Source organism: Kosakonia sp. H7A, from assembly GCF_003028445.1.
Classification (GTDB): Bacteria; Pseudomonadota; Gammaproteobacteria; order Enterobacterales; family Enterobacteriaceae; genus Kosakonia; species Kosakonia radicincitans.
The window spans coordinates 1-115,343 of record NZ_PYTZ01000009.1 but is presented as its reverse complement, the minus strand read 5'-3'; the positions used below and the strand labels follow the sequence as shown (position 1 = coordinate 115,343).

Annotated in this window: 102 protein-coding genes, 1 rRNA gene and 1 pseudogene (1 of these 104 running past the window's edge); 40 read left to right on the top strand and 64 right to left on the bottom strand. The window is 54.9% G+C overall.

All coding sequences use genetic code 11. The annotated features are described in order from the left end of the window. The 7 genes from hyfF to focA form a co-directional block, all read left to right on the top strand. A protein-coding gene (gene hyfF / locus CWM66_RS23305) for a hydrogenase 4 subunit F (RefSeq protein WP_107147361.1) crosses the window boundary here: on the top strand, positions 1 to 309 show its 3' end. It extends 1,275 nt beyond the left edge of the window; 309 of the gene's 1,584 nt are visible here — the last part of the coding sequence; its start codon lies beyond the left edge, outside the window; its stop codon occupies positions 307 to 309. A 68-nt stretch (positions 310 to 377) separates the two neighbouring features. Continuing rightward, complete coding sequence (locus CWM66_RS23300; RefSeq protein ID WP_090397560.1) at positions 378 to 2,039, top strand: NADH-quinone oxidoreductase subunit C; 1,662 nt, start codon at positions 378 to 380, stop codon at positions 2,037 to 2,039. An 11-nt stretch (positions 2,040 to 2,050) separates the two neighbouring features. Then, complete coding sequence (hyfH, locus tag CWM66_RS23295; RefSeq protein ID WP_007370866.1) at positions 2,051 to 2,599, top strand: hydrogenase 4 subunit H; 549 nt, start codon at positions 2,051 to 2,053, stop codon at positions 2,597 to 2,599. Further along, positions 2,596 to 3,372, top strand: a complete 777-nt coding sequence (locus CWM66_RS23290; RefSeq protein WP_035888107.1) for an NADH-quinone oxidoreductase subunit B family protein — start codon at positions 2,596 to 2,598, stop codon at positions 3,370 to 3,372. The genes hyfH and CWM66_RS23290 overlap by 4 nt, the downstream gene beginning before the upstream one ends. After that, positions 3,365 to 3,778 carry a formate hydrogenlyase maturation HycH family protein gene (locus CWM66_RS23285; protein ID WP_035888109.1) on the top strand — a complete coding sequence of 138 codons (414 nt, stop codon included), beginning with the start codon at positions 3,365 to 3,367 and terminating at the stop codon, positions 3,776 to 3,778. Before CWM66_RS23290 ends, CWM66_RS23285 begins: the two co-directional genes overlap by 8 nt. A gap of 267 nt (positions 3,779 to 4,045) precedes the next feature. Further along, the gene (locus CWM66_RS23280) at positions 4,046 to 5,995 is read left to right on the top strand and encodes a sigma 54-interacting transcriptional regulator (RefSeq protein WP_107147359.1); all 1,950 of its coding nucleotides are present in this window, start codon (positions 4,046 to 4,048) and stop codon (positions 5,993 to 5,995) included. A gap of 123 nt (positions 5,996 to 6,118) precedes the next feature. After that, positions 6,119 to 6,976, top strand: a complete 858-nt coding sequence (gene focA / locus CWM66_RS23275; RefSeq protein WP_107147357.1) for a formate transporter FocA — start codon at positions 6,119 to 6,121, stop codon at positions 6,974 to 6,976. Between the two features lie 40 nt (positions 6,977 to 7,016). On the opposite strand, the gene CWM66_RS23270 is transcribed toward focA, so the two are convergent. Further along, the gene (locus CWM66_RS23270; RefSeq protein ID WP_007370861.1) at positions 7,017 to 8,078 is read right to left on the bottom strand and encodes an AI-2E family transporter; all 1,062 of its coding nucleotides are present in this window, start codon (positions 8,076 to 8,078) and stop codon (positions 7,017 to 7,019) included. Positions 8,079 to 8,299: 221 nt separating this feature from the next. Here CWM66_RS23270 and bepA point away from each other — a divergent pair, with 221 nt between their 5' ends. Together bepA and arsC are read left to right on the top strand one after the other, a co-directional pair. Beyond that, the gene (gene bepA / locus CWM66_RS23265; protein ID WP_007370860.1) at positions 8,300 to 9,763 is read left to right on the top strand and encodes a beta-barrel assembly-enhancing protease; all 1,464 of its coding nucleotides are present in this window, start codon (positions 8,300 to 8,302) and stop codon (positions 9,761 to 9,763) included. 12 nt (positions 9,764 to 9,775) lie between these two features. Beyond that, entirely contained in the window at positions 9,776 to 10,135 is a 360-nt protein-coding gene (gene arsC / locus CWM66_RS23260; protein ID WP_035888115.1) for an arsenate reductase (glutaredoxin), read from the top strand. An 83-nt stretch (positions 10,136 to 10,218) separates the two neighbouring features. Here the strand turns inward: arsC and CWM66_RS23255 are convergent, their stop codons facing one another. From CWM66_RS23255 to upp, 3 genes are all read right to left on the bottom strand, one after another. Beyond that, a complete protein-coding gene (locus CWM66_RS23255) occupies positions 10,219 to 10,920 on the bottom strand; it encodes a DnaA inactivator Hda (protein WP_216637211.1) in 702 nt (233 codons plus the stop codon). Between the two features lie 96 nt (positions 10,921 to 11,016). Continuing rightward, positions 11,017 to 12,306 carry a uracil permease gene (gene uraA, locus CWM66_RS23250; protein WP_007370857.1) on the bottom strand — a complete coding sequence of 430 codons (1,290 nt, stop codon included), beginning with the start codon at positions 12,304 to 12,306 and terminating at the stop codon, positions 11,017 to 11,019. 109 nt (positions 12,307 to 12,415) lie between these two features. Further along, the gene (upp, locus tag CWM66_RS23245) at positions 12,416 to 13,042 is read right to left on the bottom strand and encodes a uracil phosphoribosyltransferase (protein WP_007370856.1); all 627 of its coding nucleotides are present in this window, start codon (positions 13,040 to 13,042) and stop codon (positions 12,416 to 12,418) included. A gap of 235 nt (positions 13,043 to 13,277) precedes the next feature. On the opposite strand from upp, the gene purM reads away from it, so the two are divergent. The 4 genes from purM (at position 13,278) to ppx (ending at position 18,894) form a co-directional block, all read left to right on the top strand. Then, positions 13,278 to 14,315, top strand: a complete 1,038-nt coding sequence (gene purM / locus CWM66_RS23240) for a phosphoribosylformylglycinamidine cyclo-ligase (protein ID WP_007370854.1) — start codon at positions 13,278 to 13,280, stop codon at positions 14,313 to 14,315. After that, positions 14,312 to 14,953, top strand: coding sequence for a phosphoribosylglycinamide formyltransferase (gene purN / locus CWM66_RS23235; protein WP_007370853.1), 642 nt, complete (start codon positions 14,312 to 14,314; stop codon positions 14,951 to 14,953). Before purM ends, purN begins: the two co-directional genes overlap by 4 nt. A gap of 335 nt (positions 14,954 to 15,288) precedes the next feature. Continuing rightward, positions 15,289 to 17,349, top strand: coding sequence for a polyphosphate kinase 1 (gene ppk1 / locus CWM66_RS23230; protein ID WP_007370851.1), 2,061 nt, complete (start codon positions 15,289 to 15,291; stop codon positions 17,347 to 17,349). A 3-nt stretch (positions 17,350 to 17,352) separates the two neighbouring features. Then, the gene (gene ppx, locus CWM66_RS23225; protein WP_035888122.1) at positions 17,353 to 18,894 is read left to right on the top strand and encodes an exopolyphosphatase; all 1,542 of its coding nucleotides are present in this window, start codon (positions 17,353 to 17,355) and stop codon (positions 18,892 to 18,894) included. Between the two features lie 12 nt (positions 18,895 to 18,906). On the opposite strand, the gene CWM66_RS23220 is transcribed toward ppx, so the two are convergent. Further along, the gene (locus CWM66_RS23220) at positions 18,907 to 21,123 is read right to left on the bottom strand and encodes an EAL domain-containing protein (protein ID WP_090396330.1); all 2,217 of its coding nucleotides are present in this window, start codon (positions 21,121 to 21,123) and stop codon (positions 18,907 to 18,909) included. 341 nt (positions 21,124 to 21,464) lie between these two features. On the opposite strand from CWM66_RS23220, the gene CWM66_RS23215 reads away from it, so the two are divergent. Then, positions 21,465 to 21,656, top strand: coding sequence for a YfgG family protein (locus CWM66_RS23215; RefSeq protein ID WP_071531982.1), 192 nt, complete (start codon positions 21,465 to 21,467; stop codon positions 21,654 to 21,656). 129 nt (positions 21,657 to 21,785) lie between these two features. Here CWM66_RS23215 and CWM66_RS23210 read toward each other — a convergent pair whose 3' ends face one another. The 3 genes and pseudogenes from CWM66_RS23210 to CWM66_RS23200 all read right to left on the bottom strand — a co-directional run bounded on the left by CWM66_RS23210 (position 21,786) and on the right by CWM66_RS23200 (position 25,592). Beyond that, a complete protein-coding gene (locus tag CWM66_RS23210; protein ID WP_007370847.1) occupies positions 21,786 to 23,063 on the bottom strand; it encodes a DUF4062 domain-containing protein in 1,278 nt (425 codons plus the stop codon). Between the two features lie 49 nt (positions 23,064 to 23,112). Beyond that, a complete protein-coding gene (locus tag CWM66_RS23205) occupies positions 23,113 to 25,074 on the bottom strand; it encodes a lipopolysaccharide assembly protein LapB (protein ID WP_107147356.1) in 1,962 nt (653 codons plus the stop codon). Between the two features lie 127 nt (positions 25,075 to 25,201). Beyond that, positions 25,202 to 25,592: pseudogene (locus tag CWM66_RS23200) on the bottom strand (hypothetical protein). A 238-nt stretch (positions 25,593 to 25,830) separates the two neighbouring features. Here CWM66_RS23200 and CWM66_RS23195 point away from each other — a divergent pair. Beyond that, the gene (locus CWM66_RS23195) at positions 25,831 to 26,271 is read left to right on the top strand and encodes a hypothetical protein (RefSeq protein WP_107147354.1); all 441 of its coding nucleotides are present in this window, start codon (positions 25,831 to 25,833) and stop codon (positions 26,269 to 26,271) included. A 121-nt stretch (positions 26,272 to 26,392) separates the two neighbouring features. On the opposite strand, the gene CWM66_RS23190 is transcribed toward CWM66_RS23195, so the two are convergent. Then, on the bottom strand, positions 26,393 to 26,611 hold the full coding sequence (locus tag CWM66_RS23190; RefSeq protein ID WP_072439946.1) for a helix-turn-helix transcriptional regulator: 219 nt from the start codon (positions 26,609 to 26,611) through the stop codon (positions 26,393 to 26,395). 408 nt (positions 26,612 to 27,019) lie between these two features. On the opposite strand from CWM66_RS23190, the gene CWM66_RS23185 reads away from it, so the two are divergent. Further along, positions 27,020 to 27,457 carry a VOC family protein gene (locus tag CWM66_RS23185; RefSeq protein WP_035942126.1) on the top strand — a complete coding sequence of 146 codons (438 nt, stop codon included), beginning with the start codon at positions 27,020 to 27,022 and terminating at the stop codon, positions 27,455 to 27,457. A gap of 224 nt (positions 27,458 to 27,681) precedes the next feature. Here CWM66_RS23185 and CWM66_RS23180 read toward each other — a convergent pair whose 3' ends face one another. Next, positions 27,682 to 28,548: a LysR family transcriptional regulator gene (locus CWM66_RS23180; protein WP_107147353.1), complete on the bottom strand. Its 867-nt coding sequence runs from the start codon at positions 28,546 to 28,548 to the stop codon at positions 27,682 to 27,684. Positions 28,549 to 28,655: 107 nt separating this feature from the next. On the opposite strand from CWM66_RS23180, the gene CWM66_RS23175 reads away from it, so the two are divergent. Both CWM66_RS23175 and CWM66_RS23165 read left to right on the top strand, forming a co-directional pair. After that, positions 28,656 to 29,636, top strand: a complete 981-nt coding sequence (locus CWM66_RS23175) for a quinone oxidoreductase (protein WP_107147352.1) — start codon at positions 28,656 to 28,658, stop codon at positions 29,634 to 29,636. Between the two features lie 515 nt (positions 29,637 to 30,151). Next, the gene (locus CWM66_RS23165; protein ID WP_107147350.1) at positions 30,152 to 30,685 is read left to right on the top strand and encodes a glyoxalase superfamily protein; all 534 of its coding nucleotides are present in this window, start codon (positions 30,152 to 30,154) and stop codon (positions 30,683 to 30,685) included. Between the two features lie 249 nt (positions 30,686 to 30,934). Here CWM66_RS23165 and guaA read toward each other — a convergent pair whose 3' ends face one another. Both guaA and guaB read right to left on the bottom strand, forming a co-directional pair. Then, positions 30,935 to 32,512: a glutamine-hydrolyzing GMP synthase gene (gene guaA / locus CWM66_RS23160; RefSeq protein WP_107147349.1), complete on the bottom strand. Its 1,578-nt coding sequence runs from the start codon at positions 32,510 to 32,512 to the stop codon at positions 30,935 to 30,937. 112 nt (positions 32,513 to 32,624) lie between these two features. Then, positions 32,625 to 34,091: an IMP dehydrogenase gene (gene guaB, locus CWM66_RS23155; protein WP_007370831.1), complete on the bottom strand. Its 1,467-nt coding sequence runs from the start codon at positions 34,089 to 34,091 to the stop codon at positions 32,625 to 32,627. Positions 34,092 to 34,249: 158 nt separating this feature from the next. On the opposite strand from guaB, the gene xseA reads away from it, so the two are divergent. From xseA to CWM66_RS23140, 3 genes are all read left to right on the top strand, one after another. Beyond that, on the top strand, positions 34,250 to 35,623 hold the full coding sequence (xseA, locus tag CWM66_RS23150) for an exodeoxyribonuclease VII large subunit (protein WP_079517536.1): 1,374 nt from the start codon (positions 34,250 to 34,252) through the stop codon (positions 35,621 to 35,623). A gap of 64 nt (positions 35,624 to 35,687) precedes the next feature. Beyond that, positions 35,688 to 36,713, top strand: coding sequence for a M4 family metallopeptidase (locus CWM66_RS23145; protein WP_107147348.1), 1,026 nt, complete (start codon positions 35,688 to 35,690; stop codon positions 36,711 to 36,713). Next, on the top strand, positions 36,713 to 37,054 hold the full coding sequence (locus CWM66_RS23140) for a protealysin inhibitor emfourin (protein WP_007370828.1): 342 nt from the start codon (positions 36,713 to 36,715) through the stop codon (positions 37,052 to 37,054). Before CWM66_RS23145 ends, CWM66_RS23140 begins: the two co-directional genes overlap by 1 nt. Here CWM66_RS23140 and CWM66_RS23135 read toward each other — a convergent pair. The 13 genes from CWM66_RS23135 to CWM66_RS23075 form a co-directional block, all read right to left on the bottom strand. Then, positions 37,051 to 37,266, bottom strand: coding sequence for a zinc ribbon domain-containing protein (locus CWM66_RS23135; RefSeq protein WP_007370827.1), 216 nt, complete (start codon positions 37,264 to 37,266; stop codon positions 37,051 to 37,053). The genes CWM66_RS23140 and CWM66_RS23135 overlap by 4 nt on opposite strands. A gap of 287 nt (positions 37,267 to 37,553) precedes the next feature. Further along, entirely contained in the window at positions 37,554 to 38,072 is a 519-nt protein-coding gene (locus tag CWM66_RS29585) for a hypothetical protein (RefSeq protein ID WP_369878941.1), read from the bottom strand. 51 nt (positions 38,073 to 38,123) lie between these two features. Further along, positions 38,124 to 38,693, bottom strand: coding sequence for a hypothetical protein (locus tag CWM66_RS29580; RefSeq protein WP_369878940.1), 570 nt, complete (start codon positions 38,691 to 38,693; stop codon positions 38,124 to 38,126). Positions 38,694 to 39,014: 321 nt separating this feature from the next. Beyond that, a complete protein-coding gene (gene der, locus CWM66_RS23125; RefSeq protein ID WP_035888175.1) occupies positions 39,015 to 40,490 on the bottom strand; it encodes a ribosome biogenesis GTPase Der in 1,476 nt (491 codons plus the stop codon). A gap of 120 nt (positions 40,491 to 40,610) precedes the next feature. After that, positions 40,611 to 41,789 carry an outer membrane protein assembly factor BamB gene (gene bamB / locus CWM66_RS23120; RefSeq protein WP_107147347.1) on the bottom strand — a complete coding sequence of 393 codons (1,179 nt, stop codon included), beginning with the start codon at positions 41,787 to 41,789 and terminating at the stop codon, positions 40,611 to 40,613. Between the two features lie 10 nt (positions 41,790 to 41,799). Next, complete coding sequence (locus tag CWM66_RS23115) at positions 41,800 to 42,420, bottom strand: YfgM family protein (protein ID WP_007370822.1); 621 nt, start codon at positions 42,418 to 42,420, stop codon at positions 41,800 to 41,802. A 36-nt stretch (positions 42,421 to 42,456) separates the two neighbouring features. Beyond that, positions 42,457 to 43,731, bottom strand: a complete 1,275-nt coding sequence (gene hisS, locus CWM66_RS23110) for a histidine--tRNA ligase (protein WP_007370821.1) — start codon at positions 43,729 to 43,731, stop codon at positions 42,457 to 42,459. Between the two features lie 108 nt (positions 43,732 to 43,839). Beyond that, entirely contained in the window at positions 43,840 to 44,958 is a 1,119-nt protein-coding gene (ispG, locus tag CWM66_RS23105) for a flavodoxin-dependent (E)-4-hydroxy-3-methylbut-2-enyl-diphosphate synthase (RefSeq protein WP_035888176.1), read from the bottom strand. 26 nt (positions 44,959 to 44,984) lie between these two features. Continuing rightward, positions 44,985 to 45,995 (bottom strand): cytoskeleton protein RodZ, encoded by a 1,011-nt coding sequence (gene rodZ / locus CWM66_RS23100; protein ID WP_107147345.1) that lies wholly within the window; start codon positions 45,993 to 45,995, stop codon positions 44,985 to 44,987. A gap of 292 nt (positions 45,996 to 46,287) precedes the next feature. Beyond that, complete coding sequence (locus tag CWM66_RS23090) at positions 46,288 to 47,454, bottom strand: bifunctional tRNA (adenosine(37)-C2)-methyltransferase TrmG/ribosomal RNA large subunit methyltransferase RlmN (protein WP_035888181.1); 1,167 nt, start codon at positions 47,452 to 47,454, stop codon at positions 46,288 to 46,290. A gap of 170 nt (positions 47,455 to 47,624) precedes the next feature. After that, a complete protein-coding gene (gene ndk / locus CWM66_RS23085; RefSeq protein ID WP_004144312.1) occupies positions 47,625 to 48,056 on the bottom strand; it encodes a nucleoside-diphosphate kinase in 432 nt (143 codons plus the stop codon). Between the two features lie 150 nt (positions 48,057 to 48,206). Continuing rightward, a complete protein-coding gene (pbpC, locus tag CWM66_RS23080; RefSeq protein WP_107147342.1) occupies positions 48,207 to 50,528 on the bottom strand; it encodes a peptidoglycan glycosyltransferase PbpC in 2,322 nt (773 codons plus the stop codon). Between the two features lies 1 nt (position 50,529). Continuing rightward, entirely contained in the window at positions 50,530 to 55,488 is a 4,959-nt protein-coding gene (locus CWM66_RS23075; protein WP_107147341.1) for an alpha-2-macroglobulin, read from the bottom strand. Between the two features lie 281 nt (positions 55,489 to 55,769). On the opposite strand from CWM66_RS23075, the gene CWM66_RS23070 reads away from it, so the two are divergent. From CWM66_RS23070 to CWM66_RS23055, 4 genes are all read left to right on the top strand, one after another. Beyond that, the gene (locus CWM66_RS23070) at positions 55,770 to 57,314 is read left to right on the top strand and encodes a PTS transporter subunit EIIC (protein WP_072441103.1); all 1,545 of its coding nucleotides are present in this window, start codon (positions 55,770 to 55,772) and stop codon (positions 57,312 to 57,314) included. 12 nt (positions 57,315 to 57,326) lie between these two features. After that, the gene (locus CWM66_RS23065) at positions 57,327 to 58,688 is read left to right on the top strand and encodes a 6-phospho-alpha-glucosidase (RefSeq protein WP_007370814.1); all 1,362 of its coding nucleotides are present in this window, start codon (positions 57,327 to 57,329) and stop codon (positions 58,686 to 58,688) included. 98 nt (positions 58,689 to 58,786) lie between these two features. Continuing rightward, complete coding sequence (gene sseA / locus CWM66_RS23060; protein WP_035888192.1) at positions 58,787 to 59,629, top strand: 3-mercaptopyruvate sulfurtransferase; 843 nt, start codon at positions 58,787 to 58,789, stop codon at positions 59,627 to 59,629. Continuing rightward, positions 59,630 to 60,403: a MurR/RpiR family transcriptional regulator gene (locus tag CWM66_RS23055; protein ID WP_079517531.1), complete on the top strand. Its 774-nt coding sequence runs from the start codon at positions 59,630 to 59,632 to the stop codon at positions 60,401 to 60,403. A 30-nt stretch (positions 60,404 to 60,433) separates the two neighbouring features. Here the strand turns inward: CWM66_RS23055 and sseB are convergent, their stop codons facing one another. The 11 genes from sseB to trmJ all read right to left on the bottom strand — a co-directional run bounded on the left by sseB (position 60,434) and on the right by trmJ (position 69,199). After that, the gene (gene sseB / locus CWM66_RS23050) at positions 60,434 to 61,210 is read right to left on the bottom strand and encodes an enhanced serine sensitivity protein SseB (RefSeq protein ID WP_107147339.1); all 777 of its coding nucleotides are present in this window, start codon (positions 61,208 to 61,210) and stop codon (positions 60,434 to 60,436) included. A gap of 75 nt (positions 61,211 to 61,285) precedes the next feature. Beyond that, complete coding sequence (gene pepB, locus CWM66_RS23045; RefSeq protein WP_107147338.1) at positions 61,286 to 62,572, bottom strand: aminopeptidase PepB; 1,287 nt, start codon at positions 62,570 to 62,572, stop codon at positions 61,286 to 61,288. A 98-nt stretch (positions 62,573 to 62,670) separates the two neighbouring features. Beyond that, the gene (gene iscX / locus CWM66_RS23040; RefSeq protein WP_007370809.1) at positions 62,671 to 62,871 is read right to left on the bottom strand and encodes a Fe-S cluster assembly protein IscX; all 201 of its coding nucleotides are present in this window, start codon (positions 62,869 to 62,871) and stop codon (positions 62,671 to 62,673) included. A 1-nt stretch (position 62,872) separates the two neighbouring features. Beyond that, the gene (fdx, locus tag CWM66_RS23035; RefSeq protein WP_035888196.1) at positions 62,873 to 63,208 is read right to left on the bottom strand and encodes an ISC system 2Fe-2S type ferredoxin; all 336 of its coding nucleotides are present in this window, start codon (positions 63,206 to 63,208) and stop codon (positions 62,873 to 62,875) included. Position 63,209: 1 nt separating this feature from the next. Next, entirely contained in the window at positions 63,210 to 65,060 is a 1,851-nt protein-coding gene (hscA, locus tag CWM66_RS23030) for a Fe-S protein assembly chaperone HscA (protein ID WP_007370807.1), read from the bottom strand. An 18-nt stretch (positions 65,061 to 65,078) separates the two neighbouring features. Further along, positions 65,079 to 65,594 (bottom strand): co-chaperone HscB, encoded by a 516-nt coding sequence (gene hscB / locus CWM66_RS23025; protein WP_007370806.1) that lies wholly within the window; start codon positions 65,592 to 65,594, stop codon positions 65,079 to 65,081. A 71-nt stretch (positions 65,595 to 65,665) separates the two neighbouring features. After that, positions 65,666 to 65,989 carry an iron-sulfur cluster assembly protein IscA gene (gene iscA / locus CWM66_RS23020; protein WP_007370805.1) on the bottom strand — a complete coding sequence of 108 codons (324 nt, stop codon included), beginning with the start codon at positions 65,987 to 65,989 and terminating at the stop codon, positions 65,666 to 65,668. 17 nt (positions 65,990 to 66,006) lie between these two features. Next, positions 66,007 to 66,393, bottom strand: a complete 387-nt coding sequence (gene iscU, locus CWM66_RS23015; protein ID WP_007370804.1) for a Fe-S cluster assembly scaffold IscU — start codon at positions 66,391 to 66,393, stop codon at positions 66,007 to 66,009. Positions 66,394 to 66,423: 30 nt separating this feature from the next. Then, complete coding sequence (gene iscS, locus CWM66_RS23010; RefSeq protein ID WP_007370803.1) at positions 66,424 to 67,638, bottom strand: cysteine desulfurase; 1,215 nt, start codon at positions 67,636 to 67,638, stop codon at positions 66,424 to 66,426. Positions 67,639 to 67,756: 118 nt separating this feature from the next. After that, the gene (gene iscR, locus CWM66_RS23005) at positions 67,757 to 68,248 is read right to left on the bottom strand and encodes a Fe-S cluster assembly transcriptional regulator IscR (protein ID WP_007370802.1); all 492 of its coding nucleotides are present in this window, start codon (positions 68,246 to 68,248) and stop codon (positions 67,757 to 67,759) included. A gap of 222 nt (positions 68,249 to 68,470) precedes the next feature. After that, positions 68,471 to 69,199 carry a tRNA (cytosine(32)/uridine(32)-2'-O)-methyltransferase TrmJ gene (gene trmJ / locus CWM66_RS23000; protein WP_107147337.1) on the bottom strand — a complete coding sequence of 243 codons (729 nt, stop codon included), beginning with the start codon at positions 69,197 to 69,199 and terminating at the stop codon, positions 68,471 to 68,473. Between the two features lie 117 nt (positions 69,200 to 69,316). On the opposite strand from trmJ, the gene suhB reads away from it, so the two are divergent. Continuing rightward, positions 69,317 to 70,120, top strand: coding sequence for an inositol-1-monophosphatase (gene suhB / locus CWM66_RS22995; protein ID WP_007370800.1), 804 nt, complete (start codon positions 69,317 to 69,319; stop codon positions 70,118 to 70,120). Between the two features lie 112 nt (positions 70,121 to 70,232). Here the strand turns inward: suhB and CWM66_RS22990 are convergent, their stop codons facing one another. Together CWM66_RS22990 and CWM66_RS22985 are read right to left on the bottom strand one after the other, a co-directional pair. Next, positions 70,233 to 71,213 (bottom strand): nickel/cobalt transporter, encoded by a 981-nt coding sequence (locus tag CWM66_RS22990; protein WP_007370799.1) that lies wholly within the window; start codon positions 71,211 to 71,213, stop codon positions 70,233 to 70,235. Further along, complete coding sequence (locus CWM66_RS22985; RefSeq protein WP_007370798.1) at positions 71,204 to 71,842, bottom strand: DUF1007 family protein; 639 nt, start codon at positions 71,840 to 71,842, stop codon at positions 71,204 to 71,206. The genes CWM66_RS22990 and CWM66_RS22985 overlap by 10 nt, the downstream gene beginning before the upstream one ends. Before the next feature lie 124 nt (positions 71,843 to 71,966). On the opposite strand from CWM66_RS22985, the gene csiE reads away from it, so the two are divergent. Next, positions 71,967 to 73,244 (top strand): stationary phase inducible protein CsiE, encoded by a 1,278-nt coding sequence (csiE, locus tag CWM66_RS22980; RefSeq protein ID WP_090396303.1) that lies wholly within the window; start codon positions 71,967 to 71,969, stop codon positions 73,242 to 73,244. Here the strand turns inward: csiE and CWM66_RS22975 are convergent. Both CWM66_RS22975 and rcnR read right to left on the bottom strand, forming a co-directional pair. Next, positions 73,241 to 74,392, bottom strand: a complete 1,152-nt coding sequence (locus CWM66_RS22975; protein WP_007370796.1) for a 3-phenylpropionate MFS transporter — start codon at positions 74,390 to 74,392, stop codon at positions 73,241 to 73,243. The genes csiE and CWM66_RS22975 overlap by 4 nt on opposite strands. 89 nt (positions 74,393 to 74,481) lie before the next feature. Continuing rightward, positions 74,482 to 74,754 carry a Ni(II)/Co(II)-binding transcriptional repressor RcnR gene (gene rcnR / locus CWM66_RS22970; protein WP_007370795.1) on the bottom strand — a complete coding sequence of 91 codons (273 nt, stop codon included), beginning with the start codon at positions 74,752 to 74,754 and terminating at the stop codon, positions 74,482 to 74,484. A gap of 142 nt (positions 74,755 to 74,896) precedes the next feature. Here rcnR and CWM66_RS22965 point away from each other — a divergent pair, with 142 nt between their 5' ends. Beyond that, positions 74,897 to 75,793: a nickel/cobalt efflux protein RcnA gene (locus CWM66_RS22965; RefSeq protein WP_107147336.1), complete on the top strand. Its 897-nt coding sequence runs from the start codon at positions 74,897 to 74,899 to the stop codon at positions 75,791 to 75,793. A 70-nt stretch (positions 75,794 to 75,863) separates the two neighbouring features. Here CWM66_RS22965 and glyA read toward each other — a convergent pair whose 3' ends face one another. After that, a complete protein-coding gene (gene glyA / locus CWM66_RS22960; RefSeq protein ID WP_007370793.1) occupies positions 75,864 to 77,117 on the bottom strand; it encodes a serine hydroxymethyltransferase in 1,254 nt (417 codons plus the stop codon). Between the two features lie 312 nt (positions 77,118 to 77,429). Here glyA and hmpA point away from each other — a divergent pair, with 312 nt between their 5' ends. Further along, positions 77,430 to 78,614 (top strand): NO-inducible flavohemoprotein, encoded by a 1,185-nt coding sequence (hmpA, locus tag CWM66_RS22950; RefSeq protein ID WP_035888203.1) that lies wholly within the window; start codon positions 77,430 to 77,432, stop codon positions 78,612 to 78,614. Positions 78,615 to 78,651: 37 nt separating this feature from the next. Here the strand turns inward: hmpA and glnB are convergent, their stop codons facing one another. From glnB to purL, 5 genes are all read right to left on the bottom strand, one after another. Next, on the bottom strand, positions 78,652 to 78,990 hold the full coding sequence (gene glnB / locus CWM66_RS22945) for a nitrogen regulatory protein P-II (protein WP_002438074.1): 339 nt from the start codon (positions 78,988 to 78,990) through the stop codon (positions 78,652 to 78,654). Between the two features lie 74 nt (positions 78,991 to 79,064). After that, positions 79,065 to 80,402, bottom strand: a complete 1,338-nt coding sequence (gene glrR, locus CWM66_RS22940) for a two-component system response regulator GlrR (protein WP_007370790.1) — start codon at positions 80,400 to 80,402, stop codon at positions 79,065 to 79,067. Continuing rightward, on the bottom strand, positions 80,399 to 81,136 hold the full coding sequence (qseG, locus tag CWM66_RS22935) for a two-component system QseEF-associated lipoprotein QseG (protein ID WP_071921192.1): 738 nt from the start codon (positions 81,134 to 81,136) through the stop codon (positions 80,399 to 80,401). The genes glrR and qseG overlap by 4 nt, the downstream gene beginning before the upstream one ends. Continuing rightward, positions 81,136 to 82,569 carry a two component system sensor histidine kinase QseE/GlrK gene (qseE, locus tag CWM66_RS22930; protein WP_007370788.1) on the bottom strand — a complete coding sequence of 478 codons (1,434 nt, stop codon included), beginning with the start codon at positions 82,567 to 82,569 and terminating at the stop codon, positions 81,136 to 81,138. Before qseE ends, qseG begins: the two co-directional genes overlap by 1 nt. A 534-nt stretch (positions 82,570 to 83,103) precedes the next feature. Then, entirely contained in the window at positions 83,104 to 86,991 is a 3,888-nt protein-coding gene (gene purL, locus CWM66_RS22925) for a phosphoribosylformylglycinamidine synthase (protein WP_107147335.1), read from the bottom strand. A gap of 268 nt (positions 86,992 to 87,259) precedes the next feature. On the opposite strand from purL, the gene mltF reads away from it, so the two are divergent. Further along, entirely contained in the window at positions 87,260 to 88,819 is a 1,560-nt protein-coding gene (gene mltF, locus CWM66_RS22915) for a membrane-bound lytic murein transglycosylase MltF (protein WP_071921194.1), read from the top strand. 39 nt (positions 88,820 to 88,858) lie between these two features. Here the strand turns inward: mltF and tadA are convergent, their stop codons facing one another. After that, the gene (gene tadA / locus CWM66_RS22910) at positions 88,859 to 89,377 is read right to left on the bottom strand and encodes a tRNA adenosine(34) deaminase TadA (protein WP_007370784.1); all 519 of its coding nucleotides are present in this window, start codon (positions 89,375 to 89,377) and stop codon (positions 88,859 to 88,861) included. Between the two features lie 58 nt (positions 89,378 to 89,435). After that, positions 89,436 to 90,071: a phosphatidylglycerophosphatase C gene (gene yfhb, locus CWM66_RS22905; protein ID WP_035888209.1), complete on the bottom strand. Its 636-nt coding sequence runs from the start codon at positions 90,069 to 90,071 to the stop codon at positions 89,436 to 89,438. Positions 90,072 to 90,356: 285 nt separating this feature from the next. Between yfhb and CWM66_RS22900 the strand changes: the two genes are divergently transcribed. Then, on the top strand, positions 90,357 to 91,205 hold the full coding sequence (locus CWM66_RS22900) for a MurR/RpiR family transcriptional regulator (RefSeq protein ID WP_007370782.1): 849 nt from the start codon (positions 90,357 to 90,359) through the stop codon (positions 91,203 to 91,205). A gap of 56 nt (positions 91,206 to 91,261) precedes the next feature. Next, positions 91,262 to 91,522 (top strand): YfhL family 4Fe-4S dicluster ferredoxin, encoded by a 261-nt coding sequence (locus CWM66_RS22895; RefSeq protein ID WP_007370781.1) that lies wholly within the window; start codon positions 91,262 to 91,264, stop codon positions 91,520 to 91,522. Here CWM66_RS22895 and acpS read toward each other — a convergent pair. The 11 genes from acpS to rpoE all read right to left on the bottom strand — a co-directional run bounded on the left by acpS (position 91,519) and on the right by rpoE (position 100,935). Continuing rightward, entirely contained in the window at positions 91,519 to 91,899 is a 381-nt protein-coding gene (gene acpS / locus CWM66_RS22890; protein WP_007370780.1) for a holo-ACP synthase, read from the bottom strand. The two genes, CWM66_RS22895 and acpS, sit on opposite strands and share 4 nt — an antisense overlap. After that, the gene (pdxJ, locus tag CWM66_RS22885) at positions 91,899 to 92,630 is read right to left on the bottom strand and encodes a pyridoxine 5'-phosphate synthase (protein WP_074778682.1); all 732 of its coding nucleotides are present in this window, start codon (positions 92,628 to 92,630) and stop codon (positions 91,899 to 91,901) included. Before pdxJ ends, acpS begins: the two co-directional genes overlap by 1 nt. Before the next feature lie 65 nt (positions 92,631 to 92,695). Beyond that, on the bottom strand, positions 92,696 to 93,403 hold the full coding sequence (gene recO, locus CWM66_RS22880) for a DNA repair protein RecO (RefSeq protein WP_079518375.1): 708 nt from the start codon (positions 93,401 to 93,403) through the stop codon (positions 92,696 to 92,698). A gap of 107 nt (positions 93,404 to 93,510) precedes the next feature. Then, a complete protein-coding gene (gene era / locus CWM66_RS22875; protein ID WP_007370777.1) occupies positions 93,511 to 94,422 on the bottom strand; it encodes a GTPase Era in 912 nt (303 codons plus the stop codon). Continuing rightward, complete coding sequence (gene rnc, locus CWM66_RS22870; RefSeq protein WP_007370776.1) at positions 94,419 to 95,099, bottom strand: ribonuclease III; 681 nt, start codon at positions 95,097 to 95,099, stop codon at positions 94,419 to 94,421. The genes era and rnc overlap by 4 nt, the downstream gene beginning before the upstream one ends. A 211-nt stretch (positions 95,100 to 95,310) precedes the next feature. Further along, a complete protein-coding gene (lepB, locus tag CWM66_RS22865) occupies positions 95,311 to 96,285 on the bottom strand; it encodes a signal peptidase I (RefSeq protein WP_007370775.1) in 975 nt (324 codons plus the stop codon). Positions 96,286 to 96,300: 15 nt separating this feature from the next. Beyond that, positions 96,301 to 98,100, bottom strand: coding sequence for a translation elongation factor 4 (lepA, locus tag CWM66_RS22860; protein ID WP_035888216.1), 1,800 nt, complete (start codon positions 98,098 to 98,100; stop codon positions 96,301 to 96,303). Between the two features lie 145 nt (positions 98,101 to 98,245). Further along, positions 98,246 to 98,725 (bottom strand): SoxR-reducing system protein RseC, encoded by a 480-nt coding sequence (gene rseC, locus CWM66_RS22855; protein WP_007370773.1) that lies wholly within the window; start codon positions 98,723 to 98,725, stop codon positions 98,246 to 98,248. Further along, positions 98,722 to 99,675 (bottom strand): sigma-E factor regulatory protein RseB, encoded by a 954-nt coding sequence (gene rseB, locus CWM66_RS22850; RefSeq protein WP_071921197.1) that lies wholly within the window; start codon positions 99,673 to 99,675, stop codon positions 98,722 to 98,724. Before rseB ends, rseC begins: the two co-directional genes overlap by 4 nt. After that, a complete protein-coding gene (gene rseA, locus CWM66_RS22845; RefSeq protein ID WP_035888221.1) occupies positions 99,675 to 100,328 on the bottom strand; it encodes an anti-sigma-E factor RseA in 654 nt (217 codons plus the stop codon). Before rseA ends, rseB begins: the two co-directional genes overlap by 1 nt. A gap of 31 nt (positions 100,329 to 100,359) precedes the next feature. After that, positions 100,360 to 100,935: an RNA polymerase sigma factor RpoE gene (gene rpoE, locus CWM66_RS22840; RefSeq protein WP_007370770.1), complete on the bottom strand. Its 576-nt coding sequence runs from the start codon at positions 100,933 to 100,935 to the stop codon at positions 100,360 to 100,362. A gap of 420 nt (positions 100,936 to 101,355) precedes the next feature. On the opposite strand from rpoE, the gene nadB reads away from it, so the two are divergent. Beyond that, a complete protein-coding gene (nadB, locus tag CWM66_RS22835; RefSeq protein WP_007370769.1) occupies positions 101,356 to 102,978 on the top strand; it encodes an L-aspartate oxidase in 1,623 nt (540 codons plus the stop codon). Here the strand turns inward: nadB and CWM66_RS22830 are convergent. Beyond that, the gene (locus CWM66_RS22830) at positions 102,963 to 103,700 is read right to left on the bottom strand and encodes a tRNA1(Val) (adenine(37)-N6)-methyltransferase (protein ID WP_007370768.1); all 738 of its coding nucleotides are present in this window, start codon (positions 103,698 to 103,700) and stop codon (positions 102,963 to 102,965) included. The two genes, nadB and CWM66_RS22830, sit on opposite strands and share 16 nt — an antisense overlap. A gap of 129 nt (positions 103,701 to 103,829) precedes the next feature. On the opposite strand from CWM66_RS22830, the gene srmB reads away from it, so the two are divergent. After that, entirely contained in the window at positions 103,830 to 105,158 is a 1,329-nt protein-coding gene (srmB, locus tag CWM66_RS22825; RefSeq protein ID WP_007370767.1) for an ATP-dependent RNA helicase SrmB, read from the top strand. Positions 105,159 to 105,201: 43 nt separating this feature from the next. Here srmB and grcA read toward each other — a convergent pair whose 3' ends face one another. Then, positions 105,202 to 105,585: an autonomous glycyl radical cofactor GrcA gene (grcA, locus tag CWM66_RS22820; protein ID WP_007370766.1), complete on the bottom strand. Its 384-nt coding sequence runs from the start codon at positions 105,583 to 105,585 to the stop codon at positions 105,202 to 105,204. A 312-nt stretch (positions 105,586 to 105,897) separates the two neighbouring features. Here grcA and ung point away from each other — a divergent pair, with 312 nt between their 5' ends. After that, entirely contained in the window at positions 105,898 to 106,587 is a 690-nt protein-coding gene (ung, locus tag CWM66_RS22815; protein WP_007370765.1) for a uracil-DNA glycosylase, read from the top strand. A 45-nt stretch (positions 106,588 to 106,632) separates the two neighbouring features. Here ung and CWM66_RS22810 read toward each other — a convergent pair whose 3' ends face one another. Further along, complete coding sequence (locus CWM66_RS22810) at positions 106,633 to 107,730, bottom strand: tRNA/rRNA methyltransferase (RefSeq protein ID WP_007370764.1); 1,098 nt, start codon at positions 107,728 to 107,730, stop codon at positions 106,633 to 106,635. A 206-nt stretch (positions 107,731 to 107,936) separates the two neighbouring features. On the opposite strand from CWM66_RS22810, the gene trxC reads away from it, so the two are divergent. The 5 genes from trxC to CWM66_RS22785 all read left to right on the top strand — a co-directional run bounded on the left by trxC (position 107,937) and on the right by CWM66_RS22785 (position 113,655). After that, on the top strand, positions 107,937 to 108,356 hold the full coding sequence (trxC, locus tag CWM66_RS22805) for a thioredoxin TrxC (protein ID WP_007370763.1): 420 nt from the start codon (positions 107,937 to 107,939) through the stop codon (positions 108,354 to 108,356). Positions 108,357 to 108,425: 69 nt separating this feature from the next. Further along, positions 108,426 to 109,124 carry a tRNA-uridine aminocarboxypropyltransferase gene (locus CWM66_RS22800; protein WP_007370762.1) on the top strand — a complete coding sequence of 233 codons (699 nt, stop codon included), beginning with the start codon at positions 108,426 to 108,428 and terminating at the stop codon, positions 109,122 to 109,124. Positions 109,125 to 109,156: 32 nt separating this feature from the next. Next, a complete protein-coding gene (pat, locus tag CWM66_RS22795; protein WP_071921199.1) occupies positions 109,157 to 111,817 on the top strand; it encodes a protein lysine acetyltransferase in 2,661 nt (886 codons plus the stop codon). Between the two features lie 113 nt (positions 111,818 to 111,930). Beyond that, positions 111,931 to 113,286 carry a CDP-diacylglycerol--serine O-phosphatidyltransferase gene (pssA, locus tag CWM66_RS22790; RefSeq protein ID WP_007370760.1) on the top strand — a complete coding sequence of 452 codons (1,356 nt, stop codon included), beginning with the start codon at positions 111,931 to 111,933 and terminating at the stop codon, positions 113,284 to 113,286. A 45-nt stretch (positions 113,287 to 113,331) separates the two neighbouring features. Further along, positions 113,332 to 113,655 carry a YfiM family lipoprotein gene (locus CWM66_RS22785; protein WP_035888232.1) on the top strand — a complete coding sequence of 108 codons (324 nt, stop codon included), beginning with the start codon at positions 113,332 to 113,334 and terminating at the stop codon, positions 113,653 to 113,655. On the opposite strand, the gene CWM66_RS22780 is transcribed toward CWM66_RS22785, so the two are convergent. Together CWM66_RS22780 and rrf are read right to left on the bottom strand one after the other, a co-directional pair. After that, positions 113,652 to 114,950 (bottom strand): MFS transporter, encoded by a 1,299-nt coding sequence (locus CWM66_RS22780; RefSeq protein ID WP_035888236.1) that lies wholly within the window; start codon positions 114,948 to 114,950, stop codon positions 113,652 to 113,654. The genes CWM66_RS22785 and CWM66_RS22780 overlap by 4 nt on opposite strands. Positions 114,951 to 115,222: 272 nt before the next feature. Beyond that, a 5S ribosomal RNA gene (rrf, locus tag CWM66_RS22775) occupies positions 115,223 to 115,338 on the bottom strand. Positions 115,339 to 115,343: the final 5 nt, after the last annotated feature.

Sequence of the window (115,343 nt, the reverse complement as noted above, 5' to 3'; positions counted from 1 at the left end):
CTGTTGCTGCTGACGCTGGTACTTGGCGGGCTGGTGCGCATGGTCGCCAAAGTGCTGTTCGCCACGCCGCCGCAGCAGGTTGCCAGCGGTGAACTGGGCTGGCTGACCACCGTTCCGATGGTGCTGTTACTGGTGATGATGCTGGTGATGGGTACCCATATTCCGCAGCCGGTCAGCCGTTTGCTGGCCGGAGCCTCAAGCATCGTACTGTCCGGCGACGATGAGCGCCCCACCCGGCTGAGTTGGCTGTGGGTCACGTTTGATACTACCGCCACGTCGGCAACACCATCGCACGTCCAGGGAGAGTGAAAGTGAGTTATTTAGCAAGCGTGAACCACCAGCAGCCGCGCGGCAATGCCTGCCTTGCGGCGTTGAAAATGCAGTTTCCCGGCGCGGTGCTGGAAGAAGAACGCCAGACCTTCGAACAAGTCACCATTACGGTGAAGATCAACCTGTTACCGGAGATTGTTCACTATCTCTATTACCAGCATGACGGCTGGCTGCCGGTACTGTTTGGCAACGACGAACGCAGCCTTAACGGCCATTATGCAGTCTATTACGCACTGTCGATGGAAGGGGCGGAAAAGTGCTGGATCGTGGTGAAAGCGTTGGTTGATGCCAATACGCGGGAATTCCCGTCGGTGACGCCGCGCGTACCCGCTGCCGTGTGGGGCGAACGTGAGATCCGCGATATGTACGGGCTGATCCCGGTTGGCCTGCCGGATCAACGTCGGCTGGTCTTACCGGACGACTGGCCGGACGATCTGCATCCGCTGCGCAAAGACACCATGGATTATCGCCTGCGTCCGGAACCGACCAGCGACACGGAGAATTACACCTTTATCAATGATGGCGGCAATTCTGCGCGCATCGTGCCGATTGGCCCGCTGCATATCACCTCTGACGAACCTGGCCACTTCCGTCTGTTTGTCGATGGAGAGCGGATTGTCGATGCCGATTACCGTCTGTTCTATGTGCATCGCGGCATGGAGAAACTGGCGGAAACCCGCATGGGCTATAACGAAGTCACCTTCCTCTCGGATCGGGTTTGCGGCATTTGCGGTTTTGCCCATAGCGTCGCCTACACCACCTCGGTGGAAAACGCGCTGGGCATTGTAGTGCCGCAGCGTGCGCACACTATCCGTTCGGTGCTGCTGGAAGTAGAGCGGCTGCACAGCCACCTGCTTAACATTGGCCTTTCCAGCCACTTTGTCGGTTTCGACACCGGGTTTATGCAGTTTTTCCGCATCCGCGAGAAGTCGATGACGATGGCGGAGCTGCTGACCGGCTCGCGCAAAACCTACGGTCTGAACCTGATTGGCGGTATTCGCCGCGACATTCTGAAAGAGCAACGCGTGAAGACCATCCAACTGGTGAAAGAGATGCGTGCCGAAGTGACGCAACTGGTGGATATGCTGCTCTCGACGCCGAACATGGCACAGCGCACCCAGGGCGTCGGCATTCTTGACCGCCAGGTCGCGCGGGATTTCAGCCCGGTGGGGCCGCTGATTCGCGGCAGTGGTTTCGCCCGCGATCTGCGCTTCGATCACCCTTATGCCGACTACGGCAACCTGCCGAAAACCCTGTTCACCTGGCCGGATGGCGATGTCTTCTCGCGCCTCATGGTGCGGGTAAAAGAGGTGTTTGATTCGCTGGCGATGATTGAGTTTGGCCTCGATAACCTGCCGGACACGCCGCTGCTGACCGAAGGCTTCAGCTACCAGCCGCATAAATTCGCCCTCGGTTATGTTGAAGCGCCGCGCGGGGAAGATGTGCACTGGAGCATGCTCGGCGACAATCAGAAGCTCTACCGCTGGCGCTGCCGTGCGGCCACCTACGCCAACTGGCCTGTGCTGCGCTATATGCTGCGCGGCAACACCGTCTCCGACGCGCCGCTAATTATCGGCAGCCTCGATCCCTGCTACTCGTGCACGGACCGCGTCACGCTGGTTGACGTGCGTAAACGTAAATCGACGACCGTGCCCTATAAAGAGATCGAACGTTACGGCATTGAACGTCGCCACTCGCCGCTGAAGTAAGGAAAGAAACGATGCTGAAATTGTTGAAGACCATTCTCAGGGCGGGCGAACCCACGGTGAAATACCCGTTTGCGCCGCTGGAGGTGTGCCCCGGTTTTCGCGGTAAACCCGAACTGGATCCGTTGCAATGCATTGCCTGCGGCGCCTGCACTACCGCCTGCCCGGCGAATGCGCTGACCATGGAAACCACGCCAGAGGAAAACCGCCGCGTCTGGCAGTTGTTTATTGGCCGCTGCATTTACTGCGGCCGTTGCGAAGAGGTGTGCCCGACGCGGGCTATCCATTTGTCAGAAGAGTTTGAACTGGCGGTCACCCGCAAAGCCGATTTGTATGTGCGCGCGACATTTCGTTTGCAGCACTGCACCGAATGCGGCGTGCCTTTCGCGCCGGAAAAATCGGTCACACTGGCGGTTGAACTGCTGACCCTCAGCCAGAACAACCTGGAACTGGCCGATTCCCTGCGCGCGCAGGCGTGCATCTGCCCGGCCTGTCGGCGTCGTGCCGCGCTGGAACACCACAACAGCACCAACATTCATTACTATCTTGAGGAGCAAGCATGAGTTCCGACCTGAAGATACTGTCGCAGCATGTCAGCCAGCCGGTGCAGCTTGATGAGTCAGCGCAAAAAATCAAACAGCTTTTGCTGCGCGATATCCAGCGTTCCGCCTATGTTTACCGCGTGGATTGCGGTGGCTGCAACGGCTGTGAAATCGAGATTTTCGCTGCCATTACGCCGCTGTTCGACGCCGAGCGCTTTGGCATCAAAGTAGTGGCTTCGCCGCGTCACGCCGACATTTTGCTGTTTACCGGCGCGGTGACCCGCGCGATGCGCATGCCCGCTTTACGCGCCTGGGATGCCGCGCCCGATCATAAAATTGCTATCTCCTACGGCGCATGCGGCGTCGGCGGCGGAATTTTCCACGATCTTTACTGCGTGTGGGGCGGCAGCGACACCATCGTGCCGATTGATGTCTGGATCCCCGGCTGCCCGCCGACGCCGGCGGCCACCATTCATGGTTTCGCGGTAGCACTGGGCCTGCTGGAGCAGAAACTGCACGCGGTTGACCATATCCAGACACCAAACGAAACGGCCAGCGTCAACTGGCCTGCTCTGCCGCTGGCGCTGCGCGTGACCCTTGAGCGCCAGGCGCGGCAACTGGCGGGTTATCGCCAGGGGCGCGAAATCGTCGATCATCTTTTTGCGTTGCTGAGCGAAGGCGAGATCGGCCAGCGCGCATCACGGGTGAATGCCTGGCTGCAACAGGCGGCGGATCCCCGTCTGACGGCGATCGTGCAGCAATTAATGAGTGAGCTGGAGCGCCACCATGTCTGAGCAAACCGCGCAGGTGATGTTCTGGGCGCTGCGGCAAAAGTTTGTCGATGACAGCGTTGAACTGGAGGAGAAAAGCCGTCAGGTGATGTACTACTCGCTGGCTATTGGTCATCACGTTGGGGTGATCGATTGCCTCAACGTCGCGCTGGCCTGCCCGCTGGATGCCTACCAACAGTGGCTGACGCTGATGGAGGACACCGACGCGCGGCGCAAAATGCAGGGGCTGCTCACCTTCGGCGAAATCGTCATCGACGCCAGCCATGTCAATCTGCTGGCACCCGATTTCGCCCGGCTGGCCAAAACGGCGGAGGAACCGTGGCGTGGCTGGAGCCGCCAGCTATTACAACACTTACAGGATATGGCCCACGAACCGGCGCTCTATCTGATGGTACGACGGGTGAATTAATTTCATTCACCTTGTTTATACGTGAAGCCTGTAACATTACAAATTAGAGGGGTATTGTACCCTTGTGCTGGTTTTTACGTCCGAGGACATAACAACAGTGAGAACCGGTTAACTGGTGAGAAAACTGCGTTTATTTGCATGCTTTTTAGCAGGTCATTCAGGTTGCAGTCAGGGAAAACGCAGCGAATCTGGCATCAGCCAGGCAAGGAAAGGCAACGCACCTGCGGCTTAAATGACGCTCGCTAAATCTGGAAGGGCGACGTATCCATGATCTTACAGCAGTTGCTGGAACAGAATGATAAGGCTTCACTTCTTCAGGCGTTTATCCCCCTGCCGCCCCCCTTCAGCCCCGTGCAGTTTATTGAATTACGTCTCAATAACGCCCCTTTCTGGCGCTGTTTTGATGATGGCAGCGCGGCGTTTTGCACGGCCGAATACGGCGACACAATCAGCGACAGCTCGCTGCACGTGGTGCTGCTGGAAGGCAGCGATGTGGCAGAACTGCGCTTTGTGCGCACCGACGGCGGCACTTTCAGCCCGCAAGAGAATGCGCTGTTTGCCTGGTTGACGCGGCTGGCGACGCAGGCGCTGGAGGAGAGGCTGGCGAGCGAAAAACTCCGCCAGTCAGTCACTGCGTTGCGCGAAGAGCGCGATCACCACCGGGTGCTGGTGGACATCACTAACTCGGTGCTGTCGCATCTCGATCTTGACGATCTGGTGGCGGATGTTTCGCAGGAGATCCACCGCTTTTTCGGCATCGATAATATTCGCATGGTGCTGCGCGATACGCTGCATTCACACCAGCTTAACTGCCACGTCACCCATTTTCCCAGTTGCCCGCCACAGACAGAGCGATTCCCGCTACGCAGTGAAAGCCCGGTGTTGCTGGCCGCGCTGAACGAACATCGCGGCGCGCTGCTCCAGCAGGATCAGGATGCGGCGCTGTGGCACAGCGATGCGGTGCTCAGTCAGTTGGCGCTGCAGGGGCTGAACACGGTGTTTATTTTGCCGCTGGCCTACAGCCACCAGTCCACGGGCGTGCTGCTACTGGCGCACCATGAGGCATCCGTTTTCACTGAACAAAATTGTCGATTGCTACAGCAGATTGCCGACAGAATTGGTATCGCCGTCGATAATGCCGACGCGTACCGCAAAGTTATCCATCTGAAAGAGAATCTGAACAGCGAAAACCGCCAGCTCAACGAGCAGATCGCCTCCAGCCAGAGTTTCGGCGACATTATTTACCAGAGCGAGGCGATGCGCGACGTGCTCCAGCAGGTCAATATTGTCGCCCTGAGCGACAGCACGGTGCTGATCCTCGGCGAAACCGGCACCGGGAAAGAGATCATCGCCCGCGCGCTGCATCAGATGAGCCCGCGTAAAGATAAACCGCTGGTGAAAATCAACTGTGCCGCGATCCCCTCCAGCCTGCTGGAAAGCGAACTGTTTGGTCACGATAAAGGTGCCTTTACCGGTGCGATCAACACGCATCGCGGACGCTTTGAAATGGCCGATGAGGGCACTCTGTTCCTCGATGAGATCGGCGATATGCCGCTTGAACTGCAACCCAAGCTGCTGCGCGTATTGCAGGAGCGCGAGATCGAACGCATCGGCGGCAACCGGACCATCCCGGTGAATGTGCGGGTGATTGCCGCCACCAACCGCGATCTACGCCAGATGGTGATCGACCGCGAGTTTCGCAACGATCTCTTTTATCGCCTGAATGTCTTCCCGCTGGTGCTGCCGCCGCTGCGCGAGCGCCCGGATGACATTCCGCTGCTGGCACGCTATTTCACGCAAAAACTGGCGCGTCGCCTGAACCGCACCATTGATACCATCCCGGCAGAGACTCTCCGCCAGTTGATGCGCTACGAATGGCCCGGCAACGTGCGTGAACTGGAGAACGTGATTGAACGTGCGGTATTGCTTTCACGCGATAACACACTGAATCTGCACCTCAATGCGCAGCCGGTCAGTATGGTGCAGCCGGTGGTTCACGATCCTTTCCCCTTCCCGCTGCCGAAAGTGGCGGAGATGATGCACCCCGAACCGCCGGAAAATGACGAAGAGGAGCGGGCACGCATTATTCAGGTACTGCGCGAAACCAACGGCATTGTCGCTGGCCCTCGCGGTGCGGCTGCGCGGCTTGGTATGAAGCGCACCACGTTGTTATCACGCATGCAGCGCCTCGGTATTGCGGTACGCGAAGTGCTGTGATCATTTTTGTGAACGGGTTGACACTTTCCCGCTGATTCTCCTGCCGCGGCTGGTACGGGCTATGCATATGACGGCGAGTGGCCTGAAGCCACGCCTTCATTGATATTGCATCAGGAGAATCAAATGGATACCGGCAACGCGTTTGACCTGCGACTTCCTGCGGAAATGGCAAAAGTCGCCGAACAGTCAGGTTTGTATAAAGTCAGCAAGAAGAAAGAGTTGTCGTTCTTTCTCGCGGTAACGGCGGGCGTATTTATCTCGATTGCTTTTGTCTTTTATATCACCGTCACCAGCGGGCCTGCGCCTGCCACCGCGCTGGCAAAACTGGCGGGCGGCGTCTGTTTCTCGCTGGGGCTTATTCTGGTGGTGGTGTGCGGCGCGGATCTCTTTACCTCAACCGTACTGACGGTGATGGCGAAAGCCAGCGGCCTGATAAGCTGGCGGCAACTGATCGGCAACTGGGTCATTGTTTATCTCGGCAATCTGGTCGGTGCGCTGTTTTTTGTCGCGCTGATTTGGTTTGCCGGGCAGACGATGAGCAGCAACGGCCTGTGGGGGCTGAACGTGTTGCAAACCGCCGATCATAAAATGCATCACACCTTTATTGAGGCGGTGTGCCTCGGGACGCTGTGTAATCTGATGGTCTGCCTGGCGGTTTGGATCAGTTATTCCGGCCATACGCTGACGGACAAAATTATGGCGATGCTGCTGCCGATCGGCATGTTTGTCGCCAGCGGTTTTGAACACAGCATTGCCAATATGTTTCTGCTGCCGCTGGCGGTCATTATCCGCGATTTTGCCCCGGCAAGTTTCTGGGCGACGGTGCACAGTTCGCCGGATAACTTCCCGGCGTTAACCTTCAGCAGGGTAATTACCGATAACCTGATTCCGGTCACGATTGGCAATATCATTGGCGGCGGAGTGTTAGTCGGCGTGACGTACTGGATTATCTATCTGCGTAATGACCATGCCGGACATTAAGCCCGATGCCGGGCGGCAATGCGTGCGCCGCCCGGTGGCGCTACTCTTCGATGGCAGGCGAATCCGGCCAGGCGTGGATCACCGCCTGAATCAGCGTGGCGAGCGGAATGGCAAAGAAAACGCCCCAAAAACCCCAGAGCCCACCGAAAATGATCACCGACAGAATGATCACCAGCGGATGCAGGTTTACCGCTTCGGAGAACAGCACCGGCACCAGCAAATTGCCATCCAGCGCCTGAATAATCAGATACACCGCAAAGCAGCTCCAGAACTCAGTGCCGAGGCCAAACTGGAACAGCGCCACGCCGACCACCGGAATGGTGACCACAAAAGCGCCGATGTAAGGGATCAACACCGAGAAACCGACCAGCACCGCCAGCAGCAGCGAATAGTTAAGGCCAAACAGAATGAAACCAATCCAGGTGGCGATGCCGACGACAATCATCTCCAGCACTTTGCCGCGAATATAGTTGGTGATCTGCTGGTTCATCTCTTTCCACACCTGCCCCGCCAGCCCGCGATTGCGCGGCAAGACGCGGCGCACGGCGTTAAGCATCTGCTCTTTGTCTTTGACAAGAAAAAAGACCATCAGCGGCACCAGCACCAGATAGACCGCCAGCGTCAACAGCCCGACCAGCGAAGCGAGGGAGTATTTCACCACCGAATCGCCCATTGTCAGCATGCGCGAGCGCATATTTTCCGCCATCGCATCAATGATGCCCGCATCCATTAGCGCCGGATAACGGCGCGGCAGCGTGGCGGCGAAATCAGAGAGTTTGCTCAACATGCCGGGCATGTCGCGGATCAGGTAAATCCCCTGCTGCCAGGCTACCGGCATCACCACAAAGGCCATCACCAGCAGAATGCCGACAAACAGCACCAGCACAATCGACGCCGCCCAGTTGCGCGAACAGCCGATTCTTTCCAGACGAACGGTTGGCCACTCCAGCAGGTAAGCGATAACCAGCGCCACCAGCAGCGGCGCAAGCAGGCCGCTAAAGAAGAAGAGGATACAGAATCCGGCAAGCAGAATGACCAGCAGCGCAATCGCCTCCGGGTCGCTGAAGCGACGGCGATACCACTGCATCAACATTTCAAGCATAACGTTCCTTCATAAGCCTTGTGGGCTGAGGGGTAAGAAGTGGAATTGTATCGAAATGTCACAAAAAAGACTTCGCTTTTCGTACGCTTTACGAGAAACATAACATGCGGTCGTTCGGGATGTTTTTTCGCGGCGAAGACCGCTAAACTTGCCAGGCGTTTACCGGAACGAAGCAAGAAAAATCCGGTCATACAGGTGTTTCCAAACAAACAGGTGAGGTTATGTTCAGGCAGTTGAAACGAACGCTGGTCGCAACCCTTATCGCTACAGTGGCGGCAGGTACGGTTATTCCGGCATGGGCCGATTCGGCAGACAACCTGCCAGATATGGGCACGTCCGCCGGCAGTACGCTCTCCATTGGACAGGAGATGCAGATGGGCGACTACTATGTGCGCCAGCTACGCGGCAGCGCGCCGCTGATTAACGATCCACTGCTGGTGCAGTACATTAATGCACTGGGCATGCGGCTGGTGGCGCATGCTGACTCCGTAAAAACCCCGTTTCACTTCTACCTCGTCAATAACGACGAAATCAACGCCTTCGCCTTTTTCGGCGGCAATGTCGTGTTGCACTCTGCGCTTTTCCGTTACACGGACAACGAGAGCCAGCTCGCCTCGGTGATGGCGCACGAAATTTCCCACGTCACGCAGCGCCACCTGGCGCGCGCGATGGAAGATCAAAAACGCAGCGCCCCGCTCACCTGGGCCGGCGCGCTGGGTTCAATCCTGTTAGCGATGGCCAGCCCGCAAGCGGGGATGGCGGCGCTTACCGGGACGCTAGCGGGCACGCAACAGGGCCTGATCAGCTTTACCCAGCAGAACGAACAGGAAGCGGATCGTATCGGCATCCAGGTGCTGCAGCGTTCCGGTTTCGACCCGCAGGCAATGCCGACATTCCTCGAAAAACTGCTTGATCAGTCACGCTATTCAACCCGTCCGCCGGAAATTCTGCTGACGCACCCCCTGCCGGAAAGCCGCCTTGCCGATGCGCGTAACCGCGCTAACCAGATGCGTCCGGTGGTGGTTCAGTCTTCGGAAGCGTTCTACATGGCCAAAGTCAGGGCACTCGGCATGTATAACTCCGGGCGTAACCAACTGACCGATGACTTGCTGGATGGCTGGTCGAAAGGCAATGTGCGTGAGCAGCGCGCCGCGCAATATGGCCGCGCCCTGCAGGCAATGGAAGCGAAAAAGTTCCCTGAAGCGGCGAAAGCGTTGCAACCGTTGCTGAGTGCCGATCCGAATAACGCCTGGTATCTCGATCTGGCGACCGATATCGATTTGGGGCAGAACAAAAGCGCCGATGCGATTAAGCGCCTGAACGCCGCCAGCGAGCTGAAAACCAACCCGGTGTTGCAGCTCAACCTGGCGAACGCCTACCTGGAAGGCGGGCAACCGGCGGAAACGGCGCGGATCCTCAACCGTTACACCTTTACCTATAAAGATGATGTGAATGGCTGGGATCTGCTGGCGCAGGCGGAAGCCGCACTAGGCAATCGCGACCAGGAGCTGGCCGCCCGCGCGGAAAGCCTGGCGCTGGTGGGCAAACTGGATCAAGCCATCACATTATTGAGCAGCGCCAGTTCGCAGGTGAAACTCGGCAGCCTGCAACAGGCACGTTATGATGCGCGTATTGATCAGCTGCGCCAGTTGCAGCAGCGCTTCAAACCGTATCAGAAGATGTAACAAGGAGAAGAGATGTCAGACGCGGTGCAAATCTACCATAACCCTCGCTGCTCAAAGAGCCGTGAAACCCTGAACCTGCTGAAAGAGAACGGCGTCGAGCCGCAGGTGGTGCTCTATCTGGAGACGCCGCCGGATGCGGCGACCATCAAACAACTGCTGCAGATGCTCGGCATGTCCAGCGCACGGGAACTGATGCGCACGAAAGAGGATCTGTATAAGTCCCTGAACCTTGGTGATAACACATTATCCGAACAGGAATTGGTGCAGGCGCTGGTGGATAACCCGAAGCTGATTGAGCGCCCGATTGTGGTGGCAAACGGTAAAGCGCGTATCGGCCGTCCGCCGGAGCAGGTTTTAGACATTATCGGTTAAATTTGATTGCCCGGTGGCGCTACGCTTACCGGGCCTGCAAACCGTGCAGGCCGGATAAGACGTAACCGCCATCCGGCCATGATTTATAACTTGAGAATATCTTTCACAAACGGGATGGTCAGCTTGCGCTGGGCGGTAATGGAAGCGCGATCCAGCACATCGAGAGTATCGAACAGCGTACGCATTTCTCTGTCCAGCCGTTTGAGCAGAAAACGGCCCACATCTTCCGGCAATTCAAAACCACGAATGCGCGCACGCAGCTGCAGCGCCTGTAGCTTGTCTTCATCGGAGAGCGGTTGCAGCTTGTAGATCTGCCCCCAGTCCAGCCGCGAAGCCAGATCCGGCAGCCCAAGATTCAACTGGCGCGGCGGACGATCGCCGGTGATCAGCAGACGGGTTTTGCCCTGTTCAAGAATGCGGTTATAGAGGTTGAAGATCGCCATTTCCCACGGCTCGTCACCGGCAATGCATTCGATATTATCGATACACACCAGCGAGAGTTGATCCATACCCTCCAGCACTTCCGGTACGAACCAGGTGCGTTTATCCAGCGGCACATAGCCAACGGCATCGCCGCGCCTGGAGAGCTCCGCACATGCGGCGTGCAGCAAATGGCTACGCCCGGCGCCTTCACGCGACCAGAAATAGATGTATCCGCTGTGTGCCTGGCGCAGAACGTTTTGCAACGCCGCCAGTAAAGAGGGGTTATCACCCGGCCAGAAACTCGCGAAGGTTTCATCGTCGGGTAAATATAATGGCAAAGAGAGCTGTGCCGGTGTGTTCAGAGGGACCTCAACAGGGCTTACAAAAAACGCAGCGAGTTTACCATAAAACATGGCAAAGTTTGAACCGGGCGCGAAACCCGGCTCAAACAACAGGCATTAACCCTTCGCGGCGTCGTTGTCCTGCGCGTCCAGCACCACTTCTTCCGGGCGCAGTACGCTAATCAGTTTGAAGATCAGGCTCAGACAAACGCCAACAATGGTCGCCAGCGCCATGCCCTTCAGTTCCGCCGCGCCAATGTGCACTTTCGCGCCGCTGACGCCGATGATCAGAATGACGGAAGTGAGGATCAGGTTCTGCGCTTTGCTGTAATCGACTTTCGATTCAATCAATACGCGAATACCGGATGCGCCAATCACGCCGTACAGCAGCAGCGATACACCGCCCATGACCGGAACCGGGATGATCTGGATCGCCGCCGCCAGTTTGCCGACGCAGGAGAGCAGGATCGCGATAACAGCCGCGCCGCCGATAACCCAGGTGCTGTAAACGCGGGTGATGGCCATTACACCGATGTTCTCACCGTAAGTGGTATTCGGCGTGGAGCCAAAGCAGCCGGAAATGATCGTCGAGAAACCGTTAGCAAACATCGAACGATGCAGGCCCGGATCGCGAATCAGATCTTTTTTGATGATATTCGCCGTCACCACCAGATGCCCCACGTGCTCGGCAATCACCACCAGCGCCGCAGGCAGAATGGTGAAAATGGCAAACCACTCGAAACGCGGCGTATAGAATGTCGGCAGCGCAAACCAGTGCGCCTGCGCGATCGGCGTGGTATCGACAACGCCCATGACGAAGGAGAGCGCGTAGCCCGCCAGCACACCGATGAGGATCGGGATAATCGCCATAAAGCCACGGAACAGCACGGAACCAAACACCGTTACGCCCAGCGTGACCATCGAAATGATCACCGTTTTACTATCCGCGCTTTGGCCTTCAGCCGGCAACAGACCGGCCATATTCGCCGCCACACCCGCCAGTTCCAGGCCGATAACCGCCACGATAGCGCCCATTGCCGCAGGCGGGAACATCACATCCAGCCAGCCGGTACCGGCTTTCTTAACGATAAAGGAGACGATGCAGAACAAGACGCCGCACATAATGAAACCGCCCAGCGCCACTTCATAACCGAGCGGCAACAGCAGCAGCACCGGCGAGATAAACGCAAAGCTGGAACCGAGGTAAGCCGGGATTTTCCCCTTACAGATGAAGAGATAAAGCAGCGTCCCGATACCATTGAACAGCAGCACGGTGGCCGGGTTAATGTGAAACAGGATTGGCACCAGCACGGTCGCGCCAAACATGGCGAACAGGTGCTGCAAACTAAGCGGGATCGTCTGCAAAAGCGGCGGTCTTTCACTCACCCCGATAGCACGGCGCGTCATAATGTTTTTCCTCTGAGTGTTGTTGTTTATCTCCCCGTCCTTTGCGGCGGGCAGTTTATGAATCCAAAAAAAAGCCGACTATCAAAGTCGGCTTTCGATTTGTCATGCGTTACTTCGTACCAAAGATTTTGTCACCGGCATCGCCGAGGCCCGGAATAATGTAGCCGTGCTCATTGAGGCCCTTGTCGATCGCCGCGGTATACAGCTCGACGTCCGGGTGCGCTTTCTCCAGCGCCGCCAGACCTTCCGGCGCGGCAACCAGCACCAGAACTTTGATGCTGTGACAGCCTGCGTTTTTCAGCAGATCGATGGTGGCAATCATTGAACCACCGGTCGCCAGCATCGGGTCAACCACCAGCGCCATACGCTCGTCGATGTTGGACACCAGTTTCTGGAAGTACGGTACCGGCTCCAGCGTTTCTTCATTACGGTAGATACCGACCACGCTGATGCGCGCGCTCGGCACGTGCTCCAGCACGCCTTCCATCATGCCCAGACCGGCACGCAGAATCGGCACCACGGTAATTTTTTTACCTTTGATCTGCTCAACCTCCACCGGGCCGTTCCAGCCTTCGATGGTGACTTTTTCGGTTTCGAGGTCAGCCGTCGCTTCATACGTCAGCAGGCTGCCCACTTCTGAGGCGAGTTCACGAAAGCGTTTGGTGCTGATATCGTTTTCACGCATCAACCCAAGCTTGTGTTTGACGAGTGGGTGTTTAACTTCCACGACCTTCATACTCTTCTCCTTTCCCCTGACAGGTGGCAGCCACAAAAAAAATCGCCGGATTATACCGCTTTTTTTCCGTTGCGCTACAGATAGCCGCTTGATCGCGATCAATCAGGCTGGAAAATAGTATATCGGAACTTATAAGGTACGCCCGGCAATAATAGGCTCGCAAACGTTTGCCTGGGCTGCTAGAATTGCGCCGAATTTTATTTCTACCGCAAGAAAACGCGTGGGGACTGAAGCAGTGACCGATAAAACCTCTCTCAGCTATAAAGATGCCGGTGTTGATATTGATGCAGGCAATGCTCTGGTTGACCGAATCAAAGGCGTGGTGAAGAAGACCCGCCGTCCGGAAGTGATGGGCGGTCTGGGCGGCTTCGGCGCGCTGTGCGCTCTGCCGCAAAAATATCGTGAACCGGTATTGGTTTCCGGCACTGATGGCGTTGGCACCAAGCTGCGTCTGGCAATGGATCTGAAACGTCATGACACCATCGGTATCGACCTGGTCGCCATGTGTGTAAACGACCTGGTGGTACAGGGCGCTGAGCCACTGTTCTTCCTCGACTATTACGCCACCGGCAAGCTGGACGTGGATACCGCCGCCAGCGTGATCAATGGCATCGCCGAAGGTTGCCTGCAATCCGGTTGTGCGCTGGTTGGCGGCGAAACCGCAGAGATGCCGGGCATGTATCACGGTGAAGATTACGACGTGGCCGGTTTCTGCGTGGGCGTGGTAGAGAAAGCAGAAATTATTGACGGCTCCAAAGTGGCCGACGGCGACGTGCTGGTGGCGCTGGCTTCCAGCGGTCCGCACTCCAACGGTTACTCGCTGGTGCGTAAAGTGATAGAAGTAAGCGGCTGCGATCCGCTGACCACCCAACTGGAAGGCAAACCGCTGGCCGATCACCTGCTGGAACCGACGCGTATTTACGTGAAATCGGTGCTGGAGCTGATTGAAAACGTTGATGTACATGCTATCGCTCACCTGACGGGCGGCGGTTTCTGGGAAAATATCCCGCGCGTGCTGCCAGATAACACCCAGGCAGTTATCGACGAATCCTCCTGGCAGTGGCCGGCGGTCTTCAACTGGCTGCAAAGCGCCGGTAACGTCAGCCGTCATGAAATGTACCGCACCTTCAACTGTGGCGTCGGTATGGTTATCGCGCTGCCTGCCGCGGAAGCGGATAAAGCCATCGCCCTGCTCAATGCCAAAGGTGAAAACGCGTGGAAAATCGGTATTATCAAAGCATCCGATTCCAGTGAGCGTGTGGTCATTGAATGAAAAACATTGTGGTGCTGATTTCCGGTAACGGAAGCAATTTGCAGGCGATTATCGACGCCTGCAAACAGAAGAAAATCAACGGCACCCTGCGGGCAGTATTCAGTAACAAGGCCGACGCGTTCGGCCTTGAACGTGCGCGGGAAGCGGCAATTCCTGCGCATGCCCTTCTTGCCTCGCAGTTTGCCAGCCGCGATGCCTTCGATCGTGAACTGATGCATGAAATTGACGCCTACGCGCCGGATGTGGTGGTGCTGGCAGGTTACATGCGCATCCTCAGCCCGGCATTTGTTGCCCATTACGCCGGACGTCTGCTGAATATTCACCCTTCACTGCTGCCGAAATACCCAGGCCTGAACACGCACCGCCAGGTGCTGGAAAATGGCGATGAAGTACACGGCACCAGCGTGCATTTTGTGACGGAAGAGCTGGATGGCGGCCCGGTCATTTTGCAGGCCAAAGTCCCGGTGTTTGACGGCGACACGGAAGAAGAGATCACCGACCGCGTACAAGCGCAGGAACACGCGATTTATCCGCTGGTGGTGAGCTGGTTCGTTGATGGCCGCCTGAAGATGGAGAATAACAGCGCGTGGCTCGATGGCGTCTGTCTGCCTCCTGAAGGCTATGCGGCCGACGAATAATCGTCCCCCTTTATTGTTCTGCTGCCGGATGGCGCGATGCTTATCCGGCCTACGCTGTTTTCCTGGGCCGATATCAGGCCGGATAAGCCGAAGCCGCCATCCGGCGTCAAACGCGCCCAATGTATTCTTATCCCCGCAGTATTTTCATCACCTTAAGTCAGAAAAAAGATTACTGTCATACTTTTTTGGCACAGTTGGACATCTTAGGGCTAAGCTCGCCATAATAAGTTGTGTTATACGAAGGAACGCCAGCAACGTTCACCTGTCAGTCGCGGACACCGTAAGAGTGAGAAGATATTGCTGTGTCCCGAGTAAGAACCGGAGTGTAAACAGGAATGGGTCAGGAAAAGTTATATCTCGAAAAAGAACTAAGCTGGTTGTGCTTCAACGAACGTGTTCTCCAGGAAGCGGCAGACAAAAGTAACCCGCTAATCGAGCGCATGCGTTTTTTGGGAATCTATTCCAATAACCTCGATGAATTTTATAAGGTGCGTTTTGCCGAGCTGAAACGCCGGTTGATCATCAGCGAAGAGCAAGGCACCACTACCAACTCACGTCATCTGCTGGGCAAAATTCAATCCCGCGTGCTGAAGGCCGACCAGGAATTCGACAGCCTGTACAACGACCTGCTGCTGGAGATGGCACGCAACCAAATCTTCCTGATCAACGAACGGCAACTGTCGCAAAACCAGCAAAGCTGGCTGCGCAACTACTTCAAGCAGTATCTGCGCCAGCACATTACGCCGACGTTGATAAACCGTGAAACCAACCTGGTGCGGTTCTTAAAAGATGATTACACCTATCTGGCGGTCGAGATCATTCGCGGCAACGATATCCGTTACGCCCTGCTGGAGATCCCGTCGGACAAAGTACCGCGTTTCGTGAATCTGCCGCCGGAAACGCCACGTCGCCGCAAACCGATGATCCTGCTGGACAACATTCTGCGCTACTGCCTTGATGACATCTTTAAAGGCTTCTTCGATTACGATTCGCTGAATGCCTACTCGATGAAGATGACCCGTGATGCCGAATACGATCTGGTGCACGAGATGGAATCGAGCCTGATGGAGCTGATGTCGTCGAGCCTGAAACAGCGTCTGACCGCCGAACCGGTACGCTTTGTTTACCAGCGCGATATGCCCGACGCAATGGTGGCAATGCTGAGTGAGAAGCTGACCATCTCCCGTTATGACTCCATTATCCCCGGCGGGCGTTACCACAACTTTAAAGACTTTATTGGCTTCCCGAATGTCGGCAAAGCCAACCTCGTCAACAAACCGATGCCGCGTCTGCGCCATCTCTGGTTTGACAAATTCCGCAACGGTTTCGATGCCGTTCGCGAACGCGATGTACTGCTCTATTACCCCTACCACACCTTCGAGCACGTGCTGGAGCTGCTGCGCCAGGCGTCTTTCGACCCGAGCGTGCTGGCGATTAAAATCAATATCTATCGCGTGGCGAAAGACTCACGCATTATTGATTCGATGATCCATGCGGCGCACAACGGCAAAAAAGTGACCGTGGTGGTGGAGTTGCAGGCGCGTTTCGATGAAGAAGCCAACATCCACTGGGCGAAACGGCTGACGGAAGCGGGCGTGCAGGTGATCTTCTCGGCACCAGGTTTAAAAATTCACGCCAAGCTGTTCCTTATCTCCCGCATGGAAGGTGAAGAAGTGGTGCGCTACGCGCATATCGGTACCGGGAACTTTAACGAGAAAACAGCACGTCTATATACCGACTACTCGCTGATTACGGCCGATGCGCGCATTACCAATGAAGTGCGCCGGGTGTTTAACTTTATTGAGAACCCGTATCGCCCGGTGAATTTCGATTACCTGCTGGTGTCGCCGCAAAACTCGCGCCGCCTGCTGTATGACATGATCGATGCCGAGATCGCCAACGCGCAGAATGGACAGCCTTCCGGCATTACGCTGAAGCTGAACAACCTGGTGGACAAAGGGCTGGTGGATCGCCTCTATACCGCTTCCAGCTCCGGCGTGCCGGTGAATCTGCTGGTGCGCGGTATGTGTTCGTTGATCCCGGAGCTTGAAGGCATCAGCGAAAATATTCGCGTGATTAGCATCGTTGACCGTTATCTTGAGCACGATCGCATCTATATTTTTGAGAACGGCGGCGATAAGCGAGTCTGGCTCTCTTCCGCTGACTGGATGACCCGTAATATTGATTACCGTATCGAAGTGGCAGCACCGCTGCTCGATCCACGGCTTAAACAGCGCGTTCTGGATATCATTGACATTCTGTTCAGTGATACGGTAAAAGCCCGGTACATTGATAAAGAACTGAGCAATCGCTACGTGCCGCGCGGCAATCGTCGCAAAGTACGCGCACAGCTGGCGATTTACGATTACATCAAATCACTCGAGCAGCCCGATTAATCTATGCCGATACAAGAAAAGATGCCCCGCCCGGAGGAGTTCGCCGCGGTCGACCTGGGTTCCAACAGTTTCCATATGGTGATTGCACGCGTGGTGGACGGGGCGATGCAAATCATCGGCCGCCTGAAGCAACGTGTGCATCTGGCAGATGGTCTGGACAGCAATAACATGCTGAGCGAAGAGGCAATGGAGCGCGGGCTGGCCTGCCTGTCGCTGTTTGCCGAGCGCCTGCAAGGGTTCGATCCCTCCAGCGTCTGCATCGTAGGCACGCACACGTTACGCCAGGCGCTGAACGCCACGGAGTTTCTCAAACGTGCCGAAAAAGTGATTCCCTACCCTATTGAAATCATTCCGGGCAATGAAGAAGCGCGACTGATTTTTATGGGTGTGGAGCATACGCAGCCGGAGAAAGGTCGCAAGCTGGTGATTGATATCGGCGGCGGTTCGACGGAGCTGGTTATTGGCGAAGATTTCGAACCGAAGCTGGTAGAAAGCCGTCGCATGGGCTGCGTCAGCTTTGCGCAGATGTACTTTCCCGGCGGCACTATCAATGGTGAAAACTTCCGCCGCGCGCGCATTTCCGCCACGCAAAAGCTGGAATCGCTGGCCTGGCAGTTCCGCATTCAGGGCTGGAATGTGGCGCTGGGCGCGTCCGGCAGTATCAAAGCAGCGAATGAAGTGCTGATCGCCTCAGGCGAGAAGGACGGGTTTATTACTCCGGAGCGCCTGGAAAAACTGGTCGATGAAGTGCTGAAGTATAAAAACTTCAGCGAACTGAGCCTGCCAGGGCTTTCTGAGGAACGTAAAGCGGTGTTCGTGCCGGGCCTCGCCATTCTGTGCGGCGTATTCGATGCGCTGGCGATCCGCGAACTGCGTCTCTCCGACGGCGCGCTGCGTGAGGGCGTGCTGTATGAGATGGAAGGTCGCTTCCGTCATCAGGACATTCGCAGCCGTACGGCGCAAAGCCTTGCCAGCCAGTACAATATTGACCGTGAACAGGCTCGCCGCGTGCTGGAAACCACCACGCAGATGTACGATCAGTGGCAGGCGCAAAATCCCAAGCTCAACAACCCGCAACTGGCGGCGCTGCTGAAGTGGGCAGCGATGCTGCATGAAGTGGGGCTGAACATCAACCACAGCGGCATGCACCGCCATTCAGCCTACATTCTGCAAAACAGCAACCTGCCCGGTTTCAACCAGGAGCAGCAGCTGATGATGGCGACCCTGGTGCGCTGTCATCGCAAAGCGATCAAACTCGACGAGTTGCCGCGCTTTACGCTGTTCAAGAAGAAGCAATTTTTGCCGCTGGTTCAGTTATTGCGCCTTGGCGTGTTGCTGAATAATCAGCGTCAGGCGACCACTACGCCGCCAACGCTGTTTCTGAAAACCGATGAGAATCACTGGACGCTGCGCTTCCCGCATGACTGGTTCAGCCAGAACGCACTGGTACTGCTGGATCTGGAAAAAGAGCAGGAATACTGGGAAGCGGTCACCGGCTGGCGGTTAAAAATCGAAGAAGAACAGGCTCCGGAAGTGGCGGCCTGAGCCGCCCTCCGCTTACTCTTTGGCCAGCGTCTCCAGCGGAGCAGGCTTACCAATCAGATAACCTTGTAGATAATCGATACCCAGCGCGACAGCCGCGCTGCGTATCTCTTCGCTTTCAACATACTCCGCCACGACCTGCATTTTCTTCATCCGCGCCAGATGGCAGATAGATGCCACGATTTGATAGTCCAGGCTGTTTGCGACGATATTACGGATAAAACTGCCGTCTATTTTCAGCATATCGGCGTTCACATCTTTCAACTGGGCGTAGCTGGCATAACCGGTACCAAAATCATCAATGGCAACCCGGCACCCCATTTGTTGTAACTGGGCGAGCGTTTGCCCGGCCTGCTGTATATTCGGCATCATGCTGTTTTCGCTGATTTCAAAAATCAGTTGCCACGCTTCGATAGCGTAATCCCGCAGCAGGGTTTTTACCTCCTGCGCGAACTGCGCACGGCAGACAGAGGCCGGAGAAAGGTTGATCGAGAAACGCTGTGCTGGCAGCGTCTTGCGGTTATGCGCCATAAAGCGCAGCACATTTTCAATCACCCACAAATCAATCCGCGACGACAGGCCGAACTCCTGCGCTACCGGTAAAAACTCACTCGGTCGGATACAATGTTGCGGATCCTCGCCCAGGCGCAGCAGAATTTCATAGTAGCTATCGCCGCGCACGCCGGAAATCAACTGCGCCATCAGCAGAAAATGATCTGCTTCCAGCGCCTTTTGCAGGCGATTCATCATCTCGGCTTTGCTTTTCAGGCTACGTTGCAGGTTTGCCACGCCCCGGTTCTGCAGGTTTTCCGGCCGGTTGGTAACCAGCGAAATATCGGCCGTGGTGATCATCTCGCCAAGCAGCAGATAAAGATGCTGAACAGGCGAACGGACATAGCAATAGCTGATACCAACGGGTAACTGCACCTGCATCTCGTCCCAGATGAAACGAAACTGTTTGATGTGCGCATCCAGTTCATCAATACGCGTCTGCCAGGCGTGGGTATTCAGGCGAATCACCAGATCGTGGCCCGAAAGCTGGTGAACAGCCTCCCCCTTCTGTAATAACGGCTTTAACCAGTTAGCCAGGTGCTGTTTAAACTGGATGCGAAACATCACGCCATAGCTGCGTCCTAAAAGTTCAAGCGCCGGTATGCGCAGGAAACAGAGCACCGACCATGGGGTATTCGCCAGCTCGCGGCTTAGCGCCCGCAGATTCGGTAAATGCGTCATCGGATCGACCGACGCCAGCCGACGGGTTCGGTTAAACACCGCTCGCCGCCGACTCGCGATTCCTGCCAGCACGAGGATCATGAATGTGAACGTCAGGTAACGGGAAGAGATGATAGCGATCTGCACATCTCTGGAGGTAAAACAGGACAAACTGCGATAAAAATAGTGGATCGTCAGAATCAGCAGCGGCGACCAGACAAACGACATAAACCGGAAGCCGTAACGCATCGATCCCCACAGCATCACTGGCAGCAGCAGCGAGAGCGTATAGTTGGTGTTAAAGATAATGCTGCAACTGGTGGAAGGCATTAACAGTTGGTACTGCAACCCCAACACCAGAGAGAACCAGACACACAGTTCCAGCCAGGTCACTTTAGGATCAAATTCCATGCGCAGCTGGGAAAACCATGAAAGCGCATAGCGTGGGTGGCGAATAATGCGGATCAATAAATAACTTAATGTAACCCCCGTTACCGCCCCCGCTAACAGCCCCTGCCAGGTGATCAACAGCGACATATCCAGCACCATCCTCGACGACTCGCTCGAGTGCTTGCCGAAGAGATTCAGCCAGTTCCCCAGCTCCAGAAGAAGCAGATATAGCGTTGCAGGGCATAATACGTGCCAGAGAATGCGCTGATAAATCAGCGATGACGTACCATATGTGACCAGATGTCGGCGAGTGACAAATATTCGATAACCGACCCAGCTAAACAGGACAGGAATAAGCTCTTGCACGCTTTTCAGGAGCATACCCAATGGCCCCAAATGCCAGTTATGCCAGATTAACGCAACGATCATGCCTGGCAGCACGGCCCAGCCATAAAACATCATCAGACCGATCAAGAGCGACATTGGCAGGTAATAGAGAATAACGTTCTGCCCGTAAATCGAAGTAAATACATTAGCCAGACTAAATAATGGATAAAAGATAACGGGAAGAACGAACGGCAATGCCCACCATTTATCCTTTAGGGAATTATACTTGTTAATTAATGACATAGACGCTCAAAGACGGTAGCCTGATCCGGGCTGAAATTTCAACCAGGCATCCAGCCTGGCTTAACAAGACACAAGGTGAAAGCACTCGCAGTAACAGGGTGAAATTTTAGTTGTGCACGGTAAGCGAAAGTTGATATAAATCAAAATAAACGTATCGGCGGGTTTTATTTCCATGTGATTTGTCTGTATTTTTGTTTTTATATTCGCAGCGTAAATATTTAATTTTTCTTATATAATCCCAATATATGTTTTAACGGGCTGCAGGCTTAATTGACCTTCCCCGGAGACTGTGCCTTAATAGCCTTGTCGCCCGTTAATCGGGTATTCCTAAAGGAACCACAGTGAGTCAGGCAACCAGTATGCGAAAACGACATCGATTTGACAGTCGCATGACCCGTATCGTACTTCTCATCAGCTTTGTCTTTTTCTTCGGCCGTTTCGTCTATTCCACCATTGGCGCCTGGTATCATCATCAGGATAAAGTCCAGTCGCAACAAATCAGCCAGACTATCGATCCCACCGCACAACGTTAAGATTTAACCCGTTTTTTGTACACGCTCAGACGCGTGGGTTTGCGCTTGCCCTTTAAAAACTGCAAAAAAATCGCCAGCAAATCGTTTGATATTGCTGACGATAAAAGGACACATTGCGCCTGATGGCGTTTACATCACGCTGTCGGGATCGAAGCTGGCAAGAAACGCATCGGCTTTCTGCGGTTTCGCTTGCAGGTTAAAGCGTTGCAGGATGATATCCGCCGCAGGCCCCGGATTAGGGCTCACATAGACGCCCGGCCCGGATACGCCGGATTCGGTCAGCGCCTTTAACACATGAGCATCGCGTAAAGCATGTCCGACAACCGCGACTTTGCGGCCAGCGAGGCTCTGTTTGATCACCGTAAAGAACGCCTCATTGGCCATCACATCCTGGAGATCCTTCGCCGTCAGCCGCAGGCTTTCCAGTTCGGAGAGGGTTCCGCTGAGCTTAATGATCGAGACTTTGCCCTTTTCCGGTAGCTTCGGATCGGACGGCGTGATCACCACATACGGAATGCTGCTCGTCATGCAGGCGATTTCGAAGAGTGGATCATAGTTGGTGGTGAGGATGGTTTTGAATTTCTTCACTGCCTCAAAATGGGCTCCGGTCGGCCAGACCTTCTGTGGCGTATCCAGTAACGCTTTAACATCCTGCAGCAATGCCTCGCGCCCGCGCTGGCTTTCGTAATACTCCGCCACTTCGTCAAATGAGTAGCGGGTGTAAATGTCGCTGGCCGCAACATCCGGCCAGAGCTGCGCAGCCAGGCTACTGATAATCAGATTCGCTGTCGGATAACCGGCAGATATCGATAGCCCTGCGCCACCGAGAAGCACCCATTTATCATCATCATGCACCGGAAGTGATTCGGCTGATTGCACAGCGGCAGGCGGCGGCGTTAACTGCACATCGCGCAGGCGCAGCAGCTCTTTCAGCGCCGTCTGGGTACAAAAATCCACCAGCGCTTTCGCCACTTTATCTGCAAGATCCTTCGCTAACTCAAATTCCGCGCGAAAATGCCCCGTATCCCACGCGGCCACGGCCTCGCGAAACGCATCCCGCAGCTTGTCCTCTTTGCTTCCATATTCCAGCTTTTTTATAAAGGGCAACACGGGAATATTCAGCGCGCGAGCGGCGTCATATTCAAGATGCGTGACGGATTTCCCCTCTCCACCGCCATAACCGCTCTTCGGCTCCCAGCCGTAGCTGTCGCCAAGAAGCAGGACAAACAGGTGACAATCGCGGATTTTCGGCTCAATCACTTCCCAACTGGTCTGCCCGTTTGGGCTAAACTCTTCGGCATTCACCGGCTCAAAACCAAGAAAATTTAACCGCTCGACCACCTGCTGTCGCTCGTTACGCAGATCCTTCATCGTGCTGCTAATGAACACGCGTAGTTTATTGGCCATTTATTGCCCCTTAGATTTATCAACGCCTTCCCGACACAGCTTCAAACAACTACTTCTCCGCGACCCGCGCCAGCCAGTCGCCATACGCACTGCCCGCATCCGCTGGCAGATTTTGCCGGTGCGCGGCAAATTCCTCGTTCATACCGAAGATTTTCCACACCAGCGGCGTCAGACGCGCCACCGGGCTATTATTGCGTTCGGCTTCGCGCAGCAACTCCAGCGTACGGCTTTGGTATTCGGCCAACGCCTCCGAGTGATAATCAAAGGCTTTTCCCAGCCCGGAGAGATACATCAGTTTCGGCACCTCAACCTGCGGCCACTGGAGCGCCATATGCAGCGGCCAGTCGAGCATCGCCCGCTCGCCCCACATCACCTCGCGCGGCGTGGTTTTGTTCACCACCAGCGTAAGCGTAAACGCCTGCGCCAGCTCGCCCAGATAAATCTCCATCGCCTCCGCAGACGGGCGCAGATAAAACGCATCCAGCGGTTGCTGGCGCGTGAGACCAATTACAGCGAGCAGACGCTGTTCAAGATCGAGCACCAGCGCGCCCAGCTCAGCCTGTTTGCTACGGCCCGCTTCGGCAGCTTTTTTCGTACGCGTTGCGCAGTCCCACAGGCTCAACGTGATGTGCCACTCGCGCTGTTCACCTTCCCCGCTGCAACTTACAGCCCCCGTAACAAAGTAATTCATGGCTGGCGGGACGATATCGAACAACACGTTGCCATCCATTTCACCGCCAATCAGTACCGGCCCGCCGCCTTCGACAACCTGTACATAAAAACGGCTGGCGTAATCGCTCCAGTAGTGTGCCGCTTCGGCAAAATAGAGCGGGATAGCCCGCGCCAGACGGCCAATATCATCCTCGCGCTGTGATTCGCTGCGTTCAGGGCCGTCGTAGAGTTTCGACAGGGCAAAGAAACCAATGGTCGGCGCCCCTTCCGGCTTCTGTGTGAACAGCCAGTTGGCGTTGCACAGGCCGTAATGCCAGATCGGTTGAGTGAGCGACAGCGTGCTGAATTTCAGTTCGGAAGCATCAGCAGGCGTGGAAGTAGCCGCGTGTTTCTGCATCTCCTGAAAGGCTTTGGCGAACTCATCAAGATGCTGTTTCAGCGGCATATACCCCAGCGCGTACATCCGTGCCAGCAGCTTTTCGCCCTCCTCGACATTGCCCAGCGTCTGCCAGGCTCGCAGCAGATTAAGACCAGCCATCGGCTCGTGGCGATGCTCGTCATACACCGGAGCCACCAGCTCAGCAATCAGCGGGATCTGCCCGTTATTGCCGAGATCGCCGGAAATCATCATTAGCGCGCTGCCGTCATACAGACCGGCACTCAGGACTTCCTGATAGAGCGCGCGGGCAGCAGCAATATCCTGATGTTCCAGATAATGACGCGCCAGCCATAACTGCGCACGCCAGCTACCAGGCAGTGCAGACGCGATTTTCAGCGCGGCAACATAAGCGTTTTCCCCGCCGCGCTCCTGCTGAATGCTCACCCACCATAACAGGCCGTTGTCCTGATTCGGATCGGCCTGAATCGCCTGCCACAGCGTCTCTTCCGCGCGCTGCTCTTCACCGCGCTCGGCAAACACTTTGGCTAAATTGGTCAGCAATGTGCCGGTTTCGCCCACTTTGGCGATGCCCGCCCGCAGCGTATTTTCCGCCGCCGCCAGCTCGCCATTTTTCATCAGCACGATGCCCTGGATGGTGTGACTGCGCTCGGGAAGATAGTCAATCTCCACCAGGCGTTCGGCGGCAGGGATCAAATCCGCGGCAAAACCATCGTTCAGCCCGCCGATAATCGCCTGATAGAGTTCTGCGGCATCATTGCGTTTCTCTTCCAGCGACGGCAGAAACACCTTCTCGCGCCACTCGCTGCGCGGGATGTGCATCTCCCGCCCATAGGCGTCGTACGCCACGATCAGCTCATCGTTTTGCGGTGGTTCAGGAGAATGAGTTTCGGTTTCCGGCGTTTTTTTGCCGCTAATGGCAGAAAGGAGGCGTTTAAACATGGCGTTTGCCTTGTCGGTTGGTGGTTTTTTGGCTGTATCAGCGTAGACCTTAACCGTCGCCGCGTCTAAAGAAAAGCCACTAAATACGAGGGGTTAGTGAGGCTATGCACCAGGTTTCAATATCCGATCAGTTCATCGCGAGGCGTTTCAGGATTTCTTTTACATAGTGCTCAATTGCGATGTTATGTTGCTGACCGATCCGCGTAATAAAAGCCTGGAGAAAATCGTTGCTGGAGTGAAGCACGTCCGCGACAAGATTGTCGAAGTCGCTTTGGGTCAAACGGGGATTTCCCTTCAGCGTGGAATGCTGAAGCACCGTGTGCGCGACGATTTCGAGCACCGCGCGCCGGAAATTATCGGTACGCAGAACATCCAGATCGCGCTGACGGATATCAGATATCAAAGGTGAAGTTGAAACTGACAAACCCGGAATCAACCGGTAGCGAGTAAGTCAGCCGCTCGCCTTCCAGCCAGACCTGCGGCTCATAGCCGTCGCCCAGTAGCCGTGTTCCTTGCATAGCCTTTTCCCCTGCTTTTATATTCCCCGTTACCTTAACGTTGCGGAAAACAATCCGTAAAGCTATGGCTAATGGTGGTTGCAGTTTTGTGGGAATGAGACTGAAGCCTGGAATATTACTTTTCAGAGCAGTGTTCAATGCAAGAGATGGTAGCGCCGCATTTGACATCTGGAAATATAGGCATAGAAACCGCAAATGGCGGCTTCATACAAGGCGGCAATAGAAAGGATTTAATCGTATGAGTATTGGGAAAAAAATTGGGCTAATTGCCATTACAGCTATCGCCATCATTGCGTTTTTGCTTGCATGGAAATGGCCCGTAATAAAATTTGGCCTCGAAGACGGTGGTAAATACACTGAAAACGATCGCCAGGTATACGGATTCTTCACGCCTGACATTTTAAAGAAAATGCCGCGTATAACAGCTAATTACGAGTTTGATTACCATACTGTATCCGGTCCTGGCTCGGTGGGAAACAGCCTGACATTCCACGGCACGACGGATACCAGCCAGATAGATACATATCTGAATTCGCTTGGCTACGTTAAGCAACAGAGTTGCATGGTGCAAGGCGTATGCTGGAAAGGTAAAGATCCAACTGAAGATATTGTCGTCAGCGCAGTTCCTGAAATAAATGTTGTTCTGGTACAGGTCGATTACACACCTGGATCGCGATAAATCCTCAGCCGCAAGGCGCAATGTCGTTCACTTAGGTGAAAGACATTGCGTACTTATACGAACTTAGTAATTTGTGGTGTCCCTACCACTCATGCGCCCTGCTGCTCTCCCGGACAAGCTCTCAATTTTTACGGCCTTGATAACGCGAAGGCCAGATGACTTCTGGCTGGATATTCAGAGCCTTAGCAATTAACCGCTCCCCTTTCGGCCAGTGGCGAGTTAAGGCATTAGCGAGTGTGGATGAAGCCAGCCCCGACTCACGGGAAAGCGCCGCCAACGATGTTCCTTTCTTCTTTAAGCCCGCAATAATATCTGCTTTATGCCAGTCCGGATGTTTCATGGTTGTTCTCTTTTTCGATCAACTGTCATGACAAGAACTAAAACTAGCACTGATTAAAAGAGGCGCTCTTTAAAGATGCTAAAGAGCATCATGTTTCTTTGAGTGAGAAAATGCAGAACAAAAGTGGCATCGGCAGCGCAAACATATCCTCAATGTCCGCAGTGAGCGATGAGCAGACATTCGTACTTTTTCTATAATTGATATAGGCTTGCGACGCAGTAGCGTTTTTCTCAATAGGGAGCAGGTAACTTGCATAGCTGTCGCGGTGGATGAATCATTAATATATTATTCAGACTACACTTAACTGTGTTTTTTCCTGAATAAATTCCCTCGCACTTATCGTGAAGTGGTAAAACAGGGATTTCAGATAGTTGGATGCTCATTTTTCAAAACTCAGCAGGTAATCGCATGATCTTAAGTGCTAATCACGTTGGTTTTTCAGTTAAAAATATTGAAGACTCATTATTCTTCTGGACTCAGATCCTCGGAGGTGAGTTATTACGCGAAGGAAAAATGTCTGGTCCTATAATCGATGAAGTCACAGGTGCAAGGGGAGCCGATGTACGAATGGCTTTGCTTGAACTGGCTGATATTAAGATTGAATTACTACAATACAATAACATTGAGCAGCCAGAAGAACCTTCAGCACCCTATATCCCAGGCTACGCTCACCTTGCTTTTATAGTTGAGGATCTTGATACGCTATTGAGCAAAGTATCGGACTATGGCTGGAAGACGCCGGGTAAACCTCAGACAGTGTTGTCAGGCCCCATGCAGGGAACCAGAGTAATATATTTACAAAGCCCTGATGGTCAGACGCTTGAATTGATGGAACTCAGTCAATGAAGTCCACATCTTATGACCTGTTATCCTCTAATTAAAACAGTGATGTCTGCAAAGTCCGCTTTTGGCTCTCTGCGGACGTTTGCATCAGATAGTGCCCGCTAAGGGTGAAAAGCGAACAGGTAAGTTTTAATCATGCCTGACGGAGATATAACTCAAATCGCACCGATATTAATTAACGGGAAACACTGTCAGTCATATGACATGAGAAATTAATAAGAAAAAACTCAGATATTCTTGCCAGGCGGGCAGGACCGGCCAATGATTTCAGCAAGGAAATCCATTACCACGACAGCAGAGTGATCACGCTTAAGTTCAGGGTAGGCAACCAGCCAGATGTTCCTCACGGGCGAAGGCAGATTTTCCTGCAGCCTTACCAGTTCGCTGTCATTATCACCCATAAAGCAGGGTAAAGTAACGATGCCCAATCCTTTCCGGGCAGCCTGTTGCTGCGCCATCAAATCGCTTGCCCGAAAGATAACACGCCGCCCGTTCAGCAGTGATTCCAGCCATTGCTGCTGCGTGACATGTGCAAGCGTGCTGTCATAAGCAATAAACACCCAGTCCTCCTGAGGAATTTCTTGCCAGAACTGAGAAGCATAAAGACCAAAGCGCATAGTACCTATACGCCTTGTCATCAGGTCTGGATCGTCAGGCCTTTCAAGGCGAACCGCAATGTCAGCCTCACTTTTATTCAGAAGAGCATGGTGCGAAACGCCGGATAATGACAACGTGATACCCGGATGTTTCCGGGTGAAGCCTGCTATAGCAGGCGCAATGAGGTGTGCTGCAACGGCAGGTGACGCGCTGATATTTATAGGCACGGCCGGTTCGGCACACAATGACCTCGCCTGGATTCGAATACGGTCTGCAATGCGGTACATTTCGTCAGCGCCGGAGGCGATAATCCGGCCGTGTCCAGTAAGCGTGGTACGGCGTGGCAAGCGCTCTGTGAGCCTGAGCCCAAGCGAACTTTCAAGGGCTGTAATCCGGCGGCTTACAGTGGCGTGATCCACGCCAAGCTCCCTGGCTGCGGCAGACAGGGAACCACACCGGGCAAGGGCGAAAAAAAAATGTAAATCCTGCCAGTCCATACCTCACCTCTTGTGCATTTTTACACATGTATGGTGCTTTTATACCTGTATTCTTCCTGTAATAAACTCATTTATAGTTTTCTCACTTCATGAGTGAGGAAAAAATAATGTCGTTAGCAATGATTATCAGCCAGCCGGGTGGCCCTGAGGTTCTTAAAGCGGTGGAAAGAGAGTCAGTCAGTCCCGGTCCCGATGAAGTCCGTATCAGACACGAAATAATCGGCGTGAATTTCGTTGACATCTATTTTCGCTCAGGACTCTACCCTCAGCCATATCCCCAGGCGGTGCCTGGTTTTGAAGGGGCCGGAGTAGTCACAGCAACGGGCAGTAACGTCAGCGCCTTTGCTGCTGGAGACCGCGTTGCCTATACGGGAAATCCGATGGGCGCTTATGCTGAATCCCGCAATATACCTGCCAGCCGCCTCATCAGGATTCCGGATGGTGTGGACACCCGTACAGCCGGTAGTGCGATGCTTCGGGGCCTTACCGCACATATGTTGCTCAACAAAGTAAGGGAAGTCAGGGCTGGCGACTGGATACTGGTTCATTCTGCTGCCGGAGGGCTGGGGCAGATAGTGACCCGCTGGGCAACGATGAAGGGTGCCAGGGTTATCGGTACAACGGGCTCACCGGAAAAAGTGGCAACGGCCCGCCTTGCTGGCGCGAGTGAAGTTTTGCTCCATACAGAAGCTGCATGGCCGGAGAAAGTCCGCGACATCACGGAAGGATATGGCGTGCATCTGGCCATCGACGGTATCGGAGGAACAATGCTGTCCAGAACGCTCAGCGTGGTCCGCCCTTTTGGCACTGTTGCCAGTCTTGGACAGCCTGCCGGCCCCATACCTCCGGTGCGGGTGGAAGAACTGGGATTTGCCCGATCTATAGCACTGATGCGACCAAGTTCACTCGCCTATACAGATGATGCTGCGCTTTACAGGAAAGGGGCCTCCGACCTTATGTCAGCACTGTCGGCAGGACTTGAAAGTCATATTGGCGCTGAATTTACCCTTACCGACGCAGCAGAAGCACACCGGGTTCTGGAGGCGGGTCATACAACAGGAAGCGTCATTCTCACGGTTCAGGATTAAGACTCTGACGTGAATGAAACGAGCGACGCAGGCATCTTTAAGGTATGCCATATCAGTGACGTGACGGCCAGGCTGGATTTATGTCCCTTAAGGACAATCATTCCCCCCTTGTCGTCCCCTTCAGGTGCTGCTAAGGAGATATGCAAGAAATTAGATAAAGGGGATGAGTCTGCTAAATCACTAACGTTCATACAATATCCGCTCCTGGAACCGAGCGGACGGGCTAACGAAGATGAGGGACCGCAGTGATCGAAAAGCGGACGCGATACTTATTCCATCAGGCGTCCATTAATCGTAACCACTTGAATTGGTAGCCCCCCCCTTCATTCGAGCCTGAAAACTTGTGGCGTTTCACGAGCCTGTGTATTCTCATTCATGGCCCGTGCTGCCCGCCGCTCGCTTCCTGAAGGGAAAAGGTGAAAGCATGTTTATTCTCAACCTCATTAATTTTGAAACTCTTGACGGTCGGGATGTGGTAATGCGAGCCCCACCATTTCCTGACAACAGGAGAAAATATGTTTTCTATCGAGCAAGCCAAACAAATGGCTGCAAAGTTAAAAGCCTCTCTTGAATTACGTGAACATAAGATTTCTTATTCCATTGCGCTCGAAACGGTTGCACACCAGTTAGGCTTCAGAGACTGGAACACTGCGGCAGCAACGTTACTTCCGCAGATCCCCCAGTCTCAAATTCAATTCAGCAAACCCATACCCATCCTACGAATTTTTGATGTCCGAAAAGCACAGGAGTTCTATCTTGAATTTCTGTCATTCAGCGTCGAGTTTGAACACCGGTTCGAGCCCGGTTTACCGCTGTATATGGGCATTGCCAGAGAAGGGTTACAGTTACACCTTTCTGAGCATCACGGTGACGCCAGTCCGGGTGCAACGATATTTATTCCAGTAAAAAATATTGCGTTGTTGAGAAATGAACTCCACGGCAAACAATATGGATACGGTCGCCCGGAAATAGTTAAGCAAAATTGGGGAGACGTCATGGAAGTCCACGATCCGTTTGGCAACCGACTCCGCTTCTGTCAACAAAGCTAGTTTGTCTTTCTTAAATGGGGAATTGCCAATAGGGCTTTCCCCTTTTTAAGGTAAGCATGAATTAAGCAATGTCAGCCTTTGGCACATAACTACGCTCGTACGCTATCAGCGAGGATCGGAATTAACACTGTAAGCGTGTCAAACGATGGATAGCGGATTAAAGTAGCAATAAGCTCTCTAAAATTATTCTCTATAAAAAACCCGCTTTCGCGGGCTTTGAAATATTCGATACATCCAGCAGGAACTAAATCATTCCCACTCAATAGTTGCTGGCGGTTTGCCGCTGATGTCATACACCACGCGGGAGATACCATTGACTTCATTGATGATGCGGTTGGAAACGCGGCCGAGGAAATCGTACGGCAGCTGCGCCCAGTGTGCGGTCATAAAATCGATGGTTTCGACTGCACGCAGAGAGACAACCCAGTCGTATTTACGGCCGTCGCCCATCACGCCAACGGAGCGGACCGGCAGGAATACGGTGAAGGCCTGGCTCACTTTGTTGTAGAGGTCGGCTTTATGCAGCTCTTCGATAAAGATCGCATCGGCACGACGCAGCAGGTCGCAGTACTCTTTCTTCACTTCGCCCAGTACGCGAACGCCAAGGCCCGGCCCCGGGAACGGGTGACGGTACAGCATGTCGTACGGCAGGCCGAGTTCCAGGCCAATTTTACGCACTTCGTCTTTGAACAGCTCTTTCAGCGGCTCAACCAGGCCCATCTTCATCTCTTTCGGCAGACCGCCCACGTTGTGGTGAGATTTAATAACGTGCGCTTTACCGGTTGCGGATGCGGCAGATTCGATCACGTCCGGGTAGATAGTGCCCTGCGCCAGCCATTTCACGTCTTCCAGCTTCAGTGCCTCTTCGTCGAACACTTCCACGAACACGCGGCCGATGATTTTGCGTTTTGCTTCCGGATCGTTCTCGCCAGCCAGTGCTGAAAGGAAGCGATCTTCTGCAGGAACGTGAACAATGTTCAGACCGAAGTGGTCACCGAACATGTCCATCACCTGAGCGGCTTCGTTCAGGCGCAGCAGACCGTTATCAACGAATACGCAGGTCAGGTTTTTGCCGATGGCGCGGTGCAGCAGCATTGCGGTGACGGAGGAGTCCACGCCACCGGAAAGGCCGAGGATCACTTTATCGTCGCCAACCTGCTGACGAATGCGTTCAACCGCGTCGTCGATGATTTTTGCCGGGGTCCACAGCGCTTCGCACTGGCAGATATCGCGCACGAAGCGCTCCAGCATACGCAGGCCCTGGCGGGTGTGGGTCACTTCCGGGTGGAACTGCACGCCGTAAAAACGTTTTTCTTCATTCGCCATGATGGCGAACGGGCAGCTTTCGGTGCTGGCAACGGTTACGAAATCGGACGGAATGGCCGTCACTTTGTCGCCGTGGCTCATCCACACGTCAAGCAGCACTTTGCCTTCGGCGGTCAGGGAATCTTCAATGCCGCGAACCAGCGCGCTGTCGGTCTGCACTTCAACCTGTGCGTAACCGAATTCACGCTCGTTAGAACCTTCAACGTGGCCGCCAAGCTGCATCGCCATGGTCTGCATGCCGTAGCACACGCCGAGCACCGGAACACCGGCTTCGAACACATACTGCGGTGCGCGCGGGCTGTTCTCTTCGGTGGTGCTTTCCGGGCCGCCGGAAAGGATGATGCCGCTTGGGTTGAAGTCGCGGATCTGCGCTTCGGTGACATCCCACGCCCACAGTTCGCAGTAAACGCCCAGTTCACGCACGCGGCGCGCAACCAGCTGGGTGTACTGAGAACCGAAGTCGAGGATGAGAATACGATGTTTATGAATGTTGTCCGTCATTGACGTTACTTCCGAGGCAAGTGGCAATGAATATACTCGTCGTCTTGCAGGCTGAACCTGAACAGAGAGTATGAAAGTCAGCGCCCGGTGAAAGCACCGGGCGCGGAAATCATTAAGAACCCATGCGGTAGTTCGGGGATTCCTTGGTGATGGTCACGTCGTGAACGTGGCTTTCCTGGATACCGGCACCGCTGATGCGTACAAATTCCGCTTTAGTACGCAGGTCGTCGATAGTACCACAGCCGGTCAGACCCATACAGGAGCGCAGGCCGCCCATCTGCTGGTGAATGATCTCTTTCAGGCGGCCTTTATAGGCAACGCGACCTTCGATACCTTCCGGCACCAGTTTGTCGGCAGCGTTATCGCTCTGGAAGTAACGGTCGGAAGAGCCTTTGGACATCGCGCCCAGAGAACCCATACCGCGGTAAGATTTGTAAGAACGGCCCTGGTAGAGTTCGATTTCACCCGGGGATTCTTCAGTACCGGCCAGCATAGAGCCAACCATGACTGCGGCAGCGCCTGCGGCGATGGCTTTGGCGATGTCGCCGGAGAAACGGATACCGCCGTCGGCGATAACCGGAATGCCGGTGCCTTCCAGCGCTTCAACCGCGTCGGAAACCGCAGTGATCTGCGGAACGCCTACGCCGGTTACGATGCGGGTAGTACAGATGGAGCCTGGGCCGATACCGACTTTCACCGCGCTCACGCCAGCTTCAGCCAGGGCACGAGCACCTGCGCCAGTTGCGACGTTACCGCCGATGATTTGCAGATCCGGGTATTTAGCACGGGTTTCGCGAATGCGCTGCAACACGCCTTCGGAGTGGCCGTGAGAGGAGTCGATCAGCAGTACGTCAACGCCTGCAGCAACCAGCGCGTCAACACGCTCTTCGTTACCGGCGCCAGCGCCGACTGCCGCGCCAACGCGCAGCTGGCCTTGCTCATCTTTACAGGCGTTCGGTTTACGTTCTGCTTTCTGGAAGTCTTTCACGGTGATCATGCCGCGCAGGTGGAAACTTTCGTCAACGACCAGCGCTTTTTCAACGCGTTTTTCGTGCATTTTGGCGAATACGACTTCGCGGGATTCCCCTTCGCGAACGGTCACCAGACGCTCTTTCGGCGTCATATACACGCTGACCGGCTGGCTCAGATCGGTGACGAAACGCACGTCACGACCGGTGATGATGCCGACCAGTTCGTTGTCGCCGTTGACAACCGGGTAACCGGCAAAGCCGTTACGTTCGGTCAGTTCTTTTACTTCGCGCAGGGTGGTGGTCGGCAGAACGGTTTGTGGATCTTTAACCACGCCGGATTCATGTTTCTTCACGCGGCGAACTTCTTCCGCCTGGCGCTCGATAGACATGTTTTTGTGAATAAAGCCAATGCCGCCTTCCTGTGCCAGCGCAATCGCCAGACGCGCTTCAGTCACGGTATCCATCGCCGCAGAGAGCATAGGAATGTTCAGGCGAATGGTTTTGGTGAGCTGCGTGCTCAAGTCGGCAGTATTCGGCAGAACGGTGGAGTGAGCGGGAACGAGGAGGACGTCGTCAAACGTCAGTGCTTCTTTAGCAATACGTAGCATGGGCAATATCTCTGACCTGGGGGGTTAAATATTGCCGTGGCATTATACAGAGCGTAACCGATTGCATCCACACTTTTTTGAGAAAAAACTTGCCATCCCCTCGTATCGGGTTACTATCGACTGAATAACCTGCTGATTTAGAATTTGATCTGGCTCACATGTCGTCGTTCCAATCCCCCTCAATTTATACCGTCAGCCGCCTGAACCAGTCGGTGCGTTTACTGCTGGAACGCGAACTCGGTCAGGTGTGGATCAGCGGGGAAATCTCCAATTTTACCCAGCCCGCTTCCGGCCACTGGTACTTCACCTTAAAAGACGATACCGCTCAGGTGCGCTGCGCGATGTTCCGCAACAGCAACCGCCGCGTTACGTTTCGCCCGCAGCACGGCCAGCAGGTGCTGGTTCGCGCCAACATCACACTGTATGAACCGCGCGGGGAATACCAGATTATCGTCGAAAGCATGCAACCGGCCGGTGAAGGCTTGTTGCAGCAGAAGTATGAGCAGCTAAAAGCCAAACTCGCTGCTGAAGGGTTGTTTGATCAGCAGCTTAAGCAGCCTCTTCCCTCGCCTGCGCACTGCGTGGGTGTGATCACGTCGAAAACCGGCGCGGCGCTGCACGATATTCTGCACGTGCTGAAACGCCGCGATCCGTCACTGCCGGTAGTCATCTACCCAACGGCGGTGCAGGGCGAAGACGCGCCGGAGCAGATCGTACGTGCCATTGCGCTGGCAAACGCACGTCAGGAGTGCGACGTGCTGATTGTTGGTCGCGGCGGCGGCTCGCTGGAAGATCTCTGGAGCTTTAACGACGAACGCGTCGCACGTGCGATTTTCGCAAGTCGCATTCCGGTGGTCAGCGCTGTCGGCCATGAAACCGATGTCACGATTGCCGATTTTGTTGCCGATCTGCGCGCGCCAACGCCTTCGGCCGCAGCGGAAATTGTCAGCCGCAACCAGCTTGAATTGCTGCGCCAGGTACAGGCGATGCAGCAGCGCTTAGAGATGTCGATGGATTATTACCTGGCTGGCCGCAACCGCCGCTTTGCCCTGCTGAACCATCGCCTGCAACAGCAGCACCCACAGTTACGGCTGGCACGCCAGCAAACGGTGCTGGAGCGCCTGCAGCAGCGCATGCAAAACGCGCTGGATACACAGTTAAAACGCGCTTCTGCCCGTCAGCAGCGCGTGATGCAACGTCTGAATCAGCAAAACCCGCAGCCGCGGATTCATCGCGCGCAAAGCCGCGTGCAGCAACTGGAATATCGCCTTAGCCAGAACATTCGCGACCGTTTAAGTACCACGCGCGAACGTTTTGGTTCTGCTATTACGCATCTGGAAGCCGTCAGCCCGCTGGCGACGCTGGCGCGCGGTTACAGCGTGACCACCTCTCCGGCTGGCGAAGTTCTGAAAAAAACCCGCCAGGTGAAAGTGGGCGATAAGCTTACCACCCGCCTGAATGACGGCTGGGTGGAGAGTGAAGTCAGCAACGTGACGCCCGTAAAGAAACCGCGCCAGCGTAAATCATCTTAATTTGTACGATTAATCTATAAGCTGCCCCTATACTTTTGTTGTTCTTTTCATCAAGGAGAGCGACATGAAAACACGCCCGTTTAGCAGCGTTATCCCACCCTATATTCTTCGCCGCATTATCGACCATGGATCGGAAATGCAGCAGCGTTGCGCACAACAAACATTAACCCATGTGCAGACGCTGATGGCGCACAGCCACGGCAAACCCAGCGCGCCGCTGGTCACCTCACCCGGCGAGCTGGTACGCGATATTTATGATGCGCAGCAAAAAGAGAGCCTGCCCGGTAAGCAGGTACGCTACGAAGGCCAGCCATCGAATGGTGATGTTGCCGTGGATGAAGCTTACGACTATCTCGGTGTTACCCACGACTTTTTCTGGCAGGTTTTACAGCGTAACTCCCTCGATAATAAGGGAATGGTGTTGAGCGGTACCGTGCATTATGGTCAGCAATATCAGAACGCTTTCTGGAATGGTCAGCAGATGGTGTTTGGCGACGGCGACGGTGAAATCTTCAATCGCTTTACCATCGCGATTGATGTCGTGGCGCATGAACTCAGCCACGGCGTCACAGAAACGGAAGCCGCGCTGATCTATTTTGAACAATCTGGTGCGCTTAATGAGTCGTTATCGGATGTTTTTGGATCGCTGGTGAAGCAGTACCACAAGCAGCAAACGGCGGATCAGGCCGATTGGATCATCGGCGAAGGGTTGCTGGCAAAAGGAATTAATGGCAAAGGCCTGCGTTCAATGTCTCATCCCGGCACCGCCTATGATGACCCGTTGCTGGGTAAAGATCCGCAGCCTGCGCACATGAAAGATTTTGTGAAAACCCGTGAAGATAACGGCGGCGTGCATCTGAATTCCGGTATCCCCAACCGCGCGTTTTACCTTGCGGCGGCGGCGATTGGCGGCTATGCCTGGGAAAAAGCCGGTTACGCCTGGTACGATACCGTCTGCGATAAGGCGCTGGCGCAAAATGCCGATTTCGCTGCCTTTGCGAAACTGACCATTCAGCACGGCGAAAAACGCTCGGGCCAGCAGGTTGCGGACGCTATCGAGAAGGCCTGGAAAGAGGTTGGAGTGTTGTAATGAACGAACCCGAATTGACCGATGATGCTGTGGTCGAAGTCGCCCGCGAAGGCGGGCTGGCTTATATCCCGAAGCTGAGCGGCACGCGAAAAATCGTGATTGCTCAGCTTAACGCGGAACAGCGCCAGCGCCTGGTCAGTATCCTGCATCAGACCCTGCCGCTCGGGCAACCGCCCGGGCAGCCGGATTCACCGGGGCGCGGCGATCAGCGTTTTTACCGTTTGCAGATAACCTGGACTACGCAGCAGACCGATGTGCTGTTGCTGATCCCGGAAAGTAAAGCGCCACCGTCGCTGGTGGAACTGTGGCGCGATGGCGAAGCCTGCATCTGCAAGCCTTAAAGCGGGGTAAATTCGACGCGTTTTTTAGAGATCAACCCGTGGCCGTGCTGGCAAAAAAAGTCCACCGCGCCGCAGGCTTTTAACACTTCCAGAGGCTGATGGCACTCCGGGCAGTTTGCCTGTACTTCAATATCATTGTCGCAACTGTCGCAATGCGCATGCGTTCCCACCAGTTCCAGCGGGTTGTGGCAGATCGGGCATTTGAGATCCATAACGCTCTCCTCGTTTATTTTTTCACTGCCCTTATCATACACCTTAAGTGACAAAACCTGCCGGATTCAGTTCATCAGCCAATTCGTAACACTTCCGCGAATTAAACCTAAAGAATCTGATTTGGAATTGTGGAACTTGTTTTTGGCAATGAAAGCTAAAGAGCTTCGCAATAACCCATGCTGAAAAAATATACTCAATTAAACTTCACTCACTATTACATTTTTTTTAGACGTTATTTTTCATACAAGAATAGCCCCTTATGCAGGGGCAGGATTTGAAGCGGAATTTAAAGCGAACTTTTCTTCGCTCCCTCAACCTCTTCTTTACAAGTGCTATCATTAGTAAAATTATATTGCAGATATAAATACCCGGTATCTGTACCTGTCGCCCGTACGTCGAGAGATACCATACTGAGATTGTTTTTTAATGGAGACCCTTTTTCTCCTTTCCACTCCGCAGATAAAAAGCGTTCTTTTTTATTTAATGCCATCACCCAATCTTGTGGTTCTTTCCAGAGAGAACCAGACAGAAGATAATCGCTTTTGTCGGCTTTACCATAGATAGAGGTTAAGGCGTTACTTAACTCCTCAAACTTCGATTTCAAAGCAATTCCATAACTGTCCGTATTAATGCTTTTACCTACTGCGCGTATTTGACAGAGTCCAGCTTTGGGGGAGATCTGAAGCCCGAACACCTCGAAGTCAGAATTTTGTTTAGGCAATTTCGACGTAGTGTAAAGGTTAACGCTATTTTCTAAAGGCTTAAGTTCAACGCCAGTCATATCTTCAATATTTTGTTTTGACAATCCAGCTTCTAACCCAAATGGTCCTTCTGCCGGAGGAATTTTAGGTGATTGTTAAACCGGACTGTTTTGCTGTGCGGGTTCCTTGTCGACTTTTGTGTTACTTATTGATTGTGAATCAACTTTGATCTCAGCCAGGCCATATTTAGCGATTAAATATTTCTGCTGTAGCATCGCCATACTTTGTTCTTGCGTCGCAACAGTCGACAATTTCAAAGCCTGGATTAATCCGCCAGTATACTGGTTAGCATCGGCCTTCGCTTCATCGATTCTGGTATTAAGAGTGTCCATTTCGGCTTTAATCGAACTGGCAAGTTCCGGATCAGGTTTTACGCTACTGACGGCTATTTCAATCTTCGCCCCTGCTTCAATCGCATTAATACGCTGTTCCAAAAGAGCCTTATTGGTTCCTAAAACTTCCAGCCTTGCCGTAACCAGATTCTTAATTAGCCCGCCCGCAAACTGCTTACCTGTCTCATTCGCAGCAGAGATTTCAGTTTCCGTGCGTGATAATTCATTTTTTAGATTTGTGACTTCCTGTTTCTGCTCAGGGGTCAATTCTTTAGGGCCACACCCCGTCAACAGAGTTAATGCCAGCAATGTTGCTACAACCGTTTTTTTCATATCCCTATCTCATCTGTAAATGATGAGATTAATCCTAACAGGAAGTTTTTTTCTTTTAAACGATTGCAGACATATCCTCCTCGTTTCGGAAGACCTTGTTATATAAATTGAAAAATGTGACGGGTTACGATCTGGAAGTAATTTCATCTGAGGCGCCATGCGCCCAACCGGTGAAGGGAAAAATAGCCGGTGCCGCCGTGAAGCATCACTACCGCTTCAAATACACTTTATAATTTGCCTGGGCTTAAAACGTAAAACCCCTACTCGTTGGCTATCCAACTTTCGGGGTTCGCTTCAGATTTGCGGGTTTAAAGCGAGTAATTACTTACTCTTCTTAATGTGTTTAATCAGGCGCTTACGCTTACGCAGCTGGTTCGGCGTCAGGGTGTTGCGCTTATCCGCAAACGGGTTTTCCCCTTCCTTGAACTGAATACGGATTGGCGTACCCATTACGTCCAGCGATTTGCGGAAGTAGTTCATCAGATAGCGTTTATAGGAATCCGGCAGGTCTTTTACCTGGTTGCCGTGGATCACCACAATCGGCGGGTTATAACCACCGGCGTGGGCATATTTCAGCTTCACGCGGCGACCGCGCACCAGCGGCGGCTGATGATCTTCCGCCGCCATATTCATAATACGGGTCAACAGCGCGGTACTGACGCGACGTGTGGAGCTGTCATAAGCTTCGCGTACGGATTCGAACAGGTTGCCAACACCGCTGCCGTGCAGCGCAGAGATAAAATGCACTCGGGCAAAGTCGATAAAGCCGAGACGGTAATCCAGCGTCTCTTTAACCTGCTCTTTCACTTCCTGGCTCAGGCCGTCCCACTTGTTGACGACAATCACCAGCGAGCGACCGCTGTTGAGGATGAAGCCCAGCAGCGACAAATCCTGGTCGGAAATACCTTCGCGGGCATCAATCACCAGCAGTACGACGTTGGCGTCTTCAATCGCTTGCAGGGTTTTGATAACGGAGAATTTCTCCACCACATCAGTGATTTTGCCACGCTTACGTACACCGGCGGTGTCGATAAGTACGTACTCACGTTCATCGCGCTGCATCGGAATGTAGATGCTGTCGCGCGTGGTGCCCGGCATGTCGTACACCACCACGCGGTCTTCGCCGAGGATGCGGTTAGTGAGTGTAGACTTACCGACGTTCGGACGACCGACAATCGCCAGCTTAATTGGCAGATCCTGCGGGTTGAACTCCTCTTCCGGCTCTTCTTCTTCACCTTTTTCACTGGCTTCGAACTGCGCCCAGTATTCGGCGTCTTCATCCACCTCTTCCGGCGGATTCAGTTCGTCCATCCACGGCATCAGCACGTGTTCCAGCAGGCTGGTGACGCCGCGACCGTGAGAAGCGGCGATGGCATAAATTTCACCGAGGCCCAGCGCGTAGAAATCCGCGGTTGCCTGATCCGGGTCCAGACCGTCGGTTTTGTTAGCGACGAGGAAAGTCGGTTTTTCGCGTGAACGCAGATGCTTAGCAATAGCCGTATCTGCTGGCATCAGACCCGCGCGGGCATCCACCATAAACAGCACAACATCGGCTTCTTCAATCGCCAGCAGCGACTGTTCCGCCATGCGCGTTTCCACACCGTCTTCAGTGCCATCAATACCGCCGGTATCGATACAGATAAATTCGCGGCCTTCTACTTCAGCACGACCGTACTTACGGTCACGAGTCAGACCCGGGAAATCGGCCACCAGCGCATCACGGGTGCGTGTTAAGCGGTTAAATAGCGTGGATTTTCCAACGTTAGGGCGCCCGACAAGCGCGACCACAGGTACCATGTTTAAAGCCTCATTACAGGAAATTCATTAGCAAAACGTCGCAATTTGCGCGGCGTTTTAAAAACAGGAAAACGGCTCCTGCAACAGGAGCCGTCTTCGGAAACGACAAACTCAGCGCAGTTAGCGCGAGAGTGCGTACAGCGTACCGTCTTTCGCCTGGATCAGCAGCTTGCCACCAGCTACGACTGGCTCGGTCAGGAAACCGGAACTGTCGACTTTCTGCTGCGCGACGAAGCGCCCGTCTTCAACGTTGATCCAGTGAACATAACCTTCACTATCGCCTGTCACGATGTAACCATTATACAACGCCGGAGCGGTAAGGTTACGGTGCAGCAGATCGCTTTGCGTCCACAGGGTCACGCCACCGTCGGTGGTCAGTGCCAGAACGCGGTCATTCTGATCGATAATGTAGATACGATTACCATCAACAACGAAGTCGCTCACCGAGCCCAGCTCACGTTTCCACATGATCTGGCCGCTGCGCAGATCCAGCGCCGTCAGGTTGCCGTTATAAGCCAGTGCATAAACGACGTTGTCAACCACAACCGGCGTGGTATCCACATCGCTCAGGCGATCGATTTCGGTCGGGCCGTTCGCCTGGGAGATACGCTGCTGCCAAATCATCTGCCCCTGCTGCATCAGTACCGCGCTCACACGGCCATTATCGCCACCAACAATCGCAGCGCCAAAGGCGGTAGTCGGCGCAGATTCGCCGCGCAGGGAGAGCGCAGGCATATCCAGGTTGACCGTCCATTTCACCGCGCCATCGCTTTCATTCAGCGCCTGCAACTGGCCGTTACTGGTATGAATCAGCACCAGACCGTCGCTCACTACCGGGCGGGAAAGTGCTTCACCAGCAACTTTTGCATGCCAGGCCTTCGAACCATCGCTGGTATTGAGGGCATAAACCTGCGCTTTTTCAGTACCGACGTACACATGACCGCCAGAAACGGTTACACCGCCGGAAAGCAACGCAGCGCGCGTGGAGAACCAGCCGTCTTTCTCTGCCAGATTGACCGACCAGATTTCATGGCCGTCTTCAATGCTGACCGCTTTCACCACGCCGTGACGATCGGCAGCATACACTACGCCGTCAGCAAATGCCGGGTGCAGGTTAGAATAGAAATCGCCGATACCGTTGCCGACAGAAGTGCTCCACGCGGTTGTCGGGGTGAACTGATTTTCAACCACCGGCAGCGGGGACATTTTGACAACATCTTCTTCGCTATTGAACAGGGAACAGCCGCTCAATAACGTCACGGAAAGCAGCCCTGGCAGAAGTAATTTACGCAATTGCATCGGGTCCCTCTTAGATGGACAAATTATTAATTTTCATCTGCATCATTTCGCTGAGCGCAGGAGAAGCATTGTTTTTAATGCCGTTTTCCCATGCGGTGCGCGCACCTTGTTTGTCGCCTTTGCTCAACAGCGCTTCACCGCGCAGATCGGCAACAATTGCCGACCAGCTTTCGCCTTTAACGGCATCCAGCGTTTTGAGCGCAGCGTCTTGCTGCTTCTGCTGCACCTGAACACGGGCCAGACGAACGTTGATCATCGACTGCAGATTTTCATCACTGGTCGCAGCAAGCCCCTGTTGCAATTGCGCGGCTGCTTTATCCAGTTCATTTTTTTCTACGTATTGCTGTGCCAGTTCCAGTGAAGCCAGCGCGCCATAAGTGTTTTTGTTGTCAGCGGCAAATTTCTCCGCAGCTGTGAACGACTCTGGCTTATCAGCCTGAAGCGCGGAAATCGCGTTTTCATAGGCCTGCGATGAAGCTCTCGCCGTATCTGCCTGATGGCCGTTCCAGTAACGCCAGCCCATCAGCGCACCAATACCCAAAACAACCCCAACAGCCAGCGCTTTGCCATTTTCGGCAAAGAAGCGCTTGATAGCGTCAACCTGGTCGTTTTCGTTCTCGTAAATTTCCACGCAATCCTTCTCCTTAACGATAATTCACCGGCGAGATTAGCCCAGTAGTGTGCGCAAATGCGCTGCAACGCTATCCTGCGTTACCGTACTCTGTTCACCAGAGCGTAAATCCTTCACCACAACATTACCGTCGGCGATTTCAGACTCGCCGAGCACCAGTGCGACGCGAGCGCCCCACTTATCTGCACGAGCGAATTGCTTTTTGAAATTGCCGCCGCCGTGGTTCATCATCAGCCTCACGCCAGGCAACGCATCGCGTACCTGTTCGCCCAACTGCATTGCAGCGGACTGCGTATTGGCGCCTGACGCCACCAGGTATATATCGACAACGGATTCTGCTTTAAATTCCGGATTAACTGCCTGAACCAACAAAACAAGTCGTTCAAGGCCCATCGCAAAGCCAACCGCCGGGGTCGCGCGACCGCCAAGTTGCTCAACCAGACCGTCATAACGACCGCCTGCGCAGACGGTTCCCTGCGCACCAAGGCTGGTTGTCACCCATTCGAAAACAGTGCGGTTGTAGTAGTCAAGACCGCGCACCAGACGCTGGTTAACGGTATACGCGATACCGGCGTCATCAAGGAAAGCGCACAGCCCGGCGAAATGTTCGCGGGATTCGTCGTCGAGGTAATCACCCAGTTTCGGCGCGTCGTTCAGCAGAGTCTGGATGTCCTGATTTTTAGTATCCAGCACGCGCAACGGGTTGGTATACATGCGGCGCAGGCAATCTTCGTCCAGCTTATCTTTATGCTGTTCAAGGAATGCGACCAGCGCATCGCGGTAAGTTGCGCGTGCTTCCAGCGAACCAATAGAGTTGAGTTCAAGGGCAACGTGAGACGCAATGCCCAGCTCACGCCACCAGCGGGCGGTAAGCATAATCAGCTCAGCATCGATATCCGGCCCTTGCAGACCAAACACTTCGACACCCAGTTGATGGAACTGGCGATAGCGCCCTTTCTGCGGACGCTCGTAGCGGAACATCGGCCCGACATACCACAAGCGCTGTTCCTGATTGTACAGAAGACCATGCTCGATGCCGGCGCGTACACAGCCCGCCGTACCTTCAGGACGCAGCGTCAGGCTATCGCCGTTGCGATCGTCAAAGGTATACATCTCTTTTTCAACCACGTCGGTTACTTCGCCGATCGCGCGTTTGAATAACGGGGTCTGCTCTACAATCGGCAAACGGATTTCACTGTAACCGTAGCTGCCGAGCACGTTTTTCAGGGTGCTTTCAATGCGCTGCCAGATGGCGGTTTCGCCAGGCAGATAATCGTTCATGCCGCGAATGGCTTGAATATTCTTTGCCACGTTTATTCTCTTTATGAATACAAAAAATGAACCCTCAGGGCCGCGACGAGTCAGGGTCGCGCCGGGCGGGTTCATCATACACGGGAAGCCAGTCGCTTCCCAGCTACGTTATTTTTCTACCTGTTGCACGTCGATGCGGCGCGCTTCATCCAGAATTGACGCTTTTGCGCGAATACGGGCCTCAAGCTGAGCGATCATATCTGCGTTATCAAGGCGATCTTTGCGCACGCCGTCTTCATACAGGCCGCTTTTCTTATTACCGCCCGTCACGCCGAGCGTGGAGACCAGCGCTTCACCAGGGCCGTTCACCACGCAGCCGATAATGGAGACATCCATCGGCGTAATGATATCTTCCAGCCGCTGTTCCAGCGCGTTAACCGTACCGATCACGTCGAACTCCTGGCGGGAGCAGGTCGGGCAGGCGATAAAGTTGATCCCGCGGGAACGAATACGCAGTGATTTCAGAATATCAAAACCGACTTTGATCTCTTCTACCGGATCGGCGGCCAGCGAAATGCGCAGAGTATCGCCGATGCCTTCAGAGAGCAGTAAGCCAAGCCCGATAGCGGATTTCACTGCACCTGCACGGGCACCGCCCGCTTCGGTGATCCCGAGATGCAACGGCTGATCGATCTGCTTCGCCAGCAGACGATAGGATTCGACGGCGAGGAATACGTCAGAGGCTTTCACGCTGACTTTGAATTGATCGAAGTTAAGACGATCGAGGTGATCGACATGACGCATTGCCGATTCGAGCAGCGCCTGCGGTGTCGGTTCACCGTACTTTTCCTGCAGATCTTTTTCCAGCGAACCGGCGTTAACGCCGATGCGGATTGGGATATTTTTATCGCGGGCGCAGTCAACTACCGTGCGGATACGTTCTTCGTTACCGATATTGCCGGGGTTGATGCGCAGGCAGTCAACGCCATATTCGGCCACTTTCAGCGCAATGCGGTAGTCAAAATGGATGTCCGCCACCAGCGGAACACTCACCTGCTGTTTGATAAGTTTAAAGGCTTCTGCCGCATCCATCGTAGGGACAGAGACACGGACAATATCCGCACCGACGCGCTCCAGCGCCTTGATTTGATTGACCGTCGCTTCCACATCCGTGGTGCGCGTGTTGGTCATTGATTGCACAGCGATGGGAGCCCCATCGCCGATCGGCACGTTCCCCACGTAAATCCGTTTCGATTTCCGACGTTGAATCGGGGCCTGGTTATGCATGAAAAATCTCCCGCGTTGCCCGTCTGTTACTGTGTTGCTGATTGTTCGGCATTGAGGGTCAGACGCGCAACCTGGTTAGTTCTGATAAAACGACTCAGATCGACAGGTTTTCCCTGATACTGGATCTGTACTGCTGCCGGAGCGCCAATTTTCAATTTATACGGCGCCTGACCGGTCAGATTGAGCGTGGCATCTTTACGTTGCAGGCCGCTAAACAGTTTTTTACCGGTCGCATCGCTCACTTCGAGCCAGCAGTCGGCATTGAAACTCATCACCAGCGCATTGGTATCGGCGACAGCGCCAGCAACACCAGCCTGATCGGTAGGCAGTTGCCCATTGTTCGCGGTTGCAGCAGGCTGCTGAGTTGATTCAACATTCGCCTGAGACGGAGAAACCACCTGGTTCTGGTTGGCGGTATTCGCTGGCGCTTGCTGCGCAGTAGCCGGCGCCTGTGCAGTGGTTGCCGGAGCCGGGGCTTCAATCGGCGTAGAGGAGTTATCGTCCGTCGCGGCAGCAGTGGCAGGATCGTTGTTCAACGGTACACTTTGCGCGTTATTGCTGCTGTTGCTGGCATTAAGTTCCGCAGAGGATTGATCGGCCATCGTGCTGATCTCTTCCTGCTGCGCTTTATGATTCTGCCACCACCAGGCACCCGTCAACCCCACCACCACAAACAGCACCAGCCAGGTAAAACTCATCAACCAGCCATCGCGTTTTTTGCGCGGTTTGCCTAAAGCAAAGGTCTGCATCGGAGCAACTTTCGCCGCTCTGACCGGCGCTTGCTTCTCGATCATCGGCAGTAATTCTTCTTCGGGGATGTGCACCAGGCGGGCATACGAGCGGATATAACCACGCACAAACGTCGATGCCAGATCGGCAGGCGATCGATCCTCTTCGATATCGCGTACCGTGGAGACCTTCAGACACAAGCGTTCTGCAACCGCCTGTTGGCTGAGTCCAAGTTGTTCACGGGCGCTGCGCAGACGAACGCCAGTGGTTTGTACTTCGTTTTGGTCTTGAGTGGCTTCAGTATTCATTCGCTACAACTACTGGTACGTGAAAAGTAAACATTCAGGCGCGTGTGGCCACAATGCCCACACGCGCCGCGAAATAACCGGGTCAGTTAAACGTAGACCCACAGTATAAGACTGTCAGGCTCGTCATAACAGAACAGCTTTAGGCACTTTTTGCTAAGCCGTTGTTCCATCACTACATACTGCCTTAAAGTCAGGAGAAACGCACCGTAATTATTATTAGCCTGCATACGTACAGGCCAAATATTCGACATTTGTATAAAATGCAGCACATTCTTCGCGCTGCATAGCAGCCTTACAGCGCCTTCACCGCAATCGTTTCACCCTGCATACGCTTACGCATTGTACGCTTGGTGCGGTCGATCACATCGCCAGCCAACTGACCACAAGCGGCGTCGATATCATCACCGCGCGTTTTACGCACGATGGTGGTAAAGCCATAGCTCATCAGCACTTTGCAGAAACGATCGATACGGCTGTTGGAGCTACGACCATACGGCGCGCCCGGGAACGGGTTCCACGGAATCAGGTTGATTTTGCACGGCGTATCTTTCAGCAGTTCGGCCAGTTCATGTGCATGCTCCGTTCCATCGTTTACATGGTCCAGCATCACATACTCAATGGTCACACGGCCCTGGTTGGCGTTGGATTTTCCAATGTAACGACGAACGGCGCCGAGGAAGGTTTCGATATTGTACTTTTTGTTGATCGGTACAATTTCATCACGAATTTCATCGTTTGGCGCATGCAGGGAGATGGCCAGCGCAACGTCAATCATATCGCCCAGCTTATCCAGCGCCGGAACCACGCCTGAAGTCGAGAGCGTGACACGACGTTTAGAAAGACCAAAACCGAAATCATCCAGCATGATCTCCATCGCCGGTACCACGTTCGTCAGGTTGAGCAGCGGCTCGCCCATGCCCATCATCACCACGTTGGTGATCGGGCGAGTGCCGGTGACTTTCGCTGCGCCGATAATTTTCGCCGCACGCCACACCTGGCCAATGATTTCGGAAACGCGCAGGTTGCGGTTGAAACCCTGTTGCGCGGTAGAGCAGAATTTACACTCCAGCGCACATCCCACCTGTGAAGAGACGCAGAGCGTTGCACGGTCTTCTTCTGGGATATAAACGGTTTCAACGCGCTGATCGCCAACGGCAATCGCCCATTTGATGGTGCCATCGGAAGAGCGTTGTTCTTCCACAACTTCCGGGGCGCGAATTTCAGCCACTTCTTTTAATTTGTTGCGCAGAACTTTGTTGATGTCGGTCATCTCATCAAAGTCGTCGCTGCAATAGTGATACATCCACTTCATCACCTGGTCGGCGCGGAAGGGTTTTTCACCTAAGTTTTTGAAAAATTCACGCATCTGCTGACGATTCAAATCCAGCAGGTTAATTTTTGCGTCTTTGTTTGGAACCGTGAGAGCGTCGTTCTCAGGCATGGCAATTTGTTCAGACATATTTTATTCCGGCCTCGTTATTACACGTTATGGCCCGTGGAGGGTTGAAAAGAAGCGCCCCAGGCAAGCATCTGCTCATCCTGGGGCGCAGTATTGTACAAATTCTGACGCACAGATACCACGTTTGCACGCGGCATTTGCCAAAGAAAAGTGTAAAACTCGTTACACGATTAGCGCGTGCGCGGGCAAACTTCGCCTTCAGCAAAGAAGAAAGCGATTTCGCGGGCCGCAGATTCTACGGAATCGGAACCGTGCGTACCGTTTTCAGTGAAGCTGTCTGCGTAGTCAGCGCGCAGAGTACCAGCCAGCGCATTCGCCGGGTTGGTTGCGCCCAGCAGATCGCGGTGACGCTGCACAGCGTTTTCACCTTCCAGTACAGAAACCACGATCGGGCCAGACGTCATGAACTCAACCAGACCGTCAAAGAACGGGCGACCTTCATGCTCGGCGTAGAAACCGCGCGCCTGCTCAACGGTCAGGTGCAGCATTTTGGTGCCAACGATTTTGAAACCAGCCGCTTCGAAGCGAGAGAAGATGCTGCCAATAACGTTTTTTGCCACCGCGTTCGGTTTAATGATGGAAAAAGTACGTTCAATAGCCATGTTTACCTCTGTAAGTTGTTCTGTTGCCCTGAATAGGTGTGGCGCGGATTATAAAGAGCAACGCGGGCGTTGCCTATGGATGAAGGTAACATTTTTTTAAAATGAGACGAGTTTTAGCAACACTGTTCACCAAACTCGCCATTTGCGCGGTTATTGCACAGTAAACTGCACTGTCGCAACCTGTCCCGCATCATCCATAACCAATAACTGATATTCACCGGCTTTATCAAGCCGCAGATTCAATAAACTCGTATGCATCGTTAACGGCTCGCCATTTAAAAACCACCAGCGCTCCCCTTCTCCACCACTGCTTTGCAACGGTAGCAGCGCAAATGCCTGTCCCGGAACGCGTTTGATCACTGCGCCTTCCCGCACGCCGCTTAGTAACAGCGGTGGCGGTGCGTTATCATCGCGCGGAGGACAACGGGGATCGGCGGCAGGCAAGCGCGCAGCGCGACGTTCACTGACAGGCAACCAGGGTTCCAGCGGTCGCGGCCAGACAATCCAGGTTTTCTGCTGCGCATCCGGGCAATCCGCCGCCACTCTGCGCCCTGCGCTGTTTAACCACAGCGGAAAGCGAATGCCGTGCAACCCTTCCTGCTCCGGCATCAGCAGCGTTGGCGGCTGGCTACCGTCCAGTAACCACGTTGCCAGGCGGCGGCGACAATTGCTGTCTCCCTCTGGCAGACTCTGCCCTCCCGGCCAGCAAATGGTGCCGCTACTTACGGAAGCTGGACGCGGATCGCGCGGCAGGCGGGATTGTTCGATTGCCGAGCGCGGTTGCAGCAGGTTGTTAACCTGATTCAACAGCGGCACTGCACTGGCGAAACCAAACTGACCGGCAACGGGTGTACCGTCCGGCCGCCCCGTCCAGATGCCGATCACATAGCGAGCATTAATACCGATCGCCCACGCATCGCGGTAGCCATAGCTGGTACCGGTTTTCCATGCCAGCGGCACCACCTGCGGCAACATGTCATCCGGTACCGGCTGTGCTTCGCCAGCCAGAATACGGCGGATGATCCACGCTGCGCCCGGCGACATCAACCGGCGTTCTTCCAGCGGAGCATTCGGCGTCATGCGTAATCTTCCCGCATTGCCGTGACGGGCAAAGGCACTGTAGGCCGCTGCGATATCCTCCAGCCGCGCTCCTGCGCCACCGAGGATCATCGCCAGATTGGGTTCTGCACCGGCAGGCAGAATCAACGGCAGACCGGCATTGCGCAGGTTAGCGGCGAAGGTTTTCGGGCCATAGGCTTCCAGCACCTGTACCGCAGGCAGGTTCAGCGATCTTACCAGCGCTTCGCTCATACTCACCGGGCCATGAAAACCGCTGTCGAAATTACCGGGGCGATAATCTCCCACCCGGCGCGGAACGTCCTGCAATAGCGAGGCCGGATGAATCAGACCGTCATCAAGTGCCAGACCATAAATAAAGGGTTTTAATACCGACCCCGGCGAACGGACCGCGCTGACCATATCAACATGACTAAAGCGGCTGTCATCATTAATATCCACCGATCCGACCCAGCCACGCACCTTCATGTTGGTGTGATCGACAACGATTATCGCCAGCGAACTGCGCGGCGGTAAACGCGACTTTACACCCAGCGCCATCTCTTCCAGTTGCCGTTGCAGGCTGGCATCAAGCGTGGTCGTTATCTTCAACGCCTTACTGGATGCCAGCATGCGCCGGGCAAATAATGGGGCCAGTTGCGGCATCTGTCGCGGAGCCAGCCACACCGGCTCTTCGCGCGACTCTTGCACCTGCGAGGCAGGCCACACTTTTTGCGCCACCATGCGATCCAGCACTTTGTCGCGCGCCGCCTGCGCGCGTTGCGGCCAGCGATCCGGCCGCAATCGGCTGGGTGCCTGCGGCAAAACGGCCAACAGTGCCGCTTCGGAATAGCTGAGTTTCGCCGGTGATTTACCCAGGTAAGCCCAGCTCGCCGCGCCAACTCCCTGCAACGTGCCGCCAAACGGCGCGCGATTAAGGTACAGGGTGAAGATCTCGCGTTTGGAAAGGTGCCACTCCAGTTGCATCGCGCGCCATAGCTGGCGGATTTTGCCGCCAAAAGTGCGCGGGTGCGGATCCAGCAACCTGGCGACCTGCATGGTCAGCGTGCTGCCGCCAGATACCACCCGTCCGGCGCGCAAATCCTGCCAGGCGGCCCGCAAAACGGAAAACGGATTAACGCCGGGGTGCGCCCAGAACCAGCGATCTTCATACTGAATGAGCGCCTGTAAATAGTGCGGCGAAACCTCTTCGATGGTCACCGGATAGCGCCAGATGCCCTCCGCGTCGGCAAAACGCCATAACGGCGTTCCCTCTTCCGCTACCACCACCCGTGCGGGAGCGACTTCATTCAGCGGTAACGGCCAGATTCTGTCCGCAGCAATAACGCCGAGAATCAGCAACAACAGCCCTCCCGCCAGCCAGCGCCAGCGGGTATGTAACAGAAGCTTTTTCACGTTACGGGACAATAATCATCGGGCTACGGGTCGCGCCGGTTGCCCGCCACTGCGGAACGTACATCGATTCCACTTGCGGCGCTGGCACCTGATACGTCCCCGGCGTTACCGCGCGCGCCAGATAAACCAGCGTCACCGGCTGGCCTTCGCTCACTGGTACGGCAGCCACAAAGCGATCGTCACGGAACTCCATATGCTGAATGTCAGCCTGCTGCATCCGGTTAAGCAACTCCTGTACTTCGCTACCACTCTCCTGGAGGCTGGCGCTGCTGCTCGCGAGATTCTGGTTTTCCAGATCCAGACCGGCAGGCAGTAAATCCACCACCAGCGCATCCGGGACATTCTGGCTGGCGCTCACCTCCAGCCAGACCAACACCAGCTCGCCACTTTTCAGCGATGAGAGCGATTTGCTCCGTCCGTCAGTGCCCAGCACCGTGCGTTCAATGTGCAGCATGTTGTCAAAAGGCGCAGGTGCCTGCATCGGGTACCCGCTACTGTCCAGGCGCAGCCATAACGGTGAGCTACCGCTGTTGGTCACCTGCAATGCCGCCAGTTGATCGGCATCGAGGTTACGGGTTTGCGTTTTATCGCCACTGAGCGCCGCCGTCTCCAGCGAAGTTTGCGCCTGCCACGCCCCGGAGGCATTTTGCAGATTACGTCCGGCCATAAATAAGGCATTACTTTCCTGCGTCGATAACCAGCGCTGCCCGTAAGCCTGTTCCGAGAGCGTCGTCAGCAGGCGCGTCTGCTCCTGTTCCAGCAACGTATTCTCTTGCAGCAGTGCCAGCATCAGCGCGTTGTCACGCAAATCGCTGCCATAATCCGCCAGCCAGCGATTATCCTTCGCCCGCGGCGTTTTCAATGCCAGAGCCAGCGCCTGTTCGCTGCGTTGCGCGTCGCCCATCAGTTTTAACGCCACGCCCAACTGCATCAGTGGTAACCCGGCTTTGGCCTGGTCGTGACGCTGCCAGATTTCACGCAGCGCACCCAGTGGCGCTTTTTGCTGACGCGCCAGTACCAGCCCGGCATAGCTTTGTACTGCAAATTTCGTTGCCGGGAGATCGTCGCTATAACGCACCGCCATCGTTGCAGGGTCCTGCAGGTAACGCAGCAAGCGGTTATTCGCGTTGTTCAGCGCTTCCGTCGGAACGCTGTATCCTTGCGCCGAAGCGCTGACCAGAAAATCGGTAACATACGCCGTCAGCCAGTACTCTTCCGGCCCGCTCTTATCCCACAGCGAGAATCCACCGTCGTCGCGCTGCATTTGCAGCAGTCTGGAGATACCAATATCCACCGCTGCGCGCCGCTGTTCGTCGCTGTCGCCCTTAATACCGAGCGCTTTAAGCTGCGCGGCATTGGTATAAAGCGACGGGAATAGCCCGCTGGCGGTTTGTTCAAGGCAGCCATACGGATAGGCTTTTAGCTCCTGAATGTAGCGCGCGATATTGAGCGGCGGCTTGCCGCTCAACAGCAGGCGCCCCTGAAGTGTGGCCGATGAAATGCCCGCCAGATGTTGTTCCGGCGCGTGCCAGCTCTCGCCAGGTTTAAGCATTGCGCCGCTGTTGACCGTTTGTGCAGCAAATGGCGGGCGCACACCGATTTTCCACTGCTTCTGTAACGGCGCGAAGGTTTCGCCTGGCAGCGTCAATCCGCTGATTTGCGCGTTAATTTCGCCGTCGCCAAACCCATCCAGCGCCCGTACCGGAATAAACACGGTGGTGCGTTCACCCGCTGACAAAGTGAGCGGCTCCGGCGATTGACTTTCCAGCGCCAGTAATCCCCCGGCGCTGAGGGCAACATTGAGCGTTTGCGGCCGATCGGTCAGGTTGGTGAGATCCAGGGTCAGGCGCGACGTGTCGCCGCTGCCGAGGAAACGCGGCGTGTTCAGTTCGGCTATCACCGGCGCGGCCACCACCACTTTGCTTTCACTGCTACCAAAATCCTCTGCCGTCCATGCCTGTGCCATTACCCGCAATTCACCGTTGAAATCGCCAATCGGTAACGTCACCAAGCCTTCGCCGTTTTCATCCAGCTGTACCGGCTGCGCCTGCTGGGCAATGATAGTGACGTGATTGACCGGCGGTTTTCCGCCGCGATTCATTTCATCGCCATCGCCACCGAAGCGCAGCGCGGCAAGCCGCCCTTGCCCTTCAATCACCTGGCCGTAAATATCATAGATATCCGCGCCGTAGCGTTTCTGCCCGAAAAAGGCCTGCCACGGATCCGGCGTCACGTAGTCGGTAATATTCAGCACGCCGCTATCTACGGCGGAGAGCAGTACATTCACCTGTTTCGGGGTTTCGCCGTTTTTCACCGTCGCCTTCACTTTGACGGTCAGCGGCTGGTTGGGACGCATTTTTGGTGGCGCATCCAGCGCAATGTTGAGTCGGCGGTTTTCATCGCCCATCGGTAAGTGCAGCAAACCGACCGCGCGTTTTGGCGTGGCGGATTTCGATTTATCGCCCGGGCGGATCACCAGCGTGCTGAGGTAGAGATCGTGACGCTGCCATTTTTGATCGAGCGGAATACTCAGATCGAGGCCGTCGGCTGGCACATCAATCTCTTTCCACCACAGTGGTCCCTCGCTGGATTCGATCATCGCGTAACCTTTACCTGCGGCTGGCGCGGTGATGTGCAATTTCACGGTGTCGCCCGGTTTATAACCCGGTTTGTCCAGCTTCATGGTGACGCGGTCAGGCCGCGCAGCGCCCGCACCGTCGCTGTTGTCCTGCCAGCTATAACCGGCCCAGAAACGCACGCTGCTGATGGTGTCATCTGGCCCTTTCACTTCCAGGCGGTAAGAACCCCAGTCCACCGGGAAACTCACCTTGCCGGTTTCATCCGCCGCAAGGCTGAGGCTCTGCTCACCTTCCACCAGATCTTTCTGGTTGAACTGAGACTGCCAGCCTTCGCTTTCCGACCAGTTCCAGAAATAGTCGCGCCGTTCGCGGATCAGGCGCACCTGCAAATCATTAACCGCCTTTTTCGTCCCGGCGGCATCGGCATAGACAATATCGAACGCCGCGTTGCTTCCTTCATCAACAATCGGCTGATTGACGGTGGTGTCGGTGCGGTAGTCGTAAACGGCTTTAGCGGCAAATTGCGGACGGATCCCCGGCAGCGACTGCGCAGGCCAGATAGCCTGTTCCGCACGGCGCGTAACCGGACGCCCGCCCGATTCCAGCAGACTGGCCTGCAAAATCACCTGTAACGGCGAGTGCGTCTCCTGCCACTGACTCGGCGTACTGACCGCACCCTGGCCTTCTTTATCCAGCGTCAGATGCACTTCATCCAGGCTGCGGCTCAGGTTCTCTTCAGCAATATCGCCAAACTGGAAGCCAGGCAGCGCGGCTACCGCGTCGCGCAGAGGGCGAAGGAACAGTTGCCCCTGCAACGTATTGCCGCTGGCGGGGGCGCCATAGAGATAGTGACCATTCACGTTGAACACCACATCTGCAGCCGGATCCACCGGCGTTGGCTGCGGCGTAATGTTCAGCGCCATGCGCTCCGGCATAAAGTCTTCAACGTGGAAACCCCACTCGCGCGGCAGGTTATCGCCAGTATTGGCGCGGATATGCCACATTCCCGTTTGCGCGCTGGCATCCAGCGAGTAAGTAAAGTGATACAGGCCATTCTGCGGCTGGCTGACCACTGTGCGTACCACCTGGCCATCCGGTTTGACCACTTCGAGTTTGACCGGCTGCTCCGCCAGCGGTTTACCGTCGCTGTCACGTAGCAGGCCATTAAGGATTACCGTTTCACCAGGACGATACAGATCGCGCGGGCCAAACATAAAGAACTGTTTGCTGTAGCCCGGCTCGCCGGCAATAGCGAATTCGGCCAGATCCAGCGCCGGTAATTTCAGATCCAGCAGCGTGGTTTCACCGTCTTTGCGCGCCAGCACCAGCGCTACTTCCTTATCGGTGTTCAGGGTAGCGTGCCCATCAGCATCGCTGGTCGCCTGCGCCAGGGTTTGCCCCTTCTCATTCAGTAACGACACCTCAATGCCAGAAAGCGCTGCGCCGTTTTCCAGCCCCTGGGTGAAAATATCCAGCCGGTTATGGTAACGGTGCGCCGAGAGGCCGATATTGCTGAGGGTGAACAGCGTGGCGGCATTGCTGTAGTTGTAATGCCCGGCCTGATTCATCACCGCGATATAGACGCCAGTCTGCTGCAACGGCTGGATACCGCTTAACGGCAACAGCAGTTTTTCCCGGGTATTGCGCGCCGGATTGAGATCAAAGCGGCCGGTATAGACCAAATCGGCCATTTTTAATAGCGTGTCCGATTCCCAGTTCGAGAGCGAGCTGCGGTATTCCCACTGGCTGATAAATGCCGCCAGCGACTCCGGCTTCACGCGATAAAAGTTAACATCAACATTATTGACGTTCAGCGCCATGACGGGCAGCCCCTCCACGACTTTACCCGGCAGCAGCGAACCCCGGCTGGCAAAACCGACGCTTGGCTGAACGTCGCGCGTGGCGATGGTTTTCTCATAATCGATGCCGAAGGTAGCTTTATTCAGGGCCACCAGCCCACGATCGACCGATACCAGCAGTTCGCGATTCGGCTCCAGATGCCGCAGACGCAGCTCTTTCAGATTGGGTGCCAGCTCCCATGCGCCATCCACCTTGCCGCTCTTTTTATCCACCAGATGCACGGTAGAGGCAAAATTCTGCGCAGGATCGAGCGGGACCGAGAAAGTCAGCACCAGCGTGGCGGAGCCATCCAGTTGCACTTCAGAAGCATCCAGCAGCGTCAGCGGCTTGCCTTCACTACGGGCGGCAAGCTGAGCCAGTTTCTCTTTGTCCGGCGCGGCAGGAAGCGTTTTTTGCTCAGCGCTAGTGGAAGACGCAGCAGGCGCGCTGGCGGCTTTCGGTTTATCGTTGTTATCGCAGCCAGCAAGCGTAAGGGTGGTCAGCAGCGCAGCAGTCAGCGCCGCAATACGTAGCGGTTTCATTCGTTATCCCTGGTTCATTAACCTGTTGAAAGAGGCCCACCTAGTATTATGCGCAGCCGCATGAATTACAAAATGTCTGATGAATTCTGGAAAGCGCCTCGCAAAGGCGGCGTTCTCATCATGCTGGCATTGTTACGGGGATCACAGGTCGTAACGTAACATGTAACGTTGCGAGTCATTTGTTTTTAAAACAATAAGATAGCTGGATAAATATTACTTCAGACTGCTAACGTTACGCTGTCTGTGCACCTTTGTGCGCGGTTCTAATAAGAGAGATCATTATGTCCAGAGCCGTGAATGCCCTACAAAATTTTGGTAAGTCCCTCTTTGGTCCGGTACTCATTTTGCCCATCGTCGGCCTGTTTATTGCCGTCGGGAATATTTTTGGCAATGGCAATCTGGCCGAATATTTGCCATTCCTCGGTCACCCACTTATTCAGAACATCGGCCAGTTAATCGCTAAATCCGCGGTCTCCGTGCTCGCCAACCTGGCGCTGGTATTTGCCGTTGGTATCCCGGTCGGACTGGCTTCGCGGGATAAAGGCTACGCCGCGCTGATTGGTCTGGTGACGTTTATTGTGTTTATCAATGCCATGAACGTGACGTTGCAAATGCAGGACGCGCTGGCTCCCGCCGCTCAGATGAAAGCGGCTGGTCAGAGCATGGTGCTTGGGGTACAGGTGCTGGAAATGGGCGTATTTGCCGGGATCCTGACCGGCGCGCTTAGCGGTTATCTGTACAACAAATATTCCGGCGTACAGTTTTCCGGCGCGATGGCGATTTACTCCGGTCACTGCTTTGTAGCGATGATTATGCTGCCGGTGTCGATGGTGCTTGGCGTGGTAATGAGCGAGCTGTGGCCCTTCGCCCAGCACGGTATCAGCACGCTGGCGCTGGCAATTAAAGGCGCCGGGCCATTTGGCGTGGCGGTGTACGGTTTTCTTGAGCGCATTCTGGTGCCGACCGGGCTGCATCATCTGGTCTATACGCCGTTTCTCTATACCGAACTGGGCGGTACAGCGGATGTTTGCGGCAGCACCTATCAGGGTGCGCGAAACATTTACTTCGCGGAAATCGCCTGTCCTGACGTGAAGCAACTCAGCAGCACGGTAGTCTGGGATGCGCGCGGGATCAGTAAAATGTTCGGCCTGCCTGCCGCCGCGCTGGCGATGTACGTTACGGCAAAACCGGAACGCAAAGCGGCCGCAAAAGCAATTTTGATCCCCGCCGCGCTCACCTCGCTGCTGGTCGGCGTGACGGAACCGATTGAATTCTCTTTCCTCTTTGTTGCGCCGCTGCTGTTTGTGGTGCATGCAGTGCTGACCGGGATCGGCATGATGCTGTTCTCGTTGTTCGGCGTTCATGCCATCGGCGCGAACGGCATCATCGATTTTATTCTCTACAACCTGCCGCTCGGTATCCAGAAGTCGAACTGGCCGATGTATATCCTTGTCGGCGTCATTATGTTCGCCCTCTACTTTGTGATCTTCCGCTTTTTGATTCTGCACTTCGATATGAAAACGCCAGGCCGCGAGGAAGAGAACGAAGAGACACGCCTTTACAGCAAGCAGGATTACCAGGCGAAAGGCAATAACGACGCGATGGGCGAAGCGATTATCGCCGGGCTGGGCGGACGCGCCAACATTGAGGTGGTGGACAACTGTTACACCCGCCTGCGCGTCACGGTGAAAGACGCGGCGGTGATTAACGAACCGCAACTGAAAGCGACCGGTGCAAAGGGCGTGATCAGACAAGGTAATAACGTTCAGGTGGTCTACGGGCTGCATGTCAAAAAAATGCGAGAAGCCGTTGAGATGTTTCTCTGAAGGAGTCCAGAAATGGTTAAACCCCCGTTTATTTTATCTATCGCCGGTGGCGGCAGTACGTATACACCGGGCATCGTGAAAAGCCTGATGGTTCAGCTGGAAGCATTCCCGCTGGCGGAAATTCGTCTCTACGACATCGATGCAGCGCGGCAAAACACCATTGCGCCGGTGGTGGAAAAAGTGATCCGCGACCACAGCCAGCGCATCAAATTTACCGTAACGAATGATGCGGAAACGGCATTCAGCGGTGCGCATTTCGTCTTTGCCCAGATGCGCGTTGGTCAGTACAAGATGCGCGAACAGGATGAGAAGATTCCGCTGCGTCATGGTGTCGTAGGCCAGGAGACCTGCGGCCCCGGCGGGCTGGCCTATGGCCTGCGCACCATTCTGCCGATGGTCGAGCTTATCGATCAGGTTACGCGCTACGCAGATGAGAAAGCGTGGATCGTCAATTACTCTAACCCCGCGGCGATCGTCGCTGAAGGGGTGCGTCGGCTGCGTCCGCAGGCGCGGGTGCTGAATATTTGCGATATGCCGGTCGCCGCGATGCGCAATATGGGGGCGATCCTCGGCGTCGACCGCCACAAGCTGGAAGTCGATTATTTTGGCCTGAATCACTTCGGCTGGTTTACGCAGGTGCGCGTGGATGGCGAAGATCGCCTGCCGGAATTGCGCGAACACGTTGCCCGCTTTGGCCTGCTGACCGAAGACGCCGCGCAAACGGATCCGCAGCACGCCGATCCGTCATGGGTGAAAACCTGGCGCAATATCAAGCCGATTATGGATCACTTCCCCGAGTATCTGCCGAACCCGTATTTGCAGTATTACCTGATGCCAAACGAGATCGTCGCGCACCAGGATCCTGACTACACGCGCGCCAATGAAGTGATGAACGGGCGCGAAAAGAAACTGTTTGCCGCCGCACAGGAGTATCAACGCAGCGGAGTCCTGCCCGATGCGTTTCATGTTGGCGTCCACGGCGCGTTTATCGTTGATGTGGCCTGCTCGCTGGCATTTGATCTTCGCCAGCGCCACCTGGTGATTGTGGAAAATAAAGGGGCAATCGCCAATCTGCCGTATGACGCAATGGTGGAAGTTCCGGCTTACATCACTTCCTCCGGCCCGGAACCGGTACGCATGGGTGCAGTGCCGCTCTTCCACCAGACGCTGTTAATGCAGCAACTGGCCTCGGAGCAACTGCTGGTTGAAGCCACCATTGAAGGCAGCTACGAAAAAGCGCTCCAGGCGTTTACCCTGAACCGCACAGTGCCGACCATGCAGCATGCCAAAGCGATTCTCGATGAGATGATTGAGGCTAACCGCGACTACTGGCCTGCGCTGCAAAAAGCGTGGGAAAACGGCAAAGCGGTATAAAAATACCGAGTTGGCTCGCGGGTTTAGCGAAGGTGGCTTGTAGGGTGATGAAAAAACGTTAACAATTCAGAGTAATTATTGATGACACGGAGAACCCCATGTCCACCTCATTTTTTGTCGCGGCCGACTGGCTGATAGAGCATAGCGATGATCCTGAAATCCAGTTGATTGACGCCCGCATGGCGCCAGTGGGTCAGGAACATCGCGATATGCGTGCGGAGTACCGTGACGGGCATCTTCCCGGCGCGGTTTTTTTTGATATCGAAGCCCTTTCCGACCACAGCACCTCCTTACCGCATATGCTGACGCGCCCGGAAGCGTTCGCCGTGGCGATGCGCGAGCTGGGCATCAGCCAGGATAAACACCTGGTAGTGTATGACGAAGGCACGCTGTTCTCCGCGCCGCGCGCATGGTGGATGCTGCGCAATTACGGCGTGGAGAATGTCTCGATTCTCGCGGGTGGTCTGGCTGGCTGGCAGCGCGACGCCCTGCCGTTGCAGAAAGGCGAGGTGCCGCTGCCGGAATCCGACTTTAACGCCAACTTCGATCCATCCGTGGTGAAAAAGCTGACCGATGTACTGCTGGCAAGCCACGAAGGCACCGCGCAGATTGTCGATGCGCGCCCAGCTCCGCGTTTTTCCGGCGAAGTCGATGAACCACGTCCGGGCCTGAAGCGCGGGCATATTCCCGGCGCACTGAACGTGCCGTGGGTTGATCTGGTGGTCGATGGTGAACTGAGAACCACCGATGAACTGGCCGCCATTTTCCGCCGCCAGGGCGTTGACCTGAACCAGCCGATCATTGCCAGCTGCGGCTCCGGCGTCACGGCGTCCGTGGTGATCCTTGCGCTTACGACGCTGGGCGCAAATAACGTGACGCTGTATGACGGCTCCTGGAGTGAATGGGGCGCGCGCGACGATTTGCCTGTCGAACCGGCCTGAATGGACAACCGGCTTGCGCCCTTGCTGACGCGCGGGGCATCACTGACCCGCGCGGAATATCGTGTGCTTGCACATCTGACGGAACATCCGCTGCTGGTGGGTAATATCACCGTGCGTCAGCTGGCGCAGGCGACTTACGTTTCCACCGCCACCATTATCCGGCTCTGTCAGAAACTTGGCTTTAGCGGCTACAGCGAATTTATCTGGCACTGCAAACAGCTTTTGTCCGACACACCGCATATTGCTCAGCAACATCATGAAGGGCATGACCAGCTACCGGCGCTGTTCCCGCAGTTTATGGCCAATTACCAGCGCACCTTCCAGTGGGTGACGGAAGAGAAGCGTCACCGCTTCGCCGCGCTGCTGCGCGATCGGGAGAGTTTTTTTCTCTATGGCGCGGGGTTCTCTTATCTCTTCGCCGAGTATTTAACCAAGAAGTTGCAGGTGCTGGGCAAGACGGCGTTTATCTCCGGGCCTGGCGACAGCCGCAATATCTTCCTCAGCAATGCCGCGCGTTATCAGGTCTTTATTGCCGTGTCGCGCAGCGGTGAAACCGAGCAGGTGCTGGATAAAGCGCGGATTGCGCGCACGGTTGGCATGACGGTCGTCGCCTTTACCCGCGCATCAGCAAACACGCTGGCGGAACTGGCGGATGTGCATTTTGCGCTGTATGACGAAGCGGTGCACTTTGCTGCCGAAGCTGCGGGCATTACGTCGTTTGAGTCGAATCTGGTGCTGTTAATGGATCTGTTGCTGCTGGAAGCGACGCAATAAACGGGCGGTACATTTCGCACCGCCTGTTCATCAGATAATGCGGTTGTTTTTGAAATCGCGCAGGAAACTGCCCCAGCGGCGTTCATAGAACGGCGTGATATGCGCCAGCATAAAGTGGCTGATACCTTTCTCGCCTTCCACCACCTGGCAAATATCGATCGGTTCATCCCCAGGCAGCGTATCTGTCGCGACGCTGCCCGCTGCATGGATGATCTCTTCGATGTCCCCTTCCGCTTCAATGCCAATCAGCAGGTTGGGTTGCTCATCGGCCTTCTCTTTAATTGAGCAGAGAAACGCGCGCTTAACGGTCTTGATGCTTTTAAACAGCGTGGCCAGTGAATCGACCATTTGCGCAGGCGGTTCAGCTACTTCGGAAAGCAGCAGCGCCGTACCGCCTTCCAGCACTTCCTGCTGGCTGAGCGGACTGCTTTCTGCGCCCACTAAATGGCTTAACTCGCGCGGCGTGAACTCTTTGCCAGTGGGTAATTTAGCGTTGAGGAATAGCGTCTCTCCCAGCGTCATTTCAAACAGCGTACGCGCAGGCATGACCACAAATGCCTGTTCTTCGCTAACGGCCTGCTGTAAGGCTTGCAGCGAGGTAAAAAACGGAATGACCGAGTTACCGTCATCTTTTTCCCAGTGCTGCAAATCCAGCTCGCTGTCTTCGACAATCGCTTCACCTTCCGCCGCCGTACCCGGCACCCAGACGGTTGATTCCAGCAGCGTACGGAAAAAAGCCGGGCGATAAGCGGGCTCGGTCGCCGCCTGCTCCAGCAGGGTTTCTAATTCGTTTTTGCTTTCGGACATAGGTTCTCTGATTCGTTGTAGTCCATGCCTTCTGTAGGCTGGATGAGCATAATGCCATCCGGCCTACAATGACGCTTACCCGGCAGTCAATAAATTCGCGATGGTGCGTACGCCAAGCCCGGTCGCACCGGCCGCCCACTGTTCCACTGCCGCTTTGCGGTAGGTGGCGGAGCAGTCGATATGCAGCCAGCCCTGCTGGTAGTTTTCAACAAAGTGCGACAGGAACCCGGCAGCCGTGCTTGCCCCGGCCGGGAAAGAACCGCTGGCGGTGTTGTTCAATTCTGCAAAGCTGGACGGCAGCTGATTGCGGTGGAACTCCGCCAGAGGCAGACGCCAGAACGGTTCATTTTCTGCCGTCGCACTGTTGAGCAGACGGCCAGCCAGCGCATCGTCAAAGCTGAACAGCGCGTGGTAATCGTTACCCAGCGCGGTTTTCGCCGCACCAGTCAGCGTTGCGGCATCAATAATAAACTGCGGTTTTTGCGCAGACGCATCAATCAAGCCATCCGCCAGCACCAGACGCCCTTCAGCATCGGTGTTCATGATCTCTACGGTTTTGCCGTTGCGATAATGAATAATATCGCCCAGTTTAAAGGCGTTACCGCTGATCAGGTTGTCGGCACAGCAGAGGTACAGTTTGACGCGCTTATCCAGCCCGCGGGTGATGGCGAACGCCAGCGCGCCGGTCACCAGCGCCGCGCCCCCCATATCGGATTTCATTGAATCCATTGATGAGGTTGGTTTGATGCTGTAACCGCCGGAGTCAAAGGTGATGCCTTTGCCCACCAGCGCGGCATATACCGGCGCATCCGGGTTGCCGGTCGGGTTATAGTCCAGCGCCAGCAATACCGGCGGGCGCTCAGAACCGCGACCAACGGTGTGCAGACCCAGGTAATTCTGCTCGCGCAGATCTTCGCCTTTGGTGATGCGGTAAGAGACGTTTTCACCGCCCACGCTGTGCAGCAGATCGACCGCGCGCTGCGCCAGTTGCTCCGGCCCTAACTCTTCTGCCGGCGCGTTGATGATGTCGCGTACCCAGTCGATGGTTTTCAGGCGGCTATCCAGCTCTTTTTGCCCGGCTTCATCCAGCGGCGCCCACTCCACTTTGCGTGTGCCTTTCGGCCCTTTGTAACCGGCCCAGAATGCCCAGCTACGATCCGCGTCCCAGCCTTCGCCGCTCAGCGCAACATGTTTAATGCCCAGGCCGTCGATTTTGCGCGCGGCGCGCTGAATCAGACCTAAATCGTCTTTTCCATTCAGATGCAGAGCGATGCCGTCGTTATTGATGCTCCATGAGGCTTTTTCACCCCAACGCGCATCCGCGCTTTGCGTGGTGAGTGTCACTTTCATAGCTTCTGTCATTATATTTATCCTTATCGGCAGGCGCCGGATGGCAACGTTGCCTTTTCCGGCCTACGTATGCATGAAAACGGGCCGCCCGAAGGCAGCCCGTGAGATGATTATGATGCTTCGTCTAACCAGACTAGCAGAATCGCTTCGAGAATTTTTTCATTCGATGCGTTCGGATCGTCGTCGAACTCTTCCAGCTCGCAGATCCACTGATGCATATCGGTGAAACGTACGGTTTTCGGATCCACATCCGGGCGGCTGTCATACAGCGCCTCGCCGATTTCGCGGCTGTCGGTCCATTTCAGTCCCATATCAGTGCTCCCGCGCGTGGTTAATGGTGTAACGCGGGATCTCTACCACCAGATCTTCATCGGTGACGCGCGCCTGGCAGCTTAAACGGCTTTCCGGCTCCAGACCCCAGGCTTTATCCAGCATGTCGTCTTCGTCTTCGCTGCTTTCCGGCAAAGAGTCAAACCCTTCACGCACGAGGCAGTGGCAGGTGGTGCAGGCACATGATTTTTCGCAGGCGTGCTCAATCTCGATACCGCCGCGCAGGGCAACATCAAGAATGGTTTCACCGCTCTTCGCTTCCAGAACTGCGCCATCCGGACAGAGATCCTGATGAGGCAGAAAAACAATTTTAGGCATATTAAACCTCGTCGACGGAATGGCCTTTCAGCGCGGTACGCACGGACTGATCCATACGGCGCGCGGCGAATTCCTGGGTTTGTTTATCTACATTTTTAATGGCTTGTTCTATCGCGTCGGTATCATCGCCGTCGGCCACGCTGCGCAACTGCGCAACTGCCTCGTCGATAACCTCGCGCTCTGCGGCGCTTAACAGCGCGGCATCAGCGGCGAGCGCGCCGGTTAAACTTTCCAGCACGCGCGCGGCTTCCACTTTCTGCTCCGCCAGCATGCGCGCTTTCACGTCCTGCTCGGCGAAACTCATGGAGTCTTTAATCATATTGGCGATTTCGCCGTCGGTCAGACCGTAAGAGGGTTTCACCTGGATGGAGGCTTCCACGCCGGTGGATTTCTCCATCGCAGTGACGCTCAACAGACCGTCAGCATCTACCTGGAAGGTGACACGAATATGCGCCCCACCCGCCGGCAGCGCCGGAATGCCACGCAGAGCAAAACGCGCCAGCGAACGGCAATCCGCCACCAGTTCCCGCTCACCCTGCATTACATGGATAGACATTGCGGTCTGGCCATCTTTAAAGGTCGTGAACTCCTGGGCGCGGGCCACCGGAATCGTGGTGTTGCGCGGAATAACTTTTTCCACCAGTCCGCCCATGGTTTCCAGCCCCAGCGACAGCGGAATAACATCCAGCAGCAGCATTTCGCTGTCCGGCTTGTTGCCGACCAGAATGTCTGCCTGAATCGCCGCGCCAATTGCCACTACTTTATCCGGGTCGATGGAGGTTAACGGCGTGCGGCCGAAAAATTCACCCACGCGTTCACGCACCAGCGGTACGCGAGTGGAACCGCCCACCATTACCACTTCCAGCACATCCTGCGCTTCCACGTCCGCATCTTTCAGCGCACGACGACAGGAGAGCAGAGTGCGTTTGACAAGCGTTGAGATCATCTCTTCAAACTGCGCGCGAGTTACCACGCCCTGCCAGCCAGCCACATCAACAGTCGTGCTGTCGGCATCGCTCAGCGCAATCTTGGCGGCAATCGCCGCATCCAGAAGTTCACGTTGCTGACGCGCATCGCTGCGATCGGTAATGCCTGCCTGCTCGCTGATATAATCTGCCAGCAAGTGGTCGAAATCGTCGCCGCCGAGCGCGGAATCACCACCGGTCGCCAGCACTTCGAACACGCCGCGGCTCAGACGCAGAATGGAGATATCAAAAGTGCCGCCGCCAAGATCATAAACGGCGATAACGCCTTCTTTGCCGGAATCCAGGCCGTAGGCAATCGCCGCCGCGGTCGGCTCATTGAGCAGACGCAGCACATGCAACCCGGCTAAACGCGCAGCATCTTTCGTGCCCTGACGCTGCGCATCGTCGAAATAGGCAGGAACAGTGATCACCACGCCATCCAGTTCGCCGGAGAGCGTCTCCTGCGCGCGGGCAGCCAGCGCTTTCAGGATATCGGCAGAAACGCGGATCGGGTTGACCACGCCGCCGCGCGTCACAATCATCGGCAGGCCGTTTTCACTGGCCTGGAATTGCCACGGCAGATGCGGGTAACGCGCCTGAATATCCGCCAGACTGCGGCCCATCAGGCGTTTTACGGAGCTGATGGTATTGACCGAATCCAGCGCTGCATTGGCGCGCGCATCGTAGCCGACAACGTGGCTGTCAGCCTGGTAGTTAACCACTGAAGGGAGTAAATGGCGCCCGGCGCTGTCGGCCAGCGTTTCCGCCTGACCGCTACGCACGGTGGCAACCAGCGAATTGGTGGTGCCGAGATCGATGCCCGCCGCCAGACGACGCTGATGCGGCGCGGCGCTCAGACCCGGCTCACTGATTTGTAATAAGGCCATTATGTGCTTCCAAAAAAATTAAAAACCGAGCAGTTTTTCTTCGAGTTGTTCTGTTGAGCTGCGCAGTTTATCGAGAAAACGCAGTTTACGCACGGTATCCGCCGCGACGTCCCACGTCTGATTGTCGAGTTGTTCCACCATCTGCTGGTGGCGGGCGTCGTACATCCCTTTTACCCGCTTCTGGAACGCTTCCAGACGGCCGCTGTCTTCCGCACGCTCGATCTCATCCAGCTCTTCGCGCAGCTCAAGCTGCTCCATCAAAAAGGCCGTGTCGCGAACGGTGTGCTGTTCAGAAGCTAAATCGAAGCCGTGCAGCGACAGCAAATATTCCGCGCGGGAGAGCGGATTGCGCAGGGTTTGCCACGCCTGATTAATGGTAGCGGATTGTTGGACCGCAGCCAGTTGTTCCGCCTGCGGGCGGCTGGCAAAGCGATCGGGGTGGAACTGCCGTTGCAGATCCTGGAAACGTGTCGCCAGCGCCTGAACGTCAAGCAGGTATTGGGCCGGCAACCCAAAGAGGGTGAAGTAATCCATAACAATTCCGGGTGTGCAATCGAAGCAAACCCCACGCGCAGCATGCTGCGGTGGGGTCAATGGGTAGGCGATCAGACGTTGAAGCTTTCGCCGCAACCGCACTCGTCTTTGACGTTAGGGTTGGTGAATTTAAACCCTTCGTTCAGGCCTTCTTTGACAAAGTCCAGTTGAGTGCCGTCGAGGAATTGCAGGCTTTTGCCGTCAACCACTACCTTCACGCCTTTGTCTTCGAACACCGTATCTTCTTCAGTCGGCGCGTCAACAAACTCCAGCACGTAGGCCATACCAGAACAACCGGAGGTTCTGACCCCCAGACGCAGACCAAACCCTTTGCCACGGTTGGCCAGGAAGGTATTTACTCGCGCGGCAGCACTGTCGCTCAGGCTAATGGACATGACAACAACCTCCTGCCTTATTTCGCTTCTTGTTTGCTTTTGTAGTCCGCAATCGCGGCTTTGATCGCATCTTCCGCCAGGATAGAGCAGTGGATTTTCACCGGCGGCAACTCCAGCTCTTCAGCGATATCGGTGTTTTTGATCGCCTGCGCTTCGTCCAGTGACTTGCCTTTCACCCACTCAGTTACCAGCGAGCTGGAAGCGATCGCCGAGCCACAACCGTAGGTTTTGAAACGCGCGTCTTCGATGATGCCTTTATCGTTAACTTTGATTTGCAGCTTCATGACGTCGCCACACGCTGGCGCGCCAACCATGCCGCTACCGACGCTGTCGTCGCCGTTGTCGAACGAGCCAACGTTGCGCGGATTTTCGTAGTGATCGATTACTTTTTCGCTATAAGCCATGATTAAATTCTCCTGTTTCCGCAACCGTTATTAGTGATGAGCCCATTCGATGGAGTTGATATCCACGCCCTGTTTGAACATTTCCCACAGCGGAGAGAGTTCGCGCAGACGGCCGATGGATTTACGCACCAGTTCGATGGTGTAGTCGATCTCTTCAACGGTGGTAAAACGACCTAAAGAGAAACGGATGGAGCTGTGCGCCAGCTCATCGCTCATACCCAGTGCGCGCAGCACGTAGGACGGTTCCAGGCTTGCGGAAGTACAGGCAGAACCGGAAGAAACAGCCAGATCTTTCAGCGCCATGATCAGCGACTCGCCTTCAACGTAGTTAAAGCTGACGTTGAGGATGTTCGGTGCGCCGTGCTCAAGATCGCCGTTCAGGTAAACTTCTTCGATATCGTTGATGCCGTTCCACAGACGGCTACGCAGACCGCGCAGACGCTCCATTTCGCTCGCCATCTCTTCTTTGGCAATACGGTAAGCTTCGCCCATACCAACGATCTGGTGAACAGGCAACGTACCGGAACGCATACCGCGCTCGTGGCCGCCGCCGTGCATCTGCGCTTCAATACGGATACGCGGTTTACGGCGTACGTACAGGGCGCCAATACCTTTCGGCCCATAGATTTTATGGCCGGAGAAGGACATCAGATCCACTTTCAGCTGGCTTAAGTCGATCGGCAGTTTGCCGACGCTCTGAGTAGCATCAACGTGATAAATAATGCCGCGAGCACGGCACATTTCGCCGATGGTTGCGATGTCCTGCACCACGCCGATTTCGTTGTTCACATGCATGATGGAGACGAGGATGGTGTCGTCACGCATCGCCGCTTCCAGCTCTTTCAGATCGATAATGCCGTTGCGCTGCGGGGCGAGGTAAGTCACTTCAAACCCTTCGCGCTCAAGCTGGCGACAGGTGTCCAGCACGGCTTTGTGTTCGGTTTTGCTGGTGATGATGTGCTTGCCTTTTTTCTGATAAAAGTTGGCAGCACCTTTGATCGCCAGGTTGTCGGATTCGGTCGCGCCGGAGGTGAAGACGATTTCGCGCGGGTCAGCACCCACCAGTTCAGCGATCTGGTTACGGGCGATATCTACCGCTTCTTCAGCTTGCCAGCCAAAACGGTGTGAACGGGAGGCTGGGTTACCAAAGGTCCCGTCCAGAGTGAGAAACTGCATCATTTTCTCGGCAACACGCGGATCCACCGGCGTAGTTGCGGAGTAATCGAGATAGATCGGTAATTTCATTGCTCTTTAAACTCCGTACATCGCTCTAATGCAAGGAATCAGGCAACCGGCTGGATGTACGACCGTGTTAACGGGGCACATTGATGTGCCCCGGCCCAATTCTGAATACTGTTTTTTATTATGCGCGCAGTTTTACGTCGATAGCGTCTTGTGCGCGGGTGGTGCGATGGGATTCAGTGCTGTGCTGACGATCGGACACATCGAGAATTTCCTGGTTATTGACCAGTTCACCCAGTGTGATGTTGTTGAGGAAACCGGTCAGACGGTCGCTCAGATCGCGCCACAGCGCATGGGTCAAACACTTATCGCCACCCTGGCAGCCGCTTTTACCCTGGCAACGGGTTGCGTCTACCGATTCGTCAACAGCGCTGATCACTTCGCCCACGGCGATGCTGCTCGCATCTTTGCCCAGCAGATAACCACCGCCAGGACCACGCACGCTGGCCACCAGGCCATTTTTACGCAGACGGGAGAACAGCTGCTCCAGATAGGACAGGGAAATTCCCTGACGCTCAGAAATATCAGCTAACGGAACCGGGCCCGCTTCGGAGTTGAGTGCAACGTCCAGCATTGCGGTCACGGCATAACGCCCTTTCGATGTCAGTCTCATGTCTTACAAGCCTCAAACTCGCCCCTGCCCGGGCTATATTATTTAATATGTTAATGTTGCATAGCGGTTGCAAGTCTGACATTCCCGACTAAATTGGTCAACTATTTAGTTGACTAAATTAGTCAGGTATTTGACTTTTCGTGCTTAACATAAATACCGGGTGGCACGTTGCCCTTTCCGGCTTACTGGCGCGGGGCTTGTAGACTGATGAGCGCCAGCAAATCACGCTTTATGCTGCTGCTCAATAGAGGCCAGAATACCGCGCAGGATATTCAGTTCCTGGCTTTCCGGGCGCGCACGCGTGAACAGACGGCGCAGCTTGTTCATCACCTGGCCGGGATGGTTTTCGCGGATAAAACCGGTCGCCAGCAGCGTCTTTTCCAGATGCTCGTAAAAGCGCTCAAGATCGTCGACCAGCGGATACGGCGTCTCTTTATGTTCTGCAGAAGATTCACTCTCCTGCGTCGCCAGCCAGGCCATACGCACTTCATAAGCGATAACCTGCACCGCCATCGCCAGGTTCAGCGAGCTGTACTCCGGGTTAGCGGCAATCGCCACGTGATAATGGCACTTTTGCAGTTCTTCATTCGTCAGGCCGACACGCTCGCGGCCGAACACCAGCGCCACCGGCGCGTGTTCTGCTTCCGCGACGCTTTTTAATCCGCATTCGCGCGGATCGAGCATCGGCCATGGGAGCGTACGTGAGCGGGCGCTGGTGCCAACCACCAGGCTACAGCCAGCTAATGCTTCATCCAGCGTATCGACAATGTGCGCACTGCCGATGACATCGCTGGCACCTGCCGCCAGAGCGATGGCCTGTGAATCCGGTTTAACCAGCGGGTTAACCAGCCACAGATTCGTCAACCCCATTGTTTTCATTGCACGGGCAACAGAGCCCATGTTGCCGGTGTGGGAGGTTTCCACCAGTACGATTCGAATATTTTGCAGCATAGATTTTCAACGGCTAAAGAATATTCGTGCATATTATCATAAACCGAAGACATATTCCGAATTGGCTGCTATTATGTGCGCCGTTTTCCGTTCTTTAACATCCAGTGAGAGAGACCGATGCATCCGATGCTGAACATCGCCGTGCGTGCTGCGCGCAAGGCGGGTAATTTAATTGCCAAAAACTACGAAACTCCCGATGCCGTAGAAACCAGCCAGAAAGGCAGCAATGATTTCGTGACCAACGTTGATAAAGCTGCTGAAGCAGTGATTATTGACACCATCCGCAAATCTTACCCGCAACACACCATCATCACCGAAGAGAGTGGCGAGCACGAAGGCACTGACCAGGATGTGCAATGGGTTATCGATCCACTGGATGGCACCACCAACTTCATCAAACGTTTGCCGCATTTCGCGGTATCTATCGCCGTTCGTATTAAAGGCCGCACTGAAGTTGCGGTGGTTTACGATCCGATGCGTAACGAACTTTTCACTGCAACCCGTGGCCAGGGCGCACAGCTTAACGGCTACCGTCTGCGCGGCAGCAATGCCCGCGATCTGGATGGTACCATTCTGGCGACCGGTTTCCCGTTCAAAGCAAAACAGCACGCGACGACCTACATTAACGTTGTCGGCAAACTGTTTACCGAATGCGCGGACTTCCGCCGCACCGGTTCCGCCGCGCTGGATCTGGCCTATGTTGCCGCAGGCCGCGTTGATGGTTTCTTTGAAATCGGGCTGAAACCGTGGGATTTCGCCGCAGGCGAGCTGCTGGTGCGTGAAGCGGGTGGTCTGGTGTGTGATTTCACCGGCGGCCACAACTACATGATGACTGGCAACATCGTTGCAGGTAACCCGCGTGTCGTAAAAGCCATGCTGGCAAACATGCGCGAAGAACTGAGCGACGCGCTGAAACGCTGAGATGTTTATTGCCCGATGGCGCTTTGCTTATCGGGCCTACAGCTTACGTATTCCATCATGGTTCGTGTATGTCGCCCAGGCCGGATAAGGCGTAAGCCGCCATCCGGCACTATCAAAACGGCCGCAAACCGCCGCCCGGCGGTAACGCGCTGACCCACATCACCACCGCCGCACTTATCAACAACACCCCTCCCGCCAGAGCCAGCGTTGTCCAGCCTACCTGTCGCCATAATACCGGCGTCTGCTGGCCGCTGAGTTTTACCGCTAACTGACGAAAACCATGTACCAGTAGCGCCAGCGCACTGATGGTCAGTGACGTGCCCGCCGCCATCACCAACGCTGACGCCACGCCCCAGGCAAAAACGCCAATCACTTTGCTGAACAGCAACACCATGATCGCACCAGAGCACGGGCGCATCCCCATGGATAACACAATCATCAACCTGGCTCGCCAGTCTTCACCGCTTTGCAGTTGCGAAGAAGTCGGCAGATGCTGATGCCCACAGCCGCAGCCTTCGTGGTGTACATGATGTGGCGTAAACGTGCGAAATACTGGTTTTTGCCGCAGAGCAAACAACTTTTTCAGCGCCCGCCAGCACAGCATCAGCCCCAGCACGCCGACCAGCAGGTAGCTGCCCTTCTCCAGCCAGTAACCGCTTAAATGCAGCTGCCGTGCAGGTAACGTCAGAATGTTCAGCACCACCACCACTAACGTAACCGCCACCAGCCCCTGCAACAGCGAGGAAGCCAGCGTCAGCATAATACCGGAACGCAATTTAGAGGGATGCGTGGCAAGCCAGGTGGCGATCACCACTTTACCGTGTCCTGGCCCCAGCGCATGCAACACGCCATAGACAAAGCTGAACAACAGCAGCGAACCGCCCGCTTTGGTTGGGTTTTCCGCCACCGCTTTCAGCAATGCGCTCATTTGTATATTCACATTGCGCTGCCAGATCGCGCTTTTGATCATCACCTGCGGCCACACCTGCCACAGCCAAAAACCGGCAATAAGCGCACAGAGCATAAACAGCAGCAGCGGCCACCATGCCAGCAGGCGGCGGGAACGGGGACGAACACCGGATATCACTGACATGAGAGGGTTACCGTTTGTGCAAATTGTTTGCCTAATTCCATGTCTTCCTCCGGCGCATCGGCTTTGTCCAGCGACTGCGCATAATTCAGCACCTCTTCGCCGGGTTTAGGGGTATGAACGGCCAGCTTACAGGATTTCTGCAACTCTGCAGGCAGAGACGCATCGCTCGCTTTGTCGTAACTCATATCGACAAAATAGGTGGGATCAAACGTAGAAAAAGTATATTGCTGGCCGCTAAGCGGCTGCGGCTCGGCGAGCGGCAGGATAAACGTCAACACCGCCTGATGCCCTTCCCGCTCCATACCATATTCCGTCGGTCGGTTGAGGAATTTTACTTTCTGCCCGTTGTGCCAGACCTCAGTAAAATAGTGCTGACCAAGTACATTCGCCATCACTTCCGCCGCCAGTTTTTTCCACACCTCATCGCCTGGCTGCGCATTGCCCGCATCATAAAGCAGATCCGCTGAAGTGATCTCATCCATTGTCCAGCGCATTTTCAGGCCGGAGAAGTGACCATTCTCTGCTAATACTTGTGTTTTCAGCTGGATAAAACTGTGCGGGTGCGCGCTTACCGTAAACGATAAAAGCGCGAGAAACACGCCCGTGACGCATTGTTTAACTGCTTGCATCTGTTCCTCACGTGAAAAATTCTGTGATGCTCTCCGGCAATCCTGAATGAAAGCACCGCGGCTTCGCTATCGCTGAGCATACCTTTAACTACGCTTATCAAACACCCTAACTGGAATCTGACAGATGACTATTGTAATGACACCGCCATCTGCGCTCTCCAGTCCGCAGCGCCGCTGCCAGGTGCTGTTGATGCTTGCCCTGCCGGGGCAAAGCGTCAGCCTGGAACATATCAGCGCCGTGAATGGCGTTGATGATGCCGCAGCCCGGCAGGATATTGACGAGACCAACAGTGAAATCCAGCGTTACCACCGGATTTCCATCGTGCGCCAGCACAACGGCAGCTATCGGATTGAAGGCGCTCCCCTCGACCAGCGCTTATGCCTGCTGCACTGGTTGCGTCGCGCGCTGCGGCTGTGCCCGCAATTTATCACGCAACAGTTTACCCCGTTGTTAAAAACAGCGCTTAAACAACAAGGCATTGCCCGAACCCTGTATGACGACACCAATCTGCGCGCCTTAATTAACCTCTGCGCCCGTCGTTTACAACGCTCGATTGAGTGCCGGGATATGCAGTTTCTCTGCCTCTACTTGCAGTATTGTCTGTTGCAAAACCATCACGGGCAGACGCCGGAATTTACCCCAGTGCAACAAACCTGGGCGCAAATGCGCGCCGAATACCTGGTCGCGCACGATATTGTGCGCCACTGGCAGCGCCGGGTAGCGGCAGTGCCGCAGGAAAATGAGCACCTGTTTCTGTCGCTGCTCTTTATGCTGGTGCGCACGCCCGATCCGCTTCGCGACCAGCATCAGCAGGATCGCCGTCTGCAACAGGCGATTGCCCGAATGATTGCCCGCTTTCACCAGCTTGCCGGGTTACATTTTAGCGATGAGCAAGGTTTAACCGCGCAGCTTTATATTCATCTGGCGCAAGCGCTGGATCGCTGTCTGTTTGGCATCGGCATTGATAACAGCCTGCCGGAAGAGATCCATCGCCTCTACCCACGTCTAATGCGCACCACGCGTGAGGCATTACAGGAACTGGAAGATGAATACGCACTGCGCTTTAGCGATGAAGAAGCGGGGCTGGTCGCGGTGATTTTCGGCGCCTGGCTGATGCAGGCGACCGACTTGCATGAGAAACAGGTGGTGTTGCTTACCGGCGATGACACGGCGCGCGAGCAGCAGATTGAGCAGCAACTACGCGAGTTAACGCTGCTGCCGCTGACCATCAACTACCTGCCGCTGGCGGAGTTTCGCAATGTGGGCGCACCAAAGGATGTGTCGTTAGTCATCACTCCTTACACCACACCGCTGCCGCTCTTTTCCCCGCCGCTCATCCATGCCGTCGAGTCGCTGAGTTCACAGCAACAACAGCATATTCGCACCATGCTGGAAGGTTAGCTGGCAACCGGCTGCTGGGCGGCCACTTTCGGTCGCAGGAACAGTGCCGGGATTGCCAGCAGCGCCATTACGAAAAACAACCCCTGATGCAGATATTCGAACAGGAAGCCTGCAAACATGGTCATCACGGCAATACTGCCGCCCATCGCCACGGCGGAATAAATCGCCTGTAAACGGATCACTTCGCTGCCCTTACGGGCGGAGATATAACGCATACCCGCAAGATGGCAAACGGTAAAGGTTCCGCAGTGCAGGATTTGTGTGGCAATCAGCCACGGTAACTCTGTGGTCCAACCCATCAAGCTCCAGCGCACCAGCCCGCAGACGGCGGAAAGCAGCAGTAGATCGCGGGCGCTGAAGCGGCGGAAAAGCCGGTTACTGAGGGCGAAGATCACCACTTCAGCCACCACGCCTAACGACCAAAGGTAGCCCACCGTCGAGGCGGAATAACCGGCCGATTGCCAGTAAATCGCACTGAAACCGTAGTAGGCAGCATGCGCGCCCTGCAGTAACGACACGCACGCCAGAAAACGCCAGTTTTGCACAAACAGCGCGCGCCAGGCTGACCAGCCAGCACCTTCCTGATGGCGGCTTTCACCCTGCGGCAGAATGGACGGGCGCAGCAGCATCCCCAGCAGCATTGAGGCGGCGCCCAGCGTCAGCATCGCCAGAATCGCCCGATAATCATAGAGGCTCACCAACTTACCGGTCAGCGCCGAGCCAATCACAAAGGCGATCGATCCCCATAACCGGACCCGGCCATAATCCATCGGGAACTGTTTTTGCCAGGTGCCCGCCAGCGCGTCGGTGAGCGGCACTAACGGTGAGAAAAAGAGGTTGAAACCGACAATGATCACCGCCAACCACGCAACATGGCTGCCAGCATAAAACGCCAGCGCAAACAGTAATGTCGCCAGCGCGAGCACACGTAGTGCGGTGATTAAACGGGAAGGATCGCTCACGCGCGGAGCAATCAGCAGGCTCCCCAGGAAACGAGCCACCAGCCCTGCGCCAAGCAGCATGCCAATGATTTCCGGCGTCAGGCCAACGCCTTTGAGCCAGACGCTCCAGAAGGGTAAGAAAATGCCGTAGCTAAAAAAGTAGGTGAAGTAAGCGAGCGCCAGCCAGCGCGTGGACTGCAAGACCATGATTTCCTCCTGAATGGTGGCGATAGTCTGGAGGCAAATGACAAGGCTTGCAAGTAACAATCAGATAACACGCGCGCTCGCGCAACTTATTAACGGATGTAGGAATCGAGTACGCTGAGCACGACATCGAGATCGGCCTCGCGCTTGATTTCATCGTTTTCATGGACAATGTGATCCGTCAAATGCCCCTTGATCACTTCGCGCATCAAGCCGTTTACTGCGCCACGAATGGCGGCGATTTGCTGCAAGACTTGCGAGCATTCATGGGGCTCGTCGAGCATTTTTTTCAGCGCCGCTACCTGCCCTTCAATTTTGCTGGCCCGCGCTTTCAGCTTTCGTTTATCCCTGATGGTATGCGACATACAGCCCTCTACTCATTCATGCGTAACGGATATCAGCATACCATGCATTAACTGGGGGGGAGTTTATTTCTACTGGGGGATAGTATTTTTTACTGGGGGGGAGTAGATTAAAGCGCACAAAATGTTATCGAGAATTATTCTCATGAACGACTTCACCACTCTTTTTCAGCAAGGGAATGCCTGGTTTTTTATCTCCAGCGCGATACTGCTTGGTGCGTTGCACGGCCTGGAACCGGGCCACTCAAAGACGATGATGGCAGCCTTTATCATCGCTATCAAAGGCACCGTCAAACAGGCGGTGATGCTGGGGCTGGCAGCCACGCTGTCGCATACGGTTGTCGTCTGGCTGATTGCGCTGGGCGGCATGTATCTCAGCGGCAAGTTCACGGCGCAATCTGTGGAGCCCTGGCTGCAAATGGTTTCTGCGGTCATCATCATCGGTACCGCAGCATGGATGTTTTTACGCACCTGGCAGGGTGAGCACGCCTGGAAAAATGATCATCACCACGACCACGAGCATCACCACCATCATTCTCACGATCACCACCATGATCATGAGCATTCGCATCACAGCCGCGGGCTGATCTTCCAGCCTGTTCAGGCCGTCAGTCTGGCGCAGCCGGCCATTCTGTCTGTGCGTAAGGTGGTGAAAGAAGAGGAGTATCAGGATGCGCACGAACGGGCGCATGCCAGGGATATTGAGCGTCGCTTTAACGGGACGGAAGTGACCAATGGGCAGATCCTGCTGTTTGGTCTGACCGGCGGGCTGATCCCCTGCCCGGCGGCGATCACCATTCTGCTGATCTGTATTCAGCTCAAAGCGCTGACGCTGGGCGCCACGCTGGTAATCTGTTTCAGTATCGGCCTTGCGCTGACGCTGGTCGCAGTCGGCGTCGGTGCAGCTTTTAGCGTACAGCAGGCGGCAAAACGCTGGTCCGGCTTCAATACGATCGCCCGTAAAGCCCCTTACTTCTCCAGCGCGCTGATCGCGCTGGTCGGAATGTATATGGGCATTCACGGTTACGCCAGCTTACAGTAATGCGCATTTGCCAGGCGACAGGCGTAAAAAAGGCCGCTCAATGCGGCCTTTTTGCTTTCAGATCTAATGCTTACGCGTAAACCGGGAAGCGTGCGCAGATATCCAGCACTTTCTGTTTGGTGCGCTCAATAACCGCTTCGTCATTGATGCTGTCCAGCACGTCACACATCCAGCCAGCCAGCTCTTTCACTTCCGCTTCTTTGAAGCCGCGACGAGTGACTGCCGGGCTGCCGATACGGATACCGGAAGTAACGAACGGGCTCTTCGGATCGTTCGGCACGCTGTTTTTGTTAACGGTGATGTTCGCACGACCCAGTGCAGCGTCTGCTTCTTTACCGGTCAGGTTTTTGTCTACCAGATCCAGCAGGAACAGGTGGTTGTCCGTACCGCCGGAAACCACTTTGTAACCGCGGCTCAGGAACACTTCAACCATCGCTTTGGCGTTTTTCGCGACCTGCTGCTGGTAGGCTTTGAACTCTGGCTCCATCGCTTCTTTCAGCGCCACCGCTTTACCGGCGATCACGTGCATCAGCGGGCCGCCCTGGCCGCCAGGGAAGACGGCGGAGTTCAGTTTTTTGTACAGCTCTTCGCTACCGCCTTTCGCCAGGATCAGGCCGCCGCGCGGACCCGCCAGGGTTTTGTGCGTGGTGGTAGTCACAACGTGTGCATGAGGAACCGGGTTCGGATAAACGCCTGCGGCGACCAGGCCAGCAACGTGCGCCATATCGACGAACAGGTAAGCGCCGATGCTGTCGGCAATTTCACGCATTTTCGCCCAGTCAACCACGCCGGAGTAAGCAGAGAAGCCGCCGATGATCATTTTCGGTTTGTGCTTCTGCGCTTGTTCATTCAGATCGTTGTAATCGATATGGCCAGTTTCATCGATGCCGTAAGGTACGATGTTGTACAGCTTGCCGGAGAAGTTCACCGGAGAGCCGTGAGTCAGGTGGCCGCCGTGCGCCAGGTTCATACCCAGCACGGTGTCGCCCGGCTCCAGCAGAGAGGTGTAAACCGCGAAGTTCGCCTGCGAACCGGAGTGCGGCTGCACGTTAGCGTAATCGGCGCCAAACAGCTCTTTTGCACGATCGATAGCCAGTTGCTCAACGATATCCACATATTCGCAACCGCCGTAGTAGCGCTTGCCTGGATAGCCTTCAGCATATTTGTTCGTCAGCTGAGAACCCTGAGCCTGCATCACACGCGGGCTGGTGTAGTTTTCGGAGGCGATTAGTTCAATGTGCTCTTCCTGACGTACTTTTTCTTGCTCCATAGCCTGCCACAATTCGGCATCATAATCGGCAATGTTCATTTCACGCTTTAACATCCGCATCTCCTGACTCAGCTAACAAAACAACTCTTTTCGAAGGCCCAATTTGGGGAACGGCTCACAGTATAACTGATTAATAACCCGATAACAGGTCTTGACAAAGGTTTTTACGCAAACGTTTGGCTCCGCACCAGACAAGGGTTTGAGCGATAACGCCATCCGGCGAGAAAACGGATTTCTTTTCAGGTTTGTGATGCAAGTTATTCACGTTCAAATCCCTTTACATTGTCGGCTCTTTACAAGCCAGTGCGCCGCGCTATAAGATGCATTTAAAATACAATTTTAAAGATTAACCAAAAGGAAGTCCCCATGCTCGACGCCCAAACCATCGCAACGGTAAAAGCCACCCTTCCCCTGCTGGCCGCGACCGGCCCGAAACTGACTGCCCATTTTTATGACCGTATGTTTACGCATAATCCGGAGCTGAAAGAGATCTTCAATATGAGCAACCAGCGCAACGGCGATCAGCGTGAAGCGCTGTTTAATGCCATTGCCGCATATGCCAGCAATATTGATAATCTCGCCGCCCTGCTGCCTGCGGTGGAAAAAATCGCCCAGAAACACACCAGCTTCCAGATCCAGCCGGAGCAGTACAACATCGTTGGCGCGCATCTGCTGGCAACGCTGGATGAGATGTTCAGCCCGGGCCAGGAAGTACTGGATGCCTGGGGAAAAGCCTACGGCGTGCTGGCGGGCGTCTTTATCAATCGCGAAGCGCAAATCTACAGCGAGCACGCCGAAAAAACCGGCGGCTGGCAAGGCACTCGCGCTTTCCGTCTGCGTGAGAAAATTTCGCAGAGCGCATTGATCACCAGTTTTGAATTTGAACCTGTCGATGGTCTGCCGGTTGCGGATTATCAGCCGGGGCAATATCTCGGCATCTGGCTGAAGCCGGAAGGTTTTACCCACCAGGAGATTCGTCAGTATTCGCTGACCCGCAAGCCGAATGGCAAAACGTACCGCATCGCCGTGAAACGCGAAGCAGGCGGTCAGGTTTCCGAATGGCTGCACGACGAAGCCAAACCGGGCGATATCGTTCATCTGGCCGCGCCTGCCGGGGATTTCTTTATGGCTATTCCGGCCACTACGCCAGTAACGCTGATTTCTGCCGGTGTCGGCCAGACACCGATGCTGGCAATGCTGGATCACCTGGCCAAAACGCAGCATCGTGCGCAGGTTAACTGGTTCCACGCCGCGCTTGATGGTCAGGTTCATGCTTTTGCTGATGAAGTCAGCCAGCTTGGCGCTTCACTCAACGGTTTCTACCAGCATGTCTGGTATCAGCAGCCGCAGGCGGCCGATTGCGGTCGTTTTCACAGTGAAGGATTAATGGATTTAAGCGCGCTGGAAGGGAAATTTAGCGATCCGGAGATGCAATTTTATCTGTGCGGCCCGGTCGGGTTTATGCAGTTTGCCGCCCAACAGCTTGTGGCGCTCGGCATTGCCAAAGAGAAGATTCACTACGAATGCTTTGGCCCGCATAAGGTGTTGTAAGTCAGTTTCCCTCACCCCATGGGGTGAGGGAGAAACATCAAATCGCGGCGTCGTCTTCTTCGCCAGTACGGATGCGCACCACGCGCGCCACGTCAAAGACAAAGATTTTACCGTCACCGATTTTGCCGGTTTGCGCCGTGCGGATAATGGTATCCACACAGGTATCAACGATATCGTCAGTCACCACGATTTCAATTTTCACTTTTGGCAGAAAGTCCACCATATACTCGGCGCCGCGATAAAGTTCGGTGTGCCCTTTCTGACGACCAAAACCTTTCACTTCGGTCACCGTCATCCCGGTGATGCCGACTTCCGCCAGCGCTTCGCGCACATCATCCAGTTTGAAAGGTTTAATAATCGCATCAATTTTTTTCATGGTCTTTCCTTACACGCTCTTACCAGTCTGCTGCATCGTAATCGGTTGCTCACAGTAGCATAATCATTTCGCCATTACTCTTTAAAGTCATTGGCGTCCAGCTCATGCCGGGAGAGCAATTTGTAGAATTCGGTGCGGTTGCGCCCCGCCATACGGGCAGCATGTGTCACATTACCTTTGGTGATTTGCAGCAGCTTGCGCAGGTAGTTGAGTTCAAACTGGTTGCGCGCTTCAACAAAGGTCGGCAGCGCGGTGTTTTCACCTTCCAGCGCCTGCTCGACCAGCGCGTCGCTGATCACCGGCGATGAGGTCAGCGCCACGCATTGCTCAATCACGTTCACCAACTGGCGCACGTTACCAGGCCAGGAGGCGGTCATTAAGCGCTTCATCGCATCGGTAGAAAAGGCGCGCACAAAGGGTTTATGCCGATCCGCTGCCTGGCGCAGCAGGTGATTAGCCAGTAGAGGAATATCTTCCGCACGCTCGGCCAGCGCTGGCAGCTTAAGACTCACCACATTCAGGCGATAGTAGAGATCTTCGCGGAATTCACCGCGCGCCATCGCTTTCGGCAAATCACGGTGCGTCGCCGAAATAATGCGTACATTAATATCAATATCGCGGTTGCTGCCGAGCGGACGCACTTTGCGCTCCTGCAACACACGTAACAGCTTGACCTGTAACGGGATCGGCATATCGCCAATCTCATCAAGAAACAGCGTACCGCCCTCTGCGGCCTGGAACAGACCTTCACGGCTACTGACCGCGCCGGTGAACGCGCCGCGCGCGTGGCCAAACAGCTCTGACTCCAGCAACTGCTCCGGCAGCGCGCCACAGTTAATGGCGATAAACGCGCTTTTGCTACGCGGGCTGGCATTGTGGATCGCCTGCGCCAGCACCTCTTTGCCGGTTCCGCTCTGGCCGTTAATCAGCACGCTCACATCCGATTGCGCCACCATACGCGCCTGCTCAAGCAGACGCAGCATTAGCGGGCTGCGGGTGACAATGGTTTCGTGCCACCGATCGTCGCTGGCGGAACCGCTATGTTCCAGCGCATCATCGATGGCTTTATACAGCGCATCTTTATCCACCGGCTTGGTCAGGAAACTGAAAACGCCCTGCTGGGTGGCGGCCACGGCATCAGGGATCGAACCGTGCGCCGTCAGGATAATCACCGGCATTCCCGGCTGCACACGCTGGATTTCAGCAAAAAGCTGCATGCCATCCATCTCATCCATGCGCAAATCGCTGATCACTAAATCGACCTTTTCCCTCGCGAGAATGCGCAACCCTTCCTGTCCGCTTTCTGCGGTGACAACGCTGTAGCCTTCGCTGGTGAGGCGCAACCCCAGCAGTTTCAGCAATCCAGGATCGTCATCCACTAACAACAAGTGGGCAGGTTTACGGCTGGTCATGGTTTCACATCCTCCTGAGTCGCATCCGTTTTCGGCGTGTGAACATTATCGGGCAGATCGGTAGCAGCAGGTTTGCTACGCGTGGAAAGGCGGCGCTCAATATCAGTGAGGGTTTCCAGTTTGCGCGTGGTCGTTTCCAGTTGCTCGCGCAGGAACTGTTGTTGCTGTCGCAGGCTGTCCAGCTCGCTGTCGGTGGATTGCTGAAGTTTACCGTAGCGGCTGCGCTCATCGGCGAGCTGCAATTTCGAGGCTTCGCCGTCGCGCCAGAGCTGGAAGATCGGACGAACCTGCGCCGGGATAACCGGGCTTAAGGCGTCCAGCTTGTCGTTATATTCCCGACGTTCCAGCGGCGAAATCTTCGCGCTGGAGAGCAAAATACCGCGTCGGAAAGTGGCCTGCCAGCTTTCATCAGACCATGAACGCGCTTCTGCACGCGCTGCCGCTGGCGCTAAACGCTGGGCGCAATCCATACTGCGCAGCCAGTAGAGTGGGTTATTGTCAACGTCCGGTCCCGATAACGACCAGATATCCTCACAGTCCGTTGCCAGAAAATCCGCCAGTTGATGATCGGGGAGTCTCACTTCCTGGTCGTCATGAATAGCGCTTTGCGGCTTCTGCGCCACGCAGCCCGCCAGTAACAGACAGGGAAGCGCACGAAGCCAGACGTTTTGCTGTGTAACCGCGTTAACCACGCGGGAAAAGAGATGCGACATACTCACCAGATATAGATTCATTAAATGGATTTTTCCGGCGTATTAAGCGGTAACTCAATACGGAAACAGACATCGGCTTTGCCGTCCGCCACCAGCTGCAGTTCACCCTGCATACGGCGGAGGCAATCTCTGGCGATACTTAACCCTAACCCGCTTCCTTTCACCGCCCCTTTCCTTTGGTGGCTTCCCTGGAAGAAAGGTTCAAAAATCATCTCTCGTTCGCTTTCAGGGATCGGCGTACCGGTATTTGCCACCTCAATACAAAGCCGGTTACCGGCTGTAAAACTGCGCAGATAAATGGTACCGGATTCAGCACCATAGTGCACCGCGTTGGAGTAAAGATTATCCAGCACGCTCATCAACAGCATCGGTTCGGCCAGGCAGCTTGCCGCATCCAGCGCGATCTCGGTATGCATCATTTTAGCTCGCGCTGGCAAACTGTGAGCGGAGATCACCATATCAATCAACGGTTCCAGCTCCACCTGTTCCAGTTCGACCGCGCCATCCGCCAGTTTGCGGTTGTAATCGAGCAGTTGTTCAATCAGCTTTTGCAGATTGCGACTGCTGGCATCGAGGATCTCCACCACCTCTTTCTGCTCTGCCGTCAGCGGCCCAACCACTTCATCAGCAAGCAGTTCCGTCCCTTCGCGCATGCTGGCGAGCGGCGTTTTAAGTTCATGGGAGAGATGGCGTAAAAATTGATGACGCTGGGATTCCAGCCAGGCCAGCCTTTCGCTGAGCCAGATAATGCGTTCGCCCACATAACGCAGTTCACGCGGCCCTTTAAACACCACGGAATGGCCCAGAGATCGCCCTTCTCCCAGCCGGTTGATCATGCGTTCGATTCCCTTCACCGGGCCGATGATCATGCGGGTAAACAACAGTACCAGGCCAAGGCTTACCAGGAACAGCACCAGCGCCTGCCAGCCGAAAAATTGCCCGCGTTCAGCGATCTCCAGTTGCAGTTGCTGCCCGCGCGAGAACACCACTGCGCGGGTGGATTGCACCATATCCGTATTGGCGGCGGCAAAGGCTTCAAGCTGCGCGGAAGCCGCTGCCGACGGGCCGCTGTTTTTACACTGCAACTGGGCAAGATCGCTGAGATCCTGACGTAACGCCTGGTAGAGTTTGTCATCCGGCAGCACGCCAGCATGCGCATCAAGCATTTCGCTGTAGCGTTTACGCTGATTCTGGTAAACCCGCGCCAGCGTTGCATCATCCAGCACGCAATACTGGCGATAGCTGCGCTCCATTTCGAGCGCCGCATTGGTCATCGCTTCGCTGCGACGTGCGTCAATCAACGTGGTGCGGTTGGTTTGCAGCGCCTGTGCGCTAAGCGCGTTCAGGCTTTGCCACGCCTGCCAGGCCAGAACCAGCAGCGGTAATAAAATCAGCAGGAACGCCATCATGACCAGTTGGCGCAGCGAGCGGGGAAAAACAGGCCAGCGTTTCAATGCAGTACTCTCACAGAAAAAGATACCGGAATGCTAACTGATTTAGTAAATGCCAGAAACAACAAAGCCGGGCTTTAACCCGGCTCTGTTTAAAAATTAGGCGGTGCCTAACTCGACGTTTCGCCCGATATCTGATAAAGCTACGCAATGATCAGCAGTTGGACGGCAGGCACCTTTAAGTGCGTCATTCTGAGTTTATGTAGCGCGTCCCGAAGGGGCTGACATAAGAAGGTGAATGAGCCACTGCCTGTTATTATGCATGTATTATGCCAATGTATAAATCATTATTTTAATATATTGATTATTAATGAATTTTTATCACCTGCCGGTAAAACAAAAATGTTTATCATTTCACCAACCTGTCGCTAATTAGCAACACCCATTCATCACCAAAAATAACTTATTAATAATCAATAGATTAAATGTCTCCTTTTAGAGACAGTAAGGAATATCTGTTGTCGGGAAATACCGACAGTTGAGCGGGCAAAAAAAAGCCCCCTTCCCGAAGGAAGAGGGCTTGTCTGCAACAGCCGATTAACCCAGTTGTTTACGGGCGTTGCGGAAGATGCGCATCCACGGGCTGTCCTCGCCCCAGTTTTCCGGGTGCCAGGAGTTGGAGACCGTACGGAACACGCGCTCCGGGTGCGGCATCATGATGGTTACGCGACCGCTTTCGCTGGTTACCGCCGTAATACCGTTCGGCGAACCGTTCGGGTTAGCCGGGTAGGTTTCCGTCACTTTGCCGAAGTTATCGACATAACGCAGCGCCACCAGCCCTTTGCTCTCAAGCTGAGCCAGATGCGCCGCGTCACGCACTTCGACACGACCTTCACCGTGAGAAACCGCGATCGGCATTTGTGAACCAACCATGCCGGCCAGCAGCAGCGACGGGCTTTGCGTCACTTCAACCAGGCTGAAGCGCGCTTCAAAGCGATCGGAGTGGTTACGCACAAAGCGCGGCCACAGTTCGCTACCCGGGATCAGCTCACGCAGGTTAGACATCATCTGGCATCCGTTACATACGCCCAGCGCCAGCGTCTGTGGACGATGGAAGAAGGTTTCAAACTCATCGCGTACGCGGTCGTTGAACAGAATCGACTTCGCCCAGCCTTCGCCCGCGCCCAATACGTCACCGTAAGAGAAGCCACCGCACGCTACCAGCGCGTGGAAGTTTTCCAGACCACTGCGCCCGGCCAGCAGATCGCTCATATGCACGTCGATAGCATCAAACCCGGCACGGTGGAAAGCGGCCGCCATTTCCACATGGGAGTTAACGCCCTGCTCACGCAGCACCGCCACTTTCGGACGCGCGCCGGTGGCAATAAACGGCGCAGCGATATCGGCATTGATATCGAACGACAGTTTTACGTTCAGGCCCGGATCGGCGTCATTCGCTTTCGCGTCATGCTCCTGATCCGCACATTCCGGGTTGTCGCGCAGGCGCTGCATCTGCCAGGTGGTTTCTGCCCACCACATACGCAGCGTGGTTCGGCTTTCGCTGAACACCGGCTGGCCGTTCGCCTCGATAACAAAGCGGTCACCGGAAACGGCACGGCCGAGATAATGAACATTGTCACCCAGACCGTAGGCCGCCAGTACGCTTTCCACCGCCTCACGATCGACGGCACGTACCTGAATCACCGCGCCCAGCTCTTCGTTAAACAGCGCGGCCAGACGATCGCTGCCCAGCGCCGCAATGTCAGCATTCACGCCGCAGTGGCCGGTAAAGGCCATTTCACTCAGCGTGACCAGCAAACCGCCATCGGAACGGTCGTGATAAGCAAGCAATTTACGATCGGCCACCAGCGCCTGAATCGCATCATAGAAGCCTTTTAATTGCTCAACGTTACGCACATCCGCAGGTTTGTCGCCCAGTTGACGGTAAACCTGCGCCAGCGCCGTCGCGCCCAGCGCGTTGTTGCCGTTGCCGAGATCGATCAGCAGCAAGGCGTTATCTTCCGTTGAAAGCTGCGGCGTCACCGTGTGGCGCACATCTTCCACGCGGGCAAAGGCAGTGATCACCAGCGACAACGGCGAGGTCATCTCGCGCTGCTCGCTGCCTTCCTGCCAGCGGGTTTTCATCGACATGGAGTCTTTACCCACCGGAATGGTCAGCCCCAGCGCCGGGCAAAGCTCTTCACCAACGGCTTTTACCGCCGCATACAGGCCCGCGTCTTCACCCGGGTGACCGGCTGCCGCCATCCAGTTGGCGGAGAGTTTGATACGTTTAATATCGCCAATCTGCGTCGCCGCAATATTGGTTAATGCTTCACCCACCGCCAGGCGAGCGGAAGCAGCAAAGTCGAGTAGCGCAACCGGCGCACGTTCGCCCAGCGCCATCGCTTCGCCGTAGTAGCTGTCAAGACTGGCGGTGGTGACCGCGCAGTTAGCGACCGGCACCTGCCACGGGCCAACCATCTGATCGCGGGAAACCATACCGGTCACCGTACGGTCGCCAATGGTGACGAGGAAGGTTTTTTCCGCCACGGTCGGCAGATGCAGCACGCGGTTTACCGCATCAGCCACAGAGATGCTTTGCGTATTGAAGGCATCGCCGGTCGCCTGACGGGTTTCTACGTCACGCGTCATTTTCGGCGTTTTACCCAGCAGCACATCCAGCGGCATGTCGATCGGCTGGTTGTTAAAGTGCTTGTCATTCAGCGTCAGGTGCTGCGCTTCGGTGGCTTCACCGATTACCGCGTACGGCGCGCGTTCGCGGCGGCAAAGCTCGTCAAACAGCGCCAGTTGATCGGCGGCAACCGCCAGCACATAGCGCTCCTGCGATTCGTTACACCAGATTTCCAGCGGGCTCATGCCCGGCTCATCACTGAGGATATCGCGCAGTTCGAAACGACCACCGCGACCGCCATCGCTCACCAGCTCCGGCATGGCGTTCGACAGACCGCCCGCGCCCACGTCATGAATAAAGAGGATCGGGTTGGCATCGCCCAGCTGCCAGCAGCGGTCGATCACTTCCTGGCAACGACGCTCCATCTCCGGGTTGTCACGCTGTACGGAAGCAAAATCGAGATCCGCATCAGACTGGCCGGAGGCCATAGAAGACGCCGCGCCGCCGCCGAGACCGATGTTCATCGCCGGGCCACCCAGCACGATCAGTTTCGCGCCAACGGTGATCTCGCCTTTCTGTACGTGATCCGCGCGGATGTTACCGATCCCACCTGCCAGCATGATCGGTTTGTGGTAGCCGCGCAGCTCTTCGCCGTTGTGGCTGTTTACTTTCTCTTCATAAGTACGGAAGTAACCATTCAGCGCCGGACGACCAAATTCGTTATTGAACGCTGCGCCGCCCAGCGGGCCGTCGGTCATAATATCCAGCGCGGTAACGATACGCTCCGGCTTACCAAAATCCTCTTCCCACGGCTGTTCAAAGCCCGGGATGCGCAGGTTGGAAACGGAGAAGCCCACCAGCCCGGCTTTCGGTTTCGCGCCGCGACCGGTCGCACCTTCATCGCGGATTTCGCCGCCGGAACCGGTCGCCGCCCCTGGCCACGGTGAAATCGCCGTCGGGTGGTTATGGGTTTCCACTTTCATCAGGATATGTGCCGGTTCCTGATGGAAATCGTAACGGCCTTCCCCGCGATCGGCGAAGAAGCGCCCCACTTCCGAACCTTCCATGACCGCCGCGTTGTCTTTGTAGGCTGACAGCACGAAGTCCGGGGTTTGCTCGAAGGTGTTTTTAATCATTTTGAACAGCGACTTCGGCTGCTGCTTGCCATCAATCACCCAGTCGGCGTTGAAAATTTTGTGGCGGCAGTGCTCGGAGTTCGCCTGGGCAAACATATAGAGTTCGATGTCGTTCGGGTTACGCCCCAGACGGGTGAACGCATCCTGCAAATAATCGATTTCGTCTTCCGCCAGCGCCAGGCCAAGACGCAGGTTCGCGTCGATCAGCGCCTGGCGGCCTTCGCCAAGCAGATCAACGCTCTGCACCGGTGCCGGTTGATGATGCTCAAACAGACGCGCAGCGTCCGCCTGCGAGGTGAACACACTCTCCATCATGCGGTCATGCAGTTCGGCGGCGACCTCATTCCACTGGGCATCACTCAGACCCGCCGCGTCAACGTAATACGCCACGCCGCGCTCAAGGCGATTGATTTTATTCAGTCCGCAGTTGTGGGCGATATCGGTCGCTTTGGAAGACCAGGGAGAGATGGTGCCAGGACGAGGCGTGACGAGCAGTAATTTTCCGGTCAGCGTATGGCTGCCAAGGCTCGGGCCGTATTTCAGCAGGCGCTGGAGCCGTGCGTACTCTTCGTCAGTAAGGCTCTCATTCAGATCGGCAAAGTGGGCATACTCGGCATAAATATTACTGACCGGGAGGTTGGCCGCCTGAAAACGCGCCAGCAGTTTGTTGATACGGAAAGCGGACAATGCAGGCGAACCACGCAGAATTTCCATCATAAGTCTCTCGTCTTCGAAGCGTCAGGGACGCTTTAAGTGTGCACCAGGGGGAAAACGGGCGTCATTATAGAGAATAGTGCGCGGCGACGAAACCGTTTGCGTCGAAATAAACCACGTCTGATTTTTTAACAATAGCTGTCGCCGACTGCTCTAATTAGTTGCCAACTGGCGTTTTGTTGCGCAAAATGCCGCTCAATCACCGACAAACCCTGTTGTTACCACGGTAAAAAATATTCTGAAGCAAAGCACTGCGCAGAGAATTAACTAATTGAAAAAATTTAAGATTAATTATCTGCTCATCGGCATTGTCACCCTGCTGCTGGCAGCGGCCCTGTGGCCTTCCATTCCCTGGTTCGGTAAAGCCGACAATCGCATCGCGGCGATCAAAGCACGCGGGGAATTGCGCATCAGTACGCTTTCCAGTCCGCTGAGCTATGCCGTCATTGACGGGAAAACCTCCGGGCTGGATTACGATCTGGCACAGCATTTTGCCGATTACCTCGGCGTCAAACTGAAAGTGACCGTACGGCAGAACATCAGCCAGCTTTTCGACGATCTCGATAATGATGACGCCGATATGCTTGCTGCTGGCCTTGTCTATAACAGCGAACGAATCAAAAACTACCAGACCGGTCCGGTCTACTACTCGGTTTCGCAGCAACTGGTTTATCGGGTAGGCAGCTATCGTCCGCGCTCTCTGCAATCGATCACCGCCGATCAATTAACCATCGCCCCCGGCCACGTTGCGCTGGATGATCTGCGCGAACTTAAAGAGAAAAAGTACCCGGATTTAAGCTGGAAAGTGGACGAAAAACTGGGCACGACAGCGCTGTTAGAACAGGTTGTCGAGGGCAAACTGAGTTATACCGTGGCCGATTCAGTGGCAATCAGCCTGTTCCAGCGCGTTCATCCGGAACTGGCCGTCGCGCTGGATATCACCGATGAACAGCCGGTGACCTGGTTCAGCAAGCGTGACGACGATAATACGCTGTCAGCGGCGATGCTCGACTTCTTCAACAATATGAATGAAGACGGCACGCTCGCCCGGCTGGAAGAGAAATACCTCGGCCACGGCGACGATTTTGACTATGTGGATACGCGCACTTTCCTGCGCGCAGTGGACAGCGTATTGCCCGATCTTCAGCCGATCTTTGAAAAATACGCGCAGGAGATCGACTGGCGGTTGCTGGCGGCCATTTCTTACCAGGAGTCGCACTGGGATTCGCAGGCCACCTCGCCCACCGGCGTGCGTGGCCTGATGATGCTGACCAAAAACACGGCGCAGAGCCTTGGCTTAAGCGATCGTACCGATGCTGAACAAAGCATCAGCGGCGGCGCCCGTTATCTGCTGGATATGATGAGCAAAGTGCCGGATAGCGTGCCGCAGGATGAGAAAATCTGGTTTGCGCTGGCGGCCTACAATATGGGTTACGCGCATATGCTTGATGCCCGCACGCTGACGGCGAAAACCAAAGGCAATCCCGATAGCTGGGCCGACGTCAAACAGCGGCTGCCGCTGCTGAGCCAGAAACCTTATTACAGTAAGCTGACTTACGGTTACGCCCGTGGTCATGAAGCTTATGCTTATGTGGAAAATATTCGTAAGTACGAAATTAGCCTGGTGGGTTATCTGCTGGAAAAAGAGAAAGTAGCCGCCAAAGCCCTGCAACTGGCGCAGAGTTATCCGGCAGTTTCGACAGATGAACTTAATCGCCCGGATTACGGCGTGATGCCCTTCAGCGCGCTGACGGCCAACGATGCCTTCCCGCGTAACCCGTTACTGGTGCCCGAAGCGCTGGTAAAAAATCCGCTTAAAGTCAATCGCTAGTTTTTCGGTCGGCGTGAATTGCCGGACGGCAGCTTCGCCTTATCCGGCCTGGAGATTTGGCGAATCCGGCGGCGATTTCTTCAGCGCTTTTTTCTCTATCCGGCGCTGGCGGAAAAAGTCGCTCAGCATAGCCGCACACTCGTCGCGCAACACACCCTCTTCCATTTCAATCCGGTGATTCATACCCGGATGATGCAGTACATCCAACAGCGATCCCGCCGCGCCCGTTTTGGCATCGCGCGCGCCAAACACCAGCCGCCCGATGCGGCTATGCACCATGGCACCGGCGCACATCACGCACGGCTCCAGCGTGACATATAACGTAGTATCGATCAGACGATAATTTTGCAGCACCAGCCCGCCCTGGCGTAGCGCCATGATTTCAGCATGGGCGGTCGGATCGTGGCGGCCAATCGGTCGGTTCCAGCCTTCGCCGATCACCTGGTCGTTATAAACCAGTACCGCGCCAACGGGGACTTCGCCCTCATCCCAGGCTCGCTTTGCCAGCGTCAGCGCATAGCGCATCCAGTACTCGTGATTCAGTTCAGGGTTGGACAAAGGGAAGTACTCCAGTGATTCAGGCGGGGCGCATTATACACAGCGCTCCGGTCAGGCACTACTCCAGTTGTTGCAGCTCACCGCGCGGCGTAACGCGCCAGCGGTGCTGGCAGAAATAAAGTAGCGGGTTATCCTGCTTGCTATCGCTGTAGCCGCTGTACAGGCGCAGCGGCGTGCCGATTTTACGCTCTAACTGCGCAACCTTTTCATGGCCAAGGCAGCGCATTGTTAACACCCAGCCGCCGTTACGCCGTTTGATTTGGCTGGCAATCAGATTCACGCGCGGCAGCCAGGGGGTATCAAAATAGACCTGCTCCACCAGCGGCTGCGGCGAACCGGTAATCAGCCAGATATCCGCATCGGCTGCCGCAAGGTAGTTGGTCAGCCTTGCCTGGACAACCGGAAATGCCGTTACGTGCCCGCGAAACCAGGCGACAAATTTCTGCTGGAGCGCCAGCAAATGGCGCTCGCTGTGACCAAACGTGCATCCCCACAGCAGCAAGCTCATCGGCCAGCGCGCGGCACGCCCTCTGATCAATAATCCGCCGATAATCACCGGCAACAGCGGCAATACCAGTAAGGCATTAAGCGGGTGATGGCGCAGTAAATAGCGCAGAAATGTCCCGAACATATCCTGCTGATGCAGTGTGCCATCAAGGTCAAAAAAAACGACGCGGCGCTCAGTGGTAGCCAAATGTTATCCCTCTGCCTGGTTTATCCCTGACCGCCAGCCTCCGGTTATGGCGATCACTCTTTCATAGCCTAACAGATAGAACCTCACATTTCCGGTAACGGCCACAATGACGATATCTCATCCACGCGCTGTGATCGGCCTGATCCTGGTCAAAAGCTGGTCATTGATATTTTGTATCAATAGAATTTTTAATTCATAATTATATGCTATTAATGGAATATTAAATTCTTTCGCCCGCTTAGCCGGGTGCGGCCACAGCGGCTGATGATACCTCCCGGAGACGTTATGAACTGTTTGATCCGCATTCGCCAGCGTTACCCTGGCCTGGCGCAGAGCGATAAAAAACTGGCGGAATTTCTGCTGGAAAACCCCGATCGCGCACGCCATTTAAGCTCACAACAGCTGGCAGCCGAAGCGGGCGTCAGCCAGTCGAGCGTGGTGAAATTCGCGCAGAAGATGGATTTTAAAGGTTTCCCGGCGATGAAGCTGGCGATCAGCGAAGCGCTGGCCAGCAATCCGAACCCCTACTCGATTCCGGTGCATAACAAAATTCGCGGCGACGATCCACTGCGGGTCGTTGGGGAAAAGCTGATCAATGAGTATCAAAGCGCCATGCATGCCTCGCTGGATGTCAACAGCGAAGAGAAGCTGCTGGAAAGTGTACGCCTGCTGCGCGACGCGCGGCGCATTATCCTGACGGGGATTGGCGCATCCGGGCTGGTTGCACGCAACTTCGGCTGGAAGCTGATGAAAATCGGCATTAACGCCGTCGTCGAGCAGGATATGCACGCCCTGCTGGCGACCGTACAGGCCATGGAGCCAGGCGATCTCCTGCTGCCAGTTTCCTATACCGGTGAACGGCGGGAGATCAATATGGCCGTAGATGAGACGCTGCGCGTGGGCGGTAAAGTTCTGGCGATTACCGGTTTTACGCCTAACGCGCTGCAACAACGCGCGACGCATTGCCTCTATACCATTGCCGAAGAGCAGGCGACGCGCAGCGCGGCGATCTCCTCCACCAGCGCGCAAATGATGCTGACGGATTTACTGTTTATGGCGCTGGTGCAGCAGGATCTGGAGCATGCGCCGGAGCGTATTCGCCACAGCGAGGAGCTGGTAAAAAAACTGGTTTGAACAGGGAATGATCGTATAATGCCCGCCCTGTTCGTGATGTTTCTGAGATTTTCCTGATGGCGCTGTTAATTACCAAAAAATGCATCAATTGCGATATGTGCGAACCGGAATGCCCGAACGAGGCGATTTCGATGGGCGACAGCATTTATGAAATTAACAGCGACCGTTGCACTGAATGTGTCGGGCACTATGAAACCCCGACCTGCCAGAAAGTGTGCCCGATCCCCAATACGATCCTCAAAGATCCCGCGCATGTGGAAAGCGAAGAACAACTGTGGGACAAGTTTGTCCTGATGCACCACGCCGATAAAATCTAGTTCTCGATAATCACCGTCGCGCAAGCGTAGTGGCGCTCATCCGCCAGCGTCACGTGCATACTGCGTACGCCCATTCTTTCCGCCATACGCTGCGCCTCTTCCCATAAACGCAGGCTCGGTTTGCCCAGTTCGTCATTAAAGACTTCGAACTGATTAAATGCCAGCCCGTTGCGGATCCCCGTGCCCAATGCTTTCGCTGCCGCTTCTTTCACAGCAAAGCGTTTTGCCAGGAAGCGAACCGGCTGCTGATGCGCCTGATAGATTTCCCACTCATTCGCGCTCAGCACCCGTCTGGCAAGGCGATCGCCGCTACGGGCGATCACCGCTTCGATGCGGGCTATCTCAACGATATCCGTACCAATTCCCAGAATCGCCATTAGCCGCGCGCTTCCAGCATCAGGCGTTTCATTTCGGCCACCGCCTCTTTCAGACCGCTCATTACCGCGCGGCCGATAATCGCATGGCCGATATTCAGCTCGTGCATCTCCGGCAGTGCAGCAATCGCTTTCACATTGTGATACGTCAAACCGTGACCAGCATTCACTTTCAGCCCCAGGCTCGCAGCATAGGTTGCCGCTTTGGCAATGCGTTCAAGTTCTTTTGCCTGTTCCGCATCGGTTTTGGCATCGGCATAGCAGCCGGTGTGGATCTCAATATAGGGCGCGCCAACCTCAGCGGCGGCTTTGATCTGTTCATCATCAGCATCGATAAACAGCGAAACAAGGATGCCCGCGGCCGCCAGGCGCTGGCAGGCATCACGCATTTTCTCGCGCTGACCGGCAACGTCCAGCCCGCCTTCAGTGGTGACTTCCTGGCGTTTTTCCGGCACCAGGCAGCAGAAGTGCGGCTTAGTTTCGCAAGCAATGCCCAGCATTTCTTCGGTAACCGCCATTTCCAGATTCATGCGCGTATGCAGGGTCTGGCGCAAAATGCGCACGTCGCGGTCGGTAATGTGACGGCGATCCTCACGCAGATGCACGGTGATGCCATCAGCACCCGCCTGCTCGGCAATAAACGCCGCCTGTACCGGATCCGGGTATGCGGTCCCGCGCGCATTACGCAGTGTGGCAATGTGATCAATATTGACGCCTAACAGTAATTCAGCCATGACAATCCTCGTATTTTTATGGGTTCCGGCGCGGTCTTCGCCCCGCCTGGCCTGTAATTTTTCCGCTATCGTTTGGGAACAAACTGCCGGAATAGCTCGCGGCTTTTCAGCGGTTTGCCACCAAGATACGGCTTTAACGCAATGCGGGTAAAGCGCTTTGCCGCGCGCAGGGTGTCAGCATCCGGAAACTCCCGCTCCGCCAGCGCGCGCAGATGTCGCCCGGTAAAAGTGCTGTTATCGATCACCACGCTGGCGATAAAGCCCTTCTCTTCACGGTAGCGGTAGGTCATTGCATCTTCCACCGGCTCGCCGCTGCCCGCGCAGTGGAGAAAATCCACGCCATAACCGAGATGGCCGAGCAGCGCCAGCTCAAAGCGGCGCAGGACAGGTTCCGGCGTGCCGGTTGCGCCAGCAAGCGCCTGGATACAGTGCAGATAATCAAAAAAGAGTTCTGAGAAGCGCGTCTCGTGCTCCAGCACTCTGGAGATGAGTTCGTTGACGTAGAGACCGCTGTAGAGCGTGATACCGCTCAGCGGCAGCGCCAGTGATACCGCTTCTGCGCTGCGCAGGGTTTTAACTTCACCGCGCCCGCTAAAGCGAACCAGCAGAGGGGTAAAAGGCTGCAAAGCGCCTTTCAGACTGGAGCGTTTCGAACGTGCACCTTTGGCGACAAGGCGCACACGGCCTGACTCTTCCGTGAAGACGTCCAGCATCAGGCTGGTTTCGCTCCAGGGGCGACTATGCAGAACAAATGCGCGCTGCCAGCCTTCCATGATGTTATGTCCGGCGTTCAGGTTGCAGATGCGCAAGCCAGCCGCTGACTTCAAGACTTACGGCCTGGCCGCCTGCCTGCAACCCGAAATTCATCGAGATGGCACGCTTAGAGATCGTCTACATAACCGAGACTGCGCAGGGCGCGCTCGTCATCGGCCCAGCCGGATTTCACTTTCACCCACAGTTCGAGGTGAACTTTGGCTTCGAACATCTCTTCCATATCTTTACGGGCTTCGATACCGATGGTCTTAATTTTGGAACCTTTGTTACCAATCACCATCTTCTTCTGCCCTTCGCGCTCAACCAGGATCAACCCGTTGATGTCGTAACCGCCGCGTTCATTGGTGACGAACTGTTCGATCTCCACGGTTACCGAGTAAGGTAACTCGGCGCCGAGGAAACGCATCAGTTTTTCACGGATGATCTCAGAAGCCATAAAGCGCTGGGAACGATCGGTCACGTAATCTTCCGGGAAGTGATGAATCGCTTCCGGCAGATGCTTACGCACGATGCTGGCGATGGTATCGACGTTGGTGCCGGTTTCCGCAGAGAGCGGCACGATATCGAGGAAATTCATCTGGCTTGCCAGGAATTGCAGGTGCGGCAGCAGATCCGCTTTTTCCTGCACGTTGTCAACTTTGTTGACCGCGAGGATCACCGGCACTTTACTGTCACGCAGTTTGTTGAGCACCATTTCGTCGTCCGGCGTCCATTTGGTGCCTTCGACAACAAAAATCACCAGCTCAACATCACCGATAGAACTGCTGGCCGCTTTGTTCATCAGGCGGTTAATGGCGCGTTTCTCTTCCATATGCAGCCCGGGGGTATCGACGTAGATCGCCTGATATTCCCCTTCGGTATGGATGCCGACGATACGGTGACGCGTGGTCTGCGCTTTGCGGGAAGTGATCGAAATCTTCTGCCCAAGCAGCTTGTTCAGAAGAGTGGATTTGCCGACGTTAGGACGCCCAACGATAGCGATAAACCCGCAGTAGCTTTTTTCAGTTTCAGTGCTCATTCCAACTCCAGTTTTTTCAGCGCCTGTTCGGCGGCAGCTTGTTCCGCCTTGCGACGGCTGGAACCCGTGCCAACCACCGGTTCACTCAGGCCGCTGACCTGGCAGTGGATAGTAAATTCCTGATCGTGCGCTTCGCCACGCACCTGCACTACCAGATAGGAAGGCAGCGGCAGATGGCGACCCTGCAAAAACTCCTGCAGGCGCGTTTTCGGATCTTTTTGTTTATCGCCAGGACTGATTTCGTCCAGACGCGTCTGATACCAGCTCAGGATTAATTGTTCGACGGTCTGGATATTGCTATCGAGAAATACTCCGCCAATTAATGCCTCAACGGTGTCCGCCAGAATAGATTCACGGCGAAAACCGCCGCTTTTCAATTCACCCGGCCCTAAACGCAGACATTCACCCAGTTCAAATTCGCGGGCGATTTCCGCCAGCGTATTTCCGCGCACCAGCGTCGCACGCATACGGCTCATATCACCTTCATCCACGCGCGGGAAACGATGATAAAGCGCATTTGCAATCACAAAACTTAAAATAGAGTCGCCGAGAAATTCGAGACGCTCATTATGTTTGCTACTGGCGCTGCGGTGGGTTAATGCCTGCTGCAACAGATCCTGATGTTGAAAAGTGTAGCCCAGCTTCCGCTGAAGCCGATTAATTACGATGGGATTCATGCGATACCAATAAATAAATGCGTCAACAATGCAGCACACGAAACCGACCTGAAAACAAACCAACGCGGTTTCGTGTGCCGTGGCTCTTGTGGGAACCAGTCCTAACTTCGGGGGAATATTCTATACGCAACGACCGGGGTTGTCGTTAGTCAGATGGGAATAATCTTGGAAATAATTCGGGGCGCAAGCGTAATGATTGCGCCCCGGCTAATTAATGAATTCCGCCGATACGATTCAGGCGTATGCCTGTCGGCCATTCACCTTCTTGTTTCTCGAAGCTCATCCAGATTGCCGTGGCCCGGCCCACCAGATTTTGCTCCGGTACAAAGCCCCAGTAACGGCTGTCCGCGCTGTTGTCACGGTTGTCGCCCATCATGAAGTAGTGACCCGGCGGCACAACCCACGTAGCCAGCGGCTGGTTCGACTGGCGATAGTAGATCCCCAGTTGATCCTGCGCGATAGGCACGGTCAGAATGCGGTGCGTCACATCACCCAGCGTCTCTTTGCGCTCGGCCAGACGCACGCCGTCGTCCATACTCTGCCCTTTCGGCATCTGGTAGAAACCGCTGCTCGCTTCACCGCCGGTACGACGGCCGAAAGTCTGCACAAAATCGCTCTCTTCCACATTGCTGTAAGTGATCGGCAGCGCGCTGCCGCATGCCTGGCCAGAGCTACAATTCGGCTGCACGGTAACCTGTTTGCTCACCGGATCGTACGTGACTTTATCGCCCGGAAGGCCAACTACACGCTTGATGTAGTCAAGACGCGGATCGTCCGGGTATTTAAATACAGCAATATCGCCGCGTTTCGGATGACCGGTTTCGATCAGCGTTTTCTGGTAGATCGGATCTTTAATGCCATAGGCAAATTTCTCCACCAGAATAAAATCGCCAATCAGCAGCGTCGGCATCATCGAACCTGACGGGATCTGGAACGGTTCGTAAATAAACGAACGCACGACCAGAACAATCGCCAGCACCGGGAATACAGAAGCGCCCGTTTCCAGCCAGCCCGGTTTCGGGCCGATTTTCTTCAGCGTTTTCGCATCCAGCGCATCACCTGTCGCAGCCTGCGCGGCGGCCTGACGTTCCCGGCGTTTCGGTGCAAAAATAAACTTATCAAGGCACCATAAAATTCCCGTCACCAGCGTCGCGATCACCAGTATCAGGGCAAACATGTTCGCCATGCCAACTCCTTTAGGTTATTTGCTCTCTTTGCCTACGTGCAGAATGGCAAGGAACGCTTCCTGCGGCAGTTCGACGTTACCGACCTGCTTCATACGTTTCTTACCTTCTTTCTGTTTCTGCAGCAGCTTTTTCTTACGGCTGACGTCACCGCCATAGCATTTTGCCAGTACGTTTTTACGCAGCTGTTTCACGGTTGAGCGGGCAATAATGTGGTTGCCAATCGCCGCCTGAATCGCGATATCAAACTGCTGGCGCGGGATCAGCTCTTTCATCTTCTCCACCAGCTCGCGGCCACGGTACGGCGCGTTATCGTTGTGGGTGATCAGCGCCAGCGCATCAACACGCTCGCCGTTAATCAGCACGTCCACACGTACCATGTTTGAAGCCTGGAAACGTTTGAAGTTGTAGTCCAGCGACGCATAACCGCGTGAGGTCGACTTCAGACGATCGAAGAAGTCCAGCACGACTTCCGCCATCGGAATTTCATAGGTCAGCGCCACCTGGTTACCGTGGTAAACCATGTTGGTCTGTACGCCGCGTTTTTCGACGCACAGGGTAATGACGTTGCCCAGGTATTCCTGCGGCAGCAGCATATGACATTCGGCGATCGGCTCGCGCAGTTCGTCGATATTGTTCAGCGGCGGCAGCTTGGAAGGGCTGTCGACGTAAACCACTTCTTTGTTGGTGGTCAGCACTTCGTAGACTACGGTCGGCGCGGTGGTGATCAAATCCAGATCGTATTCACGCTCCAGACGTTCCTGAATGATCTCCATGTGCAGCAGACCGAGGAAGCCGCAGCGGAAGCCGAAGCCCAGCGCAGTGGAACTTTCCGGCTCATAGAACAGCGAAGCATCGTTCAGGCTCAGCTTACCGAGCGCGTCACGGAAGTTTTCATAATCGTCGGAACTGACCGGGAACAGACCCGCATAAACCTGCGGTTTCACCTTTTTAAAGCCTGGTAGCGCTTTGTCTGCCGGGTTACGGGCTGTGGTCAGGGTATCGCCGACCGGCGCGCCGAGAATGTCTTTAATTGCGCAGACCAGCCAGCCTACTTCGCCGCATTTCAGTTCGTTACGGTCAATTTGTTTCGGCGTGAAAATACCGAGGCGGTCAGCGTTGTAGACCTGCCCGGTGCTCATCACCTTAATTTTGTCGCCTTTGCGCATGGTGCCGTTTTTGATACGCACCAGGGAAACCACGCCGAGGTAGTTATCGAACCAGGAGTCGATGATCAGCGCCTGCAATGGCGCATCCGGATCGCCTTCCGGCGGCGGAATGTCGCGTACCAGGCGTTCCAGAACGTCCGGTACACCGACGCCAGTTTTCGCCGAGCAGCGCACCGCATCGGTAGCGTCGATGCCGACGATGTCTTCAATCTCTTCCGCAACACGTTCAGGATCGGCAGCCGGCAGGTCGATCTTGTTCAGTACCGGCACCACTTCGAGATCCATTTCAATGGCGGTATAGCAGTTCGCCAGCGTCTGCGCTTCCACGCCCTGCCCGGCATCCACTACCAGCAGTGCCCCTTCACAGGCAGCCAGCGAGCGGGAAACCTCATAGGAGAAGTCAACGTGACCCGGGGTATCGATAAAGTTGAGCTGGTAGATTTCGCCATTGTTAGCTTTGTAATCCAGCGTCACGCTTTGCGCTTTGATAGTAATGCCGCGCTCGCGCTCAAGATCCATCGAATCAAGAACCTGGGCTTCCATTTCGCGATCGGAAAGACCACCGCAAATCTGGATGATACGGTCAGACAGCGTCGACTTACCGTGGTCGATGTGAGCGATGATCGAAAAGTTACGAATATTCTTCATAGAGTGAGATTTTATGCCTTACGAGTAGCTAAGAGGCCTGTTCGCGCCTGACGTCAAATGTACTGAAACGCCGTATTCTACACTACAACCACAATGCGGGGAAATGCCAGAAAGTGACGCCATTACCGCAAGGCGAAAAGGGAAATTACGGACGATTTTCAGCAGTTGTGCTATCGACGCGAATCATCTCTGGCGGCAAGCCAACGCTCAGGATCACTGGCTGCCATTCACTGCGGGTAGCCAGCTTTGGCGACAGCCCGCGCGCGAGTAAAAAGCCGCCAACCCCACCCAGCACCGCGCCGCACAACGCCGCGATATCGGCGGCAAACAGCGACTGGAAAATGGCGCCCATAGCAAACAACCCCACCAGCGGCGACATATAGACCAGCATTGCGGAGCTCAGCAGACTGGCTTCAGCAATTCCCAGTTCCACTTTTTGCCCCGCCACCAGAGGTTGTTCGCAAGGAACAGCAATGGTGTGCGTTGTTTGCGGCCCCAGTTTATTCAGCACACGGCTACCGCAACCTGCACGGGAAGCGCAGCTGCTACAGGATGCTTTGACATCACATTCGACCAGCGCGTTACCATTTTGCCAGGAAACGACGGTCGCCCACTCTTTAATCATTGTGCGGCCTTGAATTTGAGGCTGTCCGCAATACGTTTTGCGGTTTGCGGTGGCAGTTCGCCGACAACGGTGATTTCCGCGTTATCGCGAACCGTGGTCATCACGGTGCGTCGACCGGTGCGCAGTAACTGTTCGGAGCTGTTCTGATTGGCCGGGCTGATGTTAACCGAGAAGCTGAATAACCCATCAGAATAGAGACGCGATTCAACCGGCATCTCAAGCGTTGGCAATTTACGGCGGCTGCTGGCGACTTGCTCAAAGCCCTGCGGCACCCAGGATGGCATCCAGTTGAAATCCACGTTATCGCCAACCGGTAATGACAGCAGCGGCGGCAGACTGGCTTTTGCCAGCGTCTGCATATTACTGGCAACCTGGCCATTGACCGAGAATGCGATGACGCGGAACTGTTCAAGGGTTTCGCCATCGCGATCGAGCAGATCGACGCGCATTGGCAGATGCGTCTCTTCATCCATCCAGACGATATAGCTGTACCGGGTACCATCGCGCGCCACAACGCGGATCACTTCGCATAACCTGTCAGCAATGCGCGTACGGCCTACGGAGATGAAGTCATAATAAGGGGAAAGACGTTTGAAATCGGTATAAACCAGTGACGGCAGCGAATCGACAATATAGTTGCCGTTGAGCGTAAAGGGTTCAAGACCAGGCTCAAAGTAGCTGATCTCACTGCCCCGCTGCACCACTTCCCGACGCGGACCGTCCATCTGCAATAACTGTGCAAGCGGTTGGTCATTCAAACGCACATGACGGTAGCGTAAAGACTCTACTCCCTGCTTATTAATGCTGATAAAAGACAGTTCGTAGTTGAGTGACTGACTCGCCACATTCATTTGCTGTAACAACGCCCCGGATGAAACATCAGCCGAGGCGTTGACAGAGAAGAACAGGCCAGTAGCCACAAAAGACATGGCACACCAAAGTTGCTTCATTACTGCGATTGCGTTCCTAAAGTTTGATTTCCCGGCACCTGTACAGCGGCCTGCTGCGTTTGCGCCTGCTCAAACTGAAGCTGTTCGGAGTGCAGACGGCGTTGCAGTTCGTAATCCTGCAACATCGCATTAATGCGACGACGCTGTTCCTGCACCTGCTGTTGCTGACCGGCGCTTGCCGATGATGCATCAGAAGGAACACCCAAACTTACCGGACTGGCTTTACCCATCATCGGCAGCGTATTAAACACTGGCGCTTCGGGCTGTTGGGTTGATTCAGTTGAGCCATTATAGTGCTGGACACCAACAATAACAGCAAGTGATACGCATGCCGCTACACCCATTTGGGTAAGCTGACTTGCCCACGGGCGAACCTTGTGCCAGAACGGCATCTTCTGCCATTGGTGCGGCGCAGGCTGCGCTTCGGGAATCAACGGCGTCGCAGTTTCAACGGCGTCGTTCTCAATCGCGGCCATCACGCGGGCGGAGATATCGAAATGGAGGAGATCGGCCGTATCACCGCGCATAGAGTCGCGAATCAGGTGATAGTTCTCCCAGGTTCTCTGCATTTCAGGATCGCGGGCCAGCTCTGCGAGCAGCTCGCTATCCATCGTTTCACCATCCATTAAAGCGGAAAGTTGTTCTTTCTGCATGCCTAATACCTTTTTCAGTATCCCGCTATCGTCAACGCCTGATAAGCGGTTGAACTTTATTATCAATAGCTTCACGCGCACGGAAGATACGTGAACGCACTGTACCAACCGGGCAATCCATGATGACCGCAATCTCTTCGTAACTCAGGCCATCCAGCTCCCGCAACGTAATTGCCATGCGTAAATCTTCCGGGAGCGACTCAATGGTACGGAAAACTATTTGTCTCAGTTCTTCTGACAACATTAAGTTCTCAGGGTTCGAAATTTCTTTCAGTGCACCGCCACTTTCGAAGTTTTCTGCTTCAATAGCGTCCACATCACTGGATGGCGGCCTGCGCCCCTGGGCGACCAGATAATTTTTCGCTGTGTTAACAGCAATTCGGTATAGCCATGTATAAAAAGCACTATCTCCCCTGAACGAATCAAGCGCGCGATAGGCCTTTATAAATGATTCTTGTACGACATCAGGTACATCGCCCGAAGGGACATACCGGGAAACCAGACTCGCCACTTTATGCTGGTAGCGCACCACCAGTAAGTTAAACGCTTTCTGATCTCCTTTCTGGACCCTTTCGACAAGAACCTGATCCGTTAACTGCTCGCTCATCCGAGGTAAAATCTCCCCAAAACCAATTTCCACGCGTATCCAGAACGCCACTCCAATACTGCAATATGAGCAAGCAGCCAATTAGAGCTCAGGTTTACAATAAAGTTCCGTTACGCCATTGTTTTTGTGTATCGTTCGCAAAAAATCATTATCACTCATTATAAGTCTGCAAACGCTGAACACTGTGTTTTCTCAAAGAAAAGACCTTAAGATCGCCAGAGAGTAACGCAATAGCGGTTTTTTTTCATCTCTAATACACCTTCACTAACAATCTGCTTCTTAATATTTTTTCCGTTGATGGCACCTGCATGCGCAAAGTTTCTGTTTAGCCATTAATACAACCCTTGCAAAAAATAGTGATCTTTCGCCAGATGCGGTGCTATGCTCAGCGAACCTTGTTTAGTAAATTAAACACAGATCATGAAAACAACGCCTGAACTCTCCTGTGATGTATTGGTGGTCGGTAGCGGCGCCGCTGGCCTTTCCGTGGCATTACGTCTGGCAGCACAACAGCACAACGTTATCGTCTTAAGTAAGGGGCCAATCAGTGAAGGCTCAACATTTTATGCTCAGGGCGGCATTGCAGCCGTGTTTGACGAAACAGACAGCGTTGAATCCCATGTGGAAGATACGCTGATTGCTGGCGCAGGAATTGTTGAACGTCACGCGGCAGAATTTGTCGCCAGCAATGCGCGCTCCTGCGTACAGTGGCTTATCGATCAAGGAGTGTTATTTGACACCGAGGTCGCCGCAAATGGCGAGTCCAGCTACCATCTGACGCGCGAAGGCGGGCACAGCCATCGCCGCATTCTTCATGCTGCCGATGCCACCGGTAAAGCGGTGGAAAATACTCTGGTCAGCAAGGCCATCAACCACCCAAATATTCGCGTACTCGAACGCTGCAATGCGGTGGATTTGATTATTTCGGACAAAATCGGCCTGCCGGGTACGCGTCGCGTTGTAGGCGCATGGGTGTGGAACCGAAATAAAGAACAGGTTGAAACCTGCCAGGCAAAGGCAGTGGTGCTGGCGACCGGCGGTGCATCGAAAGTCTATCAATACACCACCAACCCGGATATCTCCTCCGGTGACGGCATCGCCATGGCATGGCGTGCCGGTTGCCGGGTGGCGAACCTGGAGTTTAACCAGTTCCATCCCACCGCGCTGTTTCATCCGCAGGCGCGCAGCTTCCTGCTCAGCGAAGCGCTGCGCGGTGAAGGAGCCTGGTTGAAACGCCCGGACGGTACGCGTTTTATGCCGGACTTTGATCCGCGTGGCGAACTGGCACCGCGTGATGTCGTCGCCCGCGCTATCGATCATGAAATGAAGCGCCTCGGCGTGGACTGCATGTATCTCGATATCAGCCATAAACCTGCCGAATTTATTCGTCATCATTTCCCGATGATTTATGAAAAATTGCTGGGTCTGGGAATCGATTTGACCAAAGAGCCTGTGCCGATTGTGCCTGCTGCGCACTACACCTGCGGCGGCGTGATGGTTGACGATCGCGGACGTAGCGATGTCGACGGTCTCTATGCCATTGGCGAAGTGAGCTACACCGGCCTGCACGGCGCAAACCGCATGGCATCAAATTCACTGCTTGAATGTCTGGTGTACGGTTGGTCGGCGGCGGAAGACATTGCTCGCCGCATGCCACATGCACATGCCATTCCGGCGCTGCCCGCCTGGGATGAAAGCCGCGTCGACGACGCCGATGAGCGGGTTATCCTGCAACATAACTGGCACGAACTGCGGCTGTTTATGTGGGACTACGTGGGTATCGTACGCACCACAAAACGACTCGAACGCGCAATGCGCCGCATTACCTTGTTGCAGCAGGAAATTGACGAGTACTACGCCAATTTCCGCGTCTCCAATAATCTGCTGGAATTGCGTAACCTGGTACAGGTAGCCGAGCTGATTGTACGCTGCGCGATGCAGCGCAAAGAGAGCCGCGGGTTGCATTACACGCTGGACTACCCCGATCAGCTTGCGGAATCCGGCCCGACGGTACTCTCGCCGCGCAGTTACATAAACAAGTAGAAGCTCTGGGTCAGCGCGGTGTAGCTGTCAGAATAGCGCTGATCCGGCCCACGAATCGCCAGCCGGTCGGCAAACACGTCGCCGGCGCGCGGCGAGAAGGCCAGCAGGACACGATGCGGCAAACGGCTTTCCGTTTCTGACACATCGGTTCGCAAACGCAAATGCCAGCCTATACCCAGCGCTTTCTGCGTGAAAAGCTCGCTGGCTTCAATCGGCAGCACAACGCAGAAAAAACCCTCTTCCGTCACCAGTGTAGCGGCAATTTCCAGCAATGCCTGATGATCAAGCGTAGTGGTATAACGCGCACGATCGCGTTCTGGCGTCGCACATTTCACCCCTTCGTCAAAATAAGGAGGATTGCTGACAATCAGATCGTAACGCGCAGTATTCTCACTGCTCCACTGGCGAATATCAGCCTCGTGAACTGTGATACGATCTGCCCACGGCGATGCCTGCACATTTTCCTGCGCCTGAGAAGCAGCCTGCTCATCAAGCTCGACGGCATCAATGGTCACCGTCGGCCCGGTCCGCTGCGCCAGCATCAGCGCCAACAGACCGCTGCCCGTGCCGATATCCAGCACATGCCGTGCTTTCGATACCGGCGACCAGGCACCCAACATCAAACCATCAGTGCCCACTTTCATGGCGCAACGATCGTGTGCAACAAAGAATTCTTTAAACGTGAAGCCGTCACGGCGCAACTGAGCCTTTGGCTGGGACATCTTTACAACCTCAATACGGAAACAGGCGTAGCATAGGTGAAAGCAAAGCGCCGGAAAAGCGATAAGCAGACAACAGATGAAGATTCCAGCCGTAACGTCTATAATCAGCGCCCCACACAGAGGTAGATCATGACTGTAACGACTTTTTCCGAACTCGAACTTGACGACAGCCTGCTGGACGCGCTCCAGGATAAAGGCTTTACGCGCCCAACCGCTATCCAGGCAGCTGCCATTCCGCCTGCGCTTGAGGGGCGTGACGTCCTTGGTTCTGCGCCTACTGGTACCGGTAAAACGGCGGCCTATCTGCTGCCAGCGTTGCAACACCTTCTGGACTTTCCACGTAAGAAATCCGGCCCGCCGCGTATTCTGATCCTGACGCCAACCCGCGAGCTGGCAATGCAGGTTGCCGATCATGCCCGTGAACTGGCGGCGAATACCCATCTGGATATCGCGACCATTACCGGCGGCGTCGCCTATATGAACCACGCTGAAGTGTTCAGCGAAAATCAGGATATTGTGGTTGCCACCACCGGTCGCCTGCTGCAATACATTAAAGAAGAGAACTTCGACTGTCGTGCGGTAGAAACGCTGATCCTCGATGAAGCCGATCGCATGCTGGATATGGGCTTCGCGCAGGATATCGAGCACATCGCGGGTGAAACTCGCTGGCGCAAACAGACGATGCTGTTTTCCGCAACGCTTGAAGGCGATGCGATCAAAAATTTCGCCGAACGTCTGCTGGAAGATCCCGTCGAAGTCTCCGCCACACCGTCAACGCGCGAACGTAAGAAAATTCACCAGTGGTACTACCGCGCCGACAACCTTGAACACAAAACCGCACTGCTGATACACCTGCTGAAACAGCCGGAAGTCAGCCGTTCTATCGTCTTCGTGCGTAAACGTGAACGCGTGCATGAGCTGGCAGGCTGGCTGCGCGAAGCGGGCATCAATAACTGCTATCTCGAAGGCGAGATGGTACAGGTGAAGCGCAACGAAGCGATCAAACGTCTGACCGACGGTCGCGTCAATGTGCTGATCGCCACCGATGTCGCTGCGCGTGGTATCGACATTCCGGATGTCAGCCACGTCATTAACTTCGATATGCCGCGCAGTGGCGACACCTACCTGCACCGTATTGGCCGTACCGGCCGCGCCGGTCGCAAAGGCGCAGCCATCTCCCTGGTTGAAGCGCACGATCATCTGTTGCTGGGCAAAGTAGGCCGTTACGTTGAAGAGCCGCTGAAAGCCCGCGTCGTGGACGAACTGCGCCCGACAACACGAGTGCCAAGCGAGAAGCTGAAAGGCAAGCCGTCGAAAAAAGTGCTGGCCAAACGCGAAGAGAAGAAAAAAGAGAAAGAGAAGCCGCGCGTGAAGCAACGCCATCGCGATACCAAAAACATCGGTAAGCGACGCAAACCCAGTGCTGCAAACAGCGAGCAGCAAAAAACAGAAGAATAAAAAAACGCCGGGATATCCCGGCGTTTTTTATATCAGCCTGAAATTACAGGCTTTCAGTAAAGGTACGAGCAATAACATCGCGCTGCTGTTCCGGCGTCAGCGAGTTAAAACGTACTGCATAACCGGATACACGAATGGTCAGCTGCGGGTATTTTTCCGGATGCTCAACGGCATCAAGCAGCGTTTCACGACGCAGAACGTTCACGTTCAGGTGCTGACCGCCTTCCACACGCACTTCCGGTTTTACTTCCATCGGAATTTCACGATATTCGATAGCGCCCAGTTTGTTGACCGCAACCACTTCATCTTCCGCGAAACCACCTTTTGCACAGACGCAACGTGCTTCGCCTTTTTCGCTATCAAGCAGCCAGAACGAGTTCAACAGGTTGTCGTTTGCAGCTTTAGTAATCTGGATACCAGTAATCATGATTTGCCTCCCTTCGGCACATTATTCGATCAGCCGGTTTTCCCGGCCAATTGGTAAAACCATTGTTGTCTGATTGTTTATATACCAGTCTGACACCCCGCATTCTTTGATTTAAATCAATAAAAACCACACGCTAAAAATGGTGATTAGGGAATATACTTGTTTTATATCAAGTTACGCGTTTCGGACCATCTTAAAACATTTGTAAATTTTCAAATTTTTTTGAGTAAATTCTGCAAAAGCCGACGGTGAATTTTGTTCTGCCGAAAGAAGCAGTTAAGCTACGGGGAACCAACTTCGCAGGAGAGCGGGATGACCACCTCATTAACATGGCATGATGTGCTGGCAGAAGAAAAACAGCAGCCCTACTTTATTAACACTCTCAGTACGGTTGCGGCTGAGCGGCAGTCCGGAATGACCATCTACCCACCGCAGAAAGATGTGTTTAACGCTTTCCGTTTTACCGAACTGGGCAACGTTAAAGTGGTGATTCTGGGGCAGGATCCCTATCACGGTCCTGGTCAGGCACACGGCCTGGCATTTTCTGTGCGCCCCGGTATCGCCATCCCACCTTCCCTGCTGAATATGTATAAAGAGCTGGAAAACACCATACCGGGCTTCGTGCGGCCGCAGCATGGTTATCTGGAGAGCTGGGCGCGCCAGGGCGTATTGCTGCTCAACACCGTGCTGACGGTACGCGCCGGCCAGGCGCATTCGCATGCCAGTCTCGGCTGGGAAACCTTTACCGACAAAGTGATCGCACTGATTAATGAACATCGGGAAGGCGTCGTGTTTTTACTCTGGGGTTCGCATGCGCAGAAGAAAGGGGCGATTATCGACAAATCCCGCCACCATGTTTTGCGCGCACCGCACCCATCGCCGCTCTCTGCGCATCGCGGTTTCTTTGGCTGTAATCACTTTGCGCTGGCAAATCAGTGGCTGGAGCGGCATGGAGAGCAGCCGATCGACTGGATGCCGACTCTGCCCGCGGAAACCGAATAAAAAAAAGCCAGCATTGCGCTGGCTTTTTTACTCTGCTGGCTAACGTCAGGCTTTGTTCTGCCGCCACCATTCTGCCAGCAACACGCCGGTTGCCACAGAAACATTGAGGCTTTCAACGTTGCCGGTACCCTCAATCGAGACGCTCAGATCCGCGCGGGAAAGCGTCGCATCAGATAACCCATCGCGCTCCTGGCCCAGTACCAGTACCATTTTTTTCGGTAACGTCGCTTTGAACAGCGGCGTGCCGTTGTGGCTGGAAGTCGTTACCAGCGCATAACCGGCCTGACGGAAATCTTCCAGCGCATCAGCAAAGCTGTCGCCAGTAATTGCCTGAACGTGTTCGGCTCCGCCTTCTGCGGTACGCACTGCAGCGCCAGATTCAATCACCCCAGCATCCTGCAACACTACGCCTTTGACGCCAAAGTGCGCGCAGCTACGCATAATCGCGCCGAGGTTATGCGGGTTGCCGACATCTTCGAGCGCCAGCACGCAATCCTCTTCACCGGCGTTCGCCACCCATTTCTGCACGCTCAGACCATTGCGTTTTTTAATCAGGAAGCAGACACCGCCGTGATGTTCCGTCCCGGACGCTTTCTCCAGTTCTTCGTCATCCACCACATGGTAGGCTTTGCGGTTTGCCGCCATCCAGCGCAGGGCTTCTTTAAAACGCGGTGTTACGCTCTGCACAAACCAGGCGCGAACAATGGATTCAGGACGGCTGCTGAACAGCGCCTGGCAGGCGTTTTCGCCGTATACGCGCGTCTCTTCCGCGCGCTGACGACGCAGCACTTCGGGATCGATAAAGCTTTTACCGCTGATACCGCCGTGATCCGGTTTCTCCGGCGTGTCGTCGCCCGGTGCGCGGGAAACGGTACGCCACGGTGAATCACCACGTTCACTGTAATTGTCTCGCTGCGGGCGGCGACTATTGTTGTCGCGAGCAGAACGGCCCCTGTCATCACGGCCAGGGCGGCCACGATCATCGCGGGCAGTACGACGGTCATCTCCGGCACGAGACGACGATCCTGCACGTGCTGGCCCTTTCCCGGTGCGCGGGTTTTGGCCACGTTTATCGGAATCATCATCACTGCGGACATACATCACTTTGACCTTGCCGCTTTTGTTCTTTAATTCATCGTTCATGCTTTTCTCCACCAGCGCTGCGCGAAGCGCGCAGATTACCTGATGTCCTTGCGCTTCGCCATTAATTCGTTCAAAAGCTATCGACTATTGTATTCATTGAACAAAACGCATTGTCGTTTAAAACCTTCTTATTAATAATATGTAACATAGTAGAAACATACCGGCAGTCATGCCGCTCTGTACCATCGCTTTTCCTGAGGTTAGTTATGAATACCGTATGTGCAAGCTGTCAGGCGCTGAACCGCATTCCCGAAGAGAGAATGAACGACGGCGCAAAATGTGGACGCTGTGGACACGAGCTGTTCGATGGAGATGTGATCAACGCTACCGGTGAAACGCTGGATAAATTACTGAAAGACGATCTGCCCGTGGTCGTTGATTTTTGGGCGCCATGGTGCGGCCCGTGCCGCAGTTTTGCGCCGATTTTTGAAGATGTGGCGGAAGAACGCAGCGGCAAAGTGCGATTTGTCAAAGTGAACACCGAAGCTGAACGTGAACTGAGCGCGCGCTTCCGCATTCGCAGTATTCCAACCATTATGCTGTTCAAAAATGGTGAAGTTGTCGACATGCTCAGCGGTGCCGTGCCAAAAGCACCGTTCGACAGTTGGCTCAACGAATCACTGTGATCCCGTCGGGGCGCATCTTGTGCCCCGTTTTCAGCTCTGCGACAATGGCGTTTTTATTGCGCAATCCCCATGACCGAAAACGCTGTTCTTCGACTCCGTGCCGAACGCCTTGCCCGTTCGACGCGTCCGTTTCTTGCCCGTGGTAACCGTATCCGTCGCTGCCAGCGTTGCCTGCTGCCGCTGCGCCAGTGCCTGTGCGAGACGTTAAAACCCGCAACCGCCAACAGCCGTTTCTGCCTGGTGATGTTCGATACCGAACCGATGAAACCGAGCAATACCGGAAGGCTGATCGCCGACGTGTTACCCGATACGCTGGCTTTTCAGTGGTCGCGCACCGAACCGCCGCAGGCACTTATCGATCTCTGCCGCAGTGAGACGCATCAGCCAATGGTGGTATTTCCCGCCTCTTATGCGGGCAGCGAACGCCAGGTGCTGAGCGCGCCGCCGTCAGGCAAACCACCGCTGTTTATTATGCTGGACGGTACCTGGACCGAAGCGCGTAAAATGTTCCGCAAAAGCCCTTATCTGGATGCGCTGCCGGTTATCTCTGTGGATCTCTCGCGAGTTTCCGCTTACCACCTGCGGGAAGCGCATGCCGACGACCAATATTGCACTGCGGAAGTGGCGATTGCGCTGCTGGATATCGCGCGCGACAACGCAGCCGCACAGGCACTCGGCGAACATTTCGCGCTCTTTCGCGAACGTTATCTGGCAGGTAAAACACGCCATCCATCCGCTATCACAGCAAACGCAACTGAAAACGTTTAGAATCATCGGATCTCTCTTAAGCGGAGGCCGGTATGAGCCAACGAGGGCTGGAAGCGTTATTACGTCCCCGATCGATTGCGGTGGTGGGCGCGTCAATGAAGCCGGATCGCGCAGGTTTTCTGATGATGCGCAATTTACTGGCGGGAGGATTTGCCGGGCCGGTATTGCCGGTCACGCCCGCTTATAAAGCGGTTCAGGGCGTGCTGGCCTGGCCGGATGTCGCCAGCCTGCCGTTTACGCCCGATCTGGCGGTGCTATGCACGCACGCCAAACGCAACCTTGAACTGCTTGATGCTCTGGGGCAAAAAGGCTGCAAAACCTGCATTATTCTCTCGGCGCCTCCCGAACAGCATTCGCTTCTTCTGGCCTGCGCGGCACGCTATCAGATGCGCCTGCTCGGCCCGAACAGCCTCGGTTTACTTGCTCCGTGGCAGGGGCTGAACGCCAGTTTTTCGCCGGTGCCGATTACGCGCGGCAAACTGGCGTTTATCTCCCAGTCAGCGGCAGTGTCGAATACAATCCTCGACTGGGCGCAACAGCGCGAGATGGGATTTTCTTACTTCATCGCGCTGGGTGATAGCCTGGATATCGATGTTGACGAATTGCTGGATTTTCTCGCGCGGGACAGTAAAACCAGCGCCATTCTGCTCTATCTGGAACATTTAAGCGACGCGCGTCGCTTTGTCTCCGCCGCCCGCAGCGCATCACGAAATAAACCTATTCTGGTTATCAAAAGCGGCCGCAGCCCGGAAGCGCAGCGATTATTGCAGGTGCATTCTGGTCTTGATCCCGCCTGGGATGCTGCGATTCAGCGAGCTGGCTTGCTGCGTGTCCAGGATACACATGAACTGTTTTCCGCGGTAGAAACGCTCAGCCATATGCGTCCGCTGCGTGGTGAGCGCCTGATGATCGTCAGTAATGGCGCCGCGCCGGCAGCGCTGGCGCTGGATGAACTTTGGCTGCGTAATGGCAAACTGGCGGCGCTCAGCGCAGAGACGCTGGCCCGTTTGCACACAGCATTACCGGATTACGTCGTCCCCGGTAACCCGCTTGATTTACGCGATGATGCCGGTAATGAGCGTTATGTCGCAGCGCTTAATATTTTGCTCGACAGCCAGGATTACGACGCGTTGATGGTGATCCATGCGCCAAGCGCCGCCGCGCCGGGCAGCGAAAGCGCAGTAACATTGATCGACGCACTGAACAAACATCCGCGCGGGAAATATGTGACGGTGCTGACCAACTGGTGCGGCGAATTTTCTTCGCAGGAAGCGCGACGCCTGTTTAGCGAAGCGGGTTTACCCACTTACCGCACGCCTGAAGGCACCATTACGGCGTTCATGCACATGGTGGAGTATCGACGCAACCAGAAACAACTCCGCGAAACACCCGCGATATCCCTCAGCATGACGGCGAATACCGCCGAAGCGCATCATCTGTTGCAGCAAGCGTTGATGGAGGGCGCAACGACGCTGGATACTCATGAAGTCCAGCCGATTTTAGGCGCCTGGGGGCTACAAACTCTGCCGACATGGATTGCCAGTGACAGCGCTGAAGCCGTGCACATTGCCGAACAGATCGGTTACCCGGTCGCCTTAAAACTGCGTTCGCCGGATATTCCTCATAAATCCGAAGTTCAGGGGGTGATGCTTTATCTGCGCACAGCGAACGAGGTGCAGCAGGCAGCGGATGCAATTATCGATCGTGTGAAAATGAACTGGCCGCAGGCGCGTATTCACGGTTTGCAGGTGCAAAGCATGGCAAACCGCGCGGGGGCGCAGGAACTGCGAGTGGTTGTCGAACATGATCCTGTGTTCGGCCCGTTGATTATGTTAGGCGAAGGCGGCGTTGAGTGGCGGGCAGAAGATCAGGCCGCCGTTGCGCTACCGCCGCTGAATATGAATCTCGCCCGTTATCTGGTGATCCAGGCGATTAAAAGTAAAAAGATCCGCGGGCGCAGCGCGTTACGCTCGCTGGATATTGCCGGCTTAAGCCAGTTTCTGGTGCAGGTTTCGAATCTGATTGTTGATTGCCCGGAAATTGAGCGGCTGGATATTCATCCTTTACTTGCCTCCGGTAGCGAATTTACCGCGCTGGATGTAACCATGACCATTTCCTCCGCCGCCGGAAACGGTGAAACGCGTCTCGCTATACGTCCCTATCCTCAGCATCTGGAAGAAGAGGTGGAGATGAAAAATGGCGAGCGGTGCCTGTTCCGCCCGATTCTTCCGGAAGATGAGCCTCAGCTACAGCGCTTTATCGCCCAGGTGACAAAAGAGGATCTTTACTACCGTTACTTTAGCGAGATCAACGAATTTACCCATGATGATTTAGCGAATATGACGCAGATCGACTACGATCGGGAAATGGCATTTGTTGCAGTACGCCGCACAGATCAAGGTGAAGAAATTCTGGGCGTTACGCGTGCGATTTCCGACCCGGATAATATCGACGCTGAATTTGCTGTGCTGGTTCGTTCCGATTTGAAAGGGCTCGGGCTTGGTCGACGTTTACTTGAGAAGCTTATCAGTTATACCCGGGATCACGGACTTAAGCGCTTGAATGGTATTACTATGCCCAACAATCGCGGCATGGTGACGCTGGCGCGTAAACTGGGATTTGACGTTGATATTCAGCTGGAAGATGGCATTGTGGGATTGTCTCTCCAACTCATGAAGACGGATGAATCCTGAGTAAGGTACTGGAAATGTTGACTACTTTAGCAGGCACGGTGTTATTATTGCCCGCTTATGTCGTCTGCATGGTACAGAAGACCCTTCAATAAACAGAGAAGAAACGCACTGTGATGTTGTCAAAATTTAAGCGTAATAAACATCAACAACACCTTGCCCAACTCCCCAAGATTGCTCAGTCAGTTGATGACATAGAGTTTTTCTACTCACCCGCTGATTTCAGGGAGACGCTGCTGGCGAAAATCGCCAGTGCTACGCGCCGGATCTATATCATCGCCCTGTACCTGGAACAGGACGATGGCGGGAAAGGAATTCTGCATGCGCTGTATGAAGCCAAGCGCCAACGCCCGGAACTGGATGTCTGTGTGCTTGTCGACTGGCACCGCGCCCAGCGTGGCCGCATTGGCGCAGCGGCATCCAATACCAACGCCGACTGGTACTGCCGCCTTGCTCAGGAAAATCCGGACGTTGTGGTCCCGGTTTATGGCGTTCCTGTGAATACGCGTGAAGCGCTCGGCGTGCTGCATTTCAAAGGATTTATCATTGATGACAGCGTGCTTTACAGCGGCGCAAGCCTCAATGATGTCTATTTGCATCAGCACGATAAGTATCGCTATGACCGCTATCAGTTGATCCGCAACCCGCAAATGGCGGATATCATTCGTAACTGGGTCGATCAGAATCTGATTCAGGGGCGCGGCGTAAATCGTCTTGATAATGCTCAGCGTCCGAAAAGCCCGGAAATCAAAAACGATATTCGTCTGTTCCGTCAGGAGCTACGCGATGCCACATACCATTTCCAGGGCAATGCGGATAACGATCAGCTGGCGGTCACGCCGCTGGTCGGTCTGGGTAAATCCAGCCTGCTGAACAAAACTATTTTCCATCTGATGCCGTGTGCAGAGCACAAGCTGACGATCTGTACCCCCTACTTCAACCTGCCTGCGGTGCTGGTGCGTAACATTATCCAGCTACTGCGCGATGGTAAAAAAGTGGAAATTATCGTTGGTGACAAAACGGCGAATGACTTTTTCATTCCGGAAGATCAACCGTTTAAAATCATCGGCGCGCTGCCTTATCTATATGAAATCAATCTGCGTCGTTTCCTGAGCCGGCTACAGTATTACGTTAACACCGATCAGCTAGTTGTGCGTTTATGGAAAGATGATGATAACAGCTATCACCTGAAAGGAATGTGGGTGGATGACGAATGGATCCTGCTGACAGGTAACAACCTGAACCCCCGCGCCTGGCGGCTGGATCTGGAAAACGCCATCCTGATCCACGATCCGAAACATGAACTGGCGGCCCAGCGCGACAAAGAGCTGGAGCTTATCCGCACGCATACGACCGTGGTGAATCATTATCGTGATTTGCAAAGCATTGCGGATTATCCGGTAAAGGTACGCAAACTTATTCGCCGATTGCGCCGTATCCGCATCGATAAGCTGATAAGCCGTATTCTTTAAAACTAAGCCCCGTCTCTGCGATGGGGCTTTTTTTCGGGTCTGCTGATGAAATACATGATGATAGCAAGTGTGGTGCTACTGACAGGCTGTAGCCATATGGCGAATGATAGCTGGAGTGGGCAGGATAAGGCGCAGCATTTTCTGGGCTCCGCCATGCTTTCTGCCGCCGGTAACGAGGTAGCGCAACATCAGGGATATAGCCGCGATCGTAGCGCAATGGTAGGGCTGATGTTTTCAATTAGCCTTGGCGCATCGAAGGAGCTTTGGGACAGCCGTCCGGCGGGGAGTGGCTGGAGCTGGAAAGATTTCGCATGGGATGTTGCCGGTGCCACAACGGGTTATACCGTGTGGCAACTGGCAAATCACTAAAGACGGATGCCTTTCCCTTTACGATGAAGCATAAGCGAAACCAGAAATGCTAACGCTCCCAGCACAGTGACGTACCAGAAAAAAGCGGTTTCTATACCGAATGACTTCAATGACAGCGCCACATATTCCGCCGAACCGCCAAATAACGCATTTGCCACTGCATAAGAAAGACCGACACCCAGAGCGCGTACCTGTGCGGGAAACATTTCTGCTTTCAGGATCCCGCTGATTGAGGTGTAAAAGCTGACGATCACCAGCGCCAGCATCACCAGAGCAAATGCCGCGTATGGCGACGTGACGCTGTGCAATGCACTGAGAATCGGTACTGTGCACACCGTTGAAAGACCGCCGAAGAGCAGCATTGATGTGCGGCGCCCAATCTTATCGGATAAAGCACCAATAATCGGTTGGATCAGCATGAAGACAAACAGAGCTACAGTCATAATGATGCTGGCAACGTTCGCGTGCATACCCGCCGTATTAACCAGGTATTTCTGCATATAAGTGGTGAAGGTGTAAAACGCCAGCGATCCTCCCGCCGTGAACCCAAGCACCATCAGAAAAGCTTTACGGTTGCGCCATAATCCTTTCATTGAACCAGCTTCTTTTAAAGCCCGAACTTCTTGCTGCGATGTTTCATCCAGTTGGCGGCGTAGCCAGAGAGCGACAATAGCCAGCACTGCTCCAAGAGCAAAGGGAATACGCCAGCCCCATGCGCGTAATTCAGCATCATCAAGGATCTGTTGCAGGATCACGACAACCAGTAGCGCCAGCAGTTGCCCACCGATCAGCGTAACGTACTGGAATGACGCGTAAAAACCTTTACGCCCTTCCACGGCGACTTCGCTCATATAGGTCGCGCTGGTGCCGTACTCGCCGCCGACAGAAAGCCCCTGGAACAAACGGGCAATCAATAATAGTGCCGGAGCCCAGGTGCCGATTGCGTCATAACCTGGTAAACAGGCAATGACCAGCGATCCAAAGCACATCATGCAGACAGAGATCAGCATTGAGGTTTTACGCCCGCGGCGATCGGCGATTCGACCGAATAACCATCCGCCAATAGGACGCATCAGAAAACCGGCGGCAAATACGCCTGCGGTTTGTAATAGCTGGGTTGTCGTGTTGCCTGCCGGGAAAAAAATATGAGCAAAATAGAGAGAGCAAAAGGAGTAGACATAGAAATCAAACCACTCCACCAGGTTGCCCGATGAAGCACCAATAATCGCCCACACCCTTCTACGAGTATCGCTGCTGGTGAGCGATTCACGCGTTGTTATGCTGCTTTCAGCCATTCGAATGATACTCCTGCCAGAGCCAGAGGTTACTTGCCCATGGTGAGTATCCTTGTCCACCACTGCGCAAAGATAGAAATGTTACATATTTGTTATAATCAAATCGTGATTACAATCACGTTTTAGCTTAGCAGGATAAGCAATTAAGAATATGACCTGACCAGGAAAATAAATAAAGCAAAAAAGCCCCGTGCCGGGGCACGGGGCTTCCTGTCTCTTCCGCCCGGACGCAAAAAGGCCATCCTTCCGGATGGCCTCTTCACTGGTTTGATGCCTGGCAGTTCCCTACTCTCGCATGGGGAGACCCCACACTACCATCGGCGCTACGGCGTTTCACTTCTGAGTTCGGCATGGGGTCAGGTGGGACCACCGCGCTAGTGCCGCCAGGCAAAT

What these genes read in the sequence shown, in the direction of transcription:
- lepB (WP_007370775.1), bottom strand. Translation starts at nt 96,285, where the DNA reads ATGGCGAACATGTTTGCCCTGATACTGGTGATCGCGACGCTGGTGACG.
- rcnR (WP_007370795.1), bottom strand. Translation starts at nt 74,754, where the DNA reads ATGTCGCATACCATCAGGGATAAACGAAAGCTGAAAGCGCGGGCCAGC.
- trxC (WP_007370763.1), top strand. Translation starts at nt 107,937, where the DNA reads ATGAATACCGTATGTGCAAGCTGTCAGGCGCTGAACCGCATTCCCGAA.
- CWM66_RS29580 (WP_369878940.1), bottom strand. Translation starts at nt 38,693, where the DNA reads ATGAAAAAAACGGTTGTAGCAACATTGCTGGCATTAACTCTGTTGACG.
- CWM66_RS23165 (WP_107147350.1), top strand. Translation starts at nt 30,152, where the DNA reads ATGTTTTCTATCGAGCAAGCCAAACAAATGGCTGCAAAGTTAAAAGCC.
- glnB (WP_002438074.1), bottom strand. Translation starts at nt 78,990, where the DNA reads ATGAAAAAAATTGATGCGATTATTAAACCTTTCAAACTGGATGATGTG.
- glrR (WP_007370790.1), bottom strand. Translation starts at nt 80,402, where the DNA reads ATGACCAGCCGTAAACCTGCCCACTTGTTGTTAGTGGATGACGATCCT.
- CWM66_RS23070 (WP_072441103.1), top strand. Translation starts at nt 55,770, where the DNA reads ATGTCCAGAGCCGTGAATGCCCTACAAAATTTTGGTAAGTCCCTCTTT.
- trmJ (WP_107147337.1), bottom strand. Translation starts at nt 69,199, where the DNA reads ATGCTGCAAAATATTCGAATCGTACTGGTGGAAACCTCCCACACCGGC.
- CWM66_RS23285 (WP_035888109.1), top strand. Translation starts at nt 3,365, where the DNA reads ATGTCTGAGCAAACCGCGCAGGTGATGTTCTGGGCGCTGCGGCAAAAG.
- iscR (WP_007370802.1), bottom strand. Translation starts at nt 68,248, where the DNA reads ATGAGACTGACATCGAAAGGGCGTTATGCCGTGACCGCAATGCTGGAC.
- CWM66_RS23075 (WP_107147341.1), bottom strand. Translation starts at nt 55,488, where the DNA reads ATGAAACCGCTACGTATTGCGGCGCTGACTGCTGCGCTGCTGACCACC.
- CWM66_RS23175 (WP_107147352.1), top strand. Translation starts at nt 28,656, where the DNA reads ATGTCGTTAGCAATGATTATCAGCCAGCCGGGTGGCCCTGAGGTTCTT.
- fdx (WP_035888196.1), bottom strand. Translation starts at nt 63,208, where the DNA reads ATGCCTAAAATTGTTTTTCTGCCTCATCAGGATCTCTGTCCGGATGGC.
- der (WP_035888175.1), bottom strand. Translation starts at nt 40,490, where the DNA reads ATGGTACCTGTGGTCGCGCTTGTCGGGCGCCCTAACGTTGGAAAATCC.
- hyfH (WP_007370866.1), top strand. Translation starts at nt 2,051, where the DNA reads ATGCTGAAATTGTTGAAGACCATTCTCAGGGCGGGCGAACCCACGGTG.
- CWM66_RS23135 (WP_007370827.1), bottom strand. Translation starts at nt 37,266, where the DNA reads ATGGATCTCAAATGCCCGATCTGCCACAACCCGCTGGAACTGGTGGGA.
- ung (WP_007370765.1), top strand. Translation starts at nt 105,898, where the DNA reads ATGACCACCTCATTAACATGGCATGATGTGCTGGCAGAAGAAAAACAG.
- CWM66_RS22780 (WP_035888236.1), bottom strand. Translation starts at nt 114,950, where the DNA reads ATGGCTGAAAGCAGCATAACAACGCGTGAATCGCTCACCAGCAGCGAT.
- arsC (WP_035888115.1), top strand. Translation starts at nt 9,776, where the DNA reads ATGTCAGACGCGGTGCAAATCTACCATAACCCTCGCTGCTCAAAGAGC.
- CWM66_RS22900 (WP_007370782.1), top strand. Translation starts at nt 90,357, where the DNA reads ATGAACTGTTTGATCCGCATTCGCCAGCGTTACCCTGGCCTGGCGCAG.
- srmB (WP_007370767.1), top strand. Translation starts at nt 103,830, where the DNA reads ATGACTGTAACGACTTTTTCCGAACTCGAACTTGACGACAGCCTGCTG.
- CWM66_RS23220 (WP_090396330.1), bottom strand. Translation starts at nt 21,123, where the DNA reads ATGTCATTAATTAACAAGTATAATTCCCTAAAGGATAAATGGTGGGCA.
- CWM66_RS22895 (WP_007370781.1), top strand. Translation starts at nt 91,262, where the DNA reads ATGGCGCTGTTAATTACCAAAAAATGCATCAATTGCGATATGTGCGAA.
- lepA (WP_035888216.1), bottom strand. Translation starts at nt 98,100, where the DNA reads ATGAAGAATATTCGTAACTTTTCGATCATCGCTCACATCGACCACGGT.
- recO (WP_079518375.1), bottom strand. Translation starts at nt 93,403, where the DNA reads ATGGAAGGCTGGCAGCGCGCATTTGTTCTGCATAGTCGCCCCTGGAGC.
- grcA (WP_007370766.1), bottom strand. Translation starts at nt 105,585, where the DNA reads ATGATTACTGGTATCCAGATTACTAAAGCTGCAAACGACAACCTGTTG.
- hmpA (WP_035888203.1), top strand. Translation starts at nt 77,430, where the DNA reads ATGCTCGACGCCCAAACCATCGCAACGGTAAAAGCCACCCTTCCCCTG.
- iscU (WP_007370804.1), bottom strand. Translation starts at nt 66,393, where the DNA reads ATGGCTTATAGCGAAAAAGTAATCGATCACTACGAAAATCCGCGCAAC.
- ppk1 (WP_007370851.1), top strand. Translation starts at nt 15,289, where the DNA reads ATGGGTCAGGAAAAGTTATATCTCGAAAAAGAACTAAGCTGGTTGTGC.
- ppx (WP_035888122.1), top strand. Translation starts at nt 17,353, where the DNA reads ATGCCGATACAAGAAAAGATGCCCCGCCCGGAGGAGTTCGCCGCGGTC.
- CWM66_RS23280 (WP_107147359.1), top strand. Translation starts at nt 4,046, where the DNA reads ATGATCTTACAGCAGTTGCTGGAACAGAATGATAAGGCTTCACTTCTT.
- pepB (WP_107147338.1), bottom strand. Translation starts at nt 62,572, where the DNA reads ATGACAGAAGCTATGAAAGTGACACTCACCACGCAAAGCGCGGATGCG.
- pssA (WP_007370760.1), top strand. Translation starts at nt 111,931, where the DNA reads ATGTTGTCAAAATTTAAGCGTAATAAACATCAACAACACCTTGCCCAA.
- CWM66_RS22810 (WP_007370764.1), bottom strand. Translation starts at nt 107,730, where the DNA reads ATGAACGATGAATTAAAGAACAAAAGCGGCAAGGTCAAAGTGATGTAT.
- glyA (WP_007370793.1), bottom strand. Translation starts at nt 77,117, where the DNA reads ATGTTAAAGCGTGAAATGAACATTGCCGATTATGATGCCGAATTGTGG.
- iscS (WP_007370803.1), bottom strand. Translation starts at nt 67,638, where the DNA reads ATGAAATTACCGATCTATCTCGATTACTCCGCAACTACGCCGGTGGAT.
- CWM66_RS23185 (WP_035942126.1), top strand. Translation starts at nt 27,020, where the DNA reads ATGATCTTAAGTGCTAATCACGTTGGTTTTTCAGTTAAAAATATTGAA.
- upp (WP_007370856.1), bottom strand. Translation starts at nt 13,042, where the DNA reads ATGAAGGTCGTGGAAGTTAAACACCCACTCGTCAAACACAAGCTTGGG.
- ndk (WP_004144312.1), bottom strand. Translation starts at nt 48,056, where the DNA reads ATGGCTATTGAACGTACTTTTTCCATCATTAAACCGAACGCGGTGGCA.
- CWM66_RS23090 (WP_035888181.1), bottom strand. Translation starts at nt 47,454, where the DNA reads ATGTCTGAACAAATTGCCATGCCTGAGAACGACGCTCTCACGGTTCCA.
- rpoE (WP_007370770.1), bottom strand. Translation starts at nt 100,935, where the DNA reads ATGAGCGAGCAGTTAACGGATCAGGTTCTTGTCGAAAGGGTCCAGAAA.
- qseG (WP_071921192.1), bottom strand. Translation starts at nt 81,136, where the DNA reads ATGAATCTATATCTGGTGAGTATGTCGCATCTCTTTTCCCGCGTGGTT.
- csiE (WP_090396303.1), top strand. Translation starts at nt 71,967, where the DNA reads ATGACTATTGTAATGACACCGCCATCTGCGCTCTCCAGTCCGCAGCGC.
- rseC (WP_007370773.1), bottom strand. Translation starts at nt 98,725, where the DNA reads ATGATTAAAGAGTGGGCGACCGTCGTTTCCTGGCAAAATGGTAACGCG.
- bepA (WP_007370860.1), top strand. Translation starts at nt 8,300, where the DNA reads ATGTTCAGGCAGTTGAAACGAACGCTGGTCGCAACCCTTATCGCTACA.
- CWM66_RS23210 (WP_007370847.1), bottom strand. Translation starts at nt 23,063, where the DNA reads ATGGCCAATAAACTACGCGTGTTCATTAGCAGCACGATGAAGGATCTG.
- CWM66_RS23270 (WP_007370861.1), bottom strand. Translation starts at nt 8,078, where the DNA reads ATGCTTGAAATGTTGATGCAGTGGTATCGCCGTCGCTTCAGCGACCCG.
- CWM66_RS23065 (WP_007370814.1), top strand. Translation starts at nt 57,327, where the DNA reads ATGGTTAAACCCCCGTTTATTTTATCTATCGCCGGTGGCGGCAGTACG.
- iscX (WP_007370809.1), bottom strand. Translation starts at nt 62,871, where the DNA reads ATGGGACTGAAATGGACCGACAGCCGCGAAATCGGCGAGGCGCTGTAT.
- CWM66_RS23300 (WP_090397560.1), top strand. Translation starts at nt 378, where the DNA reads ATGCAGTTTCCCGGCGCGGTGCTGGAAGAAGAACGCCAGACCTTCGAA.
- sseA (WP_035888192.1), top strand. Translation starts at nt 58,787, where the DNA reads ATGTCCACCTCATTTTTTGTCGCGGCCGACTGGCTGATAGAGCATAGC.
- bamB (WP_107147347.1), bottom strand. Translation starts at nt 41,789, where the DNA reads ATGCAATTGCGTAAATTACTTCTGCCAGGGCTGCTTTCCGTGACGTTA.
- pat (WP_071921199.1), top strand. Translation starts at nt 109,157, where the DNA reads ATGAGCCAACGAGGGCTGGAAGCGTTATTACGTCCCCGATCGATTGCG.
- CWM66_RS23190 (WP_072439946.1), bottom strand. Translation starts at nt 26,611, where the DNA reads ATGAAACATCCGGACTGGCATAAAGCAGATATTATTGCGGGCTTAAAG.
- rodZ (WP_107147345.1), bottom strand. Translation starts at nt 45,995, where the DNA reads ATGAATACTGAAGCCACTCAAGACCAAAACGAAGTACAAACCACTGGC.
- CWM66_RS22965 (WP_107147336.1), top strand. Translation starts at nt 74,897, where the DNA reads ATGAACGACTTCACCACTCTTTTTCAGCAAGGGAATGCCTGGTTTTTT.
- nadB (WP_007370769.1), top strand. Translation starts at nt 101,356, where the DNA reads ATGAAAACAACGCCTGAACTCTCCTGTGATGTATTGGTGGTCGGTAGC.
- CWM66_RS23205 (WP_107147356.1), bottom strand. Translation starts at nt 25,074, where the DNA reads ATGTTTAAACGCCTCCTTTCTGCCATTAGCGGCAAAAAAACGCCGGAA.
- sseB (WP_107147339.1), bottom strand. Translation starts at nt 61,210, where the DNA reads ATGTCCGAAAGCAAAAACGAATTAGAAACCCTGCTGGAGCAGGCGGCG.
- uraA (WP_007370857.1), bottom strand. Translation starts at nt 12,306, where the DNA reads ATGACGCGCCGTGCTATCGGGGTGAGTGAAAGACCGCCGCTTTTGCAG.
- CWM66_RS23290 (WP_035888107.1), top strand. Translation starts at nt 2,596, where the DNA reads ATGAGTTCCGACCTGAAGATACTGTCGCAGCATGTCAGCCAGCCGGTG.
- purL (WP_107147335.1), bottom strand. Translation starts at nt 86,991, where the DNA reads ATGATGGAAATTCTGCGTGGTTCGCCTGCATTGTCCGCTTTCCGTATC.
- hscA (WP_007370807.1), bottom strand. Translation starts at nt 65,060, where the DNA reads ATGGCCTTATTACAAATCAGTGAGCCGGGTCTGAGCGCCGCGCCGCAT.
- guaB (WP_007370831.1), bottom strand. Translation starts at nt 34,091, where the DNA reads ATGCTACGTATTGCTAAAGAAGCACTGACGTTTGACGACGTCCTCCTC.
- xseA (WP_079517536.1), top strand. Translation starts at nt 34,250, where the DNA reads ATGTCGTCGTTCCAATCCCCCTCAATTTATACCGTCAGCCGCCTGAAC.
- ispG (WP_035888176.1), bottom strand. Translation starts at nt 44,958, where the DNA reads ATGCATAACCAGGCCCCGATTCAACGTCGGAAATCGAAACGGATTTAC.
- CWM66_RS22985 (WP_007370798.1), bottom strand. Translation starts at nt 71,842, where the DNA reads ATGCAAGCAGTTAAACAATGCGTCACGGGCGTGTTTCTCGCGCTTTTA.
- acpS (WP_007370780.1), bottom strand. Translation starts at nt 91,899, where the DNA reads ATGGCGATTCTGGGAATTGGTACGGATATCGTTGAGATAGCCCGCATC.
- rseA (WP_035888221.1), bottom strand. Translation starts at nt 100,328, where the DNA reads ATGCAGAAAGAACAACTTTCCGCTTTAATGGATGGTGAAACGATGGAT.
- rseB (WP_071921197.1), bottom strand. Translation starts at nt 99,675, where the DNA reads ATGAAGCAACTTTGGTGTGCCATGTCTTTTGTGGCTACTGGCCTGTTC.
- CWM66_RS22975 (WP_007370796.1), bottom strand. Translation starts at nt 74,392, where the DNA reads ATGGTCTTGCAGTCCACGCGCTGGCTGGCGCTCGCTTACTTCACCTAC.
- purN (WP_007370853.1), top strand. Translation starts at nt 14,312, where the DNA reads ATGAAAAACATTGTGGTGCTGATTTCCGGTAACGGAAGCAATTTGCAG.
- CWM66_RS22830 (WP_007370768.1), bottom strand. Translation starts at nt 103,700, where the DNA reads ATGTCCCAGCCAAAGGCTCAGTTGCGCCGTGACGGCTTCACGTTTAAA.
- hscB (WP_007370806.1), bottom strand. Translation starts at nt 65,594, where the DNA reads ATGGATTACTTCACCCTCTTTGGGTTGCCGGCCCAATACCTGCTTGAC.
- era (WP_007370777.1), bottom strand. Translation starts at nt 94,422, where the DNA reads ATGAGCACTGAAACTGAAAAAAGCTACTGCGGGTTTATCGCTATCGTT.
- CWM66_RS23145 (WP_107147348.1), top strand. Translation starts at nt 35,688, where the DNA reads ATGAAAACACGCCCGTTTAGCAGCGTTATCCCACCCTATATTCTTCGC.
- guaA (WP_107147349.1), bottom strand. Translation starts at nt 32,512, where the DNA reads ATGACGGACAACATTCATAAACATCGTATTCTCATCCTCGACTTCGGT.
- iscA (WP_007370805.1), bottom strand. Translation starts at nt 65,989, where the DNA reads ATGTCCATTAGCCTGAGCGACAGTGCTGCCGCGCGAGTAAATACCTTC.
- rnc (WP_007370776.1), bottom strand. Translation starts at nt 95,099, where the DNA reads ATGAATCCCATCGTAATTAATCGGCTTCAGCGGAAGCTGGGCTACACT.
- suhB (WP_007370800.1), top strand. Translation starts at nt 69,317, where the DNA reads ATGCATCCGATGCTGAACATCGCCGTGCGTGCTGCGCGCAAGGCGGGT.
- pdxJ (WP_074778682.1), bottom strand. Translation starts at nt 92,630, where the DNA reads ATGGCTGAATTACTGTTAGGCGTCAATATTGATCACATTGCCACACTG.
- CWM66_RS22990 (WP_007370799.1), bottom strand. Translation starts at nt 71,213, where the DNA reads ATGTCAGTGATATCCGGTGTTCGTCCCCGTTCCCGCCGCCTGCTGGCA.
- CWM66_RS23195 (WP_107147354.1), top strand. Translation starts at nt 25,831, where the DNA reads ATGAGTATTGGGAAAAAAATTGGGCTAATTGCCATTACAGCTATCGCC.
- CWM66_RS23055 (WP_079517531.1), top strand. Translation starts at nt 59,630, where the DNA reads ATGGACAACCGGCTTGCGCCCTTGCTGACGCGCGGGGCATCACTGACC.
- focA (WP_107147357.1), top strand. Translation starts at nt 6,119, where the DNA reads ATGGATACCGGCAACGCGTTTGACCTGCGACTTCCTGCGGAAATGGCA.
- CWM66_RS22800 (WP_007370762.1), top strand. Translation starts at nt 108,426, where the DNA reads ATGACCGAAAACGCTGTTCTTCGACTCCGTGCCGAACGCCTTGCCCGT.
- CWM66_RS22785 (WP_035888232.1), top strand. Translation starts at nt 113,332, where the DNA reads ATGAAATACATGATGATAGCAAGTGTGGTGCTACTGACAGGCTGTAGC.
- CWM66_RS23140 (WP_007370828.1), top strand. Translation starts at nt 36,713, where the DNA reads ATGAACGAACCCGAATTGACCGATGATGCTGTGGTCGAAGTCGCCCGC.
- CWM66_RS23180 (WP_107147353.1), bottom strand. Translation starts at nt 28,548, where the DNA reads ATGGACTGGCAGGATTTACATTTTTTTTTCGCCCTTGCCCGGTGTGGT.